General features: G+C 62.9%; 97 protein-coding genes and 1 tRNA gene (2 of these 98 cut by a window edge). 48 read left to right on the forward strand and 50 right to left on the reverse strand.

What is annotated here, in order from left to right:
* From pyrH to rpsB, 3 genes are all read right to left on the reverse strand, one after another.
* Positions 1–371: the 5' portion of a UMP kinase gene (gene pyrH, locus MKD49_RS09235; protein ID WP_006462540.1), read on the reverse strand. 346 nt of this gene lie to the left of the window's left edge; the window shows 371 of its 717 coding nt (coding positions 1–371); it begins with the start codon at positions 369–371; the stop codon falls past the left edge of the window.
* 316 nt (positions 372–687) lie between these two features.
* On the reverse strand, positions 688–1,575 hold the full coding sequence (gene tsf / locus MKD49_RS09240) for a translation elongation factor Ts (protein WP_034332958.1): 888 nt from the start codon (positions 1,573–1,575) through the stop codon (positions 688–690).
* Between the two features lie 136 nt (positions 1,576–1,711).
* Complete coding sequence (rpsB, locus tag MKD49_RS09245) at positions 1,712–2,452, reverse strand: 30S ribosomal protein S2 (RefSeq protein WP_039788284.1); 741 nt, start codon at positions 2,450–2,452, stop codon at positions 1,712–1,714.
* Between the two features lie 341 nt (positions 2,453–2,793).
* Here rpsB and map point away from each other — a divergent pair, with 341 nt between their 5' ends.
* The 3 genes from map to MKD49_RS09260 all read left to right on the forward strand — a co-directional run bounded on the left by map (position 2,794) and on the right by MKD49_RS09260 (position 7,173).
* On the forward strand, positions 2,794–3,618 hold the full coding sequence (map, locus tag MKD49_RS09250; protein WP_121039982.1) for a type I methionyl aminopeptidase: 825 nt from the start codon (positions 2,794–2,796) through the stop codon (positions 3,616–3,618).
* Positions 3,619–3,763: 145 nt separating this feature from the next.
* Positions 3,764–6,316, forward strand: coding sequence for a [protein-PII] uridylyltransferase (locus tag MKD49_RS09255; protein ID WP_121039979.1), 2,553 nt, complete (start codon positions 3,764–3,766; stop codon positions 6,314–6,316).
* 110 nt (positions 6,317–6,426) lie between these two features.
* Entirely contained in the window at positions 6,427–7,173 is a 747-nt protein-coding gene (locus MKD49_RS09260; RefSeq protein ID WP_034332946.1) for a pseudouridine synthase, read from the forward strand.
* A gap of 74 nt (positions 7,174–7,247) precedes the next feature.
* On the opposite strand, the gene MKD49_RS09265 is transcribed toward MKD49_RS09260, so the two are convergent.
* The gene (locus MKD49_RS09265; RefSeq protein ID WP_121039976.1) at positions 7,248–7,733 is read right to left on the reverse strand and encodes a DUF1854 domain-containing protein; all 486 of its coding nucleotides are present in this window, start codon (positions 7,731–7,733) and stop codon (positions 7,248–7,250) included.
* Between the two features lie 3 nt (positions 7,734–7,736).
* Positions 7,737–10,013 carry an ABC transporter ATP-binding protein gene (locus MKD49_RS09270; protein ID WP_121039973.1) on the reverse strand — a complete coding sequence of 759 codons (2,277 nt, stop codon included), beginning with the start codon at positions 10,011–10,013 and terminating at the stop codon, positions 7,737–7,739.
* A gap of 645 nt (positions 10,014–10,658) precedes the next feature.
* On the opposite strand from MKD49_RS09270, the gene cphA (MKD49_RS09275) reads away from it, so the two are divergent.
* Together cphA (MKD49_RS09275) and cphA (MKD49_RS09280) are read left to right on the forward strand one after the other, a co-directional pair.
* On the forward strand, positions 10,659–12,857 hold the full coding sequence (gene cphA, locus MKD49_RS09275; protein ID WP_134135295.1) for a cyanophycin synthetase: 2,199 nt from the start codon (positions 10,659–10,661) through the stop codon (positions 12,855–12,857).
* Positions 12,858–12,919: 62 nt separating this feature from the next.
* Positions 12,920–15,493: a cyanophycin synthetase gene (cphA, locus tag MKD49_RS09280; protein WP_252696144.1), complete on the forward strand. Its 2,574-nt coding sequence runs from the start codon at positions 12,920–12,922 to the stop codon at positions 15,491–15,493.
* Between the two features lie 80 nt (positions 15,494–15,573).
* Here cphA (MKD49_RS09280) and def read toward each other — a convergent pair whose 3' ends face one another.
* From def to MKD49_RS09310, 6 genes are all read right to left on the reverse strand, one after another.
* Entirely contained in the window at positions 15,574–16,110 is a 537-nt protein-coding gene (gene def, locus MKD49_RS09285; RefSeq protein WP_121039964.1) for a peptide deformylase, read from the reverse strand.
* A gap of 93 nt (positions 16,111–16,203) precedes the next feature.
* Positions 16,204–17,094, reverse strand: coding sequence for a UTP--glucose-1-phosphate uridylyltransferase GalU (gene galU, locus MKD49_RS09290; RefSeq protein ID WP_252696145.1), 891 nt, complete (start codon positions 17,092–17,094; stop codon positions 16,204–16,206).
* 126 nt (positions 17,095–17,220) lie between these two features.
* Positions 17,221–19,293, reverse strand: coding sequence for an NAD-dependent DNA ligase LigA (gene ligA / locus MKD49_RS09295; protein WP_252696146.1), 2,073 nt, complete (start codon positions 19,291–19,293; stop codon positions 17,221–17,223).
* A 24-nt stretch (positions 19,294–19,317) separates the two neighbouring features.
* Complete coding sequence (locus tag MKD49_RS09300) at positions 19,318–20,655, reverse strand: cell division protein ZipA C-terminal FtsZ-binding domain-containing protein (protein WP_209580566.1); 1,338 nt, start codon at positions 20,653–20,655, stop codon at positions 19,318–19,320.
* 400 nt (positions 20,656–21,055) lie between these two features.
* Positions 21,056–24,586, reverse strand: coding sequence for a chromosome segregation protein SMC (gene smc, locus MKD49_RS09305; RefSeq protein ID WP_252696147.1), 3,531 nt, complete (start codon positions 24,584–24,586; stop codon positions 21,056–21,058).
* 208 nt (positions 24,587–24,794) lie between these two features.
* A complete protein-coding gene (locus tag MKD49_RS09310) occupies positions 24,795–26,567 on the reverse strand; it encodes a methyl-accepting chemotaxis protein (RefSeq protein ID WP_252696148.1) in 1,773 nt (590 codons plus the stop codon).
* Between the two features lie 356 nt (positions 26,568–26,923).
* On the opposite strand from MKD49_RS09310, the gene dapC reads away from it, so the two are divergent.
* The 8 genes from dapC (at position 26,924) to MKD49_RS09350 (ending at position 35,283) form a co-directional block, all read left to right on the forward strand.
* Positions 26,924–28,135, forward strand: coding sequence for a succinyldiaminopimelate transaminase (gene dapC / locus MKD49_RS09315; protein ID WP_252696149.1), 1,212 nt, complete (start codon positions 26,924–26,926; stop codon positions 28,133–28,135).
* 65 nt (positions 28,136–28,200) lie between these two features.
* Positions 28,201–29,034, forward strand: coding sequence for a 2,3,4,5-tetrahydropyridine-2,6-dicarboxylate N-succinyltransferase (dapD, locus tag MKD49_RS09320; protein ID WP_252696150.1), 834 nt, complete (start codon positions 28,201–28,203; stop codon positions 29,032–29,034).
* A gap of 118 nt (positions 29,035–29,152) precedes the next feature.
* Positions 29,153–29,512 carry an ArsC family reductase gene (locus MKD49_RS09325; RefSeq protein WP_252696151.1) on the forward strand — a complete coding sequence of 120 codons (360 nt, stop codon included), beginning with the start codon at positions 29,153–29,155 and terminating at the stop codon, positions 29,510–29,512.
* A gap of 2 nt (positions 29,513–29,514) precedes the next feature.
* Entirely contained in the window at positions 29,515–30,642 is a 1,128-nt protein-coding gene (gene dapE / locus MKD49_RS09330; RefSeq protein WP_134135289.1) for a succinyl-diaminopimelate desuccinylase, read from the forward strand.
* 23 nt (positions 30,643–30,665) lie between these two features.
* Positions 30,666–31,556, forward strand: a complete 891-nt coding sequence (prmB, locus tag MKD49_RS09335; protein ID WP_134135288.1) for a 50S ribosomal protein L3 N(5)-glutamine methyltransferase — start codon at positions 30,666–30,668, stop codon at positions 31,554–31,556.
* A gap of 51 nt (positions 31,557–31,607) precedes the next feature.
* Positions 31,608–33,590 carry an ATP-binding cassette domain-containing protein gene (locus tag MKD49_RS09340; protein ID WP_252696152.1) on the forward strand — a complete coding sequence of 661 codons (1,983 nt, stop codon included), beginning with the start codon at positions 31,608–31,610 and terminating at the stop codon, positions 33,588–33,590.
* 134 nt (positions 33,591–33,724) lie between these two features.
* Positions 33,725–34,528 carry a cystine ABC transporter substrate-binding protein gene (locus tag MKD49_RS09345; RefSeq protein WP_034338781.1) on the forward strand — a complete coding sequence of 268 codons (804 nt, stop codon included), beginning with the start codon at positions 33,725–33,727 and terminating at the stop codon, positions 34,526–34,528.
* Positions 34,529–34,623: 95 nt separating this feature from the next.
* Entirely contained in the window at positions 34,624–35,283 is a 660-nt protein-coding gene (locus MKD49_RS09350) for an amino acid ABC transporter permease (protein WP_199900340.1), read from the forward strand.
* A gap of 98 nt (positions 35,284–35,381) precedes the next feature.
* Here the strand turns inward: MKD49_RS09350 and MKD49_RS09355 are convergent, their stop codons facing one another.
* Positions 35,382–35,663 (reverse strand): hypothetical protein, encoded by a 282-nt coding sequence (locus MKD49_RS09355; protein ID WP_039788314.1) that lies wholly within the window; start codon positions 35,661–35,663, stop codon positions 35,382–35,384.
* 189 nt (positions 35,664–35,852) lie between these two features.
* Between MKD49_RS09355 and ompR the strand changes: the two genes are divergently transcribed.
* From ompR to MKD49_RS09370, 3 genes are read left to right on the forward strand one after another with little or no spacing between them, the layout of a single operon-like run.
* Complete coding sequence (ompR, locus tag MKD49_RS09360; protein WP_039788315.1) at positions 35,853–36,611, forward strand: two-component system response regulator OmpR; 759 nt, start codon at positions 35,853–35,855, stop codon at positions 36,609–36,611.
* 37 nt (positions 36,612–36,648) lie between these two features.
* Entirely contained in the window at positions 36,649–38,010 is a 1,362-nt protein-coding gene (locus MKD49_RS09365) for a sensor histidine kinase (protein ID WP_204725417.1), read from the forward strand.
* On the forward strand, positions 38,003–38,572 hold the full coding sequence (locus MKD49_RS09370) for a flagellar protein FlhE (RefSeq protein ID WP_252696153.1): 570 nt from the start codon (positions 38,003–38,005) through the stop codon (positions 38,570–38,572). Before MKD49_RS09365 ends, MKD49_RS09370 begins: the two co-directional genes overlap by 8 nt.
* 14 nt (positions 38,573–38,586) lie before the next feature.
* Here the strand turns inward: MKD49_RS09370 and radA are convergent, their stop codons facing one another.
* Together radA and alr are read right to left on the reverse strand one after the other, a co-directional pair.
* Positions 38,587–39,972, reverse strand: coding sequence for a DNA repair protein RadA (gene radA, locus MKD49_RS09375; RefSeq protein ID WP_034329257.1), 1,386 nt, complete (start codon positions 39,970–39,972; stop codon positions 38,587–38,589).
* 83 nt (positions 39,973–40,055) lie between these two features.
* Positions 40,056–41,135, reverse strand: coding sequence for an alanine racemase (gene alr, locus MKD49_RS09380; protein ID WP_252696154.1), 1,080 nt, complete (start codon positions 41,133–41,135; stop codon positions 40,056–40,058).
* A gap of 268 nt (positions 41,136–41,403) precedes the next feature.
* Between alr and lplT the strand changes: the two genes are divergently transcribed.
* Entirely contained in the window at positions 41,404–42,675 is a 1,272-nt protein-coding gene (gene lplT / locus MKD49_RS09385) for a lysophospholipid transporter LplT (protein ID WP_121039922.1), read from the forward strand.
* A 33-nt stretch (positions 42,676–42,708) separates the two neighbouring features.
* On the opposite strand, the gene MKD49_RS09390 is transcribed toward lplT, so the two are convergent.
* The 4 genes from MKD49_RS09390 to tsaB are packed head-to-tail and all read right to left on the reverse strand — an operon-like array spanning position 42,709 to position 45,965.
* Positions 42,709–43,719, reverse strand: coding sequence for a DUF1853 family protein (locus MKD49_RS09390; protein WP_252696155.1), 1,011 nt, complete (start codon positions 43,717–43,719; stop codon positions 42,709–42,711).
* Between the two features lie 13 nt (positions 43,720–43,732).
* A complete protein-coding gene (locus MKD49_RS09395; RefSeq protein WP_252696156.1) occupies positions 43,733–44,755 on the reverse strand; it encodes a uracil-DNA glycosylase family protein in 1,023 nt (340 codons plus the stop codon).
* A complete protein-coding gene (gene rimI, locus MKD49_RS09400) occupies positions 44,752–45,249 on the reverse strand; it encodes a ribosomal protein S18-alanine N-acetyltransferase (protein ID WP_252696157.1) in 498 nt (165 codons plus the stop codon). The genes MKD49_RS09395 and rimI overlap by 4 nt, the downstream gene beginning before the upstream one ends.
* The gene (gene tsaB / locus MKD49_RS09405) at positions 45,246–45,965 is read right to left on the reverse strand and encodes a tRNA (adenosine(37)-N6)-threonylcarbamoyltransferase complex dimerization subunit type 1 TsaB (RefSeq protein ID WP_121039913.1); all 720 of its coding nucleotides are present in this window, start codon (positions 45,963–45,965) and stop codon (positions 45,246–45,248) included. Before tsaB ends, rimI begins: the two co-directional genes overlap by 4 nt.
* Positions 45,966–46,076: 111 nt before the next feature.
* Here tsaB and MKD49_RS09410 point away from each other — a divergent pair, with 111 nt between their 5' ends.
* Positions 46,077–46,505: a thioredoxin family protein gene (locus MKD49_RS09410; protein WP_034329278.1), complete on the forward strand. Its 429-nt coding sequence runs from the start codon at positions 46,077–46,079 to the stop codon at positions 46,503–46,505.
* A gap of 37 nt (positions 46,506–46,542) precedes the next feature.
* Here MKD49_RS09410 and MKD49_RS09415 read toward each other — a convergent pair whose 3' ends face one another.
* Positions 46,543–47,454: a LysR family transcriptional regulator gene (locus MKD49_RS09415; protein WP_039788330.1), complete on the reverse strand. Its 912-nt coding sequence runs from the start codon at positions 47,452–47,454 to the stop codon at positions 46,543–46,545.
* 249 nt (positions 47,455–47,703) lie between these two features.
* Between MKD49_RS09415 and MKD49_RS09420 the strand changes: the two genes are divergently transcribed.
* The 3 genes from MKD49_RS09420 to MKD49_RS09430 all read left to right on the forward strand — a co-directional run bounded on the left by MKD49_RS09420 (position 47,704) and on the right by MKD49_RS09430 (position 50,001).
* Positions 47,704–47,982, forward strand: coding sequence for a DUF4148 domain-containing protein (locus MKD49_RS09420; RefSeq protein ID WP_034329281.1), 279 nt, complete (start codon positions 47,704–47,706; stop codon positions 47,980–47,982).
* A gap of 528 nt (positions 47,983–48,510) precedes the next feature.
* Positions 48,511–49,764, forward strand: coding sequence for an aspartate kinase (locus MKD49_RS09425; RefSeq protein WP_006462578.1), 1,254 nt, complete (start codon positions 48,511–48,513; stop codon positions 49,762–49,764).
* Between the two features lie 143 nt (positions 49,765–49,907).
* Positions 49,908–50,001, forward strand: a tRNA-Ser gene (locus MKD49_RS09430).
* Positions 50,002–50,265: 264 nt separating this feature from the next.
* On the opposite strand, the gene sodC is transcribed toward MKD49_RS09430, so the two are convergent.
* The 6 genes from sodC to rph form a co-directional block, all read right to left on the reverse strand.
* Positions 50,266–50,802 carry a superoxide dismutase family protein gene (gene sodC, locus MKD49_RS09435; protein ID WP_034335522.1) on the reverse strand — a complete coding sequence of 179 codons (537 nt, stop codon included), beginning with the start codon at positions 50,800–50,802 and terminating at the stop codon, positions 50,266–50,268.
* Positions 50,803–51,061: 259 nt separating this feature from the next.
* Positions 51,062–53,134 carry a bifunctional diguanylate cyclase/phosphodiesterase gene (locus MKD49_RS09440; protein WP_121039907.1) on the reverse strand — a complete coding sequence of 691 codons (2,073 nt, stop codon included), beginning with the start codon at positions 53,132–53,134 and terminating at the stop codon, positions 51,062–51,064.
* Between the two features lie 5 nt (positions 53,135–53,139).
* Complete coding sequence (locus MKD49_RS09445; RefSeq protein WP_252696158.1) at positions 53,140–54,339, reverse strand: EAL and HDOD domain-containing protein; 1,200 nt, start codon at positions 54,337–54,339, stop codon at positions 53,140–53,142.
* 141 nt (positions 54,340–54,480) lie between these two features.
* Entirely contained in the window at positions 54,481–55,725 is a 1,245-nt protein-coding gene (gene hemW / locus MKD49_RS09450) for a radical SAM family heme chaperone HemW (RefSeq protein WP_252696159.1), read from the reverse strand.
* Entirely contained in the window at positions 55,722–56,312 is a 591-nt protein-coding gene (rdgB, locus tag MKD49_RS09455; protein WP_252696160.1) for an RdgB/HAM1 family non-canonical purine NTP pyrophosphatase, read from the reverse strand. Before rdgB ends, hemW begins: the two co-directional genes overlap by 4 nt.
* Positions 56,313–56,465: 153 nt before the next feature.
* Positions 56,466–57,194 carry a ribonuclease PH gene (rph, locus tag MKD49_RS09460; RefSeq protein WP_204725408.1) on the reverse strand — a complete coding sequence of 243 codons (729 nt, stop codon included), beginning with the start codon at positions 57,192–57,194 and terminating at the stop codon, positions 56,466–56,468.
* A 315-nt stretch (positions 57,195–57,509) separates the two neighbouring features.
* On the opposite strand from rph, the gene MKD49_RS09465 reads away from it, so the two are divergent.
* The 5 genes from MKD49_RS09465 (at position 57,510) to MKD49_RS09485 (ending at position 63,134) form a co-directional block, all read left to right on the forward strand.
* Positions 57,510–58,424: a YicC/YloC family endoribonuclease gene (locus MKD49_RS09465; protein ID WP_121039897.1), complete on the forward strand. Its 915-nt coding sequence runs from the start codon at positions 57,510–57,512 to the stop codon at positions 58,422–58,424.
* Between the two features lie 67 nt (positions 58,425–58,491).
* The gene (gene gmk, locus MKD49_RS09470; protein WP_039788345.1) at positions 58,492–59,130 is read left to right on the forward strand and encodes a guanylate kinase; all 639 of its coding nucleotides are present in this window, start codon (positions 58,492–58,494) and stop codon (positions 59,128–59,130) included.
* Between the two features lie 75 nt (positions 59,131–59,205).
* Positions 59,206–59,409 carry a DNA-directed RNA polymerase subunit omega gene (gene rpoZ / locus MKD49_RS09475; protein ID WP_008328299.1) on the forward strand — a complete coding sequence of 68 codons (204 nt, stop codon included), beginning with the start codon at positions 59,206–59,208 and terminating at the stop codon, positions 59,407–59,409.
* A 35-nt stretch (positions 59,410–59,444) separates the two neighbouring features.
* Positions 59,445–61,706, forward strand: coding sequence for a bifunctional (p)ppGpp synthetase/guanosine-3',5'-bis(diphosphate) 3'-pyrophosphohydrolase (locus MKD49_RS09480; RefSeq protein WP_121039895.1), 2,262 nt, complete (start codon positions 59,445–59,447; stop codon positions 61,704–61,706).
* Between the two features lie 201 nt (positions 61,707–61,907).
* Positions 61,908–63,134, forward strand: coding sequence for a DUF2252 family protein (locus MKD49_RS09485; RefSeq protein WP_034334856.1), 1,227 nt, complete (start codon positions 61,908–61,910; stop codon positions 63,132–63,134).
* Between the two features lie 7 nt (positions 63,135–63,141).
* Here the strand turns inward: MKD49_RS09485 and MKD49_RS09490 are convergent, their stop codons facing one another.
* Positions 63,142–64,110: a LysR family transcriptional regulator gene (locus MKD49_RS09490; protein WP_121039889.1), complete on the reverse strand. Its 969-nt coding sequence runs from the start codon at positions 64,108–64,110 to the stop codon at positions 63,142–63,144.
* Between the two features lie 143 nt (positions 64,111–64,253).
* On the opposite strand from MKD49_RS09490, the gene MKD49_RS09495 reads away from it, so the two are divergent.
* Entirely contained in the window at positions 64,254–64,862 is a 609-nt protein-coding gene (locus tag MKD49_RS09495; protein ID WP_121039886.1) for an FMN-dependent NADH-azoreductase, read from the forward strand.
* A 72-nt stretch (positions 64,863–64,934) separates the two neighbouring features.
* On the opposite strand, the gene MKD49_RS09500 is transcribed toward MKD49_RS09495, so the two are convergent.
* Together MKD49_RS09500 and greB are read right to left on the reverse strand one after the other, a co-directional pair.
* A complete protein-coding gene (locus tag MKD49_RS09500) occupies positions 64,935–66,275 on the reverse strand; it encodes a DUF3422 family protein (protein WP_252696161.1) in 1,341 nt (446 codons plus the stop codon).
* A gap of 121 nt (positions 66,276–66,396) precedes the next feature.
* The gene (gene greB / locus MKD49_RS09505) at positions 66,397–66,954 is read right to left on the reverse strand and encodes a transcription elongation factor GreB (protein WP_134222241.1); all 558 of its coding nucleotides are present in this window, start codon (positions 66,952–66,954) and stop codon (positions 66,397–66,399) included.
* Between the two features lie 192 nt (positions 66,955–67,146).
* Here greB and MKD49_RS09510 point away from each other — a divergent pair, with 192 nt between their 5' ends.
* Together MKD49_RS09510 and MKD49_RS09515 are read left to right on the forward strand one after the other, a co-directional pair.
* Positions 67,147–68,034 carry a methylglyoxal synthase gene (locus tag MKD49_RS09510; protein WP_252696373.1) on the forward strand — a complete coding sequence of 296 codons (888 nt, stop codon included), beginning with the start codon at positions 67,147–67,149 and terminating at the stop codon, positions 68,032–68,034.
* A gap of 7 nt (positions 68,035–68,041) precedes the next feature.
* On the forward strand, positions 68,042–68,656 hold the full coding sequence (locus tag MKD49_RS09515) for a hypothetical protein (protein WP_121039874.1): 615 nt from the start codon (positions 68,042–68,044) through the stop codon (positions 68,654–68,656).
* Between the two features lie 89 nt (positions 68,657–68,745).
* On the opposite strand, the gene MKD49_RS09520 is transcribed toward MKD49_RS09515, so the two are convergent.
* From MKD49_RS09520 to MKD49_RS09535, 4 genes are all read right to left on the reverse strand, one after another.
* On the reverse strand, positions 68,746–70,104 hold the full coding sequence (locus tag MKD49_RS09520) for an EAL and HDOD domain-containing protein (RefSeq protein WP_134222239.1): 1,359 nt from the start codon (positions 70,102–70,104) through the stop codon (positions 68,746–68,748).
* Between the two features lie 150 nt (positions 70,105–70,254).
* A complete protein-coding gene (locus tag MKD49_RS09525; RefSeq protein ID WP_121039868.1) occupies positions 70,255–71,142 on the reverse strand; it encodes a 23S rRNA (adenine(2030)-N(6))-methyltransferase RlmJ in 888 nt (295 codons plus the stop codon).
* Positions 71,143–71,341: 199 nt separating this feature from the next.
* Positions 71,342–73,078, reverse strand: coding sequence for a ClcB-like voltage-gated chloride channel protein (locus MKD49_RS09530; protein ID WP_209580617.1), 1,737 nt, complete (start codon positions 73,076–73,078; stop codon positions 71,342–71,344).
* Positions 73,071–73,448: a winged helix-turn-helix domain-containing protein gene (locus MKD49_RS09535; protein WP_134135268.1), complete on the reverse strand. Its 378-nt coding sequence runs from the start codon at positions 73,446–73,448 to the stop codon at positions 73,071–73,073. The genes MKD49_RS09530 and MKD49_RS09535 overlap by 8 nt, the downstream gene beginning before the upstream one ends.
* A gap of 147 nt (positions 73,449–73,595) precedes the next feature.
* Here MKD49_RS09535 and modA point away from each other — a divergent pair, with 147 nt between their 5' ends.
* Genes modA through MKD49_RS09550 form a run of 3 tightly spaced genes read left to right on the forward strand, consistent with a single transcriptional unit; the run spans position 73,596 to position 75,777 of the window.
* Positions 73,596–74,366, forward strand: a complete 771-nt coding sequence (gene modA, locus MKD49_RS09540; RefSeq protein WP_252696162.1) for a molybdate ABC transporter substrate-binding protein — start codon at positions 73,596–73,598, stop codon at positions 74,364–74,366.
* Positions 74,367–74,387: 21 nt separating this feature from the next.
* Positions 74,388–75,062 (forward strand): molybdate ABC transporter permease subunit, encoded by a 675-nt coding sequence (gene modB / locus MKD49_RS09545; RefSeq protein ID WP_252696163.1) that lies wholly within the window; start codon positions 74,388–74,390, stop codon positions 75,060–75,062.
* Between the two features lie 46 nt (positions 75,063–75,108).
* The gene (locus MKD49_RS09550) at positions 75,109–75,777 is read left to right on the forward strand and encodes an ATP-binding cassette domain-containing protein (protein ID WP_209569088.1); all 669 of its coding nucleotides are present in this window, start codon (positions 75,109–75,111) and stop codon (positions 75,775–75,777) included.
* 153 nt (positions 75,778–75,930) lie between these two features.
* Here MKD49_RS09550 and aceA read toward each other — a convergent pair whose 3' ends face one another.
* Complete coding sequence (gene aceA, locus MKD49_RS09555) at positions 75,931–77,235, reverse strand: isocitrate lyase (RefSeq protein ID WP_034333643.1); 1,305 nt, start codon at positions 77,233–77,235, stop codon at positions 75,931–75,933.
* A 493-nt stretch (positions 77,236–77,728) separates the two neighbouring features.
* On the opposite strand from aceA, the gene MKD49_RS09560 reads away from it, so the two are divergent.
* Positions 77,729–79,960 carry an FUSC family membrane protein gene (locus tag MKD49_RS09560; protein ID WP_134135261.1) on the forward strand — a complete coding sequence of 744 codons (2,232 nt, stop codon included), beginning with the start codon at positions 77,729–77,731 and terminating at the stop codon, positions 79,958–79,960.
* Between the two features lie 76 nt (positions 79,961–80,036).
* Here MKD49_RS09560 and rraA read toward each other — a convergent pair whose 3' ends face one another.
* The 5 genes from rraA to MKD49_RS09585 all read right to left on the reverse strand — a co-directional run bounded on the left by rraA (position 80,037) and on the right by MKD49_RS09585 (position 86,876).
* The gene (rraA, locus tag MKD49_RS09565; protein ID WP_121039851.1) at positions 80,037–80,537 is read right to left on the reverse strand and encodes a ribonuclease E activity regulator RraA; all 501 of its coding nucleotides are present in this window, start codon (positions 80,535–80,537) and stop codon (positions 80,037–80,039) included.
* 49 nt (positions 80,538–80,586) lie between these two features.
* Entirely contained in the window at positions 80,587–82,335 is a 1,749-nt protein-coding gene (locus MKD49_RS09570) for a diguanylate cyclase (RefSeq protein ID WP_204725400.1), read from the reverse strand.
* A 473-nt stretch (positions 82,336–82,808) separates the two neighbouring features.
* Entirely contained in the window at positions 82,809–85,397 is a 2,589-nt protein-coding gene (clpB, locus tag MKD49_RS09575; RefSeq protein ID WP_121039845.1) for an ATP-dependent chaperone ClpB, read from the reverse strand.
* A 105-nt stretch (positions 85,398–85,502) separates the two neighbouring features.
* Positions 85,503–85,877 carry a fluoride efflux transporter CrcB gene (gene crcB / locus MKD49_RS09580; RefSeq protein WP_039788378.1) on the reverse strand — a complete coding sequence of 125 codons (375 nt, stop codon included), beginning with the start codon at positions 85,875–85,877 and terminating at the stop codon, positions 85,503–85,505.
* Positions 85,878–85,895: 18 nt separating this feature from the next.
* On the reverse strand, positions 85,896–86,876 hold the full coding sequence (locus tag MKD49_RS09585; RefSeq protein WP_252696164.1) for a LysR family transcriptional regulator: 981 nt from the start codon (positions 86,874–86,876) through the stop codon (positions 85,896–85,898).
* 210 nt (positions 86,877–87,086) lie between these two features.
* Here MKD49_RS09585 and MKD49_RS09590 point away from each other — a divergent pair, with 210 nt between their 5' ends.
* The 4 genes from MKD49_RS09590 to MKD49_RS09605 all read left to right on the forward strand — a co-directional run bounded on the left by MKD49_RS09590 (position 87,087) and on the right by MKD49_RS09605 (position 91,983).
* Complete coding sequence (locus MKD49_RS09590) at positions 87,087–88,550, forward strand: efflux transporter outer membrane subunit (RefSeq protein WP_252696165.1); 1,464 nt, start codon at positions 87,087–87,089, stop codon at positions 88,548–88,550.
* Positions 88,547–90,751: an FUSC family protein gene (locus tag MKD49_RS09595; protein ID WP_252696166.1), complete on the forward strand. Its 2,205-nt coding sequence runs from the start codon at positions 88,547–88,549 to the stop codon at positions 90,749–90,751. Before MKD49_RS09590 ends, MKD49_RS09595 begins: the two co-directional genes overlap by 4 nt.
* Complete coding sequence (locus MKD49_RS09600) at positions 90,741–90,941, forward strand: DUF1656 domain-containing protein (RefSeq protein ID WP_088753796.1); 201 nt, start codon at positions 90,741–90,743, stop codon at positions 90,939–90,941. The genes MKD49_RS09595 and MKD49_RS09600 overlap by 11 nt, the downstream gene beginning before the upstream one ends.
* Positions 90,942–91,008: 67 nt before the next feature.
* Complete coding sequence (locus MKD49_RS09605) at positions 91,009–91,983, forward strand: HlyD family secretion protein (protein ID WP_121039833.1); 975 nt, start codon at positions 91,009–91,011, stop codon at positions 91,981–91,983.
* Positions 91,984–92,036: 53 nt separating this feature from the next.
* Here the strand turns inward: MKD49_RS09605 and MKD49_RS09610 are convergent, their stop codons facing one another.
* The 10 genes from MKD49_RS09610 to thrC form a co-directional block, all read right to left on the reverse strand.
* Positions 92,037–92,324: a helix-turn-helix transcriptional regulator gene (locus tag MKD49_RS09610; RefSeq protein ID WP_008328257.1), complete on the reverse strand. Its 288-nt coding sequence runs from the start codon at positions 92,322–92,324 to the stop codon at positions 92,037–92,039.
* Positions 92,325–93,614 (reverse strand): type II toxin-antitoxin system HipA family toxin, encoded by a 1,290-nt coding sequence (locus tag MKD49_RS09615; protein WP_252696167.1) that lies wholly within the window; start codon positions 93,612–93,614, stop codon positions 92,325–92,327.
* 75 nt (positions 93,615–93,689) lie between these two features.
* The gene (locus tag MKD49_RS09620; protein ID WP_252696168.1) at positions 93,690–95,036 is read right to left on the reverse strand and encodes an Nramp family divalent metal transporter; all 1,347 of its coding nucleotides are present in this window, start codon (positions 95,034–95,036) and stop codon (positions 93,690–93,692) included.
* 64 nt (positions 95,037–95,100) lie between these two features.
* Positions 95,101–95,553 (reverse strand): molybdopterin synthase catalytic subunit MoaE, encoded by a 453-nt coding sequence (gene moaE / locus MKD49_RS09625; RefSeq protein WP_121039821.1) that lies wholly within the window; start codon positions 95,551–95,553, stop codon positions 95,101–95,103.
* Positions 95,554–95,620: 67 nt separating this feature from the next.
* The gene (locus MKD49_RS09630; protein ID WP_039788393.1) at positions 95,621–96,991 is read right to left on the reverse strand and encodes a gluconate:H+ symporter; all 1,371 of its coding nucleotides are present in this window, start codon (positions 96,989–96,991) and stop codon (positions 95,621–95,623) included.
* Between the two features lie 130 nt (positions 96,992–97,121).
* The gene (locus tag MKD49_RS09635; protein WP_252696169.1) at positions 97,122–97,775 is read right to left on the reverse strand and encodes a methyltransferase domain-containing protein; all 654 of its coding nucleotides are present in this window, start codon (positions 97,773–97,775) and stop codon (positions 97,122–97,124) included.
* A 1-nt stretch (position 97,776) separates the two neighbouring features.
* Positions 97,777–98,034, reverse strand: a complete 258-nt coding sequence (gene moaD, locus MKD49_RS09640) for a molybdopterin converting factor subunit 1 (RefSeq protein WP_121039815.1) — start codon at positions 98,032–98,034, stop codon at positions 97,777–97,779.
* A gap of 28 nt (positions 98,035–98,062) precedes the next feature.
* On the reverse strand, positions 98,063–98,905 hold the full coding sequence (locus MKD49_RS09645; RefSeq protein ID WP_121039812.1) for a DUF817 domain-containing protein: 843 nt from the start codon (positions 98,903–98,905) through the stop codon (positions 98,063–98,065).
* A 16-nt stretch (positions 98,906–98,921) separates the two neighbouring features.
* Complete coding sequence (gene glp / locus MKD49_RS09650) at positions 98,922–100,211, reverse strand: gephyrin-like molybdotransferase Glp (RefSeq protein ID WP_252696170.1); 1,290 nt, start codon at positions 100,209–100,211, stop codon at positions 98,922–98,924.
* A gap of 164 nt (positions 100,212–100,375) precedes the next feature.
* Positions 100,376–101,836, reverse strand: coding sequence for a threonine synthase (gene thrC, locus MKD49_RS09655; protein ID WP_252696171.1), 1,461 nt, complete (start codon positions 101,834–101,836; stop codon positions 100,376–100,378).
* Between the two features lie 332 nt (positions 101,837–102,168).
* Here thrC and MKD49_RS09660 point away from each other — a divergent pair, with 332 nt between their 5' ends.
* Positions 102,169–102,606: a surface-adhesin E family protein gene (locus tag MKD49_RS09660; protein ID WP_034340981.1), complete on the forward strand. Its 438-nt coding sequence runs from the start codon at positions 102,169–102,171 to the stop codon at positions 102,604–102,606.
* Positions 102,607–102,705: 99 nt separating this feature from the next.
* Here MKD49_RS09660 and MKD49_RS09665 read toward each other — a convergent pair whose 3' ends face one another.
* Both MKD49_RS09665 and MKD49_RS09670 read right to left on the reverse strand, forming a co-directional pair.
* On the reverse strand, positions 102,706–104,016 hold the full coding sequence (locus MKD49_RS09665; protein ID WP_034340975.1) for a homoserine dehydrogenase: 1,311 nt from the start codon (positions 104,014–104,016) through the stop codon (positions 102,706–102,708).
* Between the two features lie 72 nt (positions 104,017–104,088).
* On the reverse strand, positions 104,089–105,318 hold the full coding sequence (locus MKD49_RS09670; RefSeq protein WP_088753784.1) for a pyridoxal phosphate-dependent aminotransferase: 1,230 nt from the start codon (positions 105,316–105,318) through the stop codon (positions 104,089–104,091).
* A 390-nt stretch (positions 105,319–105,708) separates the two neighbouring features.
* On the opposite strand from MKD49_RS09670, the gene MKD49_RS09675 reads away from it, so the two are divergent.
* The 10 genes from MKD49_RS09675 to MKD49_RS09720 all read left to right on the forward strand — a co-directional run.
* The gene (locus tag MKD49_RS09675) at positions 105,709–106,089 is read left to right on the forward strand and encodes an Mth938-like domain-containing protein (RefSeq protein ID WP_039788406.1); all 381 of its coding nucleotides are present in this window, start codon (positions 105,709–105,711) and stop codon (positions 106,087–106,089) included.
* A gap of 56 nt (positions 106,090–106,145) precedes the next feature.
* A complete protein-coding gene (locus MKD49_RS09680) occupies positions 106,146–107,873 on the forward strand; it encodes a glycosyltransferase family 39 protein (protein ID WP_209580662.1) in 1,728 nt (575 codons plus the stop codon).
* Positions 107,870–108,241, forward strand: a complete 372-nt coding sequence (locus MKD49_RS09685; RefSeq protein WP_121039800.1) for an EamA family transporter — start codon at positions 107,870–107,872, stop codon at positions 108,239–108,241. The genes MKD49_RS09680 and MKD49_RS09685 overlap by 4 nt, the downstream gene beginning before the upstream one ends.
* Positions 108,242–108,339: 98 nt before the next feature.
* Positions 108,340–109,461: a DegT/DnrJ/EryC1/StrS aminotransferase family protein gene (locus tag MKD49_RS09690; RefSeq protein ID WP_134135257.1), complete on the forward strand. Its 1,122-nt coding sequence runs from the start codon at positions 108,340–108,342 to the stop codon at positions 109,459–109,461.
* A 219-nt stretch (positions 109,462–109,680) separates the two neighbouring features.
* Complete coding sequence (locus tag MKD49_RS09695) at positions 109,681–110,637, forward strand: glycosyltransferase (RefSeq protein WP_034330258.1); 957 nt, start codon at positions 109,681–109,683, stop codon at positions 110,635–110,637.
* A complete protein-coding gene (locus tag MKD49_RS09700; protein WP_252696172.1) occupies positions 110,634–111,551 on the forward strand; it encodes a formyltransferase in 918 nt (305 codons plus the stop codon). Before MKD49_RS09695 ends, MKD49_RS09700 begins: the two co-directional genes overlap by 4 nt.
* Before the next feature lie 29 nt (positions 111,552–111,580).
* Positions 111,581–112,636, forward strand: a complete 1,056-nt coding sequence (locus MKD49_RS09705; RefSeq protein ID WP_252696173.1) for a bifunctional UDP-4-keto-pentose/UDP-xylose synthase — start codon at positions 111,581–111,583, stop codon at positions 112,634–112,636.
* A 271-nt stretch (positions 112,637–112,907) separates the two neighbouring features.
* The gene (locus MKD49_RS09710) at positions 112,908–113,849 is read left to right on the forward strand and encodes a xylanase (RefSeq protein ID WP_252696174.1); all 942 of its coding nucleotides are present in this window, start codon (positions 112,908–112,910) and stop codon (positions 113,847–113,849) included.
* Between the two features lie 92 nt (positions 113,850–113,941).
* Positions 113,942–114,418: a peroxiredoxin gene (locus MKD49_RS09715; RefSeq protein ID WP_084320196.1), complete on the forward strand. Its 477-nt coding sequence runs from the start codon at positions 113,942–113,944 to the stop codon at positions 114,416–114,418.
* A gap of 461 nt (positions 114,419–114,879) precedes the next feature.
* On the forward strand, positions 114,880–115,343 hold the 5' portion of the coding sequence (locus MKD49_RS09720) for a PhoH family protein (RefSeq protein ID WP_199725020.1). It continues 1,240 nt past the right edge of the window; the window shows 464 of its 1,704 coding nt (coding positions 1–464); it begins with the start codon at positions 114,880–114,882; its stop codon lies off the right edge, out of view.

Genomic DNA, 115,343 nt, shown 5'->3' on the forward strand with positions numbered 1-115,343 from the left:
TCCAGGTATTGCAGCGCCTTGGGGCGCACATAGGGCTCGACCACCTGCTCGATGCCGATGGCCGACATCACGCGGGCCGTCAGGCCGGCCTGGCGCATGGCATCAGCCAGGGCCAGCGAGTTCATGACGGTGGCCAGCATGCCCATGTAATCGGCGGTTGCACGATCCATGCCCTGGGCGCCCGGCGCGACGCCGCGGAAGATGTTGCCGCCACCGATCACGATGGCCAGTTCCACGCCCAGTTTGCTGATTTCTGCTACATCCGCGACCATGCGTTCGATGGTCGCGCGATTGATACCGTAGGCGTCGTCGCCCATCAGTGCTTCGCCGGAGAGTTTGAGGAGTACGCGCTTGTAGGCTGGTGTTGTCATTGCAGGGCTCCGTGTTCTGTCCGAGGTTGAATTACGTATTGACGCGCCGGCACTCGCTGTCACCCGACGAAATGGCGCTTTTTCGTCATCAGGGGCAGGTCCGAACGCATGAGGGGATGTACTGCTGCGCCCTATTCTGTCTTGCCGTGTGCTGCCAGGATTGCTTTAGCTACCCATATTGCCGTTGCCAGGCGGCCTGCCCTGCGCGTCATCATTCATCCGACGGACGACCCTGACTGTAGACGCGGGCGACTCCGAAAGTTCCCGGAATCCGGCTTAAAAAAACGGGCCTCTCGGCCCGTTTTTCCTGCGACGCTTACTGAGCTTGTTTCGCTGCAGCCACTTGCGCTGCCACTTCGGCAGCGAAGTCGTCTTGCTTCTTCTCGATGCCTTCGCCGACCACGTACATGGCGAACGACTTGACGGTGGTATTGGCCGCCTTGAGCATCTGTTCGACGCTTTGCTTGTCGTTCTTCACGAAAGCCTGGTTGAACAGCGACACTTCCTTCAGGTACTTCTGCACCGAACCGTCCACCATCTTGGCGACGATGTCAGCCGGCTTGCCGGATTCGGCAGCCTTCAGGGCGGCGACCGAGCGTTCCTTCTCGATCAGGTCGGCCGGCACTTGCTCGGCCGACAGGGCGACCGGCTTCATGGCAGCGATGTGCATGGCCACGTCCTTGCCGACTTGCTCTTCAGCGCCGTCGAACTCGACGATCACGCCGATGCGGGTGCCGTGCAGGTAGGCAGCCAGCTTGCCGGTGGTTTCGAAGCGCTGGAAGCGACGGAACGACATGTTCTCGCCGATGCGGCCGATCAGTTCGGTGCGCAGTTCTTCCAGGGTCTTGCCGTCGGCCAGCTTGCAGGCGCCCAGGGCAGCCACGTCAGCCGGATTCTGTTCGACCACCAGCTTGGCAGCAGCTTCGACCAGACCGATGAACTCGTCGTTCTTGGTCACGAAGTCGGTTTCACAGTTCACTTCGACCAGCGCGCCGACGTTGCCAGCGATGTAGGCCGAGATCACGCCTTCTGCGGTGATGCGGGAAGAGGCCTTGGAAGCCTTGCTGCCCAGCTTGACGCGCAGAATCTCTTCGGCCTTGGCCATGTCGCCATCGGCTTCGGTCAGCGCCTTCTTGCATTCCATCATCGGCGCGTCGGTCTTCGCACGCAGATCGCCCACCATTGCTGCGGTAATTGCCGCCATACTTTTCTCCTGACTTGGAGGCATCCCGCGCTTGCGGTATGCCTGAAACTCGAAAATTGAATCAAAAAAAAGGGGCCACTGCGTCACTACCCGCTGTCACCCCTTTTTGGACTACCGTACTACCGGAAGAGCAGAATCAAGCCTGCTCGACCTCGACGAATTCATCGCCCTTGACTGCTTCGACGACGTCGTTGACGGCGTTGGCGCGGCCTTCCAGCACGGCGTCAGCCATACCGCGAGCGTACAGAGCGATCGCCTTGGCGGAGTCGTCGTTACCCGGGATCACGTAGGTGACGCCTTCGGGCGAGTGGTTGGTATCGACCACGCCGATGACCGGAATGCCCAGCTTGGCGGCTTCGGTGATGGCGCCCTTGTGGTAGCCGACGTCGATGACGAAGATGGCGTCAGGAATGCCGCCCATGTCCTTGATGCCGCCGATGGCCTTTTGCAGCTTTTCCTGTTCACGGGTGAACAGCAGGGCTTCCTTCTTCGACAGCTTCTCGACCGAACCGTCTTCGATGGCAGCTTCCATGTCCTTCAGGCGCTTGATCGAGGTCTTGATGGTCTTGAAGTTGGTCAGCATGCCGCCCAGCCAGCGCTGGTCAACGTAGGGCACGCCAGCGCGTTGCGCTTCAGCGGACAGGATGTCGCGGGCTTGACGCTTGGTACCAACGAACAGGATGGTGCCACGGTTGGCCGACAGCTGGCGCACGTACTTGACGGCTTCCTGGTACATGCCCAGGGTCTTTTCCAGGTTGACGATGTGAATCTTGTTGCGATGACCGAAAATGAAGGGGGCCATCTTGGGGTTCCAGAAGCGGGTTTGGTGACCGAAGTGGACACCGGCTTCCAGCATTTCGCGCATGGTAACGGACATGAATTTCTCCAGGGTTAGGTCTGGAATCCGCTCGGTCATCCGGCTCATGCAGCCGGACACCCTTTTAGCGAACGGATTCGCGTTTCAAAAGATAATTTACGACACTTATTGCCAAACAGACATGAAGAATCATTCCGCACACCGCATTCGACAACTGACCTGTGGTTTTCAGATCAGCCCGGCATTCTACTCGACCCATCACTTTTGTTCAAGTAGCACATGAAGATAAGGAACGCAGCCAAACGCCGTCCCCGGCTTGTCGGCCGGAGCCGGCAAAACAGAAAGCACCCCCGTCGTCTATAATCCCGTCTTGACGATTTTCTAGCGAATTGCGATTCATCATGGGCAACATCACCATCAAGACCGCCGAAGACATCGAAGGCATGCGCGTGGCCGGCCGCCTGGCCGCCGAGGTGCTGGACTACATCACCCCCTTCGTGAAGCCGGGCGTGACCACCGGCGAGATCGACCGCCTCTGCCACGAGTACATGACCAACGTGCAAGGCAGCATCCCGGCCCCGCTGAACTACTGCCCGCCAGGCTACACGCCCTACCCCAAGGCCATCTGCACCTCCCTGAATGACGTGATCTGCCACGGCATCCCCGGCGACAAGGTGATGAAGAACGGCGACGTGCTCAACATCGACGTCACCATCATCAAGAATGGCTACCACGGCGACACCAGCCGCATGTTCTTCCTGGGCGAGCCGTCCATCCTGGCACGCCGCCTGACCGAGATCACCTATGAATGCATGTGGCTGGGCATCTCCAAGATCAAGCCGGGCGCACATTTGGGCGACATCGGCCACGTCATCCAGCAGCACGCCGAAAAGGCCGGCTACAGCGTGGTGCGCGAGTTCTGCGGCCACGGCATCGGCAAGGTCTTCCATGAAGAACCGCAAGTCCTGCACTACGGCCGCCCCGGTACGCTGGAGAAGCTGGAAGCCGGCATGATCTTCACCGTGGAACCGATGATCAACGCCGGCCGCCGCGAGATCCGCGAAATGGGCGACGGCTGGACCATCAAGACCAAGGACCGCAGCCTGTCAGCCCAATGGGAACACACCGTGCTGGTCACCGAGACCGGCTTCGAAGTGCTGACGGTGTCGCCCGGCATGCCGGCACCGCCGGCCTTCATCCAGAACCAGGTCGCCACCCCGGCGTGACCCTGGCGGCCGGAACCATGTGCCCCTCCACCCTGCACACAGTTTCCGGCACGAAACCTGCTTCGAGCGCAAAGCCGCATGGGGATGCGGCTTTGTTCATATAGGCGCCGCCCCGCCGCCCTGCTTGCCTTAATTGCCGACCACGATGCCCACACTCGCCATCACGCTCAAGAAACAGCTCAAGGCCGCGCGCCAGCAAGCCATCGAGGTGTTCCAGTCCAACCACAAGACCGAGCAGTTGCTGGCCCAGTTGCGCCGCAACGTGGACGAAGCCCTCACCACTGCCTGGGAAGAACTGGGCATGTCCGGCAATGCCGCCCTGGTGGCCGTGGGCGGCTATGGCCGGGGCGAGCTGTTCCCGCATTCGGATGTGGATGTGCTGATCCTGCTGGACCAGGCCCCGGATGCCGCCAAGAAGGAAAAGCTGGAATCCCTGGTGCAGCTGTTCTGGGACATCGGCCTGGAAATCGGCCACAGCATCCGCACCATCGACGAATGCCTGGATGAATCGGCCGCCGACATCACGGTGCAGACCAGCCTCCTGGAAGCACGCCTGGTGACCGGCAACCGCGCCCTCTTCAAGAAATTGCAGGAGCGCTACCATGCGGCGCTGGAGCCGCTGGCCTTCTTCCAGGCCAAGACCCTGGAAATGCGCCAGCGCCACATCAAATATGAAGATACGCCCTACAGCCTCGAACCCAACTGCAAGGAAAGCCCCGGCGGCCTGCGCGACCTGCAGGTGATCCTGTGGGTGGCCAAGGCGGCGGGCCTGGGCAACTCCTGGGGCGAGCTGGCCGAACACGGCATGCTGACCTCCACCGAGGCGCGCCAGCTGCGCCAGAAGGAACGCGCCTTCAAGGACATTCGCATCCGCCTGCACATCCTGACCGACCGCCGCGAAGACCGGCTGGTCTTCGACATCCAGACCCAGCTCGCCGAGACCTTCGGCTTCAAGACCACCGATACCCGCCGCGCCAGCGAATACCTGATGCAGCGCTATTACTGGGCAGCCAAGGCGGTCACGCAGCTCAACACCATCCTGCTGCAGAACATCGAAGCCCATCTGTTCCCGCAGCAGGCGGTTCCGCGCCCGCTCAACGAGCGCTTCAACGAGGTCAACGGCTTCGTCGACATCGCCCATGACAGGGTCTTCGAAGAGACGCCTTCGGCCATGCTGGAAGTCTTCCTGGTGCTTTCCGAGCATCCGGAACTGAAGGACATGTCGGCGCGCACCCTGCGTGCGCTATGGCATGCGCGCTTCAAGATCGACAATGCCTTCCGCGCCAATCCGGAAAATCACCGTCTGTTCATGCAGATCATCCAGAGCAAGCGCGGTATCACCCACGCCCTGCGCGGGATGAACAGCACCAGCGTGCTGGGACGCTACCTGCCGAACTTCCGCCAGATCGTCGGCCAGATGCAGCATGACCTGTTCCATGTCTACACGGTGGACCAGCACATCCTGATGGTGGTGCGCAACGTGCGCCGCTTCACGATGAGCGAACATGCGCATGAATATCCCTTCTGCAGCCAGCTCATGGCCAACTTCGGCCAGCCCTGGGTGCTGTACATCGCGGCGCTGTTCCACGACATCGCCAAGGGCCGGGGCGGCGACCACTCCAAGCTGGGCATGGACGATGCGCGCGCCTTCTGCGAGCAGCACGGCATCTCGCCGGACAATACCGAGCTGATCGTGTTCCTGGTGGAGCAGCATCTGGCCATGTCGCACGTGGCCCAGAAGCAGGACATGTCGGACCCCGACGTCATCACCGCCTTCGCCCAGCTGGTCAAGGACGAGCGGCACCTGACCGCGCTCTACCTGCTGACGGTGGCCGACATCCGCGGCACCAGCCCCAAGGTCTGGAACGCCTGGAAGGGCAAGCTGCTGGAAGACCTGTACCGCATGACCCTGCGCGTGCTGGGCGGCGAAGCGCCCTCGGCCGACCGCGAACTGAAGAATACCCAGCAGGAAGCCATCAAGACCCTGCGCCTGTACGGCCTGCCGGCCGACGCCCACGAAGCGCTGTGGAAGCAGCTGGACGTGGCCTACTTCCTGCGCCACGACGCCTCCGACATCGCCTGGCAGACGCGCTGCTTCTACGACAAGGTCGATACCGGCGTACCGCTGGTGCGCTGCCGCCTGGCGCCCATTGGCGAAGGCGTTCAGGTGGCGGTCTACACGCCCGACCGCCCTGACCTGTTTGCGCGCATCTGCAGCTATTTCGACGAAAAAAGCTTCAGCATCTTCGACGCCAAGATCCACACGACCCGCAACGATTACGCGCTGGACGCCTTCCTGATCAATGCCCCGGTGTTCGCCAAGAACTACCGCGACATCATCAACCTGATCGAACACGAACTGGGCGCCCTGCTGCAGTCCGACGCCCCGCTGCCGGCTCCTTCCAAGGCTCGCCTGTCGCGCCTGTCGCGGACCTTCCCGGTCAATCCGTCGGTGGATTTGCGCCCGGATGAGCGCGGCCAGTACTACCTGCTGTCGGTCTCGGCCAATGACCGCGCCGGGCTGCTGTATTCGATTTCCAACGTGCTGGCCAAGTACCGCATCAACCTGCATACCGCCAAGGTCATGACCCTGGGCGAGCGCGTGGAAGACGTCTTCCTGATCGACGGCCCCGGCCTGTCCCAGCCGCGCAACCAGATCATGCTGGAAACCGAACTGCTGCAGACCCTGCGCATCTGACCCGCATCACCCTGTCCGCGCTGCCGCCCCAGTCTGGCGCGGCAGCGCGGCTGGCCGTACAATCTCACCCTCGCCGCTGGCCGGCCTCCGTTTTTCGCAAGGCAATCCCCATGACTGAACCTGTACGACTTTCCAAACGCATGTCCGAACTCGGCCTGTGCTCGCGCCGCGAAGCCGACGAATGGATAGAAAAAGGCTGGGTGCGCGTGGATGGCCAGGTGGTGTCGGTGCTGGGCAGCAAGGTGCTGCCGCACCAGAAGGTTACCGTGGAACGCCAGGCCAGCGCCGAGCAGGCCCAGCGCGTGACCATCCTGATCAACAAGCCCATGGGCTACGTCAGCGGCCAGGCTGAGGATGGCTACAAGCCGGCCATGGTGCTGGTCAATGAACAATCGCGCTGGGCTGAAGACCAGACCGAGATGCGCTTCCACCCGCGCCAGCTGAAGAGCCTGGTGCCGGCCGGACGGCTGGACATCGATTCGGTGGGCCTGCTGGTGCTGACCCAGGATGGCCGCATCGCCAAGCAGTTGATCGGCGAGGATTCGGCGGTCGACAAGGAATACCTGGTGCGCGTGCAATACACCCGTCCCGGCAAGCTGCCCGAATCCGATCTCAAGCGCCTGAACCACGGCCTCATCATGGATGGCAAGCCGCTGCGCCCGGCCAAGGTGGTCTGGCAGAACGAGGATCAGCTGCGCTTCACCCTGCGCGAAGGCAAGAAGCGCCAGATTCGCCGGATGTGCGACATGGTCGGCCTGAAGGTGATCGGCTTGAAGCGCGTGCGTATCGGCGGCGTCAAGCTGGGCGAACTGCCGACCGGCCAGTGGCGCTACCTGCGGCCGGATGAGAAGTTCTGAGCCTCAGCCCGCTCCATACAAGAACGGCCCTGATTCATCATCAGGGCCGTTCTTTTTTGCAGCACTGAAACGGATCAGAGGAAACGATCCAGGATCTTGCGGCTGTGCTTGTCCAGTGCTTTCTGGTCGCGGATCAGGAACTGGATGCCGTGGCTATCGGCGATCAGCAGCGCCGGCGCGGCCAGGCGGCGGATGTCTTCCTCGCCCTTGAGCGTGAAGGTGGTGGTACCGCGCGTGGTCTGCACGGTCCAGTCGCTGGGCGTGGCGAAGGTCGACACGCTGACGATACGCTGGATCTCCGGCATGAACTCGCGGCTGGCCAGCTCTTCCTCAATCAGGCGGCGCGTGGGCGCATCCACTTCCTCCAGGGTATCAATCCAGGCCAGCTCGTGGCCGTCGCTGCTGACCAGAGACAGGCCGCGATCGGGCGATGTGACCGGAAATGCACGTACCGGAATCACGTGCTCGTGCAGGCCGCCCTGGGCGTCGGTCAACACCAGACGTCCGAAAGCATTGCGTTCCAGGGTGAAGCTTTGGGCAGAATTGTTGGTGGTGCTCATGGCTTATTCGCCCTTCTCTTCTTCGCTCACCGAGACCTCGGCATCGCCCTCAGGATTGCGCGCCTGGGCCTGGTAGAGCTTGTAGTAATGCCCTTCCCGGGCCATCAGTTCTTCGTGGTTGCCGACTTCGACCACCTGGCCGCGATCCAGTACCACCAGGCGATCAGCCTTGCGCAGAGTCGACAGGCGGTGCGCGATGGCAATCGTGGTACGTCCCTGGACCAGGTTGTCCAGCGCCTTCTGGATTTCCTTTTCGGTGGTGGTATCGACCGAGGAAGTCGCCTCGTCCAGGATCAGGATGCGCGGATCGATCAGCAGCGCGCGCGCAATCGAGATGCGCTGGCGCTCACCGCCCGACAAGGCCTGACCGCGCTCACCGACCAGCGAGTCATACCCCTGCGGCAGGCGCAGGATGAACTCATGCGCATGGGCCGCACGGGCCGCCGCGATGATTTCCTCGCGGGTGGCTTCGGGCTTGCCGTAGGCGATGTTCTCGGCAATGGTGCCGAAGAACAGGAAGGGCTCCTGCAGCACCAGGCCGATGTTGCGGCGGTATTCGGAAATGGGCAGCGAACGGATGTCCACGCCATCGATGCGGATCGCCCCTTCGGAGACATCGTAGAAGCGGCAGATCAGGTTGACCATGGTGGACTTGCCCGAACCGCTGTGGCCGACCAGGCCGATCATCTCGCCCGGCGCAATGGACAGGCTCATGTTGCGGATCACCGCGCGGTTGCCGTAGCGGAAGCCGATGTTGCGCACTTCGATGGCGCCCTTGACGTTTTCCAGGTGCACCGGGTTGGCCGGTTCCGGCACGCTGGAAACGTGGTCCAGAATGTCGAAGATGCGCTTGGCCCCGGCGGCGGCCTTTTGGGTCACCGAGACGATGCGGCTCATCGAATCCAGACGGGTATAGAAGCGGCTGATGTAGGCCAGGAAGGCAGTCAGCACACCAACCGTGATCTGGTTGCTGGAGACCTGCCAGATCCCGAACACCCACACCACCAGCAAGCCCACTTCGGTCAGGAAGGTAACCGTCGGCGTGAACAGCGACCAGATCTTGTTGACCCGGTCATTGACCATCAGGTTGTGGCGGTTGGCTTCGCGGAAACGCGCCACTTCGCGCTTTTCCTGCGCAAAAGCCTTCACCACGCGGATGCCGGGGATGGTATCGGCCAGCACATTGGTCACTTCCGACCAGATGCGGTCGATCTTCTCGAAACCGTGGCGCAGGCGATCGCGCACCACGTGAATCATCCAGGCGATGAACGGCAGCGGCAACAAGGTCACCAGCGCCAGCCACGGATTGATCGAAATGAGGATGGCCGCCGTCATGATGATCATCAGCACGTCGATGGCGAAATCCAGCAGGTGCAGCGACAGGAACACGCAGATGCGGTCGGTTTCCGAGCCGATGCGCGCCATCAGGTCGCCGGTGCGCTTGCCGCCGAAATACTCCTGCGACAGCCGCAGCAGGTGCGCATAGGTGGTCGTGCGCAGGTCTGCGCCGATGCGCTCGGACACCAGCGCCAGGATGTAGGTGCGCGCCCAGCCCAGTCCCCAGGCCAGCACCGCCGCGCCCAGCAGGCCCGACAGGTAAAGCGTGGCCAGGTGGGTGTCGATGGGGGTGCCGTTCTGGAACGGGATCAGCACGTTGTCCATCAGCGGCATGGTCATGTAGGGCGGCACCAGCGTGGCGGCGGTGGAGGCCAGCGTCAGCAGGAAGCCCAGCAGCAGCGAGCCCTTGTAGGGCTTGGCAAAGCGCGACAGGCGGAACAGCGCCCAGGTGGACGGCGGCGCTTCCTTGGTTTCCGGGCAGATGGCACAGGTTTCCTGTCCTTCCGGCAGCACGGCCTTGCAGGTCGGGCAGACGTCGCCCTCCTCTTCGGCCTGCACGCCCGAGGCCAGCAGGTCGCGCTGCTGCTCGAACAGCTTGATCAGGCGCAGCGCCTGCGGATTCTGCGCCAGGGTGTAGCGCCAGGCGGCCAGCCGGCTGGCAGCGTCGCACAGCTCCAGGGTACCCACACCGGCGTGGTCGACATGCTTGAGTTGCAGGTCGGGGCGATAGGCCCACTCCTGCCATTGCTGGCGGTCCGGGGCCAGCGCCAGCAGGCGGCGGTCGGTGGCCAGCACCAGCGAAGCGTTGAATTGCAGCTGGGCGTCCAGGTCCAGTTCCAGCCAGGCCAGCACGGATTCACCCTGGACCAGGCGGGCAGCGGTTTCCGTTTGCCAGCGCTCGGGCAGGCTGGCGGTCGCGGAAGGTATTGAGTCAGTAGTCATGTAACGGCAGCGTTGAGGCCCGAAGTGAGCAGTTTGGCTATTGTTTTAGGAGGTGCAGGTCTCGCCGGACCTGTTGTCTTGATGCCTGCAAGGATGTGCCAGCGGGCAGCGCGCGATTATAGCGCAGCGTCCCCTGCTGCAAATCCACGAACTGCGCCGCCTCGTGGGTATCGATCGGGCAGCGGCCCTCCGATAACGCAAGAGCGCCGCAAACGGTGTACCGGCAATTTCACTTCCTGCTACGCGGGGGTGATCTTTCCCGCATGATGCGAACGGCTGATCTGCCCAAAGCTTCAGGTCACGACGGCGTACGCGTTTTTTCAGGCCGCATTGCCACGGCAACGGGACAGTCTGCGACAATATCGTTCATATCCACCCCCAGCCTGCCCGCATGATTCTCGCATTTCGCCTGCACCGCCCGGCCTGCCTTCTCACCTGCGGAGCCAGTTCTTGATTGCCGCAAGGCAACTCCATTTCATTCAGTTATTCCAGTTGGCAAATGCAGTAAACCAAAACTCGCCCTGCGCGTTAGTGAACCATGCGTTATTCTGACAGAGCGCTGACCGGCGTGCGCAGGGCGGCACGTGCGATGCAGCCAGCATCGGCATCCTGGCTTGGGCAATTACAGCGGACTATCCACCACACATGAAAAACATCGAATTCCTCCGTTTTCTGAATCTCAAGGGTCCCAACATCTGGACCTACCGCTCCGCCCTCGAAGTGTGGATCGATATCGGCGAACTGGAAGATTTTCCCTCCAATACCATTCCCGGCTTCGTCGACCGCCTCACCACCTGGTTGCCCACCCTGATCGAACACCGCTGCAGCTACGAAGAGCGCGGCGGCTTCGTGCGCCGCCTGCACGAAGGCACCTGGCCCGGCCACATCCTGGAACACGTGACCCTGGAACTGCAGAACCTGGCCGGCCTGCCTGGCGGCTTCGGCAAGGCGCGAGAGACCAACGTGCGCGGCGTCTACAAGGTCGTGGTGCGTGCCCGCCATGAAACGGTCACCCGCGCAGCGCTCTTTGCCGCCCGCGACCTGGTGATGGCCGCCATCGAAGACCGTCCGTACGACCTCGACGGCACCCTGCGCAAGCTGCGCCGCATGGTCGACCGCCTGTGCTTGGGCCCCAGCACCGCCTGCATCGTGGACGCCGCCGACGAGCGCCGCATCCCGACCATCCGCCTGTCCGAAGGCAACCTGGTGCAACTGGGTCACGGCTGCAAGTCGCGCCGCATCTGGACCGCCGAATCCGACCAGACCGGCGCGATTGCCGAAGGCATCTCGCGTGACAAGGATCTCACCAAGTCGCTGCTGGAAACCTGTGGCGTGCCGGTGCCCGAAGGCCGTCTGGTGGACAGCCCCGCAGACGCCTGGGATGCCGCCCAGGACATCGGCCTGCCGGTGGTGGTCAAGCCCTGCGATGCCAACCACGGCCGAGGCGTATTCATCGACCTGAACACCCAAGAAGAAATCGAAACCGCTTACAAGGTCGCGCTGGAAGAAGGCAGCGGCGTGCTGGTCGAACGTTTCGTGCCGGGCCTGGAACACCGCCTCCTGATCGTCGGCGGCAAGCTGGCCGCTGCCGCCCGTGGTGAACCGATCTTCATCGTCGGCGATGGCAAGTCCACCGTGCAGGACCTGCTGGACGAACTCAATCGCGACCCGCGCCGCGGCCTGCTGGAAGAACACCTGCTGGACCCGGTGCTGCTGGACCGCGAACCGGCCGCCGTGCTGGAACTGCAGCGCCAGAACCTGACCACCGAATCGGTCCCCGCCGCCGGCCGCCGCATCCTGCTGCTGCGCAATGGCAATGTCTCTTCCGACATCACCGACCTGGTCCACCCCAGCGTGGCAGCTGCCGCTTCCCTGGCCGCGCGCATCGTCGGCCTGGACATCGCCGGTGTCGACATCGTCGCCGAAGACATCTCGCGCCCGCTGCAGGACCAGGGCGGCGCCATCGTCGAGGTCAATGCCGGCCCCGGCCTGCTGATGCACCTGAAGCCCTCGGACGGCAAACCGCGTCCGGTCGGCGAAGCCATCGTCGACAACCTGTTCGGCCCGGAAGAAAACGGCCGCATTCCCGTCGTCGGCGTCACCGGCACCCATGGCAAGACCACCATTTCGCGCCTGATCGCCCGCATCGTGCACCTCTCGGGCAAGCACGTGGGCCTGGCCTGCGGTGAAGGCCTGTACTTCGGCGAACGCCAGATCGAGCGCGGCAACCGCGCCACCTGGGATGCCGCCCATCGCGTCCTGCTCAACCGCGCCGTGGAAGCTGCCGTGTTCGAGAACGGCAGCGCTGCCATCCTCGCCGAAGGCCTGGCCTATGACCGCTGCCTGGTCGGCGTGGTGGCCAACATTGATCCCACCGACAGCCTGCCCGAGTTCTACATCGAGAACGCCGAGCAGATCGCCACCAAGGTCAAGCGCACCCAGGTCGACCTGGTGCTGCCGGAAGGGGCTGCCGTGCTCAATGCCGACGACCCGCTGGTGGCCGACATGGCCCAGCTGTGCGATGGCGAAGTCATCTTCTTCAGCACCGACCCGGCTTCCGAACTGCTGGCCAGCCACCTGAAGGAAGGCGGCCGCGCCGTGTTCCTGCGCGATGGCGACCTGATCCAGGCCGAAGGCGAGCGCCAGTGCAAGGTCAGCTCGGTCGATGCCATCCCCCTGACAGAAAACGGCGCGGTAGCCTACCAGGTCGAGAACGTGCTGGCCGCCGTCGGTGCCGCCTGGGCCCTGGGCATCGGCCCGGAGGTGATCCGTGCCGGCATTGAGCTGTTCGGCACCGAGCGCGCCGAAGAGCAAGGCCTGAAGTTCAAGAGCCAGGCCGCCTGAATCGGCGCTCTGCTGCAAGACTGACTGAATCAAGATCAAGAGACATCTAGGAAAACGAGTCCATGGACGTATCCCGCATTCGCGCCCTGCGCGGCCCCAATCTCTGGAGCAGACACACTGCCATCGAGGCCATCGTTTCCTGCCCGGAAAACGAGCGCGTCATCGATGACATGCCCGGCTTCGAACTGCGCCTGCGCGCCCGCTTCCCGCAGATCGGCTTCCTCGAACCCGATGGCGGCAAGCAGGTCGTCTCCATGGCGCACGCCCTGGCCGCTGCTGCCCTGGCGCTGCAAAACCAGGCCGGCTGCCCGGTGACCTTCACCCGCACGGTCTCCACCGTCGAGACCGGCATCTACCAGGTGGTGGTGGAATACAGCGAAGAAGAAGTCGGCCGCCTGGCCTTCGACCTCGCGCTGGAACTGGTGCGCGCCGCCCAGGCCGACACCCCCTTCGACCTCACCGCTGCGCTGGCCCGCATCCGCGAACTGGATGAAGATGTGCGCCTGGGCCCCTCGACCGGCTCCATCGTCAACGCCGCCATCAAGCGCGGCATCCCGTATCGCCGCCTGACCCAGGGCAGCATGGTGCAGTTCGGCTGGGGCAGCCGCCAGAAGCGCATCCAGGCCGCCGAGACCAGCAATACCAGCGCCATCGCCGAATCGATTGCGCAAGACAAGGACCTGACCAAGATGCTGCTGCACGCCGCTGGCGTGCCGGTCCCCAACGGCCGCGTGGTCGAGACCGTGGAAGATGCCCTCAAGGCCGCCGAGGAAATCGGTTCGGCGGTGGTCATCAAACCGCTGGACGGCAACCAAGGCAAGGGCGTGGCCGTCAACATCAGCACCCCCGAACAGATCACCCGCGCCTTCAACAACGCCGCACTGATCAGCGATGAAGTCATCGTCGAGCGCTACCTGCCCGGCCACGACTTCCGCCTGCTGGTCATCGGCAAGACCCTGGTGGCGGCGGCCCGCCGCGATCCGCCGCAAGTCATCGGCGACGGCGTGCACACCATCCGCCAGCTGATCGACCAGGTCAACGCCGACCCGCTGCGCGGCGATGGCCACGCCACGTCGCTGACCAAGATCCGCCTGGACGACATCGCCCTGTCGGTGCTGTCCGGCCAAAACCTGGACCCGGAAGCCATCCCCGCCCAGGGCGTGCGCGTGGTCCTGCGCAACAACGCCAACCTCTCCACCGGCGGCACCGCCACCGATGTCACCGACGACGTGCATCCGGATGTGGCCGCACGCGCCATCGCCGCTGCGCAAATGGTCGGGCTCGACATCTGCGGCGTGGACGTGGTCTGCAATTCGGTGCACATGTCGCTGGAAGAACAAGGCGGCGGCATCGTCGAAGTCAACGCCGCACCCGGCCTGCGCATGCACCTCTCGCCGTCCTACGGCAAGGCGCGCGATGTCGGCGAAGCCATCATCTCGACCATGTACGACGATGGCGACGATGGGCGCATCCCGGTGGTGGCCGTGGCCGGCACCAACGGCAAGACCACTACCGTGCGCCTGATCACGCACCTGCTGGCCAAGACCGGCCTGCGCGTGGGCATGACCAATACCGATGGCGTCTACATCGATGGCCAGCGCACCGATACCGGCGACTGCAGCGGCCCGCGCAGCGCCCGCAATGTGCTGTTCCACCCCGATGTCGATGCTGCCGTGCTGGAAACCGCCCGTGGCGGCGTGCTGCGCGAAGGCCTGGGCTTTGACCGCTGCGCCGTGGCCGTGGTCACCAACATCGGCATGGGCGACCACCTGGGCCTGTCCTACATCAGCACCGTGGAAGACCTGGCCGTGGTCAAGCGCGTCATCGTCGAGAACGTGGCGCCGACCGGCACTGCCGTGTTGAATGCGGCGGACCCGATGGTGTCCAAGATGGCCGCCTCCTGCCCCGGCTCGGTGACCTTCTTCGCGCTGGACCCGACCCACCCCATCATGGCCACCCACCGCGCGCAGGGCCACCGCATCGTCTATCAAGACGGCGACGCCATCGTGGCCGCGCAAGGGACGTTTGAAAAACGCCTGAAGCTGTCCGGCATTCCGCTCACCCGCGGCGGTGCCATCGGCTTCCAGGTCGAGAACGTGATGGCTTCCGTGGGTGCCGCCTGGGCGCTGAACCTCGACTGGGAACAGATCACCGGCGCCCTGGCCAGCTTCATCAGCGACAGCGGTACCGCACCGGGACGCTTCAACCTGTTCGACTACAAGGGTGCCACTCTGATCGCCGACTACGGCCACAATCCGGATGCCATCCAGGCCCTCATCAAGGCCGTCGACAGCCTGCCTGCCAAGCGCCGCTCGGTGGTCATCAGCGGTGCCGGTGACCGCCGCGACGTCGACATCACCCGCCAGACCGAACTGCTGGGCGATGCCTTCGATGAAGTGGTGCTGTACCAGGATCAGTGCCAGCGCGGCCGTGAAGACGGCGAAGTGATTGCGCTGCTGCGCCAGGGCCTCGAAGGGGCCAAGCGTACCAAGGATGTGAAGGAAATCAACGGCGAATTCGTCGCCATCGATACTGCCCTCGCTACCCTGCAGCCCGGCGACCTGTGCCTGATCCTGATCGACCAGGTGGAAGAGGCGCTGGCGCACATCGACCAGCGCGTGAAGGAAAGCGCCTGATTCCCCGAACGCGGTTACATCGCTCCTGAAACGAACATCCCGGCCTGGTGCCGGGATGTTTTTTTTTGCAGCGTTCTTGTTCAGTCGTCCTGATTGGGATCCAGATCCGGGAACAGCACTTCCGTGAAACCGAACTGGCGGAAGTCGCGGATGCGCATCGGATACAGGATGCCCTGCAGGTGATCGCACTCATGCTGCACCACGCGGGCATGGAAGCCGTCGACGGTGCGGTCAATCTCGTTGCCATGCAAGTCCAGGCCCTGATAGCGCAAACGGCTCCAGCGGGGCACCACGCCGCGCATGCCGGGCACCGACAGGCAGCCTTCCCAGCCCTCTTCTTCCTCATCCGACAAGGGCGTCAGCACCGGATTGATGAGCACGGTCTCGGGCACCGCCGGTGCCTCCGGATAGCGCTGGTTGTGGCCGAAGCCGAAGATCACCAGCTGCAGGTCGACCCCGATCTGGGGCGCGGCCAGCCCGGCACCGTTGACGGCACGCATGGTCTCGAACATGTCGTCCACCAGTTGCGCCAGTTCAGGCGTACCGAATTGCGTGACCGGCTGCGCCTGGCGCAGCAGGCGCGGGTCGCCCATTTTGAGGATCTCGCGTATTGCCATTGAAGCTCTCCATGAAAGACGCCCGGCAGGAACCGGGCGTCATTGTGCAAGCAGTGCGCCGCGCCAGAGGCTGGCGCAGGACCGCAGCTGCGATCAGCGTGCCTTGCTGGCCGCTTCCTGCAGGTATTCCGAGAAGGCCGGACCGGTTTCCGGGTGCTTCAGGCCCATGGCCACCATGGCCTTGAGGTAACCCAGCTTGGAACCGCAATCATAACGCTGGCCCTGGTAACGGTAAGCCAGCACGGATTCGGCCTGCATCAGCTTGGCGATGCCGTCGGTGAGCTGGATCTCGCCACCAGCACCGCGCGGGATGTTTTCCAGGTAGTGGAAGATGCGGCTGTTCAACACATAGCGGCCCACCACGGCCAGCGTGGACGGGGCTTCTTCCGGGGCCGGCTTTTCGACGATGGCGTTGATGCGCTCCAGGTCCGGCTGGTAAGGGGTGGCGCTGACGATGCCGTATTGGCGGGTATCGTTCTTGGGCACTTCCTGGACGGCCAGCATGCTCATGCCTTCACGTGCATAGATGTCGGTCATCTGTGCCAGCACCGGCTTGACGCCCTCATCGGTGTCCATGAAGTCATCGGCCAGCAGGATGGCGAAGGGTTCTTCACCCACCACCGGACGCGCGCACAGCACGGCGTGGCCCAGGCCCAGCGGCTCGGACTGACGGATGAAGATGCAGTTGACGTTCTTGGGCACCACGTTCTGCACGATCTCCAGCAGCTTCTTCTTGCCGGCGGCTTCCAGTTCGGATTCCAGCTCGTAGGCCTTGTCGAAGTGGTCCTCGATAGCGCGCTTGTTGCGGCCGGTGATGAACACCATTTCCGTGATGCCGGCGGCGACCGCCTCTTCCACGGCATAGTGAATCAGCGGTTTGTCGACGATGGGCAGCATTTCCTTGGGCTGGGCCTTGGTGGCGGGCAGGAAGCGGCTACCGAGACCGGCGACAGGAAAAACGGCTTTCTTGATCTTCTTGATCATCATGACTCCGAGGTAAGAATGGGTCTTGCTATGTTGTTATGGCGTTATGCGGTGAATCCTGCACCGCAGTCCCGGGAACGGGACTGCTTACGGGCGGCATTCTATATGAATAAAAAGACAAGGTGATTACGTTTCTGACGCATCCTGACCGGCGCAAAGCGCCTTCAGAGCGTCCTCATCGAGGATGGCGATGCCCAGTTCCTCGGCCTTGGCCAGCTTGCTGCCGGCTTCGGCCCCGGCAACCACGTAACTGGTTTTCTTCGACACGGAACCGGAAACCTTGCCGCCGGCCGCTTCGATCAGCTGCGAGGCCTCATCGCGCGACAGGTTGGGCAAGGTGCCGGTCAACACGAAGGTCTTGCCGGCCAGATGCTTGGCACCGGCATCGACGCCCTCGCTCTCGGGCCAGTGCACGCCGACCGCACGCAACTGCTCGACCAGCTCGACATTGATCGGATCATTGAAGAAGGCACGGATCGAGGCGGCGACCACCGGACCGATATCGGCCACTTCCAGCAGTTGTTCTTCACTGGCGGCGAGCAGCTTGTCGATCCCGCCGAAATGGCGCGCCAATTCCTTGGCCGTGGCCTCGCCCACGTGGCGGATGCCCAGCGCATAGATGAAACGTGCCAGCGTGGTGGTCTTGGATTTCTGCAGGGCGTCCAGTACGTTCTGCGCCGATTTCTCGGCCATGCGGTCCAGTTCGGCCAGCGCCGACAAGCCGAGGCGATACAGATCCGCCGGCGTGTTGACCACCTGGCGATCCACCAGTTGTTCCACCAGCTGTTCGCCCAGGCCTTCGATGTCCATGGCGCGGCGTGAAGCAAAATGCTGCAGTCCGCCCTTGCGCTGCGCTGAACATTTCAGCCAGCCGCCCGAGCAGCGTGCCACTGCTTCATCTTCCGCCCGCACGATGGGCGAGCCGCACACCGGGCAGTTGGCCGGCATGACGAAGGGGCGCGCATCGGCCGGACGCTTCTCGGGCACGAAGGCCACCACTTCCGGAATCACGTCACCGGCGCGGCGCACGATGACGGTGTCGCCGATCTGGATGTCCTTGCGGCGGACTTCATCTTCGTTGTGCAGGGTGGCGTTGGTCACCGTGACTCCGCCGACGAAAACGGGATTCAAACGCGCCACCGGAGTGATGGCACCGGTGCGGCCGACTTGCACTTCGATATCCTGCACCACGGTCAGCGCTTCCTGCGCCGGGAATTTGTGGGCCAGCGCAAAGCGCGGAGCGCGCGAGACGAAGCCCAGATGCTTCTGCTGGTCCAGCCGATCCACCTTGTAGACCACGCCATCGATTTCGTAAGGCAGGCTCTCGCGCTTGGCACCGATGCTGCGGAAAAAGTCCAGCAGACCGGCCGCCCCCGTCACCACGGCGCGCTCCTTGCACACCGGCAGGCCGAGTTGCTGATACCAGTCCAGCAGGGCCGAGTGCGAAGCCGGCATCTCGGCCCCTTCCAGCACCCCAATGCCATAGGCGAAGAAGCGCAGCGTGCGTTGCGCGGTGATGCGCGAATCCAGCTGGCGCAGGCTGCCGGCGGCGGCATTGCGGGGGTTGGCGAATTCCTTCTGCCCGGCATCGCGCTGGCGCTGGTTCAGGCGCGCGAAGTCATCTTTGTACATCAGCACTTCGCCGCGCACGTCGATCACCTGCGGCAGGTTTTCCCCGTGCAGACGCAGGGGAATGGCGCGCACGGTGCGGATGTTGGCGGTCACGTTCTCGCCCGTGGTGCCATCGCCGCGCGTGGCGGCCTGCACCAGAACGCCGTTTTCGTAGCGCAGGCTGATTGCCAGGCCGTCGAACTTCAGTTCGGTGGCGTAACGCACTTCCTGCAGCGTTTCCAGGCCATCACGCACGCGCTTGTCGAAGGCTTCGATGTCTTCGTCGGCGAAACCGTTGCCCAGCGAGAGCATGGGGATGTCATGGCGCACCGGCTCGAACTGCGGCAGCGGCCCGGCACCCACGCGTTGCGTCGGCGAATCGGGCGTCAACAGTTCGGGATGGGCGGTTTCCAGTGCCTGCAGTTCCTGGAACAGGCGATCGTATTCGGCGTCCGGAATGCTGGGCTGGTCGAGTACGTAATAACTGTGGTTGTGGCGATTCAGTTCGTCGCGCAGCACGCGCGCGCGCGACAGCCAGTCCGGCTCCCCTTGCGGGGGCCGTCCGGCGGAAAACAAGTCGTCTTGCATCGTAGGGGGAGTAAAAACGCGGCCTTAGCTGAACAGGCGCAAGGCACGGGTGGAACCGGCAGGGATCTCGGCCGATTCCATGGCGCTGTAGAACGCGGCCACCTGTTCGGCGATATCGGAGAGAGCTTCATCGGTCAGGGGCTGGTCGCTGTCATCCACGATGACGCCACCCAGGCGGGCCGACAGCGACTTGGCACAGGCCACCAAAGCACCGTAGCCATCGCGCGACGGCGCCACACGGGGCACGTCCAGCAACAGGGTCAGGCGATCGGTGGTTTCATCGGTCGGCGTGGCATTGGTGGAGAGGGCGAAGAGCACTTCACCTTCGCCATCCTGCATCACCAGATAGCCTTCTGTACGGCGATCAAAGCCCTGGCGGGTCAGTGCGGCCAGCAAAGTCGCCAGGCTCCAGGGCGCGCCTTGCGAGCGCACGTTCACCGACAGCTGCGCATCATGGTCAATGATGAACTGGTGGAGCGCCTGGGCGGTGCGGATGACGTCGGGCATGTCCGGCAGTTCCGGTTCGCCCGAGAGCGAATCGGTCAGGTCGCGCAGGCGCATGACCAGTTCCGAATACTCGATCTCGTTGATGGCATTGCTGCGATTGGCCAGCTGCGCACCGGCCAGCAAGGCGTTGTAGATGCTGCCGTGGGCGATGGCTTCCCAGTCGCCGTCGGTGGTGCGGCCGATGAAATGCACCGGCTTGTTGCCGACATGGCGCAGGCCTTGCAGCATCGGCAGCAGCTTTTCGCCGCGCAGCGGGTTGTCCAGGGCGATGGGGATGTTGCAGTCGATCAGTTCGTCCACCGGCAGTTCGCGCTTGGGCGCCAGGCGGGCCTGCATCTCGGGCGGCGGCGTGAAGGCGGGGACGGTATCGCCCTGCTCTTCCGCACCGGCGATGACCTGGGCCACCGTCGATTGCGGCGCCTGCGCCACCGCCTCGCCCAGTACGGCCTCCTCGGCTGCCGCAGTGGCAGAGGCTGCGGGCACCGGCGGCTCACCCAGGAAGGGTTCACGCGGCTCGAACTCGGCCTGCTCCTGGTAAGCCTTCACCGGGGCCGGGACCGGCTTGCGTTCGGGCAGATCGTAGAAGGAAGGCTCGGCGCGTCCGGCATCAGGTTCGAGCGTCGGCTCGGCCATGCGCGGCGCAGGCGCGGTGCGGTCTGCCACAGGCGGGGCGAAGACCGGCTCGGCCGTGGCCGCCGGCTCGTCCGGCGACATCAGGACATCATCATGGGACGAAGAAAAGGCGCGCTCCACGGTCTTGCGCGCCTTGTGCTCCTGCCACTTGTTGTAGGTGATGACCCCGGCGACGAAGACGCCGCCCAGGATGATCAGGCTGGTCTGGAGATCCATCATCATGCTGCACGACCTTTCAGGCTGGCGGGCTGGAGGGCGCCATCATGGGCGCCGCGTGGCATGGTCGGCTGGGAAAAGCTGCTCATCGAAGAAATCCGAATCCTATCAATCCAAGAAAGCCTGGACCGCGCGGGCCGCTCACACGGCGCTCCGTCGATGCTGCCGCAGCGCTGGCAGCCACCTGCACCGGCTCAGCGGAGCCATGCAGGGGAATCGGACGGATCGGGTACGGCAAGTGCGCGGTCAAGATATTGTTATTTTTCCATGGCCCGTGGGGGCCGAATCAGAACGGTTCCAGCTGGGGCTTGCGCCCGCTGCGGGCTGGCCGGCAAGGTTTTCAGGGTACGGTCACACCCCCTGCTTGTCAAGCCGACAAAGCCGCAGGCCATTGCCGCACAAATCATCAGGCGGCCTGCTCGGCGCTGGAGAAGTTGGCGGCCGACTCCATGTCCACCGCCACGATGCGCGACACGCCCTGCTCCTGCATGGTCACCCCGATCAACTGCTGCGCCATTTCCATGGCGATCTTGTTGTGGGAAATGAAGAGGAACTGCGTGTACTCCGACATGCGCTTGACCATGTTGGCGAAGCGTTCGGTGTTGGCATCGTCCAGCGGCGCGTCCACTTCGTCGAGCAAGCAGAACGGCGCCGGGTTCAACTGGAACATGGAGAAGACCAGGGCCGTGGCGGTCAGGGCCTTCTCGCCACCGGAGAGCAGGTGAATCGTGGCGTTCTTCTTGCCCGGCGGCTGCGCCATGACCTGCACGCCGGAATCGAGGATTTCGTCGCCGGTCATGATGAGTTTGGCCTGGCCGCCGCCGAAGAGCACCGGGAACAGTTCCGAGAAGTGGTGGTTGACCTTGTCGAAGGTGTCCTGCAGCAAATCCCGGGTTTCCATGTCGATCTTGTGGATCGCATCCTGCAGCGTGGTGATGGCTTCGTTCAGGTCGGCGTGCTGGGCATCAAGGAAGTGCTTGCGCTCGGAGGCGGTCGCCAGTTCATCCAGTGCGGCCAGGTTGACCGCCCCCAGCGCGGCGATGGCATTGGTGAGGCGCGTCACTTCGCCTTGCAGGTAGGACGGACGCATGTCGCTGGTCAGTTTTTCCGACAGCGCGGCCTCGTCGGCCTGGGTCTGTGCCAGCGCTTCGGAGAATTGCTCCTGGTTCAGGCGCGCGGCCTGTTCCTTCAGTTGCAGCTCGGTGATGCGGTCACGCTGGGGCTGCAGGCTGCGTTCAGCTTGCATGCGCGATTCTTCATGTGAACGAAGTTGCTGCGACAGCTGATCCAGCTCGTGGCGGGCATCGGCCAGCGCACGCTCCTGTTCGCTGCGGCGGTCCAGCAATTCCTGCAGGCCGGCCTGGGCGGCCTGGTCGTCCAGGCTTTCCAGTTCCAGCGAGCCTTGCTGCATGCTGGCAAACAGTTGCGCCACCTGTTCCAAGGCGGTGGCAATGCCGCGCTTGAGTTCCTCGATCTTGTTGCGATGCGACTTCTCGGCGAACTCGGTTTCCTGGGCGGCGCGCTCCAGCTCGCGCAGGCGGGTGCGAGCGTCGTTGAGCTGCTGTTCCTTGTTCAGGTAATCGGTCTGGCCGTTCTCGTGCTGTTCCTGCAGTTCGGCCAGTTCGATGTCCAGCTCTTCGAAGCGGGCCTCGGATTCGGCCTGCACCTGCTGCTGCTCGGCTTCCTGCATCCCGATTTCTTCCAGATCAGTGGCGATCTGGGTGCTGCGCTGGTTGAAGCGCTCTTGCACTTCGGCCAGCTTCATCACCTCGATCTGCAGGCTGTGGGCCGATTGCGTGAGCGAATTGACGCGCTGGCGCAGTTCCTGCAGACGCTGCGATGCGCCCGACAGGGCTGCCTCGGCGCGCACGGCACGGCCCTTGGCCTCCTCAGCCAGCATAGCCTGGGCACGTTGCTGCTTGGTGATGTTCTCGATTTCCTGCTGGCGCGCCAGCATGCCGTCCTGCTCCGAATCGGAGGCATAGAAACGCACGCTGGCATTGCTCACCACATGGCCCTGACGGGTCACGAACAAGCCGCCCAGCGGCAGCTTGGCGCGCTCGGCAAAGGCGGTGGCCGTATCGTCGGCGATGTAGATGTGATTGAGCCAGTCGTTCATCAGGGCGCGCAGGCCCGGATCGTTCAACTGCAGCAGGGTCACGAAGGGCTTCAGGCCCGCCACCGGCTGGGCTTCGGGCTGGGCCAGGCCGGCATTGGGGGCGTACAGCGCCAGCTTGGCCGGCGGGGCGTCGCTGAAGAAGGCCTTGGCCCAGTCCAGGTTGGACATTTCCAGGGCCGACATGCGCTCGCGCAGCACCGCTTCCAGCGCGGTTTCCCAGCCGGATTCGATGTGCAGCTTCTGCCACAGGCGCGGTAGCTCGGCCAGGCCGTGCTTTTCCAGCCAGGGCTGGACCTTGCCCTGGGCCTGCACGCTTTCCTGCAATTGCTTCAGGGCGGTGAGGCGAGCTTCCAGCTGGGCGTTGGCCGAGGTTTCCTTGCTGACCAGTTCCTGGGCGGTGCGGCGCTCTTCTTCCAGGCGCGGCAGTTGCTCCTGCGCCTCTTCCAGATACATGCTCGCCTCTTCCAGCGAGGCCTGCTTTTCTTCCAGCTGCATGCGCAGGTTGGACAGGTGGGTCTCGTCAGGCAGGGCCATGCCGCTCTTTTCCTGCAGCAGGCGTTCGCGGCGCACGGCCAGGCCCGAGAGGATGTTGGAGGCATTGCGCTGGTGCGTGGACTGCAGTTCGATCTGCTGCTGCACCTGCATGATCTTGCCGCGCGACTCGGTGGTCTTGACCTGCGACTCGCGCCAGGCCGATTCCAGCGAAGGCAGGCGGTCGCTGGTGTCCTGCACGGCGTGCTGGGCTTGCTCCACGCGCATGCCGAATTCTTCCAGCTGGATTTCGGCTTCGGCCAGTTCTTCCTGCTGCTGCGTGCCCTGGCGCTGCCACTGGTCGCGCTGCGCGCCCAGCGAGTTCAGTTGCGCCTGCAGACGATTGCGCGATTCGATGACGAACTTGATCTGCGCTTCCAGGCTGCCGATCTCGGAATTGGTCTGGTACAGATGGCCCTGCGCCTGGTGCAGGCGGTCGCCGGCGGCGTAGTGCGCCTGGCGCATGTGCTCCAGTTCAGTTTCGACGTGGCGCAGCTTGGCGGTCTGCTCTTCCAGGTCGATCTGGGCGCGTTCGATTTCCTTGAAGAAGCGCTCCTGCTCGGCCTTGGCTTCGTTCTTGCGCAGCAGCCAGAGCAGCTTCTGCTTTTCTTCCTGGTCGTTCTGCAGCTCGTGGAATTTCTTGGCCACGGCGGCTTGCGCTTCCAGCTTTTCCAGGTTGGCGTTCAGTTCGCGCAGGATGTCTTCCAGGCGCGTGAGGTTTTCGGTGGTGTCGTGCAGGCGGTTCTCGGTCTCGCGGCGGCGTTCCTTGTACTTCGACACGCCCGCGGCTTCTTCCAGGAAGATGCGCAGCTCTTCAGGACGCGCCTCAATGATGCGCGAGATCATGCCCTGGCCGATGATGGCGTAAGCGCGCGGGCCCAGGCCGGTACCGAGGAAGATGTCCTGGATGTCGCGGCGGCGCACGGACTGGTTGTTGATGTAGTACGAGGACGTACCGTCGCGCGTGAGCGTGCGCTTGACGGCGATTTCGGCGTACTGGCCCCACTGGCCGGCCGCCTTGCCGGCGGAGTTGTCGAACACCAGCTCGACCGAGGCACGCCCGGCCGGCTTGCGGTGGGTGGAGCCGTTGAAGATGACGTCCTGCATCGACTCGCCGCGCAGCTCGGAGGCCTTGGATTCGCCCAGGACCCAGCGCACGGCGTCGATGATGTTGGATTTGCCGCAGCCATTGGGCCCGACCACACCCACCAGCTGCCCCGGAACCTGGAAGTGCGTAGGCTCGACGAAGGACTTGAATCCAGATAATTTGATGGAAGTTAGACGCACGTTATCGACAAATTGAATCAGTTAAGAGGAAGCGGGATTTTTGCTTCCGGAACGGCCGGTATCATAACATCGCACGGGCCCGGCCAGACCAAAAACCGCGCCAGGATGCCTGCTTCCGCCCTTCTGTCCCATGCGCCGGCCGCCATGAAAAACGCCGCACCGAGCGCACCCGGTACGGCGTCCATTTCTTCATTTCAATCCGAGAAAATCAGAAAGTCTCCCAATCCCCATCATCGTTTGCGGGCGATGACCTGCCCGCAGAGGCCGGTTTGGCGGGGGCTGCAGGCTTGCCTGGTGGCGCCAGCGTCGCGGCTGCCTTGACCAGGGGCTTGGCCGCAGGCTTGGGCAGTGGTTTGACCGGGATCGCTGCCTTGGCCGCAACAGGCGCAACCTTGGGGGCAGCCATCGGCGCGGGCGCTGCGCTGCCCTCCTCTCCTTCGACGCGGAAGGTCGCCACCGCGGCCTTCAGGCGTCGCGCCTGCTCTTCCAGTGAACCGGCTGCGGCAGCAGCCTCTTCGACCAGGGCCGCGTTCTGCTGGGTCACCTGATCCATCTCGCCGATGGCCAGGTTGACCTGCTCGATGCCCCGGCGCTGCTCTTCGGACGCCGCCGAAATCTCGCTGACGATGTCGGTCAGGCGATGCACCGCCGACACCACCTCGCCCATGGTCTCCCCGGCGCGGGCCACCTGGTCCGAGCCATCGCCCACGCGCTGCACCGAATCCTCGATCAGGGCCTTGATCTCCTTGGCCGCCTGGGCACTGCGCTGGGCCAGCGAACGCACTTCCGAGGCCACCACCGCAAAGCCGCGCCCCTGCTCGCCGGCGCGGGCGGCTTCCACCGCCGCATTCAGGGCCAGGATATTGGTCTGGAACGCAATGCCATCGATCACGCCGATGATGTCGGAAATCTTGCGCGAGCTTTCCGTGATGCCCTCCATGGTCTGCACCACCTGCCCCACCACCTCGCCGCCGCGCCTGGCGATTTCCGAGGCGTTGTTGGCCAGCTGGCCGGCCTGGCGGGCGTTGTCGGCGTTCTGCTTGACGGTGGCGGTCAGGGTATCCATGTTGGAGGCTGTGGTCGCCAGCGAACCGGCCTGCTCTTCAGTGCGCGAAGACAGGTCCAGGTTGCCCGCTGCAATCTCGCGCGCGCCGATATCGATGGCATCGGTGCCCTGGCGGATGCCCTTGATGACGCCGCCCAGCCGCTCTCGCATGGTGGCCATCTCGAAGAGCAGACTGCGGTTGTCACCGGCACGGGTGTCGACCCGTACCGTCAGGTCGCCGTTGGCAATGCGCGTGGCGATGGCCACCGCATAGGCCGGCTCGCCACCGAGGCTACCGGTAATGCGGCGGATGATGGCCAGCATCATCAGCGAGACCAGTCCACCGACCACCACCAGGATACCGAGCAATTTGAACAGGTCGGAGCGGAACTGGGCCTGCACATCGGAGAGGAACACGCCCGTGACGATGAACCAGTCCCAGGTCTTGTTGTGCACCACATAGCTCATTTTTGGGGTGCGGTTACTGTCGTCTGTACCAGGCAGGCGGCCCATGTATTGCACGAAGCCGTGCTGTTTTTCCTGGCCGACCTTCATCATCTCGACGTAATAGGCCTTGCCTTCGGAATCCTTGCGGTCGGCCACGTTCTTGCCGATCATCGCCTTGTTGGAGGGCAGCATCAGCACCACCGGGCGGGAGTCGAAGATGAAGAGATAGTTGTCGCCGTCGTAGCGCATGGCGGCGATGCGTTCCAGCGCGTTCTTCTGGGCTTCCTCTTTGGAAATCTTGCCGGCCGCGACATCGGCCACATAGCTGTTGACCACCCCGTTGGCGGCTTCCACCACGCGGCGCAGGCCATCCTTGCGTTCTTCGATCATGGTTTCACGGGCGCTGAAGGCGGACCAGGCGGCCAGCGCCAGCAAACCGATCCACATCACGACCAGCGCAGACAGTAGCTGCGCCTTGAGGCTTTTCATTCTTGTTCTCCGGGAATGGGTGGGCCGCTCTGTGAACGGTCCCGTTTTGGCGAGCGACCACAATACTCTCTGACTCTCCCTGACAATCCCCTGAATACACCGCGTAACTGTCCCTGATTTTCCGGATTGCACCTTTTCTTTGCCCGCGTGCAGGAAGGTAAACACGCGCCCGATCAGGATAACCACAGCCGTTTTCTTGTGCGCCAGACATGCCAAGGACTTAACACCGGGCCGACCGGGAGCGCGGCAATGCCCTCAAATGACGGTATAATCGCCAACTTTCCCAGCCCTTTGCCGTGGCCGGCCGAGCTCCTCGCGAGACGCTGGCCCGGAAAGCTTTACTCCAGTCCAGCGACGTGAATCCCCTACTCGACAAACTGCAGCCCTATCCCTTCGAAAAGCTCAAGAAGCTCTTCGCCGGCATCACGCCCGACCCGGCTTATCGTCCGATCAGCCTGGGCATCGGCGAGCCCAAGCACCCTACCCCTGCCTTCATCCAGCAGGCGCTGACGGACAACCTGTCCGGCCTGGCCTCGTATCCGGCCACCCTGGGCAGCGACGCCCTGCGCGGTGCGATCGCTGACTGGCTGCAGAAGCGTTACGACATCCCGCGTCCCGATCCGGCCACCGAGATCCTGCCGGTGATCGGTTCGCGCGAGGCCCTGTTCTCGCTGACCCAGACCGTGGTCGATCCGACCAGGCCCGGCGCGCTGGTGATGTGCCCCAACCCGTTCTACCAGATCTATGAAGGTTCGGCCTACCTGGCCGGCGCCGAGCCCTACTTCGTCAATTCGGACCCGGCGCGCAACTTTGCGCCCGATTTCAGCCAGGTACCGCAAGAAGTATGGGAACGCGTGCAACTGCTGTTCGTCTGCTCGCCGGGCAACCCGACCGGCGCCGTGCTGACGCTGGAAGACTGGAAGGAACTGTTCGCCCTGTCGGATCGCTATGGTTTCGTGATCGCCTCCGACGAGTGCTATTCCGAGATCTACTTCAAGCAGGATCCGCCGCTGGGCGGCATGCAGGCCGCACGTCTGCTGGGCCGTGACTATCGCAACCTGGTCTCCTTCTCCAGCCTGTCCAAGCGCTCCAACGTGCCGGGCATGCGCTCGGGCTTCGTGGCCGGCGATGCAGCCATCCTCAAGAAATTCCTGCTCTACCGCACCTACCACGGCGCGGCCATGAGCCCGGTGATCCAGGCCGCCTCCGTGCTGGCCTGGCAGGAAGAAACCCACGTGCAGGACAACATCGCCAAGTACGTCACCAAGTTCTCCCAGGTGACCCCGCTGCTGCAGGAAGTGATGGACGTCGCCCTGCCCGATGCCGCCTTCTACCTGTGGGCCAAGGTCGACAAGCTGGTCGACATCAGCGACACCGAATTCGCCCGCCGTCTTTACGCCGAATATAATGTCACGGTCTTGCCGGGCAGCTACCTGGCACGCGAAGCGCATGGCGTCAATCCGGGCGCGGGCCGCATCCGCATGGCGCTGGTGGCCGAAGTCGACGAATGCCTGGAAGCTGCGCAACGCATCGTCGCCTTCACGAAGAAACTGGCCGGCCAGGCTTGAGCTTGTCCGCACCGGCCCCGGTGCCAGTTTCTCTCCCGTTCACACTAGAGTTCATCGATATCAACATGACACAGTCCATTCAGCACATCATCGATCAGGCGTGGGAAGATCGCGCCAGCCTGTCTCCCAAGAGCGCCCCGGCCGACATCCGCAATGCGGTGGCCGAAGTGATCGCAGGCCTGAATGATGGCACCCTGCGCGTGGCAAACCGTCAGGGCGTCGGCCAGTGGGAAGTCAACCAATGGGTGAAAAAGGCCATCCTGCTGTCCTTCCGCCTGGAAGACAACGTGCCGATGTCGGCCGGACCTGGCTATCCGCAGTTCTACGACAAGGTGCCGACCAAGTTCGCCAATTACGCCGCTGAAGATTTCGCCAAGGGCGGCTTCCGCGTGGTGCCTCCGGCGGTGGCGCGTCATGGCTCCTTCATCGGCCGCAACGTGGTGCTGATGCCCTCCTACGTCAACATTGGCGCTTACGTCGACGAAGGCACGATGGTCGACACCTGGGCCACCGTCGGTTCGGCGGCCCAGATCGGCAAGAACGTTCACCTTTCCGGTGGCGTCGGCATCGGCGGCGTGCTGGAGCCCGTGCAGGCGGGTCCGGTCATCATTGAAGACAATTGCTTCATCGGTGCCCGTTCGGAAGTGGTCGAAGGCGTCATCATCGAAGAGAACTCGGTGCTCTCCATGGGCGTGTACATCGGCCAGTCGACCAAGATCTACGACCGCGAAACCGGCGAAGTCCACTACGGCCGCGTGCCGGCGGGCTCGGTGGTGGTGCCGGGCAACCTGCCGTCCAAGGATGGCAAGTACAGCCTGTACGCCGCGATCATCGTGAAGAAGGTCGATGCCCAGACCCGCTCCAAGACCTCCATCAACGAACTGCTGCGCGGCGAGTAATTCCGCGCTGCGGCTTTGCTGAAGGCCTGAAGCACCCACGCGCCGCGCCGGTCGTCTCGCACACCGGCGCGGCGTCGTGTTCTGGCCACCGATAGCCAGCCCCATTGAGAAAGCGAACATGAGCGACAAGATCACCCTTTTTGGCATTCCCAACTGCGACACCGTCAAGAAAGCCCGCGTGTGGCTGGACGAGCAAGGCATCGTCTTTCACTTCCACGATTTCAAAAAGGCCGGCCTCACTGCCGAACAGGCCCAGGCCTGGCTGAAGGACGTGGAGCGCGACGTGCTGGTCAACCGCAAGGGGACCACGTGGCGCGCCCTGCCGGATGAGCGCAAGGCCGCCATCACCGATGACGCCGCTGCGGTGGCCCTGATGGTGGAAAACCCGTCGGTGGTGAAGCGCCCGGTGCTGTTCGATGGCAAGCAGTATCACGTCGGTTTCAAGGCCGATCAGTATCAACACATTTTCGAGAAATGATCATGAGCAAGACGCTGGCCCTGACCCAGGAATTGATGTCCCTTTCTTCCGTCACCCCCGAAGACAAAGGCTGCCAGGCGCGGCTGGCGGAATTGCTCGCGCCGCTGGGCTTCGTCTGCGAGACCATCCAGTCCGGCGACGTCACCAATCTGTGGGCGCGCAAGGGAACGGCGCAGCCGCTGGTGGTCTTTGCCGGCCACACCGACGTGGTGCCCACCGGCCCGCTGGAGAAGTGGCAGTCGCATCCCTTCCAGCCGACCCTGCGCGATGGCCGCCTGTACGGTCGCGGCGCGTCCGACATGAAGACGTCGATCGCCGCGATGGTGGTGGCTTGCGAAGAGTTCACGGCGGCCCATCCCGATCACAAGGGTTCGATCGGCTTCCTCATCACCAGCGATGAAGAAGGCCCGGCCATCGATGGCACGGTCGTCGTCTGCAATGCCCTCAAGGCGCGCGGCGAACAGCTGGATTACTGCATCGTCGGCGAACCGACCTCGGCCAAGACCCTGGGCGACATGATCAAGAACGGCCGCCGCGGCACCATGTCGGGCAAGCTGACCGTCAAGGGCATCCAGGGCCATATCGCCTATCCGCAACTGGCGCGCAATCCCATCCACCAGGCTGCGCCGGCACTGGCCGAACTGGTGGCCGAGCAGTGGGATGCGGGCAATGAATACTACCTGCCGACTTCCTGGCAGATTTCCAATATCCATGGTGGCACCGGTGCCTCCAACGTGATTCCCGGCGAAGTGGTGATCGACTTCAACTTCCGCTTCTCCACCGCCAGCACCGTGGAAGGTTTGCAGCAGCGCGTGCATGCCATCCTCGACAAGCATGGCCTGGAATACGACCTGAAGTGGACCGTTGGCGGCCTGCCCTTCCTGACCCCGCGCGGCGACCTGTCGGATGCGCTGTCCAAGGCGATCAAGGACGAGACCGGACTGGACACTGAACTGTCGACCACCGGTGGCACCTCAGACGGCCGCTTCATCGCCCAGATCTGCCCGCAGGTGATCGAGTTCGGCCCGCCCAATGACAGCATCCACAAGATCGATGAGCACATCGAAGTGCGCTACATCGATCCCCTGAAAAACATCTACCGCAAGACGCTGGAAAACCTGCTGGCGTAAGCCCAAGCATTGACGAGAACATCATGACCCCCAACAATTTCTCCACCGTGCGCGACCTGCTGCGCTACGCCGTGACCCGCTTCAACACCGAGCAACTGTTCTTCGGCCACGGCAGCAGCAATGCGCTCGACGAGGCAGCCTACCTGATCCTGCATACGCTCAAATTGCCGCTGGATCAGCTCGATCCCTTCCTGGATGCGCGTCTGCTCCCCGAGGAAATCGCTTCCGTCATGCGCGTGATCGAACGCCGCAGCAAGGACCGCGTCCCGGCGGCCTACATCACCAATGAAGCCTGGCTGGGCGCATATCGCTTCTACGTGGATGAACGCGTGATCGTGCCGCGTTCCTTCATCGCCGAACTGATTCCGCAGCATTTCTCGCCCTGGATCCAGGATCCGGAAGCCATCGTCAACGCGCTGGACCTGTGTACCGGCTCCGGTTGCCTGCCGATCCTGCTGGCTGATGCCTTCCCGAACGCGCAGATCGATGCGGTCGACATCTCTGCCGACGCGCTGGCCGTGGCGCGCAAGAATGTGGACGAATACCAGTTGCAGGAGCGCATCAACCTGGTCGAGTCCGACCTGTACACGCAACTGCCGCTGCGCAAGTATGACTTGATCATCAGCAATCCGCCCTATGTGAATTCCGGTTCCATGAGCAAGCTGCCCCAGGAATACCTGCGCGAACCGCAACTGGCCCTGGCCGGTGGCGAGGATGGCATGGACCTGGTACGCAAGATCGTCGCCGGCGCCGCCGAGCGCCTCACGCCCGAAGGCGTGCTGGTGGTCGAGATCGGCAATGAGCGCGCCTTCGCCGAAGCGGCCTTCCCGGAACTGGAACTGACCTGGCTGACCACCAGTGCCGGTGACGACATGGTGTTCCTGGTCACGGCCGAACAACTGCAACTGGCCTGACCCTGAGCGTCAGCATCCGCGTTAGCGCGCTCCAACGATTGTGAATCACCGATGATCCGTTTCCAGCAAGTTTCCCTCCAGCGCGGCGTCAAGCCGCTCCTGGACAATGTCGACCTGACGCTCAATCCGGGCGACAAGATCGGCCTGATCGGTGCCAATGGCACCGGCAAGTCCAGCCTGTTCGCCATGCTGCGCGGCGAGCTGCATGCCGACCAGGGCAATGTCGATTTCCCGGCGCGCTGGCGCATGGCCTACGTCGCGCAGGAAACGCCGGCGCTGGATCGTCCCGCCATCGAGTACGCCATCGATGGCGACGCTCACCTGCGTCAGCTGGAAGCCGATCTGGCCCGCGCCGAAGCGCAGCCGGACGACAAACACGACGGCAACCATATCGCCGAGCTGCATACCGCGTTGGCCGATGCCGATGCCTACACCGTGCGCTCGCGCGCCGAGCAATTGCTGCTGGGTCTGGGCTTTTCGCTGGAGCAGATGGCGCGGCCCGTGGCCAGCTTCTCCGGCGGCTGGCGCATGCGCCTGAACCTGGCGCAGGCACTGATGTGCCCGTCCGACCTGCTGCTGCTGGACGAACCGACCAACCACCTGGACCTGGATGCCATCATCTGGCTGGAAGACTGGTTGAAGCGCTACGCGGGCACCCTGCTCATCATTTCCCACGACCGCGATTTCCTGGATGGCGTGGTGAACGTGATCGTTCATATCGATGATCGAAAACTGAAGCGCTATTCCGGCAACTACAGCAGCTTCGAGCGCCAGCGCTCGGCCCAGCTGGAACTGATGGCGGGCATGATCGAGAAGCAGCAGCGCCAGCGTGCGCACCTGCAATCCTTCATCGACCGCTTCAAGGCCAAGGCGACCAAGGCACGCCAGGCGCAGAGCCGCATGAAAGCCCTGTCGAAGATGGAAGAGCTGGCACCGCTGCGGGCGGCCGCCGAATTCTCCTTCGAATTCCGTGAGCCCCTGTCGGCACCTAATCCGCTGCTGGTGATGGAAAAGGTCAACGCGGGTTATCACATCGAGGGCAAGAATGGCGCGCCCGATGAAGACAAGATCATCGTGCATGGCATCGATTTCTCGCTGCAGAGTGGGCAGCGCATTGGTCTGCTGGGCGTCAACGGCGCGGGCAAGTCCACGCTCATCAAGACCGTGGCCGGCGAGATCGATCCGCTGTCCGGTACGGCCCGCCTGGGCAAGGGACTGGTGATCGGCTACTTCGCCCAGCATCAGGTGGAAATGCTGCGCCATGACGAATCGCCGCTATGGCACCTGACCCGTCTGGCACCGGATGTGCGCGAGCAGGAACTGCGCAACTTCCTGGGCAGCTTCAATTTCAACGGCACCATGGCGACCTCCTCAATCGCCCCCTTCTCGGGCGGCGAAAAGGCGCGCCTGGCGCTGGCTCTGATTGTCTGGCAGCGCCCCAACCTGCTGCTGCTGGATGAACCGACCAACCACCTGGATCTGGAAACCCGCGAAGCGCTCACCATGGCGCTGGCACAGTTCGAAGGCACGCTGGTGCTGGTCTCCCACGATCGCCACCTGCTGCGCGCCACGACCGACCAGTTCCTGATCGTGGCCGAAGGCAAGCTGCAACCCTTCGATGGCGACCTCGACGACTACAAGGACTGGCTCTTCAAGACCAAGCTGGCCGCCCGCAACGATGCGGCGGCTGCCGCACCGCTGCCCACGGCCAGCCAGCCGATGGTCGAGGCCCCGGCCTCGCTGGTGGACCGCAAGGAACAGAAGCGTCTGGAGGCCGAGCAGCGCCAGAAGATGTCGGCCCTCAAAAAACCGATTGAGGCCCGCATCAAGCGCCTCGACGAACAGATCGCCAAGCTCAATGCGCGCAAGGGAGAGATCGATGCGCGCCTGGCCAGCCCGGATATCTACGACGCCGCCAACAAGGAAGAACTCAAGACGCTCATCACCGACCAGGCCTATTGCAGCAAGGAGCTGGACCAGCTTGAAAATGAATGGCTGGAACAGCAGGAGGCGCTGGAGCAATTGCAGGCCTGAGCTGCGGAACCGCGTCGGGCATAAGCTTTCTACATCAAAGTATTAAGCCAGCCCTTGCAGTTCGGCAAAACGAGGGCATCATTGCGCCCTGGCCGCAGTTTTTGTGGCGAAAGTTTTTATAAGGACATGAACATATGAAGAAGAATATCAAGCAATGGCTGCTGGCCGGTGTCGGTGCCACCCTGCTGGCGTCCAGCCTGAGCGTGTCGGCGGCCGACCTGCTGGAATCCGTCAAGAGCAGCGGCACCCTGAAGGTGGCGCTGGAAGGCAACTACCCCCCGTTCAACTTCAAGGATGCCAAGACCGGCGAACTGACCGGTTTTGAAGTCGACGTGGCCAAACTGCTGGCGGCCAAGCTCGGCGTCAAGCCGGTCTTCACCACCACCGAATGGAGCGGCATCCTGGCCGGTCTGGGCGCAGGCAAGTACGACGTCATCATCAACCAGGTCGGCATCACCGACGAACGCCAGAAGGCTTTCGATTTCTCCGAGCCGTACACCCTCTCCAGCGCCCAACTGATCGTGCGCAAGGATGAAAAGCGCGAATTCAAGAGCCTGGACGACCTGAAGGGCAAGAAGCTGGGCCTGGGTCAAGGCACCAACTTTGAACAGAAGGCCAAGGCCGTGGCCGGCATCGACGTGCGCACCTATCCGGGTTCGCCCGAGTACCTCGCTGACCTGGCCGCCGGTCGCATCGATGCTGCCCTGAACGACAGCCTGCTGGTCGGCTACATCCTGAAGTCGACCAACCTGCCGCTGAAGGCTGGCAGCCCGATCGGCACCGTCGACAAGATCGGCATTCCCTTCCGCAAGGGCAATCCGGAGTTCAAGGCTGCACTGAACAAGGCCCTGGCCGACATCAAGGCGGACGGCAGCTTCAAGGCCGCTTCCGAGAAGTGGTTCGGCATTGACGTGAGCCAGCCGCCGAAAGCACAATAAGGCGCGCCTGAACTGGTGCTCCCTGCCGCCCGGCACGTTCCGGGCGGACCGACTTATCCCCGCATCGCGGGGATAATTTTTTTATTCGAATGCTTATGGAAATCCTCGAACTGCTGCAGCAAGCCGCCCCGACCCTGGCCAAGGGCGTGGGCTACACCCTGCTCTTCGCGCTGGCCTCGATGGTCGGCGGCCTGGTGCTGGGCTTCGTGCTGGCGGTGGCACGCATCGTTCCCTGGCGGCCCATCCACTGGCCGGCTGCCGTGTACGTCAGCATGATGCGTGGCACGCCGCTGCTGGTGCAGATCTTCGTGGTCTATTACGGCTTGCCTGGGATCGGGATCGAATTCTCGCCGCTGACAGCGGGTGTACTGACCCTGAGCCTCAATGCCGGCGCTTACCTCTCGGAAAGCTTGCGCGGCGCCATCCTGGGCGTGACGCATGGGCAGTGGAATGCATCTTACAGCGTGGGACTGACGTATTTCCAGACGCTGCGCTACATCATCGTGCCGCAGGCAGTGCGCATAGCAGTGCCCTCGATGAGCAATACCCTGATCAGCCTGATCAAGGATACCTCGCTGGTATCAGTCATCACGGTGACCGAATTGATGCTGGCGACCAAGGAAGTCATTGCGGTGACCTTCCGCCCGCTCCCGCTGTATCTGGCGGCGGCAGCCATTTACTGGATCCTGAGCCTGTGCTTCGAAGCCTTGCAGCACCGGCTGGAGAAGCGGCTGGGCAAGGCGCACCAGCACTGATCGCCCGCCCCAAGGAAAAAAGCCCGAATGCGATGCACTCGGGCTTTTTCGTCAGCTTTTTGTTGACCGGGGCGGGAATCTTTTCATCCGCGCGGAACTCAACGCTTGACGCGGTAGATATCCTGGCCGACTTCATTGATCTGGCGGCGCAGTTCGCGGCGTTCATCGGCACTGAGCTTGCCGTTGCGGCGCTGGTCCTGGTCGCTGGCGATCTGGTTGCGGTGATCTTGCGGGTTGAAGTCACCGGCATGCTGCCTGAAGTCGCCCGGCTGCCCCGGCATCGGCCGGCCGCCCTGCGGAGGGCCAGCCAGCGCGGCCGCTCCCACACCGAGCGCCAGCATCGCTGCCAGACATAGCTTGTTGACGACTGCAATCTTCATAATGCGATTTTTTCCGGAGACAGAGAATCAGGGAAGAGAAAGCGGTATCGACGTTGCTTTCCCGACGTGATTCCAGTTTAGGCCGCAGGCCGCGATGGTATAAGATGATTAAGGTAAGGTATGTAACAGTTTGTAATGGATCAACAGCCCCGACTTGCTCAAAATCGCCAAGACGCTACCATAGGCAACATGAATACGACCAACGGCAATACTAATACGACAACATCCGCCAATCAATTCAAAGTGTTGGTGGTGGATGACGACATCCGCTTGCGCGACCTGCTGCGCCGCTATCTGACCGAGCAGGGTTTCAACGTGGTCACGGCGGAAAACGCCCAGGCCATGAACAAGCTCTGGATCCGCGAACGCTACGACCTGCTGGTGCTGGACCTGATGCTGCCCGGCGAAGATGGCCTGGCCATCTGCCGCCGCCTGCGCGGTGCTGGCGACCAGACGCCCATCATCATGCTCACCGCCAAGGGCGAGGACGTGGACCGCATCATCGGTCTGGAAATGGGCGCGGACGACTACCTGCCCAAGCCCTTCAACCCGCGCGAACTGGTGGCGCGCATCAATGCGGTGCTGCGCCGCAAGGGCCCGGACGAACTGCCGGGTGCGCCTTCGGAAACCCCGGAAACCTTCGAATTCGGCGACTTCATCCTCGACCTGGGTACCCGTACCCTGAAGAAGAACGGCGAAACCATTTCCCTGACGACCGGCGAATTCTCGGTACTGAAGGTTTTTGCACGCAATGCCCGCCAACCGCTGTCGCGCGAAAAGCTGATGGAAATGGCGCGCGGCCGCGAATATGAAGTTTTTGACCGCAGCCTGGACGTGCAGATCTCGCGCCTGCGCAAGCTGATCGAACCCGATCCGGCCAATCCGCTGTACATCCAGACCGTGTGGGGCCTGGGCTATGTCTTCATCCCGGAAGGGAAACCGCGCTGATCTCCCGCTTCACCCCTGACCTGCAGGCCGTTTGCCGATGAAAACCCGCCCTCAATCCGGATGGTTCAGCAACGGCCTGTTCTGGCGCACCTTCTTCCTCCTGACCTTCCTGATCACCGCCAGCATGGTGGCCTGGGTGGCCAGCTTTCGCATGGTCGAACGCGGACCGCGTGCGGAACAGCTGGCCGCGCAGATCGTCTCGGTGGTCACCATCACCCGTGCGGCACTGACGCACTCGGCCCCCGAGATGCGCCGGGAACTGCTGTTCGACCTGGCCAGCAATGAAGGTATCCGCATCTATCCGCTGGAAAAGAGCGACCGCATCGTCCCGCCCGAGGACTCGCCCATCATCCCGGAACTGGAGTACTACGTGCGCCAGTCGCTGGATGAGAACACCATCTTCGCCTCCAGCGTGAATGAAGTGGAAGGCTTCTGGATCAGTTTCAATATCGACGATGACCAGTACTGGCTGATGCTCGACCGCGGAAGGCTGGACCGCACGTCCGGCCTGCAATGGCTGGGCTGGGGCTCGATCGCGCTGTTCCTGTCGCTGATCGGTGCGGTCTTCATCTCCACCCTCATCAACCAGCCGCTGGCGCGGCTGACGGCGGCCGCTCGCGCCATTGCCAAGGGCCGCCAGCCCGAGCCGCTGCCGGAATCCGGCCCGACCGAGATCGAGGAAGCCAACCGCAGCTTCAACCAGATGGTGGCCGACCTCAATCGCATCGAATCGGATCGCGCCCTCATCCTGGCCGGCATCTCGCACGACCTGCGCACGCCCCTGGCACGCATGCAACTGGAAGTGGAGATGGCCAACCTGTCCGATGAATCGCGCGACGGCATGCATTCGGACCTGGCACAGATGGACAGCATCATCGGCCAGTTCCTCGACTACGCGAAGCCATTCGATGCCAACAGCCTGGAAAGCATCGACCTGGCCGGCGTGCTGGAAGACGTGGCCGCCAAGTCTGCGCGCCTGTCGGACGTGAAGCTCACTACCGAGATCACGCCCGCCACCGAAGTCGCCGGCAATGGCACCGAGCTGGCGCGTGTCTTCAGCAACCTGATCGAAAATGCGCGCCGCTACGGCAAGACGCCCGGCACCGACTGCGCAGAAATTCATCTGCGCAGCCGCATCGAAGGACATCAGGTGGTGGTGGAAGTGTTCGACCATGGCTCGGGCGTGCCCGAGAGCGAGTGCGAACGCCTGCTGCGCCCCTTCACCCGTCTCGACACCGCACGCGGCCAGGCCAACGGCTCCGGCCTGGGCCTGGCCATCGTCAACCGCATCGTGCTCAAGCACAATGGCAAGCTGCTGTTGAAGGGACATGAAGACACCCACGGCGGCCTGCTGATCCAGATTTCCCTGCCCTTGAAGGGCCATCGCCGCCATGCCTGAGCGGTCCCTCCACTGGCGGCACCTGCCCTGCCTGCTGGCAGCCGCCCTGCCCGTCCTGGCCATGGCCCAGACCTATGCGGATCGCAACCTGAGCATGCCCGCTGCCGGCAGTGAGGGCAGCAAGCGTCCCATCGTGATCATTTCGCCGGTCATTCCAAACGGTCCCTCACCGCTCAGCATTGCCCCGCCACAGCGCGGTCCGGCAGGGGCTTATGCTTCCGACGAGCCAGGCCCGGACATCCGCGCCCGCAACGCCGACTACATCACGCAATTCAAGGTGGTGGGACAGATACCGGCCGGCGCAATCATCCGCAAGGTCAGCTGGCGCTATACGCTGGCCAGCAAGCCGCCCGGTTTCGAGGCCAAACTGTGCTGGAAGGATGCCGGGGTATGCTGGGACGTAAGCCAGGCCAATGCCGGCAGTACCGAATTCTTCAATGGCCGCGACGCCGGCCAGCCTTTCCAGCTGCACTACAGCGTGCGCGGAACGGCCCGCACAGGTGAACCGCCCATCAAGGGCGAAATGAACCAGGTCATCGTCACTTTCGACGCGCCAGGCTGATTCAGTGATCCGGTTCAGGCAGCGTAATCGTCGATCTCGCGCGCCTTCTGCAGAGCATCGTCGATGCGCTCCACCGGAATCACCTTCAATCCCTCAATAGCCTGCTTGGGTGCATTGGCCTTGGGGATGACCGCAATCGAGAAGCCCAGCTTGGCGGCCTCGCGCAGCCGCTCCTGGCCGCGTGGCGCTGGGCGGATCTCCCCAGCCAGGCCCACTTCACCGAACACCACCAATCCGCGCGGCAAGGGCTTGTTGCGCATGGAGGAATTGATCGCCAGCAGCACCGCCAAGTCGGCCGCCGGTTCGGTAATCTTCACCCCGCCGACCGCATTGATGAAGACATCCTGATCAAAGGCCGCCACGCCCGCATGCCGGTGCAGCACCGCCAGCAGCATGGCCAGGCGGTTCTGCTCCAGGCCGACCGACAGGCGGCGCGCGTTGGGAACGTGCGAGCTGTCCACCAGGGCCTGGATTTCCACCAGCAGCGGACGCGTGCCTTCCTGGGTCACCATGACGCAGGAGCCGGGGACCTGGTTTTCGTGCTGCGAAAGGAACAGCGCAGAAGGATTGGAGACGCCCTTCAAGCCCTTCTCGGTCATGGCAAACACGCCAAGTTCGTTCACTGCGCCGAAGCGGTTCTTGAAGGCGCGCACCAGGCGGAAGCTGGAATGCGTATCGCCTTCGAAGTACAGCACCGTATCGACGATGTGCTCCAGCACGCGCGGACCGGCCAGCGCGCCTTCCTTGGTGACATGGCCGACCATGATGATGGTGATGCCGGAAGTCTTGGCCACCCGCGTCAGTTGCGCCGCGCATTCGCGCACCTGCGCCACCGAGCCGGGAGCCGAGGTCAGTGCATCGGAATAAATGGTCTGGATGGAGTCGATCACGGCCACTTCGGGCTTGTGCTCGGCCAGCGTGGCGAGGATCTTTTCCAGCTGGATCTCGGCCTGCAATTGCAGTTCACGGGCATCCACCGCCAGGCGCTTGGCGCGCAAGGCGATCTGCGAACCGGACTCTTCGCCGCTCACATAGAGTACCTTCTTGAGCCGGGAGATATTGGCCAGCGCCTGCAGCAGCAAGGTCGACTTGCCGATGCCGGGATCGCCGCCGATCAGCGCCACTCCGCCCGGCACCAGACCACCGCCCAGCACGCGGTCGAATTCCTCGATCCCAGTGCCAAAGCGCGGCACGTCGATCGCTTCGATATCGGCCAGGCTCAGTACCGGTGCGGTCTGCGCCAGGCTTTGCGGCGTCGACGAATAGCGATTCCCGCCTCCGCTCTCCACCAGCGTCTCAACCAGGGTATTCCACTGGCCGCAGGCCGGACACTGGCCGGCCCATTTGTTGCTGACCCCGCCGCATTCGGTGCAGGTGTAATTGGTCTTGACCTTCGCCATCGTCGCCTTGCTGCTTTCTGCTCTACCTGGGTAGGCCTGCTGAGCCTTCCCGGAAATCTGCCAGGAGGTTCATCTTTTTTCGTTCAGTCCACTTCGCGTACCGCCACCCGTGGGGCCAGTGCGCACATCAGTTCATATCCGATCGTACCCGCCGCAAAGGCGACCTCATCGATGGGCAATTGCTGGCCCCACAGCTCGACGCGACTGCCCACGCCGGCGCCGGGAAGTTCGGTCAGGTCCACGCACAGCATGTCCATCGAGACCCGCCCGACGGTGCCGGTCTTGATACCGTCGACCAGCACGGGCGTGCCGGTCGGTGCATGGCGCGGATAGCCGTCGGCATAGCCGCAGGCGACCACGCCGATACGCATCGGCCTGTCCGCCACGAAGCGGCTGCCGTAGCCGATGGCTTCACCCGGGGGGATGTCCTGCACGCCGATGATCTGGCTTTCCAGCGTCATCGCCGCGCGCAGGCCGAAATCGGCGGCACTGCCACCGCCCGGGGTACCGCCGTACAGCATGATGCCGGGGCGGACCCAGTCATGGGCCAGCTCGCCATGCATCAGGTCGGCAGCAGAATTGCAAAGACTGCGCGCACCAGGCAGCCCTTCGGTGCCGGCCTGGAAGCGGCGTACCTGCTCGCTCAGCGGCAAGGACGGGTTGAGCGCATCGTCGGCATTGGCGAAGTGGGTCATCATGGTGATGCTGCGCACGCTGGCGATCTTGCTCACGCGCGCATGGGCGGCTTGAAAGGCCTCGGGCTTGAAACCCAGGCGGTTCATGCCGCTGTTCATCTTCAGGTGCACATGAAAGGCGGCGTCGGTGACGAATTGTTCCAAAAGCGCGATCTGCTCATCGCAATGCACGGCGAACTGGATGTCGTGGCGGGCCAGCACCGGCAGGTCCTCGGCATCGAAGAACCCTTCCAGCAACAGGATGGGCTTGGTCCAGCCCAGCTCGCGCAGGCGAACGGCATAATCCGGTTCGACCAGCGCCAGGCCGTCGGCATCGGCGAAACCGCGCATGGCGCGTTCCAGCCCGTGACCGTAGCCATTGGCCTTGAGCACGCCCCAGACGCGGGCGTTGGGCGCATGGGCGCGGGCGACGGCAAGATTGTGTTGAAGTGCGGAAATGCTGATGGAAGCGACGATCGGTCTTGGCATGATATCCAGTGGCAGTAACGAGGGCAGATGGCTCACAGAGGGCGTTCGCGGGTAGGCGAACGGCCGATCTCGGCTGGCAATGCGCACGGCGAGCGGCAAGGCCGCCATGGGCCTGCCTGTCGCGGTTCGCCCGGAAGTTTTTGTCCAGCGGGGAACAAGCGGGCATTTTACCGGACGAACATCTTTATGGTTTGACTTATGACGGAGCGTGCATGGTTTCATGGTATAAAGCTACCCGGACATCATTTGTTATACATCTTGGACAGGGATGAATCGCGGTTTCTATACCATCATGGCGGCGCAGTTCTTTTCGTCGCTCGCCGATAACGCGCTGCTGATCGCCGCCATCGCCCTACTTGCCGAAATGCATTCGCCAGCGTGGATGACCCCGCTGCTGAAGCTGTTTTTCGTGCTTTCCTATGTGCTGCTGGCGGCGTTCGTGGGCGCCTTCGCCGACGCCTTCCCCAAGGGCAAGGTCATGTTGATCACCAACATGATCAAGATCGTCGGTTGTTCCCTCATGTTCTTTACCGTGCATCCGCTGCTGGCGTATGCCGTGGTCGGATTCGGCGCGGCGGCCTATTCACCGGCCAAGTACGGGATCCTCACCGAACTGCTGCCGCCGGAAAAACTGGTCGCGGCCAACGGCTGGATCGAGGGGCTGACGGTGGGCTCCATCATCATGGGCACGGTCCTCGGCGGGGCGCTGGTCAATCCCAAGATTTCAGCGGTGATCCTCAGCTTCGACTTCCCGATGGTCGACCTGCCCATTGACACCCCCACCGAAGCGGCCCTGTGCATCATCTCCTGCATCTACATCGTCGCCGCCCTCTTCAACTTCTACATTCCTGATACCGGTGCCCGCTACGAGCACCAGGAACGCAATCCCATCCGTCTCATCGTCGATTTCGCCGGCTGCTTCACCACCCTGTGGAAGGACAAGCTCGGCCAGATTTCGCTGGCCGTGACCACGCTCTTCTGGGGCGCGGGGGCGACATTGCAGTTCATCGTCCTGAAATGGGCGGAAAAGTCGCTGCACATGCCGCTGGACAAGGCCGCCATCCTGCAGGGTATCGTCGCCGTGGGTGTTGCCCTGGGTGCAGTGGCCGCCGCCCGCTTCGTGCCGCTGAAAAAATCGCTGACCGTCATGCCGCTGGGCATCATCATGGGCATCGTGGTGATGCTGATGACCACCACCACCTCGGTGTGGGTGGCCTACCCGCTTCTGGTGATCGTGGGCGCGCTGTCGGGCTACTTCGTGGTGCCGATGAACGCCCTGCTGCAGCACCGTGGCCACGTGCTCATGAGCGCAGGCCATTCGATTGCCGTCCAGAACTTCAACGAGAACCTCTCGGTGCTGACCATGCTGGTGCTGTATGCCTTCATGGTGCGCATGAACCTGGATGTGAATACCGTCATCATCATCTTCGGCTCCTTCGTGGCCGGCATCATGTATCTCATCATGCGCCGCCATGCCGCCAACCAGCGCGAGCATGACTCGCTGGCGCTGATCGGCGAGGACAAGCATCCCCACCACTGATTTCACGATGGATTGAAGGTCTGGACCGGCGGTTCAGACCGGCACGATGGCGTGCTGCACCGTTGCGGCGGCACGCGCTTCCCACTGCGGCGGCACAACGAAGCCGCGCATCACTTCCAGCCATTCCGGTTCGGTCCCCTCCTGCAGGCGGCATTGCGCCACCATGACCGGACTGTCGTCGGCACTGAACATGTCTTCCAAGGTGCTCCGCAGCTGTGCCAGGGTCATGCCCTGCCCGGCTGGAAGGCGCGCCGGTGCCAGCCAGGACAGGCGCGGCAGGATGGCATAGCGCATCGTCTCTTCTTCAATACGCGGCAGCGAGGCGGCATCACACCAGAATCCTCGGCAATGATCGGCAGCAATGCCCATGGTGGGCGGCAAACTCAGCGCCGCATCCAGCGGGTAGAACAGCCATCCCTTGACGAGGGCGCGCGCCGCTACGACAGGAGCCGGCAGTACCGCCTGGGCCGCCGGATGTTCGGAAAGCTTCAGTTGCTGCTGCATGATCTTGCGCATCTTGCGGCCCAGAGAATCGGCCAGGTTGGGACCGACGAAGGTATCCGCCTGCGCCGTGGCGGCCAGCTCCCGCGCCTGCAAGAGATAGAACTTGGTGGCGAACTCCCAATGCACGACGCCGGCATCGCTTTCCGCCTCAGGGGAACGGATCAGGAAATCGAATTCGCCCAATGTTTCTCGCGTCGGACCCTGATTGCGGACCTGCAAATTGGCGGCGACCAGGCAGTCCTGCTGGCGCAGATAGAAACCGAGCAGCTTTTCGGCGTACCGGCCCAGGCGCCCTGATGGCTGTTGCGCCAGGTGGGCGTGCAAGGCGGCATTCATGGCCGGATCATATTGCAGGTCGTGCAGCCAGCCGGCCACCTCGGGTGACAGCTGGCCCAGCGTGGCGACCCGGCCCTCCCAGCAGACGGCCTCCGGTGCCAGCAGATCGGGCGCATACAACAGCCAGGCCAGTGCGCGCACGTGCGGATCCCGCAGATCGGGCCAGCGCTGGTGGAAACGCGCCTGATGCGAGCTCAGGTCCATGCCGGCCATCGCTTCAGCGGGCTTGCGCAGCGTAAGTGCTCATGGCCAGGCACAGGTCGGCCCAGGCCTTGCTCTTGTCGGTGAGCGTGCGCAGCAGATAGGCCGGGTGGTAGGTCACCACCAGCGGCAGGTCCTGATAGCGATGCACCGTGCCGCGCAGACGCGAAACCGGCGTGGCCGGATCCATGCCCAGCAGCGAAATGGCCGCCGTCTTGCCCAGCGCTACCAGCACGGTAGGCTGGATCAGTTCGATCTGGCGCTGGAGGTAAGGCAGGCAGGAGGCCACTTCCTGCGGCGAGGGCGGACGGTCGCGGCCGTTGTCATCCGTGGGACGGCATTTGACGATGTTGGCGATGTAGGCATTCTCACCGCGCTTGACGCCCATGGAGAGCAGCATGTTGTCCAGCAGCTTGCCGGCAGGTCCGACGAAGGGTTCGCCCTGCTGATCCTCGCTGCGGCCCGGGCCTTCGCCGATGAAGAGCCACTTGGCCTTTTCATCGCCTACGCCGAAGACGGTATTCTTGCGGCCTTCGCACAGTCCGCAGCGGCGGCACTCAGCAACCTGCTGCTTGAGCTGCGGCCAGTCCATGGCCTTGATGCGGGCAATCATGGGGTCGACGGCAGGGACGTCTTCCTCGTCGTCGCCCTCAGGGATCAGCATGGGTTCCAGCGCAGTACCGAAGTCCATCTCGTCCAGCCAGGAAGGCGGGCCGCCCTCTTCCTCGAGCGGCGCACGCGGACGGGCGGGGGCGGCGGGAGCCGGACGAGCAGCAGGAGCAGCAGGCGTGGACGCTTGCACCACAGGAGCAGCGACGGGCGGCTTGGATTGAGCCACGACGGGTTCAGGCGCGATGACCTTGGGCGCGTCGACAGGGGCAGCGGGCGCGGCCGTTTCCTGAGCAGGTACTTCCGCCTGCGCGGCCTGCACCTCTTCCACCGCCAGCTCTCGCCGCACCCAGACCGGGCCAATGCCCAGCGCATCCAGCAGGGCCAGGGAGGAGCCGAAGCCCGGATCTTGTTTCAACTCTTCATTCATAAGGGCAGACTCATGACGATAGCCCCTTCTCGGGTCTGGTTGGCGGCGGGATAGTAATTCTTGCGCCGCCCGATTTCAGTAAAGCCGTACTGGCGATAGACCGTGGCGGCATGCACGTTGGACTCACGTACTTCCAGCAACATGGTCCGCATGTGGTGCTGGCGTGCCAGCCAGGTCGCCTGGTCCAGCAGCATGCGGCCCAGGCCCTGATGCTGATGCAAGGCGGCCACGCTGATATTGAGCAGATGGGCTTCATCCACGGCCAGCATCACCAGGAAGTAGCCCAGCAATTCGCCGTGGGCATCCCGCAGGGTCTGCGCCTGGTAGCCGCTGTAGAGCGAATCCTGAAAATTGCCGCGCGTCCAAGGATGGGAGTAGACGGCCTCTTCGATCCTGACCACCGCATCCAGATCGCTCGCACCCATGGCCGCAAATTGCAGCCGCCCGTAACGCGGATGCGAGACAGGCAGCGACACGGCCAGTTGCTCGCTCATGCCACACCCTTGGCCGCATCGCGCACTTCGCGCTCGGCCGTGGTCAGGGCCACCTTGTTGCGCAGATAGAGCGGCTGCGCCTGCTGCGCCGGCAAGGCCAGGCCGGCGCTGAAATGCACCTGGCCCAGCGTCGCCACCTGGCGCGCATGGGGCATCGCCTGCGGCTGCACACTGGCGAAGGCGGCCGTGCAGAAGTTGGCGCTGAAATGCTCGGCATACACCGACAAACCATTGCCGCAGGCATGCGGGCGACCTTCGACCGGTACCTGAGCGGCAGACGACAGGGCCGGTTCAGCAAGCGTCTCCCAGCCGCCATCGGCACGAGCACAGTAGCGCGCCCAATAGACTTCACCCATGCGGGCATCGAGGACGGCCAGCACATCGCTGGCCTGCGGATTTTCATCACGGCAGGCTTGGGCCGCCGCTTCCAGAGTCACCACGGGGACCACCGGACGGTCACAGCCAAAGGCCAGCCCCTGCACCACGCCGCACGCCGTGCGCACGCCGGTGAAGGAGCCGGGGCCCACGCCAAAGGCCAGCGCATCGCATTGCGACAGCGCCAGGCCGGCATCGGCCAGCAATTGCTGGATCATGGGGAGGATGGCGTCCGAGTGCGTCTGGGTACCAGCGGACTGGCGCGCAATCAGTTCGCCCTGGTAGAGCAAGGCCGCCGAGGCCAGCTCGGTGGAGGTTTCAATGGCAAGAATCGTGGACATCTCGCTATTTTACCGTGCGGCGCGCAATTGTTCGGAGCGTTCGCATCTAACGTGAGCCTTTGTGCGGCAGCGCAAAACCCTTCGCGCCGAAGGGGGTAAAATAAGCGTGCCATGTCCTACCAGAAATTAGACCAAACCAACCGCCGCCCGCTCGCCGAGGCGCTTCGCAACGACACCTGGGTCGTGGCCTGCCTGTGCGCGAACTGGTGCGGCAGCTGCCGTGAATATGAAGCCGCCTTCCAGGCCTGGGCGGCCCGCTATCCGCAGCATCACTTCGTGTGGATCGATATCGAGGACCAGGCCGACCTGGTCGGCGATCTCGACATCGACAACTTCCCTACCCTCCTGATCGAGCGCGGTGCCACGGTCGCCTTCTTCGGCCCCATGGAACCGGACACCCGCCTGGCCGAGCGCATCCTGCTGGCCCAGGTCGACAAGAGCGACGCCGACCTGCAACGTGAAGCCGCCAGTTCCGCCGAACGCCGCACCTGGCAGGAAGATTGCAGCCTGCTGGACAAGCTGGCTGATGTGATCGGCTGAAGTTTCCCTCAACGCGCGTCGCTTCAGGTTGCGTACTTCAGGTCAGCCAGGGATCGGTTTCCGGGTGCGGGAAACGCGCACTGATGAAATCGGCAAAGCTGCGCACCTTGGCCGACAGCAGCCGGCGGCTCGGATACACCATCGAAATCACCACCTGCCCCATGTCAAAGCCGGGCAGCACCTGTACCAGCTTGCCGCAACGCAGGTCATCGCCCAGCGAGTAGGAGGGCCGCAACACGATACCCATGCCGGCCAGCGCCAGGTCACGCAAAAGCACGCCGCTGTTGGAGACCACCTTGCTGACGATGGGAACATCCATCACGCCGGCCTCAGTATTGACATGCCAGTGATGGCGCAAATATTCATGCGAGAAGTTCAGGCAGCTGTGGCGCGACAGGTCTTCGGGCTGTGCGGGCGCTCCGGCGCGCTCCAGGTAGGCAGGTGAAGCACAAAGGATCACCTTGGCTACACCCAGCTGTCGCACGATCATGCTGGCATCAAACTTTTGCATGCTGCTGAAGAATCCGATATCGATGCCTTCCTCCACCAGGTCGATGGAGCGGTCGGAAAGATAGACGTCCAGCCCCACGTCAGGATAGATCCCGGCATAGGCAGCCAGCATCTCGCCCAGTTGCGACTGGCCGAAACCGGCATTGGAATAAATCGCCAGCGTCCCGGCCGGACGTTTGGTTTCCATGGATACCAGCGCTTCGGCATCATCGACCTCGGCGAGGATCATGTGAACCCGCTCCAGATAGGCCTGCCCGGCCTCCGTAAGCGAGAGGCGGCGGGTCGAGCGATTGAGCAGGCGGGTCCCCAGGTGTGCCTCCAGATCGGCGATGAAACGGGTTGCCACCGCATTGGAAATGTCCAGCAACTCGGCGGCACGCACGAAACTGCCCTGCTCCACCACCTTTGCAAACACCCGCATTGATTGCAGACGATCCATTTTTCAAGTCCCTGATTGTTCCACAAAGAGAAATAGTCAATTCCGATTAAACCTATTTTTCTTTGTCTTCGCAATATTTACACTTCGGTCATCGGTTAGCGCAACGCAACAAAGCAACAAGATCGCGCCGACCGGCTTCACCAGGTCGCCCACGAGTGGGCTTTCCCACAAGGAGAGCATGGATCACTCCCGCGACTCGCCGGCCCTGGAGAAGAGCAACCCCCACTTACCCAAACAGAGGACATTATCATGAACATCAAGAACATCATCGTTGCCGCCTCCCTGCTCGCCGCTGCTGGTGCCGCCATGGCTGAAGCTCCGTATCCGCCGGAAACCCCGTTCCACTCGACCCAGACCCGTGCTGACGTCAAGGCCGAACTGCAACGCGCTCAAGCCAATCACGAGATCGCCACGCGCAATGAATATCCCATCATCCGCCAAGCCCCCTCGCAACTGAGCCGCCAGGATGTCGCCAACCAGGTGCAACAAGCCAACAGCGCAGCACAAAGCCTGTATAGCGGCGCTTGATCGGAACCGATCCACATCCGATGTCCGGATGGACCGATTCCGCCACGGCAGTGTTCCGCACCGGCGCATGCCCCGCGTTGAACGTGAATGAACGCGAACGAATGCCGACCGCCTGCGTCCGAACCACCGTGCCAGGATGAAGCTATACCGCAGCAACGCACTACCCGCAGTACCGCAGTCCCCGTACCGCAGCACCACCTGCCATGCCGCCACGTCTTGCCGGGCGCATGACAGCTGGTGCACCAGCCTCCCTCCTCCCCTCGTTTGGCTCCCCTTCTTTTTTCACTGATCGCGCCATGGTCGCAAGTGACGTGCATTCTCACCGCATGAGCCGGCCAGATCGTGCATGACTGATGCATTCAATGCGCTTTTTTGCTGCGATGCGACATGCAAAAATCCCCGGAAAACCTTGTCAAACCGAGCTTTTCCTTGAGATTTTGGCGCACCGCATGTAAAGTCAAGGGTTTGTTCCTTCCCGCCTGGCTCAGGGTTTTCTTGTCAAAGTCGGGCCACCTTTTTTTATCCCCTATGGCTTTATACGTTCACAAATACGGCGGCACCTCGATGGGCTCAATCGAGCGCATCCAGAATGTCGCAAAGCGCGTTGCCAAATGGCACGACGCCGGCCATCAGATCGTTGTCGTGCCTTCGGCGATGTCTGGTGAAACCAACCGCCTGCTGGGCATGGCCAAGGAAATCATGGCCCAGCCCGACGGCCGCGAACTGGACATGCTGGCCTCGACCGGCGAACAGGTCTCGGTGGCGCTGCTGGCCATCGCCCTGCAGGCGCTGGGCAAGCAAGCCGTCTCCTACGCCGGCTGGCAAGTCCCCATCAAGACCGACTCGGCCTTCACCAAGGCGCGCATCCGCTCCATCGATGACGCCAAGGTCCGCAAGGATCTGAACGCTGGCAAGATCGTCATGATCACCGGGTTCCAGGGCGTGGACGCCGACGGCAACATCACCACCCTGGGCCGTGGCGGCTCGGACACCTCGGCCGTGGCCGTGGCCGCTGCCATCAAGGCGGCGGAATGCCTGATCTACACCGACGTGGATGGTGTATACACGACCGACCCGCGCGTGGTGAGCGATGCCCGGCGCCTGAAGACCGTGACCTTCGAGGAGATGCTGGAAATGGCGTCCCTGGGTTCCAAGGTCCTGCAGATCCGCTCCGTGGAATTCGCCGGCAACTACAAGATGCCGACCCGCGTGCTGTCGTCGCTGACCGACCCGCTCACGCCGCTGGCCGAAGAAGCCGCCTCCGGCACCCTGATTTCGTTTGAGGAAGACAAGAACATGGAACAAGCAACCATCACCGGCATCGCCTTCAGCCGCGACGAAGCCAAGATTACCGTGCTGGGCGTACCCGACCGTCCGGGCATCGCCTACCAGATCCTGGGCCCGGTGGCCGACGCCAACATCGAAGTGGACATGATCATCCAGAACCAGTCGGTGGAAGGCAAGACCGACTTCACCTTCACCGTGCCGCGCGCCGAATACGCCAAGGCGGTGGAAGTGCTCAACAGCAGCGTCAAGGCACACATCGGCGCAGCCGCCATCAATGGCGACACCAAGGTCTCCAAGGTCTCGGTGGTCGGCGTGGGCATGCGCAGCCACGTCGGCATCGCTTCGCAGATGTTCCGCACGCTGTCGGAAGAAGGCGTGAACATCCAGATGATCTCCACCTCGGAAATCAAGATCTCGGTGCTGATCGACGAGAAGTACATGGAACTGGCCGTGCGCGCCCTGCACAAGGCCTTTGACCTGGACAGCGCCAAGTAAATCACGCACCGCGCAAAGCGAAGACCGCACCGCTGAAAAAACAGTGATTTTTTGCAAGACCACTGTTGACCGGATGCAAATGAGAAGATATTATCTCGGTCTTCGCTGAGGCAACGCAGCAATGCGATAACAGCCTTCAGTGTGGAGACGTGGCCGAGTGGTCGAAGGCACTTCCCTGCTAAGGAAGCATACGGGCTTAAACCTGTATCGAGGGTTCGAATCCCTCCGTCTCCGCCAAAGCTTCAAATGAAAAACGGGTCCTGATGGACCCGTTTTTCATTTTCCCTTCCGGCTTTATCTCTTACTCGAAAAATCCCCGCTTTCTCCGACTCGTTCAGGGCAACTTTAATTCTCGCTGCTGATTGGGTCCTGACTGAACCAGCAAATACCCCTCCATCTGAAGGTCAAGCAGCGTGACCACGGCGCGCGGATCGAACAGGAAGTGCGCCCGCTGGAACGCACTTCCTGATCCACATCCTGATGGAATGTCAGGACGAACGCTTACTGAATCACCCCGCACGCCAGTCGCACACCCCCGCCACCCAGCGGAGCCGGATGATCCGAGTGATTATCCCCGCCCACATGCACCATCAGCGCATGTCCGCGCACTTCGGCCAGCGTCTTCAGGCGCGGGGCCAGGACCGGATTCTCGGCCTTGCCATCGGCCGTCACATACAAGGCCGGCAAGTCACCCAGATGGCCTTCGCCATAGGGACCTTCATGCTTGCCGGTCTTTTGCGGATCCCAATGCCCACCGGCGGCGAGCGCCGGCTCCATCTTTCCATCCTTCTCCAGCGGCGCGCAGGAGGCATTCTGGTGCACATGGAAGCCATGCACACCCGCCGGCAAGCCCGACAAGGCCGGCTGGAACAGCAGCCCATAAGGCGTCTCGCTGATGGTCACCTCGCCCGCCGGGGACGCCACCCCTTGCGCGTTGACCAGGTTCAGCGCCACCTTGAGCGGCGCTTCGGCAGCCATGGCAGCCGAAGCCGCTGATGCGCAGGCCAGCAAGGCCAGCTGTGCAATACGTCGTTTCATGATCGTTCTCCTTCGTTGGTTGAAAGGTGAAGAATAGGCACTGACACGGCAGCAGGCCGAAAACCAGAAAAATCGCTGATGATATCTGGACAATATTCTCCCATCAGACCGAAAAACTTCGAGAGAATGCCCGAAGGGATTAAATCTCTCGCAACACGGCCTTCAGCATAGGACCGCATGCGGCGCAGGACAACAGGGAAATCTGGAAGAGAAGCAGCCAGTTGGCGGGCAGCGCAACACCACGCACCGGCGGCCAGCCTTATTGGTCGGGAAGGTCTTCAGCGGAAGCCGACGTTTCCGGCACAAAGTTGAGCTTCCGCCCCTCCAGCAGCATGGCGTGGAAATCCACCGCCGGAATCGGGCGCGAGAAGATATAGCCCTGCAATTCATTGCAACCGGCTTCGCGCAGGAAGTTCAATTGTTTCTGCGTCTCCACCCCTTCGGCGATGACCTTGTGGCGCAATTGCTTGGCGATGCCGATGATGGCGCTGGCGATGGCGCAATCATTGGTATCGTCCGGAATGCCCATGGTAAAGGACCGGTCGATCTTGAGCGTATTGATGGGGAAGCGCTTCAGGTACGAGAGGCTGGAATAGCCAGTCCCGAAGTCATCCAGCGAAATCGTGATGCCCAGGCTGCAGATCTTTTCCATGATGGAAATGACGCGATCAGTGCTGTGCATCAGCATGCTTTCGGTGATCTCCAGCTCCAGCCAGTCGCCACTGAGTGAATGCCGATTCAGCGCCGCACGCACGCGGTCCGGCAGGGACCGGGTGAATTCGCGCGCCGTCACGTTCAGGGCGATGCGGATCGGAGCCAGGCCGGCATCCCTCCACGAGCGTGCCTGGCGGCACACGGCATCCAGTACCCAATCGCTCAACTGCACGATCAAGCCTGTTTCTTCAGCAATCGGGATGAACTCACCCGGCAAAAGCAATCCGCGCTCCGGATGCTGCCAGCGCACCAGGGCCTCGCCACCGGTGATCGCCAAGGTGTTCATATCCACCTTGGGCTGGTAGTACAGCAGCAATTCGTTGTATTCGAAGGCGTGCAGCAAACCGGTTTCGATGCGCAACAGATCCAGCGTGTTGCGATTCATCTCTTCGCTGTAATAGACGTAGCCGTTTTCGTTGTTGTCGCCACCCTGCTTGGCCCGGTACATGGCGATGTCAGCCAGGCGCAGCAGGGTTTCGGTATCGGTCGCGTCTTCCGGATACATGCTCACGCCAATGCTGGCCCCCACGCGCAGCTCATGGCCGTCGATGAAGAACGGATCATCAAACACGGCCAGCAATTTCTGGGCGACGAAGCCGGGATGGTAATCCTTGTCGATGTCGAACAGCGCCACCGCGAATTCATCCGCCCCCAGGCGTGCCACCACATCCTGCTCGCGCAAGGCGCGGCGCAGGCGGATCGCCACTTCCACCAGCAGCATGTCGCCGGCCACGTGGCCCAGCGTGTCGTTGATGGGCTTGAAGCGATTCAGGTCGATGAACATCACGCAGCCGTGCATGTTCTCATGCCGTGCTTCGGTCAGCGCCTGATCCACGGTGCGGGTGAGCAAGGTGCGGTTGGGCAGTCCGGTCAGGGCATCGTAGTAGGCCAGATGATGGATCAGCTTTTCGGCGTTCTTGCGTTCGGTGATGTCGTTGAGATAGCCGATCAGGCCAATCGGATGGCCGTGCTGGTCACGCATCACGGACAGCGACAGACTGGCCCAGAACACCTCGCCGGACTTCTTGCGGCGACGCACCTCCATCTCGCGGCCACCCTGCTCCAGGAACAAGTCGTGCAGCGAATCCTCTTCCTCTTCGTTCTCGTAGAGGAACAGCACGTTGCGGCCGATGGCTTCCAGCGCGCTGTAGCCGAACAGTTGCTCGGCCCCACGGTTCCAGCTGGTGATGAAACCGGCCGGGTCCATGGTGATGACCGACTCGTGCATCTGATTGAGGATCTGCGCCTGCTGCTCCAGCTTGGCTTCGATCTGGTCCAGCGAACGGGCGCGCTTGTCGGTCTCGGCGCGGCGCTGCATCAGGCGGCCGAGGAAAGCCGCCAGCATCGCCAGACGCGTGCGTTCCAGTTCGGTATAGGGGCGGGTCAGCGCCGGAAAGACGAAGTGGCCGAAGCGCGCGCCCTCATGCTCCACCACCTGGCACAGCCCGCTGGCCGACTCCGGCGGCGGGCTGACCACATAGCGGCCACCGGGACGCTTGAGGAAACCGGATGCAATCCCTCCGAGTGCCGCATGCAAGGCCATGCCCTGCAGGTTCTGCATGGCGTCCAGCAGTGCCGAACAGCATGCCAGATCGTCAGTGCCCACGGAGGAAATCATTGTCATCACGCCTCAGTGCTGACGCGCGTGGCCCAATTGAAGGCCTGGATCAGACAACGGCAACACACCTCGGCATCGAGACCGGCTGCATCAAGGTCGACATGACGCAGCGGAATGCGGCCATCTTCGGAGCGCTCGACCACGTTCAGCAGTTTGCCCAGCCGGCCGGTACGGTACACCAGCGCATTGACGATATCCACCGGCAGCTTGAGCGGCTCGATGATGTCGTTGAGCGGCATGCCCAGCAAAATATCCAGCAGCGAGAACATGCCGGTGATGAAGGCGCGGTCCAGTTCTTCCTGGGTGCAGTCCACCTTCTGCGCCATCGATTCCATCATCGCCGCGCGCGCCGCGGCACGCGGCAGCAGCGGATTGGCAGACTCGTCGCCGGGGAAGCGTGCATACAGCAGCAACTGCAGCCAGCGCTGCAGCTGGCGGCGGCCCAGCAGGTTGATGGCCTGGGTGAAATTGGTGATATGGGCCGAGAAACCGAAGGCGGCCGAGCTGACCAGCTTGAAGAGCTGATAGGACAAGGCCGGGTCCTGCTTCAGCAGGGATTCCAGTTCATTGGCATCGGCGTCGCGTGCCACCAGCTCCAGCAATTTCAGCAGGCGCGCACGGGAAATGGAATTCTTTTGCGACAGGCGGCTGTCGGGATGCAAGGCATAGTCGCCAGAGAACCAGCGGAAACCTTCCACCCGGCAGGCATCAAACTGAACGGCATCGCCCACGTTCTCGGCCAGGTGCGGGCCACGCAGGCGGTGCAGCCATTGCCCGGTTTCAGGCAGGTGCCCCACCCCGGCGTCCAGCGCCATCGATTCAACGAAGGGGAAAACGCTCGCGCCCTGCGCCGGCAAGCCATCGGCGATGATGGCGAAGCCGCGGCTGTAGAGCCAGTCCAGCGCATCGATCTTGCCCGGGTCCACGCAATGCTCTACCGGCACGCGCAATGCGAGCTGCCCTTGCGGGATTTCTTGCCGGAATTCCGGCGCGAAGACCGCAGGATCACGCACCGGGATGATGCAGCTCAGTCCGCCCAGTGCGTCATGCAGATCAAATTCATTGAACAAGCGAGACAGCAAGGCATTGTCGTCTTCGACCGCAGGTGAAATATGCAAGGACAGCGCGGTCCAGACGTGGTGGACGTCCGCAACGGGCTGCAAAAACACGAGTGGGAATGGAACGCTTTTATCCTGAACAGCCATATTTTTATCGTGGCGCGCCGCATTATTTGCTGAGACGCTCTGCAATGTTAAAAAAATATTAACAAGTTTCCCAGCAGAATACTTAATTAAAATTAAATTTTTTCTAAATATACCCGATAAAAGCCACCTTGCAACATGGGTTTATTCTGACAAGAAAATTTCCTGCAAATCATTGAGAAAACGACGCCCAAGATCGGTCGGCCGGATCAAAGCGTGATCGCGATACAACATGCCTTTTTGCTCGGCCAGATTCAGTGATTTTTCGATCTGGTTCAGGCTCATGCCGGTCCGCTCGGCGAAGAGATTCGGTGAGAATCCTTCCGTCAGGCGCAAGGCGTTGAGCATGAATTCGAAGCCCAGGGCATCGCGGCCGATTTCCGCTTCTTCCTGGACAGGCGTGCCGGCTTTGGCATGCTCCAGATAGGACTGGGGATGCTTGTAACGCATCTGGCGCACGATGCGGTGCGGGAACGAGAGCTTGGAATGCGCCCCCGCGCCGATGCCCAGGTAGTCGCCGAATTGCCAGTAATTGAGGTTGTGGCGGGCGCGCCGCTTGGGCTGGGCATAGGCCGAGACCTCATAGTTGACGTAACCGGCAGCCGTGGTCAGCTCGGCAATCATGTCCTGCATGTCGGCGCTGGCATCGTCATCCGGCACCGGCGGCGGATACTTGGCGAAGAGCGTGTTGGGCTCCAGCGTCAGGTGATACAGCGACAGGTGCGGCGGCGCGAAGGCGATGGCCGTTTCGATGTCGGACTTGGCCTCTGCCAGCGTCTGCTGCGGCAGCGCGTACATCAGGTCGAGGTTGAAATTGTCGAAGTTGGCCTGCGCGATCTCCACCGCCTTGCGCGCCTGGTCGCCATCATGGATGCGGCCCAGGGCATGCAGGTGCTGGCCGTTGAAGCTCTGGATACCGATCGACAGGCGGCTGATGCCGCTATCCCGGTAGGAGCGGAACTTGTCGGCTTCAAACGTTCCCGGATTGGCTTCCATGGTGATCTCGATGTCGCCATCGAAGGGCAGCAAGGTGCGCAGGTCCGACAGCAAGCGATCCAGACCGGCGGCCGAGAGCAGGCTGGGCGTGCCGCCACCGATGAAGATCGTATGGATCTTGCGGCCCCAGATCAGCGGCAGCGACTGCTCCAGGTCGCTGCGCAGGGCATCCAGATAAGCTTCTTCAGGGAAACTGCCCTTGACCTCATGGGAATTGAAGTCGCAATACGGGCACTTGCGCACGCACCACGGGAAATGCACGTACAGCGACAGCGGCGGCAAAGCCGTCAGCTGCAGGCTGCCGGGCTTCAGGAAGGCCAGCGCGGCCTGGGCCGGGCCGCTGGCCGCCTGGCCGGACGGGATGTAGGCCGGGATCGGCTTGATGGGGATCATGCCAGCTTCTCGACCAAGGCATGCAAGGCCTGGCCACGGTGCGAGATGGCATTCTTTTCGGCGGCCGTCAGTTCAGCGGCCGTCTTGCCCAGGGAGGGCAGCAGGAAATACGGGTCATAGCCGAAGCCGCCCTGCCCGCGCGGTTGGTCGATGATCTCGCCCTTCCAGACGCCATCGGCGATGACCGGTTGCGGATCATCGGCATGGCGCACGTAGACCAGCACGCAGTAATAGTAAGCGGACTTGTCGGCATGGGCCGCCAGATCGGCGATGAGCTTGGCGTTGTTGTTGGCGTCCGACTTGGGTTCGCCGGCGTAGCGGGCGGAATATACGCCGGGCGCACCGCCCAGGGCATTCACGCACACGCCCGAATCATCGGCCAGCGCCGGCAGCCCGGTCAGGCGGGCAGCATGGCGGGCCTTGGCCAGGGCGTTCTCGACGAAAGTGCCGAAGGGTTCTTCCGCTTCGGGCACGTCGAATTCGCCTTGCGGGCGCACGTCCAATCCGATGTCGCCCAGGAGACTGGCGAATTCCTTCAGTTTGCCGGCGTTGTTGGACGCCATCACGATCTTTTGCTTGGGTTGCATGTCTGGTCCTGATCTTGACGAGGCGCGCGGGATGGGCATGACAGCCGCTGCGCCCCAATGAAAAACGCCATGTCGGTGCGGCACATGGCGTTTTTGTTCATATCGCTTCTAGGCGGCATTGTACGGCGATTTGCGCCGCGGCGTGGCCGGGGATTACAGGCCCAGGGCCTGCTTCTGCAAGCCGTTGAGCGTGGCGATGCCCTGCTGGGCCAGGTCCAGCAGGTTGTTGAGGGTGGCGCGGTCGAAGGCGGCGCCTTCGGCGGTGCCCTGCACTTCGACGAAATGGCCGCCGTCGGTCATGACCACATTCATGTCGGTATCGCAATCCGAGTCTTCCAGATAATCCAGATCGAGCACCGGGACGCCCTGGTAGACGCCGACCGAAATCGCGGCCACGAACTGCTTGACCGGAATGGTTTCGATCAGGCCGCGCGACTTCAGCACGTTGAAGGCGTCATAGGCGGCCACCATGGCCCCGGTGATGGCGGCGGTGCGGGTGCCGCCATCGGCTTGCAGCACGTCGCAGTCCAGTTGCAGGGTGCGTTCGCCAAAGGCTTCCAGGTCGAAGGCGGCACGCAGGGCGCGGCCGATCAGGCGCTGGATCTCCTGGGTACGGCCGGATTGCTTGCCCTTGGCGGCTTCGCGGTCCATGCGGGTATGCGTGGAGCGCGGCAGCATGCCGTATTCGGCGGTCAGCCAGCCCTGGCCCTTGCCCTTCAGGAAGCCGGGAACCTTTTCCTCGATGGAGGCGGTGCAGAGCACGCGGGTGTCACCGAACTCGATCAGCACCGAGCCTTCGGCGTGCTTGGTGTACTGGCGGGTCAGGCGCACGTCGCGCAATTGCGAAACGCTGCGGCCGCTGGGGCGATGGGAAGCTGTCATGGTGATCCTTGTCTTGGTCTGGGCGAGGCTGGGCGGATGGCGGGCGGCCAATTGGCCCCCAAAACCGCCGGTTTGATGTTTTTGATAGCGCGGCGCCGCGAAACTTCATTAAAATGCGGGCTCCGACCGGGTGGCACCCGGGCAGGCCGCACAGGCGGTGCCGGAACGTTCAAGTCCGGCATTGTAAAGGAACACGATGTCCGCCGTCGCGGCATCCTCCATTTACCTCCCTGGCCACCCTGCCCGCCCCGCCCGCAACCCTTATTCGCCGGCGCGCCCTGCTGCGCCGCCCGCCCGCTTTATGGAGTCCCGACCTTGACCATCTACAGCATGACCGGCTATGCCGTCACCACCCGTGAAACCACTGCCGGCACGGTCACCCTGGAAATGAAGAGCGTCAATTCGCGCTTCCTCGACCTGCAGTTCCGCATCAACGATGACCTGCGTGCGGTCGAACCGATGCTGCGCGAAGCCATCATGGGCCGCCTGGTACGCGGCAAAGTGGAATGCCGCCTGTCCTTCGGCCGCAAGGTCGCCAGTGGCAACAGCCAGGCCCTGAACCACACCCTGGTAGGCCAGCTGGCCAGCCTGCAAGACCAATTGCGCGCCCAGTTCCCCGACGCCGCCCCGCTGTCGATCAACGAACTGCTGCGCTGGCCGGGCGTGATGGAAGAAGCCGAGATCAGCCAGGACACCCTGCAAGCCGACATCCTGGCCACGATGCAGCAGACCCTGGACGCCTTCGTCGAATCCCGCGCCCGTGAAGGTGCGGCCCTGCAGGCCGTGATCCTGGCCCGGGTGGATGCGATGGAAGCCATCGTGGCCCGCATCACCCCGCTGGTGCCGCAACTGGTCGAACAATTCCAGCAGAAGGCCACCGAACGCATGACCGAAGCTCTGGGCCTGGCCCTGCAGACGCAGAATGGCGCAACGCCGGTGGCCACCCGTGAGGAATCGCTGGAACGCATCCGCCAGGAAGTGACCCTCTACGGCATCCGCATCGACATCGCCGAGGAACTGGCACGCCTGTCGGCCCACCTGGGCGAAACCCGCCACATCCTCAAAAAGGGCGGCCAGGTCGGCAAGCGCCTCGATTTCATGATGCAGGAACTGAACCGCGAGGCCAACACGGTCGGCTCCAAGGCCGCCGTCAAGGAACTGGCCGATGCCTCCATGGAACTGAAGCTGCTCATCGACCAGATGCGCGAGCAGGTGCAGAATCTGGAATGACCCCGGGCGCACAGCCCCATTCCGACCGATATTGATTAGTTAAAAGACATTTTTCAGCGAGGACCCCATGCCCGTCCAAAAACCCACATCCGGTAGCCTTTTCATGGTGGTTGCCCCGTCCGGCGCCGGCAAATCGACCCTGGTCAACGCCCTGCTCAAGCAGGAACCGGCCATCAAGCTGTCCATCTCCTACACCACCCGCGCACCGCGTCCGGGCGAAGAACATGGCCGTGAATATTATTTCACTGACGTGGAAGATTTCCTGAAGCGCCAAGCCGAGGGCGAATTCCTTGAGTGGGCCGAAGTGCATGGCAACTATTACGGCACCTCGCGCCTGATGATTGCCGACCAGATCGCCAACGGTACCGACGTCCTGCTGGAGATCGACTGGCAAGGCGCCCAGCAGGTGAAGAAACAATTTACCAATGCGATCGGCATCTTCATCCTGCCGCCTTCGATTGCCGCGCTGGAAGAGCGCCTGAAGAAGCGCGGACAGGACGAACCACACGTCATCACGCGCCGCATCCTGGCCGCCGGCGGCGAAATCGCTCACTCGCCGGAGTTCGAATATGTTATTATTAATCAAGAGTTTGCCGTCGCTTTGTCCGAACTGACGGCAATCGTCCAGGCCGCCCGCTGCCGCTTCCCGCAGCAAGCCGCCCGCAATGCCTACCTCTTCACCCAGCTGGGCATCCACGCGAGCTAAGCCGCACAAGCCAGACCAGCAACCCGGCGCCGGACCCATCAATCCACAAGCAAGACCGTCATTCAGGAGTATCACATGGCCCGCATTACCATCGAAGATTGCCTCAAGCAGATCCCCAACCGCTTCCAGTTGACCCTGTCGGCCACCTACCGTGCCCGCCAGCTGCTGCAAGGCCACACCCCGAAGGTGGAAGCCAAGGACAAGCCGACCGTGACCGCCCTGCGCGAAATCGCCGCTGGCAAAGTCGGTATCGAGATGCTCAAGAAGGTTCCGGCCTGATCCTGGTCCGTCCATGAAGCTGATAACGGACAAGTATGAGCCTCACCACTACCGACTCCACCTTATCAGCCGCTGCTAGCTCCAAACGTGCCGCCGGTTCCGGCCGCACCGCAACTCCCCTCGAAGTCGCCCCTGCCGCCCATAGCGGCGTGGCGACTTTCGCGCATCTGATCCCCAAGCTCGAAGAGTACCTGACCCCTTCCGAACTGAAGAAGGTCAAGGAAGCCTATCGCTTCGCCGACGAGATGCACCTGGGCCAGATGCGCAAGTCCGGCGAGCCCTACATCTCGCATCCGCTGGCAGTGGCCGAGATCTGCGCCGAATGGAAGCTCGACGCCCAGGCCATGATGGCGGCCTTCCTGCACGATGTGATGGAAGACCAGGGCGTCAAGAAGGAAGAGCTGATCGAGCGCTTCGGCGCCTCCGTGGCCTCACTGGTGGATGGCCTCTCCAAGCTGGACAAGATCGAATTCCAGAGCCAGGTCGAGGCGCAGGCGGAAAACTTCCGCAAGATGCTGCTGGCCATGGCGCGCGACGTGCGGGTGATCCTGGTCAAGCTGGCCGACCGCCTGCACAACATGCGCACGCTGGGCTCCATGCCGCCCGAGAAGAAGCGCCGCATCTCGCGCGAGACCATGGAAGTCTACGTGCCCATCGCGCACCGCCTGGGCCTCAACAACATCTACCGCGAGCTGCAGGAGCTGTCCTTCGCGCACCTGCATCCGCTGCGCCATCGCACCCTGCTCAAGGCCGTCAAGGCCGCGCGCGGCAACCGCCGCGAAGTGGTGACCAAGATCATGGAATCGGTCACCAGCACCCTGATCGCCGCCGGCATCCCGGCCCAGGTCGATGGCCGCGAAAAGACCCTCTACGGCATCTATCGCAAGATGCGCAACAAGCACCTGAGCTTCTCGCAGGTACTGGACGTGTACGGCTTCCGCGTGGTGGTGGACAGCTTCGCCAACTGCTACGTGGCGCTGGGCACCCTGCACTCCCTGTTCAAGCCCATGCCGGGCAAGTTCAAGGATTACATTGCCATTCCCAAGTTGAATGGCTACCAGTCGCTGCACACGACCCTGATCGGCCCCTACGGCACCCCGGTGGAGTTCCAGATCCGCACCACCGACATGCACCGCGTGGCCGAATCCGGCGTGGCCGCCCACTGGCTCTACAAGGACGACGAAGGCAGCCTCACCGACCTGCAGCAGCGCACCCACGCCTGGCTGCAGTCGCTGCTGGACATCCAGAAGCAGACTGGCGATTCAGCCGAGTTCCTGGAGCACGTCAAGGTCGACCTGTTCCCGGATTCGGTCTACGTCTTCACGCCCAAATCGAAGATCATCGCCCTGCCCCGTGGTGCCACGGCGCTCGATTTCGCCTACAGCATCCACACCGACATCGGCGACCAGACCACGTCGGCCATCATCAACCACGAACCGGCCGCGCTGCGCTCAGAGCTGCACAACGGCGACATCGTCGAGATCATCACCTCGCCGACCTCGCGCCCCAGCCCCAACTGGCTGGGCTACGTGCGCACCGGCAAGGCCCGTTCGGCCATCCGCCACCGCCTGCGCACGGCCAACAAGGTCGAGTCGCAAGCCGTCGGACGCCGCTTGTTGGGCAACGCTCTTCATACGCTGGGCATCGAACCCGAACTTCCTTCCCATATCGTCGAACGCCTGCTCAACGAATCCAGCGCCAAGACCATGGATGACCTGTATGCCGAGATCGGCATCGGCACCCGCATGGCCCCGCTGGTGGCACGACACATCATGACCATGATGGATACCGGCGTGAGCGTGCCGCAGCTCGATCCGGAAGGCCACATGCTGCCCAACAAGCCGGACCCGGTGGTCATCACCGGCAGCGAAGGGGCCTCGGCGCAACTGTCGTCCTGCTGTATGCCGATCCCGGGCGATCGCCTGACCGGCTATTTGAAGCCGGACCAGACTCTGATCGTGCATACCCAGGAGTGCGAGACCGCCAAGCGGCTGCACGAGAAGGAACCGGACCGCTGGATCGACCTGGTCTGGGGCCACGATCTCAATCGCCGCTTCGATTGCCGCATCACCATCCTGATCCACAACGAGCGCGGCACGCTGGCGCGCATCGCTGCCGAGATCGGCGAGTCCGATGCCAACATCGTCTCGGTGGCCATGGATGACGAAGGCGGCAATGCTTCGATGAAGTATCTGCGCTTCACCATCCAGGTCGAAGATCGCGTGCACCTGGCGCGCCTGATGCGCGGCATCCGCAAGATCGACAGCGTCGCACGTATCCTGCGCGAACGCGGCTGATCCTGCTCGGCCCCCCTCCCCAAACGCCCGCTGATGCGGGCGTTTGTCTTTTCCGGCATTCGTTTTGCAGGCAGCGCATGGCCGGGAGTCTGACAAGGCAAGTCTCGCTTCTCTGATAGGCAAGCGGCGAAGAGGCGAGGAAACTGAACATCGGGCTTCATCCGCCCAAAAGAAAAATGAATATAAATAATATAAATCGCCATGCCAAAAAAACTGATCACGAGGACGCCTCGTCCCTCTGCACGCCAGGACATCCTGAAGACCGCCCAAAACCTCAAAATGGCCCGCTCCGCCCACGCTTACGTGCGCGGCAGCACCCTGCGCTTCTACAACTGGCTCAACGAGACCCAGGCCAGCAGCCTGCCCGAAGGTCCGGCCATCTGGATCTGCGGCGACTGCCACATCGGCAACCTGGGACCGGTGGCCAATGCCGAGGGCAAGATCGACATCCAGATCCGTGACTTCGACCAGACCGTCATCGGCAATCCCTCGCACGACCTGATCCGCCTTGCACTGTCGCTGGCCATGGCCGCGCGCAGCTCGGACCTGCCGGGCGTGATTACGGCCAAGATGATGGAGGTGCTGGTGGAGGGATATGAATCTGCCTTCCGCCCCGGTGACGACCTGCGCTTGGGCAAAAAGCCCAAGTCCGTGCGCGTGGCCCTGAAGACTGCACATCGCCGCACCTGGAAGGAACTGGCGCATGAGCGCATGCAAGGCAAGACCGTGCATATCCCGTTGGGCAAACGCTTCTGGTCGGCCTCGCGACAGGAAAGAAAAGAGATCACCGCGCTGGTGGAGTCAGCACCGGCGCGCGCCTTGCTGACGTCCTTGCGGCATCGCGAGGACGACGCCGCCATCAGGATGCTCGATACCGCCTACTGGATGAAGGGATGCAGCTCGCTGGGCCTGCTGCGCTTTGCCGTGCTGCTGGATGTGAACGAACAGGCCAGCGAACGCAGCGACCTGTGCCTCTTCGATATCAAGGAAGCGGTCACCGCCGCCGCGCCGCGTTACCGGGATGCCGGCATGCCGCGCGACAACGCCGAACGCGTCGTCACCGGCGCACGCCATCTTGCGCCACACCTGGGTTCACGGATGCTGGCCACGCGCCTGCTGGAGCGCCCGGTGTTCGTGCGCGAACTGCTGCCGCAGGACCTGAAGCTGGAAATCGATCACGTCAGCCAGGAAGAGGCCCTGCGTGCGGCGCGCTACCTGGCCCGCGTCGTTGGCCAGGCGCATGCGCGCCAGATGGATGAAGCGACCTGCCGCGCGTGGTACACCGAACTGGCGCGGCAACGATCGAAGACGCTGGAAGTGCCATCCTGGCTGTGGCGCAGCGTGGTCGACCTGGTGGCCAACCATGAGCGCGCCTATCTGGAACATTGCCGCCGCTATGCCCTGGGCGAACAGGCCGTGGAGTTTTAAGGCGGACTCAGGCCGCTTTCTGCGGCAGCGAGAGTGCAGCGGCCTCACGCTCCAGACGCGCCTGGCAAGCCTGCGCGCCCTTGTCGGCAATGCCGCGCTCCAGCTTGTCGGCGAAGAATTCGATGAGCGCACTGACCGCACTGGGCAATTGCCGCCGGTGCACGTACACGGCATAGAAGCCCATGGTGTCGCGCTGGTAATCCGGAAGGATGTTGATCAGGCTGCCATTGCGCAGATCTTCGGAGGCCAGCATGGTCGGCAGCAGCGCAATGCCCAATCCGGCCCGCGCCGCACGCAACTGCCCTTGTGCGGTGTTGATGCACAGGCGCGGTACCACCCGCACGTTTTCCGGACCGTGCGGCCCTTCCAGTTTCCACACCGTATGCTGGGGTGCCTGCGACGTCGCCAGGCAGGCATGGCCCACCAGGTCGGCCAGGGCCTGCGGCGTGCCTGCGCGCTCCAGGTAGCGTGGACTGGCGATGAGAGCCATATGGCTCTGCACCAGCTTCCTGGCCACCAGGCTGGAGTCGGGGAGCACGCCGCCACGGAAGGCCAGGTCGATACCCTCGGCGATCAGGTCGGCGCGCCCGTCATTGAGCACGAACTCCAACTGCACCTTGGGATAGAGATGCATGAACTCATGCATCCACTCGATGGAGAAATTGTCGAAGAAGTCCACCGGTGCAGCCACGCGCAGGCTGCCGGACGGTTCGCCCTGGCTTTGGGTGAGACTGGCGCTGGCGTGCTCGATGTCTTCCAGGCCCGGCGCGCAGCGCTCGAAGAATTCCCGCCCCGCCGCCGTCATGTTGAGCTGGCGCGTGGAGCGCTGCAGCAGCCGCACCCCCATGGCCGCTTCCAGCGCCTGCAAACGGCGGCTGATGGTATTGGGCGGCATGGACAGCTTGCGCCCGGCGGCGGCGAAGCTGCCGGCACGCACTACATGGACGAAAAGCCAGATGTCGTTGAGGTCTAGCATGGCGATATTCGATTCCCACCAAAAATGGATCAGTGAAATGCGATTCTCGCATCTATTGGAAGAAATGAAAACTGGGTATCGTTGACCCCAATGCAAAGGCGTTCACCGAAGGCCTTGCCCACCGAACAACGAAAGGACACACCATGAGCACTCTTCTGCACATCGACTCCAGCGCCCGCAGCGGCGGTTCCATCTCCCGTCAGCTGACCGCTTCCTTCGCCCAGCAATGGCAAGCCAAGAACCCTGGCGGCAAGGTGGTGCACCGTGACCTGGCGGCCAATGCCCTGCCTCACCTGAGCGAATCGCTCCTGGGTGCCTACTTTACCCCGGCTGATGCCCGTAGCGCCGAGCAGGCTGAAGTGATCAAGCAATCCGACGCCCTGGTGGACGAACTGCTGGCCGCCGACACCATCGTCATCGGCGTGCCGATGTACAACTTCGCCCCGCCGTCGACCCTGAAGGCCTGGATCGACCACGTCTTCCGCGCCGGCCGCACCTTCAGCTACACCGAGACCGGCCCGGTCGGCCTGGTCAAGGGCAAGAAGGCCGTCATCATCCTCTCGCGCGGCGGCAAGTATTCCGAAGGCCCGATGGAAGCACTGGACTTCCAGGGCAAGTACCTCAAGGGCGCGCTGGGCTTCATCGGCATCACCGATGTGGAACTGGTGGTCGCCGAGGGTGTGTCGATGGGCGAAGAAGCTGCCAAGGCCGCCGTGGCCGGTGCAGAAGCCAAGATCAACGCCACTGTCTGATCCTCGCCAGAGCAATTCCCAGCAACGGGGTGCGCCGCCAACGTGGTGCGCCCCGTTTGCTTTGGCGCGCCGTCAATGGTTGCCCAGGTCCTTGTGCATGCGGCGCAAGCCCAGCCAGACGCAGGCCGCTACCACCGGCACCACCAGGCCGGTGGCCAGGTCGGGATTGATGGGCAGGCCCGCCGCCTTGGCCGCCTTGCCGGCATAGCCCAGCAAACCGATCACGTAATACGAGATCGCCGCCACCGACAAGCCCTCCACGGCCTGCTGCAGCTTCAGTTGCTGGGCGGCGCGGGCATTCATGGATTCCAGGATCTGGCGGTTCTGGCGCTCCTGCACGATGCCGATACGCGTACGCAACAGGTCGTTGGTATGGGCGATGCGCTCGGCCAGCGCTTCCTGACGGCGGGCGATGGCCTGGCAGGTATTCATGGCGGGGGCCAGGCGGCGCTCCATGAATTCGCCGATGGTCGGTACACCCTCGATGCGCTGCTCGCGCAATTCTTCGATACGCGCCTGCACCAGGCGGAAATAGGCTTGCGAGGCCGAGAAGCGATAGCTGTTCTCCAGCGACAGCTTTTCGATGCGCGCTGCCAGTCCGGTGATCTTGCGCAGGATGCGCTCATCCTCGGCCATCTCTTCCGGCGTGCCGCTGGTGGATTGTTCGGACTGCACCATGGCTGCCGTCAGCGCGGCCAGGTCGCCTTCGATTTCATTGAGCAAAGGGCCGGACTGCTGCGCATGCGGCAAGCCCAGCAGCGCCATCATGCGATAGGTCTCGATTTCAAGAATCCGCTGCGCCAGGCGTCCGCCCTGCAATTCGCGCAGGCCGATATCGCGTACCACGAAGCGCGAAAAACCATCCGACTGGATCTGGAAATCGGTCCAGATCTCGCCCCCTTGCAAGACCTTGCTGGAACTCATCAGCTTGCCTTCGAAGATGCGCTGCATCTGGCGTGCAGTGGCGGCCGTATCGTCAGCGCCCGGCTCGACCACCACGTGCGCGGCCACCATCAGCTTGCCCTTCAAGCCCAGCAGCCACTGCTGCGGAATATGCGCCAGCGGCGCGCGGGCAAAGGCCTGGTCGGTGCCCAGTTCCTCATCGTGCGCCTGGGCGAAGGTGTAAGTGGCGAACTCGGTATGGCACTCCCACTTCAGGCGGAAGCGGCCGAAGTCATGGTAGAAGTGCTTGGCCTCGCCGCCCGGGGCGACCACGCCGAAGTGCGCGCACAGCTCGTCCAGCAGCACATGCTGGGCGCTGGCATGACGGCCGCCGTTGCCGTCTTCGCGTACGTAGACGGCCAGGTGCGTCAGGGTTTCCGAGCGCGTGAGCTGCAGGAAGGGGCGCGAATGCACCTCGGCGGCCAGGACGACGCGCTGCGGGTGATTCAGGCTGGCAAAAACGATGGACATGAACGTTCTCGTGGAGGATTGAAATTCGGTTTGCCGGGCGCGGCGAGCGGCGCACGCGGCGACAGCCTGCCCGCATGCAATTTGCACGCCGGGCCGCCGTCACAAGGGATAAGGAGGAGCGCTACTGCGGTGCCGGATAAGTCACATCGAGGATGGTCAGCTGCTCTACCCCCGACGGTGTCTGCAGCACCACTTCATCGCCCTCGCGGGCCTTGGTCAGCGCCCGCGCCACCGGCGAGATCCAGCTGATCAGTCCCTTGAGGGGATCGAGTTCATCGATGCCCACGATGGTGACGGTGTGCTCTTCGCCGCGCTGGTTTTCGTAGGTCACGGTCGCGCCGAAGAAGATCTGGTCACTGCCGTGGTGCACGGAAGGATCGACCACCTCGGCATTGTCCAGCCGCTTGGTCAGAAAGCGGATGCGGCGGTCGATCTCACGCAGGCGCTTCTTGCCGTAGAGGTAGTCGCCGTTTTCGGAACGGTCGCCGTTGGAGGCGGCCCAGGACACCACGCGCACCACTTCCGGACGCTCTTCATCGATCAGGTGCAGCAGTTCATCCTTGATGCGCTGATGCCCCTGCGGGGTCATGTAGTTCTTGCTGCCGGCGGGGATGGCCGGCAAGGCGATTTCATCATCGTCGTCGGCACCGTCGGATTCTTTAACAAAAGCCTTGTTCATGCTGGAGTGGGGTTGGTATGCAGGTTGACGCTTATTGTAGCCGCATGCGAGCGCCTGCAACGGTACAGTTGCGGCGATTAATGCGCGGGGCACCGTGCCGGGCTCGCCCTTTGGGGCGCACTCGGCGATAATCTGCACTCGCGCCTGCGCATGCCGTCCATGCCAGGTTCTCCAACTCGCCTGCTCGCGCCCATGTCTTCCATCGCTCCCCGCTATCGCATCGGTCTCATTGCCAACCGCGCCCATCAGGACGCTTCGGATTCCGCCCTGGTCCAGCTGCTGACCGGTTCGCGCCATCGCATCGAAAGCCTGCAACCCGAACTGATCGTGGTCGGCCGCACGCTCGATGCCATCGGACAAATGAATCTTCTGCCTGGCTACGAGCATCTGGTGCGTTTTCCCTATGGTCGCCACGGCGGCCTGATGAAGCTGGTGTCGCGTACCGTGGACCCCGATCCCGCCCGCACCCTCGATGCGGTGATCTACCTGATCGATCCGGTCGACCCCTCGTCCACCTTCCCGGAAGCGGTGGCCCTGAAGCGCCAGTGCGTGATCCACGGCAAGCCCTTCCTCTCGACCCTGGCCGGTGCCCAGGAGTGGTTCGAGCTGGAAGCCCTGGCCAACGGAGCCGCGCTCGACAGTTTCCTGGACGACCGTTTCCATCTGAAGGACGAAGGCATCGCCCTGATCGCCCACGACGCCATGAAAACGCGCATGCTGGAGCTGGCCGAAAAGCATTTCGAGGTACTCGACCAATTTGCCTTCCGCTGTGCCACCGGCACCACCGGCGGCCTGCTCAACCAGCTGGCGGTGAAGATGAAAGGCGAAGCTGGCCGCAACTGGGTCAAGCCCTTCCTCTCAGGCCCCTTGGGCGGGGACGCCCAGATCGCCGAACTGATCCTGGAACGCCAGTGCCGCCGCGTGCTGTTCCTGGAAGATCCGCACGTGGCACGCCAGCACGAAGCCGACATCCAGTTGCTGGAGCGCGCCGCCCGCACCGTCACCGGCTATGCCTCCTGCATGAGCGACGTGAAATGGGGCGATCGCTGGCTCTCCCTCATCAAGGCGCGCGCCGTCTGATTGCTGGATGACTGATCCGACCTTGCCGCCGCGCCGGCCGCCCCGCTGGCGGCGACGGCTGCTGGCACCGCTGCTCTACACGGCAGCCCTGCTGCTGATGCTGGAAGAATGGCTGTGGGACGCCACCCAGGCGGTGCTGGCACGCATCCCCGAATGGCCCTGGCTGGTGCAATTGCAGCGCTGGGTGGAACGGCTCTCGCCCTACGCCGCCCTGCTGATCTTCCTGGCACCGACCCTGCTGCTCTTGCCGGTGAAGATTCTGGCGCTGATGTCCATCGCGCATGGCCACCCTACCCTGGGCGTGATCATCGTGCTCACGGCCAAGGTGCTGGGCACGGCGCTGGTAGCGCGCATCTATGCGCTCACGCGGCGTAGCCTGCTGTCGCTGGAGTGGTTCCAGCGCTATCACACCCGGCTGCTGGACATCAAAGCCCGGCTCACCGCGCAACTGCAGGCCACGGCAGGCTGGCAGCAGGTGCAGCGTCTGCTCAAGGCGGTCAAGTCGGCCATTGGCGAGTTCAAGCGCAAGCTGGCCGCCCGCATCGTCACACGCCCCGGTGCGCCGTCCTCTCGCCTGTTGCGGCTGCTGCGCCGGCTGGTGGCCCGCATGCGGAGCAAATAGATTCATCTTGCTGACTTCAAAAATGAAAAGGGCTGCTAAAGCAGCCCTTGCTTCATGAAGACACGTCCGCTCATGCGGCAGCGGCGCAATCAGTCATCGTCATCGTCGTCATCGATGTAGCCCTCCGGCGGCGGCGACATCTGCATCGTGGCCTGTTGGCCGATGTTGTTGTTGGCGATGCTGTTGCCCCATTCGAAGGCCTGCTTTTCGGCGGCAAAGAAATCGTCTGCCGACAGTTGCAGCTCTTCCAGCAGGCGCTGCATCTCCTCCTGGTCGGGCGCGCGCAGTTCGGTACACTCCACCAGGCGCAGCACGGTGCCGTAGAAACCGGTACGGCGCAGCAGCGCTTCGCGGATCTCGGTACTGACGGTGATCTGGCGCAGCACGGTTTCCATGCTCATACCGAAGAGTGCATCCACCAGCGACATGATGCCGACCGTGAAGGCCATCTCCGACATCTTGCGACGGCCGGGGCGAATCTTGGCCGTGATCAGTTCCAGCATCTTGCCGCGTGTGGCCGCCAGAATCATCAGCGGCGACATGGAATGGGCGCGATCCTTGTCGGTATTGGCAAACAGGAGGATCTGCAGCCAGCGCTTGAGCTGGCGGCGGCCCAGCACGATCAGTGCCTGGCCCAGCGAATCGATGAACTTCTGGAAACCGTAGACGGGCGTGTTGACCAGCCGCAGCAACGTGAGCGACAGGGCCACGTCGCGCTTGATGTAACGCACGATCTCGGCGTTGTCGACATTGCGCACCAGGAGCGTGAGCAGATGCATGATGATCATCTTCGAGGCTTCCAGCTTCTTGCCCTGGAGGATCATCGGCTTGGCGAAGTAATAGCCCTGGAAATAATCGAAGCCAAACGTCATGCAGTCATTGAACACCTGCAGGCTCTCGACTTTCTCGGCGAGCAGTTCCTTTTGGGCCCGCTTGAAATGCACCGACAGCTTGAGCAGCTTGCTGGGATCGACCTCCATCACGTCGATCTTGATGATCTTCACCAGCGGCAGCAGCTCTTCGATCTCCTGCGACTCAGCCACTACATCGTCCAGCGCGAATACGTAACCGGCAGCCACCAGTTCACGCACTCGCGTCACCAGTTCGGGCGTGACGCGCACGGTTTCCAGGATTTCCAGCACCACCTTGTCGGCCGGCAGGAAATAGATGAAGTCGCTCATCAGCACGGCGGCATCGACATTGATGAAGCCGTGCAGATTGCCGATCACGTTGGACAGCCCCAGCTCAGAAGCATGGGCAATCACGGCCGCCGTGGCCGTGACGTCATCCTTCACATTGGCCGGACCGAATGCGGCGCTGCGAAACAGCAGTTCATAGCCGATCAGATCCTGCTCGCGGCTCAGGATGGGCTGGCGCGCCAGGAAGAAATCCAGGGCCTGGTGCGCAGGAAGGGGCGAAGCGGTTGGGTCGGCGGACTGGTCTGACATGGTTGTTTTTCTACGGGCCCCTGGCGTTGCGATCAATCTTGACGTATAGCAATCCGCTTATTGTATGCCGATTTGGCATTGTTTCAGCGACATCATGACTATTCCAAACGAAAAAACTCACGAATATTCACAAACCCGCATTCACGCGATTCAGTTTTCGCCGGATTCGAGCACGTACTCCGCGGTGTCATCCACACCCAGCACCTCGATCAGGTAGGGCATGACTTCCTTCAACTGGGCTTCCAGCGTCCAGGGCGGATTGAGGATGAACATGCCGCTGTTGTGCAGACCAAAACCATCGGGCGCCGGGCCATGGATGGCCAGCGTGACGTTGAGCCAGCTCTTGGCGCCCAGGCGCTTGAGTCGTTCAGGCAGCTGGCGCGATTCGTTGCGCTGCAGGACCGGATACCACACCGCATACGTGCCGGTCGGGAAACGCGTGAGCGCATCGGCCAGCACCTGGGCCACGTGGGTGTAATCGCGCTTGTCTTCATAGGGCGGATCGATCAGCACCAGGCCGCGGCGCGACGGCGGCGGCAGCAAGGCCTTCAGGCCCTGGAAACCATCGCCCCGGTACACCATCACCCGCTTGCCGCGTGCAGCCGGGCGCTGGCCTTGGGCGGCGGCGTGGGCCTCGAGCTTGCGGAAATTGTCTTCCAGCACCTTCACCTCGCTGGGGTGCATTTCGAACAGGCGCAGGCGGTCCTGCTCGCGCATGGTCTTTTCGGCGCAGTAGGGAGAGCCGGGGTAGTAACGCATCTTGCCGCTGGGATTGAGCGACCTGACCAGATCGACATATTCCTTCACCATCGCCGGCAGGTCCTTGCGGTCCCACAGCTTGGCGATGCCGGTTTCATATTCAGCGTTCTTGCTGGCGTAATCTCCATCCAGCGCATAGACGCCTGCGCCGGCATGGGTGTCGATGACCATGTAGGCAGGGTCTTTCTGCCCGAGATAGCGCATCAACTGGATGATCACCATGTGCTTCAGGACATCGGCGTGGTTGCCGGCGTGGAAAGCGTGGCGATAACTCAGCATGGAAAATTCACTTCTAGGATGGGGGTTGAAATCGGGTGACGCATCGGCTCGAACGAGTTCCGCGCCACGGCCACCGTTGAGGTGGAACGTTTCGCATTTTATCAAGGATAAGTGAGCAGTTGTCGGACAGCCCCGCCATTGTTACAAACAACGGCGGCGCCAGCGGCGGCGACAAGCGAGTCTCCCGCCTTCCCTGCCCTCAGTTTCCGGCGCGATCCAGGCGGAAATAGGCATCCAGCAGCGAGGTCTTGAAGACCACCCCCAACAGGCGCGGGTCTTCCGCGCTGGCGATGACGGGCAGGCGCTCCCCCTGGTGATCGAGGAACAGCTGCAGCGCCTCGCCCAGGGACATGTCGGGCGTGACTTCATGCAGGAAGTGCGGCCGCAGGAAGTCCCGGGCGACCCGGCCTGCAGGTTCCTTCTTGTCCAGCAGCCAGGAGGTGATGTCCTGCAAGGCCACCACGCCCAGGTAGCGCTCATGGGCATCGACGATGTAGACGTACTTGACCGGGTATCTGAGGAACAGCGCGCTGACCTCTTCCAGGCTGGCTGTCTCGCTGAGCACCGTATCGGCCGGGCGGATCAGGTCACTCATGTGGGTGCCGCGCAGGCGCAGCCGCTCTTCGTTGTCGCGATGGCGTTTGAGGGTGATCTCGTACATCGAGCGCCCGTCCGTGCTGCGCGCCACCACATAGGCCACCACGCAGGACAGCATCAGCGGCAGCACCACCTGATAGCTCAAGGTCATCTCGAAAATCATCAGGATCGCCATCAGCGGCGCATAGGACGCAGCCGCCAGGAAGGCCCCCATGCCCACCATGGCGTAGGCGAAGGGCTGCGACATGTGGAACGGCAGCAAGGCCTGCGCGGTATCCCCGAACAGGTAACCCACCGCCGCGCCGACGAACAGCGTTGGCGTGAAGATACCGCCCACCGCCCCTGACCCGACGGTAATGGCGGTGGCCAGCACCTTGATGACCAGCACCATCAGCACCGCCTGCCACAGCCAGGTGGTATGCAGCAGCGAATTGACCAGGCTGTAGCCATTGCCCCAGACCTCGGGCACTTCGATGGAGATCAGCCCGACCAGCAGCCCGCCCACGCCCAGGCGCACCGGCAGCGGCAACTTGAGCTTGCCGAAACCCTGCTTGCCCAGTTCCAGCACTCGCAGGAACTGCGGTGCCAGGATCCCGGCCAGCACCCCAAGCACCAGAAACAGCAGCACTTCCCAGCCGCCGATCTCGGGGAAATACGGCATCTCGTAGGCCGCGCGATAACCCGGCAGCTCGCGCATGGTGATGTTGGCCACCACCGAGGCCACCACCACCGGACCAAAGCTCTCCATCACCAGCGAACCGAGGACAATCTCGGTAATGAAGAAAGCGCCCGCAATCGGCGCGTTATAGGCCGAGGTAATGCCGGCTGCGGCCCCGCAGGCCACCAGCAGCCGCAGGCGAGATGAAGGAAAATGCGAAAACTTGCCCACCAGCGAGGCGCACAGTGCCGACAGCTGCACCATCGGCCCTTCTCGTCCGATGGAGCCACCCGAGGCAATCGAGGCCAGCGAAGAGATGCTGCGCAACAGCGTATTGCGCACCGGAATGGCCCCATCGCCGATGGCCACCGCTTCCATGTAGTCGCCGCCATTGCCGGCGGGGGTGCGCTTGGCCCATACCAGGAACAGGCCGGCAATCACGCCGCCGCAGGTCGGCAGCAGTACCCGCACCGGCCAGGACAGCCCCTTGGCGATATCGACGAAGCTGCCATCATGCCCGGTCAGCCAGATCTGCAGCAGCGCGATGCATTCACGGAAAGCGATCGTGGCCAGCGCCCCGACGAAGCCGGCCAGCGCGCCCCACAGCAGCATCGAATGATTTTCGGAAACGCGGCAGGCATTGAGGACGCGCAACCGGTACTTGATCCACAGCTCATGCATGGTCGTCTTCGCCCTCCGGCTGGACGGCGCTCATCAAGCCCTGCAGATGCCTGAGATCGGCGGCGATACTGGCCGCCGCCTTTTTCTGCATGCGTCGATAGCGCGCCAGCACTTCCTGCCCCAGCTCAGTGACGGCCGCCCCGCCCCCGCGTGCGCCGCCCGTGGCGGTCGCCACCAGCGGGCTGGCGAAGCAGCGGTTCATCTCCTCCACCAGCAGCCAGGCGCGGCGATAGGACATCTCCATCTCGCGCGCCGCACCGGAAATCGATCCGGTCCGTGCAATCGCCTGCAGCAGGTCGGCCTTCCCCGGGCCGAAGGCGATGGTCTCGCCTTGCATCACGCGCACTCGTAGGGTCTTGGAATCAGTCATGCGCGTGATTGTACTAGCGGGCAGTCCGCTGCGGCCAGACGGCTGCACGCAATTGACGTTCGTTATATCCTTGCGTATATTTCGTCGACCTGCTGCGCTTGCGCTTTTTTGCCTTTTTCTTCATTTGTCTCGACCAAGGACTGCACGATGCTAAATATCGCCCGCCTGAAAGCCGCTCTGGGTGCGGCTTGTGCCGCTACGCTGCTCTTGGCCACGACCAGCGCGCAGGCCACCGACCTGGTGGTGTCGGCCGCAGCCAGCCTCACCAATGCCTTCAAGGAACTGGCCCAAAGCTTCGAACAGCAGCATCCGGGTGTGAAGGTCATTACCAACTTCGGCGCCTCTGACATCCTCATGCAACAGATCGTGCGCGGTGCCCCCGCCGATGTCTTCGCCTCAGCTGACCAGACCGCCATGGATAAAGCCGCCGCCGAAAAAGCCGTCGATTCCTCTACCCGCAAGAATTTTGCCGCCAACCAGATCGTGGTGATCGTGCCGCATGACGCCAGAGTGCAACCGGCGACGCTGGCGGACCTCACCGGCGCAGCCTACCAGCGCATCGCCCTGGGCAATCCTGCCTCAGTCCCCTTCGGCCGCTACACCAAGGCCGCACTTGAGCAGGCCGGACTGTGGACGCAAGTGCAGGCCAAGGGCGTGATGGCCGAGAACGTGCGCACCAGCCTGGATTACGTGGCACGCGGCGAAGTCGATGCCGGCTTCGTCTTTGCCACCGATGCGGCGGTCATGCCGGGGAAGGTCAAGGTTGCCCTGCGCATCCCCTCCACCACCCCGGCCACCTATCCCATCGCGGTGACTGCCGGTACCCGGCAGCCGGCACTGGCCGCGCAGTTCGTGGCGCACGTACTGTCGGCCAGCGGGCAGGCGGTGCTGGCGCGCTATGGCTTCCAGAAGCCCTGATCGCTGCACGCGGCGCCCCTGATGCATCCGGTCTGGACTCCCCTGCTGCTCTCGCTCAAGGTCGCGGGACTGGCGACCTTGCTCAACCTGGTGCTGGGCGTGGCCGCCGCCTGGGGACTCTCGCGCTGGCGCTCGCCGCTGCGCGATTTCATCGATTCGATCCTGACCCTGCCACTGGTACTGCCGCCGACCGTGCTGGGCTATTACCTGCTGGTGCTGTTCGGCCGGCGCGGCACCTTCGGGGCCTGGCTGGAGAGCCTGGGCATCCAGTTGGTCTTCACCTGGCAGGGGGCAGTGCTGGCGTCCACCGTGGTGGCCTTTCCGCTGGTGCTCAAGGCGGCGCGGGCGGCCTTCGAGAGCGTGGATCATCAACTGGAAGATGCCGCCCGCGTGTTGGGCGTCTCTGAAACCGGGGTATTCTTCCGGGTCAGCCTGCCCCTGGCCACGCGCGGGATCACGGCCGGGGTGCTGCTGGCCTTTGCACGCGCCCTGGGCGAATTCGGTGCCACCCTGATGGTGGCCGGCAACCTGCCGGGACGCACGCAGACCCTGTCGGTGGCCATCTACGAAGCCGTGCAGGCGGGGGACGACGGCGCGGCCACCGTCTTGGTCGTGGTGACCTCGATCACCTGCATCGTGCTGCTGATGGTGGCCGGGCGCCTGATGCCGGACCGCGTGCAGCTGCCGCTCCGGTAAGATTGCTTCACTTTCCCCTCCTGCCCTCTGACCCCTGAACGATCACGTGAGCGTCGACCTTCACCTTCAGAAAGAGCTGCGCGCTGCCGATCGCGTCTTTTCGCTCGACATCACCCTGGCCTCCGACAGCCAGCGCATCGTGCTCTACGGCCCTTCGGGTTCGGGCAAGAGCCTCACCCTCAAGGCCATCGCCGGTTTGATGCGCCCTGACAGCGGCCACATCCGCATCCAGGGCCGCACGCTCTTCGACAGTGCGCAAGGCATTGATGTGCGGGTGCAGGAGCGCAACGTCGCCTACCTGTTCCAGGATTACGCCCTCTTCCCGCATCTGACGGTGGCGCAGAACATCGCCTTCGGTCTGGCACGCGGCAGCATCAACCTGCGCCGCCCCGCCGAGCATCCGGCCGTGCGCCAGTGGTTGCAGGCCTTTGAACTGGACGCCATCGCCCACAGCCGCCCGGCGCAGATTTCCGGCGGCCAGCGGCAGCGGGTGGCGCTGGCGCGCGCGCTGGTGGCCGAACCCGACATGCTCTTGCTGGATGAACCCTTCTCCGCACTGGACCTGTCGCTGCGCCAGCGCATGCGCAGCGAGCTGGCCGAGTTGCAAAGCCGTCTGCAGGTGCCGATGCTGCTCATCACCCATGACCCGGCCGATGTGGAAGCGCTGGGGCAGACCGTGTTCGAACTGCGCGACGGCCGCCTGCATCATCCCTGATCCTGGCCGCCTGATTTCCGGGAGACGGTCGAAAAAAAACCGCACTCTTGTGGAGTGCGGCATCAAGTTCGGGGATCTCCCCGCCGGCCCGCGCAAGGATGCGGGCCGGCGTTACATCACACACATTCACTCAAACTTCGGCATCGTCTTGGCTCAGGCGGCCTTCTTGGCCTTGTCGTCGAAGAATTGTTCATCTTCGGTCGAACCGTGCAGGGCCGTGGTCGACGACTGGCCTTGCTGGATAGCCTGGGTCACGGCGTCGAAGTAGCCGGTGCCGACTTCGCGCTGGTGCTTGACCGCCGTGAAGCCCTTGGAGGCGGCGGCGAATTCGGCTTCCTGCAGTTCCACGAAGGCCGACATCTGGTTGCGGGCATAGCCGTGCGCCAGGTTGAACATCGAGTAGTTCAGCGCATGGAAACCGGCCAGCGTGATGAACTGGAACTTGTAGCCCATGGCACCCAGTTCACGCTGGAACTTGGCGATGGTGGCGTCGTCCAGGTTCTTCTTCCAGTTGAAGGACGGCGAGCAGTTGTAGGCCAGCAGCTTGCCCGGGAACTTGGCGTGAATGGCTTCGGCGAAGGTCTTGGCAAAGGCCAGGTCGGGCTTGCCGGTTTCGCACCAGACCATGTCCGCATACTCGGCATAGGCCAGGCCACGCGAGATCGCCTGGTCGATGCCCGGATGGGTCTTGAAGAAGCCTTCCACGGTGCGCTCACCCGACAGGAAGGGCTTGTCGTTGGCATCCACGTCGGAAGTCAGCAGGTCGGCGGCTTCGGCATCGGTACGGGCGATCACCAGGGTCTTGGTGCCCATGACGTCGGCAGCCAAGCGAGCGGCGTTGAGCTTTTCACAGGCTTCGCGGGTCGGCACCAGCACCTTGCCACCCATGTGGCCGCACTTCTTGACCGAGGCCAGCTGGTCTTCGAAGTGAACGCCGGCCGCACCGGCTTCGATCATCGACTTCATCAGTTCGAAGGCATTCAGGACGCCACCGAAACCGGCTTCGGCATCGGCCACGATGGGCGCGAAGAAGTCGATGTCGTCACGGCCTTCGGACCACTGGATCTGGTCGGCACGGGCGAAGGTGTTGTTGATGCGCTTGACCACCATCGGCACCGAGTTGGCCGGGTACAGCGACTGGTCGGGATACATTTCACCGGCCAGGTTGGCGTCGCCGGCAACTTGCCAGCCGGACAGGTAGATCGCCTTCAGGCCGGCCTTCACCTGCTGCATGGCCTGGTTGCCGGTCAGCGCGCCCAGGGCATTGACGAAGGGTTCGTTGTGGACCAGGTTCCAGAGCTTGTCTGCACCACGCTTGGCCAGGGTGTGCTCGATTTGCAGCGAGCCGCGCAGGCGGACCACGTCGGCGGCGCTGTAGTTGCGCTTGATGCCCTTCCAGCGGGGGTTCTCTGCCCAGTCGCGTTCCAGGGCCTGGATTTGCTGTTCACGTGTGCTCATGTGGATCTCCTTGTTGGTCAATATGAAGTGGCTTGAAACCGGATGAAATCGTTGATTCCATGACTTCATAGTAGGCCTGGCGGAGCGGAGCAACAATGTCTTATATAAGATATCTGTAAAATTTTTATACCAATATAATCATGCACTTACGCGATCTATTTTGCGATACGAAACGAAAATCCGGAGAATGAAAAGGAATTTTGATGCAGCGCACTCGTACTTTTCACCATACGAAATGACGATTTCGTATCGTAAAAAAGCACGGAAATGAAACCTCTTGCACGCTCATCGTTCATATCACCGCGATCGTTGATGACGTTTTTGACCGATCCAGGCCGCACTGGCGTCCGAAGATCCGTTTTTTCCTTCATCTATCGACTCGTCAAACTGTCTTCCACGACCCAAGGCGCTCGGGTTGTCTAATTGCAAAAGAAGGCAGAGAATAAGCGCCTAACTCATTCCAAAGCGGTGATGCAACGCCGCCCCTGTCTACATGCATTACGCCCTGGACATTCGCACCTTCCTCTTCAGTCATTATTTCTATACAGGTGTGCGGATCGCGATCGGGGTAGTCGGCCTGACCCTGCTCGTGTTCAACGTCGCCGACATGCCGACCACGATGACGGTCTTCCTGGGGGCCCTCTGTACCAGCCTGATGGACCTGCCCAGCCCGCTGCGCCACAAGTTCAACGAGATGCTGGCCGGGGTGCTGCTCTGTACGGTGGTGATGCTGGTCATCAGCCTCTGTGCGCCGGTGCCGTGGCTGGTCAGCGCGATGATGGTAGTGGTGAGCTTCTTCGCCAGCATGATGGTGGTCTACGGCAAGAAGACCATGCCGCTGCAGTTCGCTGCGCTCATGGTGATGACGCTGTCGATGGAGAACCAGGTCCCCATTGCCGACGCCTTCCTGCATGCAGGCCTGTTCCTGGGCGGCGGGCTGGGCTATCTGGCTTATTCGATGACGGTATCGTGGTTCCTGCGCCGCCGCATCAAGCAGCAGGTGCTGGCCGAGGCGCTGTTCGAGCTGGCACGCTACCTGCGCATCAAGGCCGACTTCTATGACGTCAGGCATGACCTGGCCAGCCAGTTCAACCAGCTGGTGCGCCAGCAGATCGTGGTGGCCGACAAGCAGCAGGCCTCGCGCGACCTGATCCTGCGCGACCTGCATACCAAGCAGGATGGCCTGCTGGTGCAGGTGCACCTGTCGATGCTGGAACTGTATGAACAGGTGCTCTCCACCCACGCCGACTATGCCCTCCTGCGCCAGCACTTCGGCGAGTCCGACGTGATGATCTTCCTGCGCGACCTGGCCACCAAGGCGGCCCAGGACATCGAATCGATCGCCTATGCGATTACCCGCAAGAAGGCCTCCGAACCCAGCGTGAACTACAAGGCCGAGCTGCGCGCGGTGCAGTTCGAGATGCAGGAACTGGCACAGCCCGGTCCGCGCCAGGCCTCGCAGGAAGCGCTCACGCTGCTGCGCGTGACCTACAACAAGATCCGCGACATCATCGAATTCATCGGCCAGGTCCACCAGGCCACGCAGAACCCGGTCGATCCGCTGCCCATCTTGCCGGGTTCGGATATGACGCCCTTCCTGACCCAGCAGAAATTCAAGTTCAACATGCTGCTGGTGAACCTGCGCTGGCAGTCGCCGATCTTCCGCTTCGCCATCCGGGTGGCGCTGGCCGTGACCACCGGCCTGTGGATTGCCGGGCTGCTGCCCTACATGGCGCATGGCTACTGGATCGTGCTGACCATCGTCATCATCCTCAAGCCCAATTTCAGCGCCACCAAGCAGCGCATGGCGGACCGCCTGATCGGCACCGTGATCGGCTGCCTGATCACCATGCTGATCCTGCGCTTCGTACACAATCCGCTGGGCCAGTTGGCGGTGCTGTTCGCCGCCAGCGTGGCGGCCCCCGCCTTCACCTACATCAAGTACCGCTACACGGCCATTGCGGCCTCGGTGCAGATCCTGATGCTGCTCAACCTGCTGGTACCGGCCGGTCACCAGGGCGTGATCGGCGAGCGGCTCATCGATACCCTCATCGGCGTGGTCATCGCCACCGTCTTCAGCTACGTGCTGCCAGCCTGGGAGTACCGCGACCTGCCCAAACTGCTGCGCAACGTGCTCAAGTCCAGCCAGCGCTATCTGACGGCCAGCCGCGACCTGCTGGAGGGCAAGGTCAAGGATGATTTCTTCTACCGGGTTTGCCGCAAGGGCTTCATGGACAGCCTGGCCGCGCTCATCTCGGCGCTGGTACGGATGATGGATGAACCGGCTACCAAGCAGCGCGCGGTGCGCGAGCTGAACCGCTTCATCGTGCAGAACTATCTGGTGGCGGCCCACATTGCTGCCCTGCGCCTGATGCTGCGGCGGCATCAGGAAAACATGCCCCAAAGCGCAGTGGCCAGGCTGATCGAGGAGACCTATCTGGAAGCCAGCCAGCACCTGGCCGAAGCCCAGCGCCTGCTGGCCCCCAAGCCAAGAAAGCGTGGCGGTGCCGTGGTGGTGTCACCCGACGCAGCCGAGGACAAGGCCCTGTCCGGCAAGATCGAACTGATCGGCCCGGTCACGCCGGAGCCGGTACCGGCCGAGGCCAGCGCCTGGTCCGGCTGGGACAACCTGCGCCGCCGGACCAGCCTGCTGAATCAGGATTTGAAGGAAATTGTCAGCCAGACCGAGGCCATCGACCGGGTACTGCGCAAAACCCCGGACTGAGCGGCTTTGCGGGCTCAAACAAAAGCCCGCACGCGGCGGGGCTTGAGAGCTTGCAACAGAAGGTGAAGGAAAACGCTCAAAGCCGGGTACGCGACACCAGCACCCCATCCACATCGGCATAGATCCAGTCGCCCGGGTGCACCGCCACGCCGGCAATGCCGACCTTGATGTCGGCATCCCCTGCCCCCTTGCGGAAGCTGCGCTGCGGATGGGTAGCAAGCGCCCGGATGCCGACCTCGCAGGCATTGAGTTCAGCCGCATCGCGCACGCAGCCATTGACCAGGATGCCGGCCCAGCCATTGTCCTGCGCCAGCTGTGCCAGATTGCCGCCGACCAGGGCGCAACGCAGGCTGCCGCCGCCGTCGACTACCAGTACGTCGCCATTGCCCGGGGTTTCCAGGGCCTTGCGCACCAGCACGTTGTCCTCGAAGACCTTGAGCGTACGCGCCGGACCGGCGAAGACCTGCTTGCGGCCGAAGGAGGCAAAGATGGGCGGCAGCACGTGCAGCGTGCCGGCGGTCAGCTTGTCTTCGTTGGCGTCGCACAGGTCACAGGTGGCAAAGCTGGCAAGGGTCATGGGATTCTCCGGGCGTTCGATGGTGGGTCTGGGGACACCTGAACGCAAATCACACTGACAAGATGCGATGCAGGCGCTTCTGGTCGAACATACGTGAATCGGCGACCCGCAGCAAGGTTTCGACATCCAGCCCGTCGTCCGGATAGAGCGACACGCCGACCGACGCATCGACCGTATAGTCCTGGCCATCCCGCCCTGCGATGGGCTTGTTGACGGCGTGCCGGATCTTGTCGGCGATGCTGCGGGCCACGTCCATCTCGGTCACGCCATGCAGGTAGACCACGAACTCGTCGCCGCCGAAGCGTGCCACCGAATCATCATGGCGCAGGCTGTGCTGCAAGCGCTCGGCGATGGCAATGAGGACCTTGTCGCCCTCGTCATGCCCGTATTCATCATTGACTGCCTTGAACCGGTCGAGATCGATGAAGAGCAAGGCAAAGTGCAGCGGCACGGCCTGCGAACTGTTGCGGCGGCGGAAATCGATCTGCGCGATCAGCGAATCGCGATTGAGGACATTGGTGAGCCGGTCGGTGCGCAGGTTGCGCTCCATCTCCACGAAGCTTTGCGCGAGCTGGCCGATTTCGTCATTGCGGTCGATGTTGAGGGCCGGGAACGGGCTGCCGTTGCCGATACTCTTGGCGGCCAGGGTCAGCTTGCGGATATCGCGCAGCACCCAGCGCAGCAGCAGGAAACCGATCACGAAGGTCAGGCAGACCGCCATCAGGCCCAGCGTCAGCGTCTGGTAGACGCCGCTGGTGACCGATCCCAGGAAGTCCGAGCGCGGTGCAGCGCTGATGGACAGCCAGGCCAGTCCGGCGGGATCACGGTAGAGGCGAAAGGCCACCTCGATCTTGCTGCCTTCGCTGCGCGATCCCAGCAGGATCAGCTTGTCCGGCTCGGGCGGGTGCGTGCCCAGATAGCGCTGCACTTCTTCGAAAGCCTGCCGCACCAGCGGCGACTTGCTCTGTCCGGCATTGAGCCGCAGCGGTTCGCCACCGTTCTCGCCGGCCTGGTAGATGGGTTCATCGAGGGAGGTGGCGACCATGTCCCCCTTCATCTCCGTGACGAAGGCCACGCCCTGGGCGCTCAGAGGCACCTGGCGCAGCAGATCGGTCAGCTGCTGCAATCCGATGCTGCTGTTGGCCACACCGAGCAGGCTGCCATCCTCGGCGAAGATCGGCTTGGACAGGTTGATGCCGACGATGGCCTTGTTGCGGTAGTCGACATAGACCGGTGACCAGGTCTCCCGGCCCTGCTGCACGGCCTGCAGGTACCAGGGCCGCTTGCGCGGTTCGTAGTCCTGTACGGCGGTCAGTTTCATCTCGGTCCCGGGACCGCGCAGGTAGTAGACGAAATTCTTCTGTCCCGGCTCGCGCACGCTGTACATGAAGACCTGCGGCTGCTCCTGCTTGATTCCCAGGAAACTGCCATCGGCACCGCCGAAATAGACGTAGCTGGGCTCATCGAAGAGCGAATTGGCCAGCCACAGCCGGTCTTCCAGCTCCTTGCGGCTTTTGGGGAAAGGCAGCGCAGCGGGTGCTTGCCCGGCCTCGGCCGGCGGCACCGGCGGCGGCGCAATGACGTTGAGGGTTTCGCGGGCCCCCATGGTCTGGCGCGTGATGGCCTGGCTGACGCGGCCCATCACTTCGGTCAGGGCATTGCGCGCCAGTACCTCGGTGGCATCGTCGCCCGCCCGGTACAGGAACCAGCCGATGGTCAGCATCAGGCAGACCATCAAGAAGATGAACGGCAAGATGAACAGCCGCTGCAAGGACGATCGCTTCAGAATCGCCCCCATACGCCCCTGCTGCTGACGTGACCCCAAATGACGGATATGACCATGAATTCCTTGCTGCCAGCATCGCAAACCGGCCCGGCCATTGCCACGCTGGCTTGCTCCTTTTATCGATGGCGCACCGGTCTTGTCTGTTCAGGCGCGTCCCCCTTGTAGTGAAGTAAATATCACATTCCCCCTCGCTTGGGGAGGGTTTTTTTGCGATGCGGCGTAATAAAGCACGCCCGTCAACCTCGCCAAGAGCCGCACTGGGCGCGGAGAAGTGCCATTTCGCCAATTATTGTAGATGTATTACAACTTTTACGGACACCTGTGCAAGTCAGACCGGCCTGCTTGCGCTTTTGCTGACGCAAATTCATGAAAAAACGGCGGGACATGAACACATGTCCCGCCGCTTGTCAGCCCTGAATACCAGGACCTTCACTTTCATGAGGGAGCTGGTCTGCCCGGCCGCAAGACCGGGCAGACCAGGGGCCTCAGCCCTTGCTGAAAGCCAGTTGGCCGTTCTGCACCTCTACGTGGACCACGTCCTTGGGACCGAACTTGCCCGCCAGGATCTGCTTGGACAGCGGGTTTTCGATCTCCTGCTGGATGGCACGCTTGAGCGGACGCGCCCCGTAGACCGGATCGAAGCCGGCCTCGGCGATCTTCTGCAAACCAGCCTCGCTGATCTGCAAGCCGATCTCCAGCTTGGCCAGGCGCTGTTCCAGGATGCGCAGCTGGATCTTGGCGATGGCACCGATGTTCTTGGCGTCCAGCGCGTGGAAGACCACGATCTCGTCCACCCGGTTGATGAATTCCGGGCGGAAGTGCGTGCGCACCTCAGCCATCACCGCCAGCTTCACCAAGGCCGGATCGCTGTCTTCCATGCTCTGGATCTTGTGTGAACCCAGGTTGGAAGTCATCACGATCACGGTGTTCTTGAAGTCAACGGTACGGCCCTGGCCATCGGTCATGCGGCCATCGTCGAGTACCTGCAGCAGGACGTTGAAGACATCCGGATGCGCCTTCTCGATTTCATCCAGCAGGATCACGCTGTAGGGCTTGCGGCGCACGGCTTCGGTCAGATAGCCACCCTCTTCATAGCCGACATAGCCCGGCGGCGCGCCGATCAGGCGGGCCACGGAGTGCTTCTCCATGAATTCACTCATGTCGATGCGGATCATGGCTTCTTCGGTATCGAAGAGATACGAGGCCAGCGCCTTGCACAGCTCGGTCTTGCCCACCCCGGTCGGGCCCAGGAACATGAACGAACCATACGGCTTGCTGGGGTCGCCCAAACCGGCACGCGAACGGCGGATGGCGTCGGACACGGCCACGATGGCTTCGTCCTGGCCGACCACACGTTCATGCAGCACGTCTTCCATGTGCAGCAATTTCTCACGCTCGCCTTGCATCATGCGCGAGACCGGGATGCCGGTGGCGCGCGCCACGATCTCGGCGATTTCCTCGGCACCGACCTGGGTGCGGACCAGCTTGGGCTTCTCGGCCTTGACGCCCGCTGCATCCTTCTTGTTCTGCACTTCCAGCGCGGCCTCCAGCTCGGCCAGCTTGCCGTACTTGAGCTCGGAGACCTTCTGCCAGTCGCTCTTGCGGGTGGCCTCTTCCATCTGCAGGCGCACCTTCTCGATTTCTTCCTTCAACTGCTGGCCGCCCTGCGCAGTCGACTTCTCGGCCTTCCAGATTTCTTCCAGATCGGCGTATTCGCGCTCCAGCTTCTCGATTTCTTCCTCGATCAGCTGCAGGCGCTTCTGCGAGGCTTCATCCTTCTCGCGCTTGACGGCTTCGCGTTCGATCTTCAGCTGGATCAGACGACGGTCGAGCTTGTCCATGACTTCCGGCTTGGAGTCGATCTCGATCTTGATCTTGGAAGCGGCTTCGTCGATCAGGTCGATGGCCTTGTCCGGCAGGAAGCGATCGGTGATGTAGCGATGCGACAGCTCGGCAGCCGCCACGATGGCCGGGTCGGTGATGTCCACGCCGTGGTGCACTTCATACTTTTCCTGCAGGCCGCGCAGGATGGCGATGGTGGCTTCCACGCTGGGCTCATCCACCAGAATCTTCTGGAAACGGCGCTCCAGAGCGGCATCCTTCTCGATGTACTGGCGATATTCGTCCAAGGTGGTGGCGCCCACACAGTGCAGCTCGCCGCGGGCCAGAGCCGGCTTGAGCATGTTGCCGGCATCCATGGCCCCTTCGGCCTTGCCGGCACCGACCATGGTGTGCAGCTCATCGATGAAGACGATGGTCTGGCCTTCGTCCTGAGCGATTTCCTTCAGGACGGCCTTCAGGCGTTCCTCGAATTCGCCGCGGTACTTGGCACCGGCCAGCAATGCGGCCATATCCAGTGACAGGACGCGCTTGGACTTGAGGCTGTCCGGCACTTCACCATTGACGATGCGCTGGGCCAGGCCCTCAACAATGGCGGTCTTGCCCACGCCGGGTTCGCCGATGAGCACCGGATTGTTCTTGCTGCGCCGTTGCAGCACCTGGATGGCGCGGCGGATTTCATCATCGCGGCCGATGACCGGATCGAGCTTGCCGGCGCGGGCACGCTCGGTCAGGTCCAGGGTGTATTTTTTGAGGGCTTCACGCTGGCCTTCGTCCTGCTGCGAAGACACGGAAGCGCCGCCGCGCACCGCCTTGATGGCCGCTTCCAGCGACTTGCGGGTGAGGCCGTTTTCACGGGCGGCACGGCCGGCGTCGGACTTGTCGTCCGCCAGGCCCAGCAGCACCATTTCGCTGGCGACGAACTGGTCGCCGTGCTTTTGCGCTTCCTTGTCGGCCAGGTTCAGCAGGGCCACCAGCTCGCGGCCGACCTGCACCTCGCCGCCGTTGCCGGAGACCTGCGGCAGGCGCTTGACGGCGGCCTGCAAAGCGGTGGAAAGACCGTTCACATTCACGCCGGCGCGCTGCAGCAGCGAGCGCGCGCCGCCGTCATCCTGGTTCAGCAGTGCCAGGATGAGGTGAACGGGTTCGATATATTGATTGTCGTGGCCGACTGCCTGGGATTGCGCGTCGGCCAGCGCTTCCTGCAATTTGGTGGTGAGTTTGTCGAGACGCATGGTTCGCTCCAATTTTTCAATGAGATGAAAGTTGGGCCAGCGCCTGCGATTTTCAAGCAATGATCGTGCCGTCTGTTTTGATCTGCATCATGTCGCTCAAAGTAGTCATCCAGCCAAAGCGCGATAGCTTGCAAACCCGGCAACGCAAAGCACGACAGAGCCAAGCAGATGCAGGCCCGAGTGCCCGATGGCCCACAGGTAATCGCCCCGCTGCAGCAGGATCATGGACTCGGCCGAGAAGGTCGAAAACGTGGTCAACCCGCCCAGCACGCCGGTCACGGCGAACAGCCGCCATTCCGGTGCCAATGCCGGATGCTGCTCGAAATAGGCGACCAGAAAGCCGATCACGCCGGCCCCGATCCAGTTGGCCGCCAGCGTACCCAGCGGCACGAAGTGCCCGTCCACGTTCCATACAACGGAGATGCGCCAGCGCAACCAGGCGCCCAGCGCTGCTCCCATCCCGACCGCCAGCCATGCCATCGCATTCCCCTCGATTGATCAGGCCAGCGTAGCACCGCGTGCGGCCAGGCCCTGCATTTCCTCGCGCAGACTACCCAGGCGCTCCAGCGCCTGATGATCTTCCTGCAAGGTCTTGTCTACCGTTTCGTGCATCCAGTCGACCCAGGTGCTGATCTTGGCATCCAGGTACTGACGTGAAGGATACAGCGCATACACCCCCATGTTCTGCAGCCGGTGCTGCGGCAGCACCCGCACGATGGTGCCAGCGCGCAACGCGTCCACCGCCGAATAAATGGGCAGCACGCCGATGCCCATCCCTTCTCGCACGGCGGTCAGCATGGCTTCGGCCACGTTGACCTGGAAATTGCTCCTGACCGGGATCACGGTCTGGCCTTCCGGCCCTTCCAGCGCCCATTCGATCAGCGGAGAAATGGGGCTCACCAGTTGCAGACAGGCGTGGTTCAGGAGATCGCCCGGATGCTGTGGCAGTCCGTATTTGTCGAGATAGGCGGGCGAGGCGCACAGGATGCTGAAGGTACTGCCCAGCTGCCGGTAGATCAGGCCGGAATCGGGCAGCTCGCGCGCCACCACCAGGGAGACGTCGTAACCCTCTTCCAGCATGTCGGGGATGCGCTGCGCCAGCGTCAGCTCCACCGCCACCTCCGGATAGCGCTTGTGATAGCCCGAGATCGACGGGATCACGTAGCGCTGGCCCAGGCTGGTCATGGCGTGAATGCGCAGCCGGCCGGAGGGTTTCACGTAGGCCGCGCTGGCCTCGGCCTCGGCTTCGTCCACATAGGCCATGATCTGCTGGCAACGCAGCAAATATCGCTCTCCCGCTTCGGTCAGGGCAATGCGGCGCGTGGTACGGTTCAACAGGCGGGTGCGCAGATGCCGCTCCAGATCGGCCACGGCGCGCGAAACATGGGCAGTGGTCAGGCTCATCTGCTGGGCCGCCTGAGTAAAGCTGCCAGCCTCGACCACGCGCGCGAAGACGCGCATGTTTTGCAGGGTATCCATCGTTTTCCTATCACTGTACTGAGCGCAGGCGTCCGTCTGGCCGAACTTGCCGCTGCGGACACACTGCGCCATGACAGCATTGTTACCCAGAATTGAGCAATCATTGTTGCTGTAACTGATATAAACAATTGCGAAATAGCGGATTTTTTCGAGAATAATTACAAAATAGAATACACAACTTCTGATATTTGCATTTTTTTGGGTAATTCCATGACACGTATCGCCTTCTCCAAGCTGCCCGCGCTGACCGTCATTGCGCTTTCGCTGACAATCGCCGGTTGTGCCGACCAGGGCGGCATCCAGCCGCAGGCCCAGCTGCGCGACGTCGCCGCGCTGGACGCCGGCCAAGCCATCCGCCAGGCCGCCAGCGAAGCGGGCTGGCCGCAGCGTGCCTGGTGGCAAGCCTATGGCGATGCGCAACTGAACCAGCTGGTGACCCGCGCCGTCGCCGGCAACCCCAGCATGGCCGTGGCAGCCGCTCGCGTGCGCCAGGCGCAGTCGATGGCCGTCGTCGCCCATGCCGGTGAATTGCCCAGTGCCCAGCTGGACGTGTCGGTCGGCCGCAAGGATTGGTCCGACAACGTCTATTACGGCGCGGCCTTCCGCGACAAGCTGACCTGGAACAACACCGCGACCCTGGGTCTGTCCTACAACGTCGACCTGTGGGACCGCAACAAGAACACCACCCTGCGTGCCCAGGATGAAATGCACGCCGTGGCCGCCGACGCCCGTGCCGCCCAGCTCGAGCTGGAAGGCAATGTGGTGCGCACCTACGTGCAACTGGCGCTGCAGTACGGCCTGCTGGACAACACCGAGGCCATGCTCAAGGAAGAACAGAAGATCCTCGACCTGGCCCAGCGCCGTTTCAAGGGCGGCCTCGGGACCCAGCTGGAAATCACCCAGGCCGAATCCCCCCTGCCGGAAACCCGCCGCCAGATGGAAGCCCTGCAGGAAAACATTGCCCTGATCCGCAATCAGCTGGCCGCGCTGCTCGGTGCCGGCCCCGGTGCTGCCGACGGCATCACGCGGCCGACCATGCAACTGCAGACCGCGCTCGGCCTGCCTAGTGCGCTGCCGGCCAACCTGGTCGGCCGCCGCCCTGACATCAGCGCCGCCCGCTGGCGTGTGGAAGCGGCCGCCAAGGGCATTTCGGTGGCCAAGGCAGCCTTCTATCCCAACATCAACCTGCTGGCCGGCATCGGCCCCGCCGCCGCCGGTGGCGGGCTGTTCTCGTTCCTCTCGGCCCCCAATCTGCAAACCACCTACGGTCCGGCGATCTCGCTGCCCATTTTCGAAGGCGGACGCCTGCGCGGCCAGCTGGGGGCGGCCAGTGCCGGCTATGACATCGAGGTGGAACACTACAACGCCCTGCTCTCGCAAGCCCTGAAAGGCATCTCCGACCAGGTCGTGACCCTGCAGTCGGTGGCGCGCCAGCAGAAGCAGGCGCAGGAATCGGTGCAGGCGGCGCAGAAGAACGTCGACATCGCCACCCGCGCCTATCAGCGTGGCCTGACCGACTATCTCAACATCCTGCATGCGCAGACCCAATGGCTGCGCCAGCAACAGATCGTGCAGCAATTGCAGGCACAGCGCCTGGCGGCCTTTGCGGCCCTGCAGACCGCACTGGGCGGCGGCATCGAGGATGAAGCACCGGCCAAGGTGGCGGCACAATGAACACCCCTGCCCTTTCCATCAAAGCCCAGTTGCGCGAAGCTGCCACCGATTGGTGGCGCAGCGATGCGCCGACCTGGGTCTATGTCTTCAAGATGGTCTTCGCCGGCTTGCTGGCGCTGGGCATCGGTTACGGCCTGGATCTGGAATCACCGCGCTCGGCCCTCATTACCGTGTTCATCGTCATGCAGCCGCAAAGCGGCATGATCCTGGCCAAGAGCTTCTATCGCGTCATCGGTACGCTGGTCGGTTCAGCCGCCGTGGTGGTCTTCGTCGGCTTGTTTGCCCAGACCCCGGAACTGTTCCTGCTGGCCTCGGCACTGTGGATCGGGCTCTGTACCGTGGGCTCGGCCCATAACCGCAATTTTCGTTCCTATGGCTTCGTGCTCTCCGGCTATACGGTGGCGCTGATCGGCTTGCCCTCGGCCCTGCACCCGGCCGTCACTTTCGATTCGGTGATGACGCGGGTCAGCGAGATCATGGTCGGCATCGTCTGCGTCGGCCTGGTCAGCGCATTGGTATTCCCGCAGGCCAGCGCCCCCGGACTGGTGCGCATCATCCGCGGCCGCTTCACCGCCTTCGTCGACATGGTCAGTGCCACCTTGGGCGGCACCGCCGACCGCAAGCAGCTCGAAGCCACCAATGCCCGCTTCGTGGGCGACATCATCGGCCTGGAAGCCATGCGCAGCTCGGCCATCTTCGAGGACCCCGAAGTGCGCCTGCGCAGTGGCCGCCTCTCCCGCATGAACAGCGAGTTCATGGCCTTGTCGACCCGCGTGCATGCGCTGCACCAGCTGATGAACCGGCTGCATGCCAACCCGGCGCCGAGTGCCCGGGTGGTGATCGAGGCCATTTCCCCCTACTACCGCGAAGTGCAGCCCCTGCTCACCCGCGCCAGCGGCGAGCCGGTCATGAGCGCACTGGATGCCGCCGATGCGGCCCTGAAGCTGGATGCCTACAAGCGGGAACTGCCGCGCCGCGTGCGGGCCACGCGCCATACGCTGTCCGAGCAGTGCCAGAGCGACAGCGCCATGCTGGACTTCGATACGGCGTCCGAACTGCTTTATCGCGTCATCGAGGAACTGCACGCCTACACGCTGACCTATGCCTCGTTGACCCAGCGCCACCACGAGCGCGAGCAATGGGAGCATTCCTATGCCCCCAAGACCAGCATGACTACTGCCTTGATTGCCGGTGCCCGCGCCGCCATCGTGATGCTGGCCCTGGCCGCGTTCTGGATCGTCAGCGGCTGGCCCAGCGGCGATGTGGCCGTGCTCAATGCCGCTGCCTTCTGTGCCATCACCTCGGCCGCGCCCGATCCGGCCAAGGCGACCCGCACGGTGGCCATTGGCGTGCTGTTTGCTGCGGTAGCCGGCTACTTCTACACCTTCCATATCCTGCCGCGCCTGGATGGCTACTGGATGCTGGCCAGCGCGCTGATGCCGGTGCTGATGCTGGCCGTCTACCTGACCACCCGACCCGCTTATGCAGGTTATGGCCTGGGGATCTGCATTTTCTTCCCCTTCCTGGCGGTGCCGGACAATTTTGCGCACTTCAATGCGGCCGGTTATCTGAACGAATCCGTGGCGCTGGTGGTATCGCTGATCGTCACAGCCGTGGCCTTCATGCTGCTCTTGCCGCCGACCACCGACTGGACCGTGCGCGTGCTGGAAAAGCAGTTGCGCAAGCAGGTGGTCGATGCCTGTTTCGGCAAGCTGGCGCATCTGGCCTTGAAGTTCGAGAGCGGTACCCGCGACCTGATGCACCAGATCACCATGTTCACCAGCAGCCGTCCCCTGCTACGTCAGAAGGCGCTGGGCTGGATGTTTGCCACGCTGGAAGTGGGCCACGCCATCATCGAATTGCGCAACGAGCTGCAGGGCATCCGCTCGGAGGCCCCGGACCTGCTGCCAGCCTCTGCCCATGCGGCCCTGAACCGTCTGCGTGAAGCCATTCCGGCGCTGTTTGCACAGCCCTCGGCGGCCACACTGTCGGCGGCGCTGGCAGCCAACGATGCCACCATCGCCGAAGTCCAGGCCGCCATCGGTCCGCATTACCGCGAACGCAGCGAACGCCATCGCCTGCAGCGCACCTTGAGTTACCTGCATTTCATCCGTACCGCCCTGCTGGACGAGCAATCACCGCTGCACACCATGCGCGCCGGGGGCCAGAACAACACAACGGGAGCCCGCCATGCCACGTGAGATTTCCTTCTTCGACGCCTATATTCCGACCGTCCTGCTTCTGGCGGTGGTAGCCGCCGTGCTGGCCATGCTGGCCGACCGCGTGCTGGTGCGCTTCGGCTTCTACGAGCTGACCTGGCACCCCGCCTTGTTCCGGGTCAGCCTGTTCGTCTGCCTGGCGGCCTTGCTGGGGCTGGCGGTGTATCGCTAGCGCACCGGACTTCCTTGCGTACTCATCCCTTACGAAAAGATAAAGAAACAATCAGGAGTAGTTCATCATGCCGGTCAAATCGATCTTCCGCGTTCTCATCACCACGGCCATCTTCCTGCTGGCCATCCTGCTGGCCTGGAGCCTGTGGCAGCACTACATGCATTCCCCCTGGACCCGTGACGGCCGCGTGCGCGCCGACGTGGTCAATATCGCCCCCGATGTCTCGGGGCAGGTAGTGGCCTTGCCGGTGCGCGACAACCAGCTGGTCAAGAAAGGCGACCTGCTGATGGAAATCGACCCGGCCCGCTACACGCTGGCTCTGCAGCAGGCGGAGGCTGCCGTCACGGCGCGCAAGGCCGATCTGGACGTACGCAAGGCGGAAGTGGAAGCGCGCCGCGCCGACCTGAACATGCGCCGTGCGCAAGCCCGCCGCCGTGCCGACGTGGATGCGCTGGTGGTCTCGCGCGAAGCCCGTGAAGATGCCGGCAGCCAGGTCACCGCCTCGCAAGCCCAGCTGGAAGCTGCCCAGGCCCAATTCCAGGGAGCGCAGGCGCAATACCAGGCCGCGTTGTCGCAGCGGGATACGGCCAAGCTGAACCTGGAACGTACCAAGGTCTTCTCGCCCGTGGATGGCTACATCACCAACCTGAGCGTGCGCCGGGGCGACTATGCGGCCGCCGGTGCAGCCAAGATCGCGGTGATCGACAGTCACTCCTTCTGGGTCTATGCCTATTTCGAAGAAACCAAGCTGCCACTCCTGTCCATCGGCGACCGCGCCAAGATCCAGCTGATCAACGGCGCATCCATGGAAGGCCACGTGGACAGCATCGCCCGCGGCATCTATGACCGCGACAACCCGCAGAGCCGCGAACTGACGGCCGACGTCAACCCGACCTTCAACTGGGTACGCCTGGCCCAGCGCATCCCGGTGCGCATCCACCTGGACAAGGTGCCGGAAAACGTCTTGCTGGCCTCGGGGCTGACCTGCACGGTGGTGCTGGAGCCGGGCAGCGGCAAGCAGCAGGCGATGGCAAAGAATTGATGACGTTGCAGTGAGATGAAACGATGACGCGACCTGGCGACAGGTCGCTTTTTTTATGGACGCTTGCGCATGACGGCACCGACGCACATGCCTACCGGCTTGAGCAGCTTGTCCGCCGTGGCCAGGGTGGGACTGGACTCACCCCGTTCGATGTCCTGCAGGGTGCGGGCCGATACGCCGCACACCTTGGCATATTCGGCGATGGTCAGACGCAAGGTGGTGCGGATCTTGCGGACCACGGCCGGCACCGGCAACGTGGGATCGGCAGCCAGTTCATCGAAGAGTGCGCGGCGCTCTTCCATCTGCTCGATGGCGCTAAGGGGCTTGAAGCGTTTGTCCATTCAGAGCGCCTCCAGCTGTGCCCGTACCTGGTCCACGGTGGCGGCCAGCGGGTCGAGGAAGGTGCTTTCGATACCCAGGCTGCTGCCATATGGCAGCAGGTCCGCCAGCGGCGACGCCATCTCGCGCAAGGCCGATCTGACCGGTTCCTGTTCGATCTGCGCGGCTTCGCAGGCCTGCGTAATGACGCTGGCCCACTGCGGTGAGCCACCATCGTCGCGTTCCCAGCGCATGCGCCGTGCAATACCATCCGGATGCAGCCACATCGGGGCGAAGTCGAACAGCGGCGTCAGGCTGATCCGCCCTTGTGCATCGCGCCGGATGGCGGTATTGCGGGCGTGATTGTCCTTGTTGCGCAGGACGATGTTGGCGATATCGCGCTTCAGATATTCGATGATCTCGGGCAGCGGATCGGTAGCGACTTCACCCAGCCTGGCGCAGACAACATTGTGTGACGGGATGGCCGCAAAGCCCGTCACGCCGCACAGGGAAGCAATGCTTTCCTGTGCGTGGCGTACGACTTCGGTCCCGCGCACTTCGCGGTCAAAACGGGGGATGAACAAGGCCTTGCCTTGCAGTTGCAGCGCGCCGTGGACCTTCAGGCCCAAGTGCATTGCCAGCTGCATGTAGGGGGCCTCCAGACGCAGGATGTCGGCCAGATCCGGGTCGGGCCCGCGTCCGAACTTGACGATGTAATGGCGCTCGGCCTGCTCATCGGGCAAGGCGTGGTCGAGGTAGAACAGGCCATCGCGGGCACGGGTGAGCAGGATCTTGGGCCACTCGCCCTGTACCCCCGACGAGCCCGCCAGGAACAGGCCATGCTGGGCGAGGTATTCATTGAAGTCTTCGGAGCGTGCAGCGATGTCGTCCATCGCAAAGCCGCGCAGTTGCGGTCCGCTGCGCGCCTGCGCCCACTCCCAGGCTTCCTGCACGCGCAGGTTGCCGATGGGGTTGCCCGCGCCCGCACACAGCAGCGGCCAGTCGGCGCTGGCTTCGGCGCGTTCATCCAGCCCCAGCTGGCGCAACAGCTCGCCACGGCCATAACCTTGCGGCAGCAGATCGATCAGGCAAGCTGGCCAGCGCGCTTCGCTCAGGCTCTCCAACCCCACCGGCACGTTCACCGACAAGGCCGCAGCATCGCGCCTGCCCATGTAATCGATGGCGTGCACGGCGTCATAGCTGAAGTAAGTCGAGGCCGCCATGCCCAGCTCGACCGGCGCAGTCAACGACAACGCACCGGCCTGCCGCCAGGCCCCGTCGATATGAACTTGAAGTGTGCAGGAAGTCTTCATATACACACCATACTATCATCATTAACCTGAAAATCCAGCTCAATCATGATATTTTGATGTGCAAATGAGCTTGTACTACTCGGCAAACACCTGCCACACCAGCCACACATTGGCCGCCGAAATGGTCACGAAGAGCAGCCAGGCCAATGCGCTCACCCACCAGCGGTTGACCAGGTCGCCCATCAGATCGCGGCGGCTGGTGAGGCGGATCAGCGGATACATGGCGAAGGGCAGCTGCAGCGACAGCACCACCTGGCTGGCGACCAGCAGCTTGCCTACCGAATGTGGCCCCAGCGTGAGCACGCCGATCAGCGCCGGTACCAGGGCCAGCGCGCGGGTGATGACGCGGCGCTGCCAGCAGGGAATCTTCAGTTTGAGGAAGCCTTCCATGATGACCTGTCCGGCGATGGTGCCGGTGAAGGTCGAACTCTGTCCGGAGGCGAACAAGCCTACCCCAAACAGAATGGCCGCCATGGCCGAGCCGGTAATCGGGTCCAGCAGGTGGTAGGCCTGATCGAGCTCGGCAACCTGCGTATTGCCGCTCTTGTGGAAGGCCGAAGCCGCGAGGATCAGGATGGTGGCGTTGATGACCATGGCGATCAGGAGCGACACCGTGGTATCGACCCGCGTATAGCGCACCGCCTCCAGCAGCGATGCCGGATCGCGCTGCACGCTGCGGGTCTGGACGATGGAGGAATGCAGGTAGAGATTGTGCGGCATCACCGTGGCCCCGATGATGCCGATGGCCAGGTACAGGGGCTCGCGGCTGGAAATGACCTGCAGCGAGGGGACGAAGCCCTGCATTACCTCGTGCCAGTCCGCCTTGACGAAGGCCAGTTGCGCCAGCAGGCAGGCGGCGATGGTGATGACCAGGCCCAGGATGATGGCTTCGACCTGGCGGAATCCCCTGCCCTTCAAGCCCAGCACGATCAGCGTATCCAGCGCGGTCAGCAGCACGCCCACCGGCAACGACACCCCCAGCAGCAGGTTGAAGGCCAGCGCGCAGCCCAGCACCTCGGCTAGGTCGCAGGCGATGATGGAGAGTTCGGCCAGCACCCACATGCCCTTGCCCACGGCGGGCGGATAGTGCTCGCGCGAATGCACCGCCAGATCCTTGCCGGTAGCGATGCCCAGCCGCGCGCACAGGCATTGCAGCACGATGGCAGCCAGGCTGGAGAGCATTACAACGAACAGCAGCTGATAACCGAACTGTGAACCCGCCTGGATGGACGTGGCCCAGTTGCCCGGATCCATATAGCCGATCGACACTAGCAGCCCGGGGCCGACGTAGATGCGCAGCTTCTGCCAAACAGAAGCACCACGCGGCACGTTGACGGTACCGGCCACTTCGGAAGGACAGAACGGTGCCGTGGCCGTCGTGGGCAAACCCGGGATGCGGGGAAAGCGGAAAGTGAATGGCAAGACGAAAATCCCCCTGTGTGCCGTTGATGGCGTCGCCGGGATCAGTGTCCCGGGCGATGCTGACTTATTGCGCCCACTTGGCCAGCGCCGTGTCGTCGCTTTCGCGGGCATCGACCCAGCGGGCACCGTCGGGTGTTTGCTCTTTCTTCCAGAACGGGGCCTGGGTCTTGAGGTAATCCATGATGAATTCGCAGGCGGCAAAGGCTTCGCCCCGATGCGGTGAAGTCACCGCCACCAGCACGATCTGCTCGCGCGGCTGCATCGGGCCGACGCGATGGATCACCAGCGCATCGAAGATGGGCCAGCGTGCCTTGGCTTGTTCCACGATCTGCTCCAGGGCCCGCTCGGTCATGGCCGGATAATGTTCCAGCTCCATCTCCGAGACAGCTGCGCCATCGTTGAGATCGCGCACGGTGCCCACGAAACTGACCACCGCGCCCACGCGCGGATTGGCCAGGCGCAACTGCGCCACTTCAGTGGAGAGATCGAAATCGGCAGTCTGGACGCGGACGGGCATGGTTCAACAGGAAATGAATGCAGGCTGCGATTTTACCAGCGCCAGCCCGCCCGCGAGTGCAGCGGTATTACACCAGGAGTCCCCACAGCAGCAGCGTCATGCCCAGCCCGATCACCGAGACCAGGGTCTGGATCACCGACCAGGTGGCCAGGGTCTGCTTCAGGTTCAGGCCGAAGTATTCCTTGACCATCCAGAAGCCGGCGTCATTGACGTGACAGAAGAACACCGAGCCGGCACCGATGGCCAGTGCCATGAGCGAGTTGTGGGTGGCAGAGAGGCCCGCCACCAGCGGCGCCACGATACCGGCCGTAGCAGTCGTTGCGACAGTGGCCGAACCGGTGGCCTGGCGCAGCGCCACGGCAATGATCCAGGCCAGCAAGATCAACGGCATGTGGGTGCCATCGGCGATCTTGGTGATGGTGTCGCTGATACCGGCCGACAGCAGGGTCTGCTTCAGTCCGCCACCCGCACCGATGGTCAGCAACAGACCGGCGATGGGCGGCAAGGCGCGGCGCAGCGTGGCACCAACTTCAAAGCGGCTGCTGCCCTGCCCCCAGCCCAGTACCACCACCGCAAACAGCACCGTCACGGTCAGCGCGATGATGGGTTCGCCGAAGAAATTGAGCATTTCAAACAGCTCGGTCTTGGGCGTGACCCAGATGCGCGCCACGGTGCGGCCCAGCATCAGCACCACCGGCAGCAGGATGGTCACCAGCGCCACCAGGAAGCTGGGCTGCGACTGGCCTTCACGGGCGCTGAACAGTTTGCCGATCTGGTCCGGTTCAGCCAGGTTCAGGCGCGGCGCGATGAAGTTGCCGTACAGGGGACCGGCGATGATCACCGCAGGGATGGCCACGATGAAGCCCAGCAGCATGGTCGTGCCCAGGTCGGCGTGCAGCGCGGACACGGCGATCAGCGGGCCCGGATGCGGCGGCAGCAGCGCGTGCAATGTAGTCATGCCGGCCAGTGCGGGAATGGCCACGCGCATGATGGGCAGTTCGGAACGGCGTGCCATCACGAAGATGATCGGTGCCATCATCACCAGCCCCACTTCGAAGAACAGCGGGAGGCCAACCACCAGCGCCACCAGCGCCATCATCCAGGGAATGATGCTGCCGCGCGCATAGCGCAGCAGGGTATTGACGATGCGGTCAGCTGCGCCCGATTCGGCCATGAGCGCGCCCAGCATGGCCCCCAGGGCGATGATGATGCCGGCTTCGCCGAGCAGGCTGCCGGCCCCTTTGCTGAAGGCTTTGGCAATGTCTTCCAGCGGCAGGCCGGCACCGATGCCGGCCACGAAGGTACCGATGAGGATGGACAGGAAAGGTGCGATGGACAGGAAACTGATCAGCACCACGATGGTGACCAGTGCCGCCAGCGTCACCAGCAGCAACTGCGTGTCCTGGGCCGCCCAGGCGGCCAGATGGGTCGAAATCAAGATAGATCCTTCTACAGGTGTGGATGAATGCGCATCGCTTCATTGAACGATGTCTTTTGCACCCCTCCGCAGACCTGTTTGGCGCAGGCCTGGTCTCCTCCCAAAGAATCGGGATTCCGAATGTTCGATCTCAGCCCGCTGGATGCGGGTCTTGCGTCTTTTGCCAGACGCTGGCCAGCCACGGTTGCTGCTCTCGTGGCAAACCGTCAGGGCGGTAATAATGCCGCAATTCAATGAAACCTGCTGGCTGCAAGTAGCGACGCCAGCCTTCCAGGCTATGCCAGACGCCATAACGCGGACCGCTCCAGCCTTCCAGATCATTGCCGCGAGGATTGGAACTGAAGAGGATGCCGCCCGGCTTCAGGCTGGCATGCAACTGCCCCAGCACGCGCGGCAAATGCACTGCCGGCACATGGAACAGCGAGGCATTGGCAAAGATGCCGTCGAAGCGCGCCACCGGCAGATCCAGTTGCAGGAAGTCCTGGTGCAGGACTTCACAGCCGCTGGCCGCACGTGCCATCGCGACGAATTCGGCGGTGCCGTCCAAACCCACCGCCACATGGCCGCGCCGGGTGAATTCGATCAGGTCGCGCCCCGGACCACAGCCGACATCCAGGATCGTGAACGGTCCCTGCCCGGCGGCTCCCGCCCTGGCGTGCAGTGCGTCCAGCAGGGCTGCCATGTTCTGGCTGACGTCATGATCCCAGGTCCCTTCGCGGAAGCTCTCGGCGTGGCTGCTATAGTGCGCAATGGTGCCGGCTACGGGATCGCGGCGGGTGCTCACCTCAGCCTCCGGTGACGGGCGGGAAGAAGGCCACTTCGCCGCCGTCGACGACCTCGGTATCGGCCTCCGTCATTTCATGGTCGTAGGCCATGCGCAAATTCTTTTCGGGGCCGAGCACTTCGGCCCAGATGCCGCCACGGCCCATCAGGAAGGCACGCACGTCGCCGACGGTCTTGACGCTGTCCGGCAGCTCGATGATTTCCTGCGAGGTCTGCAGGGCTTCGCGCACGCTGGCGAAGAAACGAAGTTCGATTTTCATGGATTTCCTTGAGGGTGACAGCAGGCCCTTAGTGGGCGATATGAATCTTGCTGCGGATATGCTTGAGATGCACCACGATGGTAAAGGTCATCATGACCAACAGCGACCAGGCGCTCCACTTGCCCAGGTGCACGGTGGACCAGGCCCCCATCTGGTTGGGGTAGCGCCAGATGCCGAAGAAGGTGCTGATGTTCTCGGCCAGCCAGATGAAGAACCCGATCAGCAGGAACGCCAGCAGCAGCGGCATCTTGCGATCACGGTCCAGCGGACGGAACAGCACCGTGGAACGTGCATACAGGCCCAGCGCGCAGGCTGCCAAGTACCAGCGGTAGTCACCGATGTAGTGATGGGTGAAGAAGTTGACGTAAATCAGCAAGGCGATCAGGGTCGCCATCCAGTAAGGCGGATGATGCTGGATGCGCAGGTCGAACAGCCGCCAGGCCTGGATGATGTAGCTGCCCACGGCGGCATACATGAAGCCGGAGAACAGCGGCACCCCGAACAGCTTGGTATAGGCAAAGTCAGGATAGCTCCACGACTGGATCGCCCCTGAGGTCTTGAATACCTCCAGTGCAAAACCGACGACGTGGAAGACGCTGATGGCCTTGAGTTCGGCGATGGTCTCGATGCGGGTCGACACCATCCAGACCTGTACCAGCAAGGCGAAGAGCAGCAAGGCGTCATAGCGCGGAATGCCGAACAGACCGGCGCGCGGCATCAGGAACACGGCCGCAAAGAACAGCCCCGCAAAGAGGCAGCAACGCGCCTCCTTGAGGCCGAACATGAGGAACTCCAGCACGAAGCGCCGCCAGCCGGTGGCTTCGCTGGGAATGCTGCTGCTCAGGTACTGATCGATCTCCGCCAGTCTCATCGCTGTTGCGCCGCGTTCAGTTCAGCAGATGATCGAAGGCCAGGAACTGCACCGTGTCGCCGGCGGCGATGATCTGCCCCGGCGGATTGTCGATCAGGCCATCGGCCCAGGCAGTCGAGGTCAGCACTGCCGACCCTTGGCTGGGGAACAGATCCAGTCCGCCCTGCGCATTGCGGCGCACGCGCAGGAATTCCTGGCGGCGGTCGGCACGTGGCCAGTCGAAGTCGGCGCGCATGGCCACCGGTTGCGGCAACACGGCCTCGCGCGGCAGCCCTTGCAGGCGCAGGATGAAGGGCCTCACGAAGAGCAGGAAGGTGACGAAGGACGACACCGGATTGCCCGGCAACCCCAGGAAGAAAGCTTCACTTCCCTGTTCTTCCGCCCCTGGCCCGCGGCGCACCTGGCCGAAGGCCAGCGGCTTGCCAGGCTTCATGGCGATCTGCCACATGTTGATGCGGCCCTCGGCTTCGACAGCAGGCTTCACATGGTCCTCTTCCCCCACCGAGACGCCGCCGCTGGTGATGATGAGATCGTGCTCGCGCGCGGCCTCGCGCAGGGTCTGGCGGGTCGCCTCCAGACTGTCGGGCACGATACCGAAGTCACTGACCTGGCAGCCCAGTTTCTGCAACAGGCCGCGCAGCAGAAAGCGATTGGAGTTGTAGATGCCGCCCGGTTTCAGCGGCTGGCCGGGCATGGTCAGTTCATCGCCCGTGAAGAACACCGCCACGCGTATCGGCCGCAGCACCTGCAGCTGCGCCTGTCCGATGGAAGCCGCCAGCCCCAGTTCCTGCGGGCGCAGCCGGGTACCGGCGGCGAGGATAGTGCTGCTCTGGCGGATGTCTTCACCGATCAGGCGCACCCATTCACCGCTCTTGGGGACATGGCGGATCACCACGTGCTCACCCTCGGTCTCGCAGGCTTCCTGCATGACGACGGCGTCGGCCCCTTGCGGCATCATCGCACCGGTAAAGATGCGCGCCGCCGTCCCCGGTTCCAGCGGCTGGCCCACGTGGCCCGCCGGAATGCGCTGCGATACGCGCAGGCGCGCTTGGCCCGATGCGCAATCCGCCGCCCGCACGGCGTAGCCATCCATCTGCGAATTGTCCATGCCGGGCACGTCGATGGAAGCCGTCACCGGCGCTGCCAGCACGCGTCCGCACGCCTCCAGCGTATCGACGGTCTCGCTCTCCACCACCGGCACGGCGGCCGACAACAAGGTATCGAGCGCCTGGCTGACGCTTTGCATGGGCGGGCGGGCCGGCTTGTCGGATGAGGGGGCTGCGGAAGGAACGGGCGTGGAGGACATGGCAGGCCTGACGGAGAAGATCGAAGTTCGGGACAAGGGTGAAGCGTTGTTTTCTGGTCGATACAGCGACCCGACATTCTAATGCAATCGCCGCCCGTACGCGCTCCATGAAAAACGCCGTCCGGGCCAATGGCGCGGACGGCGTAGAGATGGTAAGGCGCGGCTTACAGACCGGTGTGCTCGGCCACGTAAGCCTTCACCCGGGCGGCATCGGCCGGCATCACCTCGAAGCGCTGCGGCAGCGCCTCGATGTTCTCGAAGCCCGCCGGACGGTCGGCGTCGCGGCCCAGGGCTTCGCGGATGGTTTCATTGAACTTGGCCGGCAAGGCCGTCTCCAGCACGATCATGGTCACGCCCGGCGTCAGATGTTCGCGCGCTACCTTGATGCCATCGGCGGTGTGGGTGTCGACCGTGATGCCATAGGCCTTTTCAGCGAACCGGATGGTCTCCAGGCGGTCGGCGTGGGTCGACTTGCCGGAGGCAAAGCCATACTGCAGCACGCTGGCAAATTCATTGCCGTCGCTGCCGGCCTGGCCGCTCAGGTCGAAGCCACCTGCGGTCTCGACCTTGTGGAACAGCGCCTTGACCCGTGCGCTGTCGCGGCCCAGCAGGTCGTAGACGAAGCGCTCGAAGTTGGAGGCCTTGCTGATGTCCATGCTGGGGCTGCTGGTGTGATAGGTCTCGGCCGACTTGCGGACACGGTAGTGGCCGGTGCGGAAGAATTCATCCAGCACGTCGTTCTCATTGGTGGCCACCACCAGCTTGTCGATGGGCAGGCCCATCATGCGGGCGATGTGGCCGGCGCAGATGTTGCCGAAGTTGCCCGAGGGGACGGTGAAGGAGACCTTCTGCTCGTTGCTGGTCGTGGCTGCCAGGTAGCCGCGGAAGTAATACACCACCTGCGCCACCACGCGCGCCCAGTTGATCGAGTTGACGGTGCCGATCTTCTTGGCGGCCTTGTATTCGAGGTCGTTGGAGATGGCCTTGACGATGTCCTGGCAATCATCGAAGACGCCTTCCACGGCCAGGTTGAAGATGTTCGGGTCCTGCAGGCTGAACATCTGCGCGGTCTGGAAGGCGCTCATCTTCTTGTGCGGCGACAGCATGAAGACACGGATGCCCTTCTTGCCGCGCATGGCGTATTCGGCGGCGCTGCCGGTGTCACCGGAGGTGGCGCCGACGATGTTCAATTCCGCGCCCTTCTTGGCCAGCGCATATTCGAACAGGTTGCCCAGCAATTGCATCGCCATGTCCTTGAAGGCCAGCGTGGGACCATTGGACAGGCTCTGCAGCACCAGCTTCTTGCCGCCTTCTTCCTGCAGGGTGCGCAGCGGGGTGATCTGGCTGGCATCTTCGCCGGCGCGGGTGTTGCGGTAGACGTCGGCGGCATAGGTCTTGTGGGCCAGCGCCTTCAGGTCGGCTTCGGGAATGTCGGTGGCAAATTTCTTGAGCACTTCGAAAGCCAGGTCGGCATACGACAACGTACGCCACTGGTCCAGCTCGGCACCGCTGACCTGCGGATACGTGGCCGGCAGGTACAGGCCGCCGTCAGGGGCCAGGCCGCCCAGCAAGATGTCGGAAAAGGAAGGAGTTGCAGCGTGACCGCGGGTGGAAACGTATTGCATGTCGATTAGGATGCGCCGGCAGGCGGCGGGAGCGTGGAATGGGAGGAAAGTCCACGATTATACGGCCAGCGGGCGCTGCACAAAAGCGCGGCATGGAAGAAAGCTGCACCTGCAGACAGGGCGGTGGCGCAGGGTCTCGGGCTGACGGGCCATTTGTTGCACTGAATCATCATGGCACCGGCGCAAGCTGAAATAAAACGTTACCACCCTTGAAAGCCGCGCATGCCCGGGCTATGCTGCGCCACTTCGTGCAGCGCCGCCGGGATGGCGGGAATGTTTGCACGCTGGCCACATCAAAGATGCACTTCAAACTCAAAAGGATGGAAAACGGCATGAACCACAAGATCAAGACCCTGCTGGCCGCGGCCGGCCTGTTCGGCACCCTGCTGGCGAGCCTGCCGGCGCACGCCGAGAACTGGCAATCGCTGGGTGGCTCGGATACGTCCGAACTGCTGGTCGATACCGACTCCATCGTCGAATCGGGCGGCATCCGCGAAGCCTGGTCGATGTGGAACTTCAAGGAAGCGCGTCCCAACAATGGCGACAAGAGCTTCCCCGCGCTGAAATCCTACAAGGACCTGCACCAGTACAACTGCAAGGCCGGCAGCATGAAGCTGGTGCGCGAAATCATCTTCGCCGAGAACGATGGCAAGGGCGACAAGCGTGACCACAGCGATGCCCTGAAGGGACAAGAGTTCATCAAGCCCAAGCCGATGTCGGTCGGCGACGCCATGCTGCAGGCAGTCTGCAATTTCGAACTGAAGAAATGATCATAGGGGGCGTTTACCACCCCCCCCCTTCTTCCCGACCCAAAGAAAAACGGAGCCCGCGGGCTCCGTTTTTCTTTGATGCAATGACAGCAGATCGAATCAGCTCAGCTCTTCCAGGCGGATCTTGGTGACCTGGCCGACCACTGTAGCCAGGGCTTCGATCTTGGCAATGGCAGCCTCGATGTTCTTTTCCTGGGTCTGGTGGGTCAGCATGATGATGTCGGTCTGCTGCTCGCCTTCAGCCGGCTCCTTCTGCAGCATGGCGTCGATGGAGATGGTCGAATCCGCCAGGATGCGGGTCACGTCGGCCAGCACGCCAGCCTGGTCGGCCACGCGGATGCGCAGGTAGTAGCTGGTCACGACTTCGCTCATCGGCAGCACCGGGGTATCGGCCATGGCGTTGAGCTGGAAGGCCAGCGAAGGCACGTGGTGTTCCGGGTCGGCCGTCGCCAGGCGGGTGATGTCGACCAGGTCGGCGATCACGGCCGAGGCGGTCGGCTCGGAACCGGCACCCTTGCCGTAGTACAGCGCTTCACCCACGGCGTCGCCACGCACCACCACGGCATTCATCGCGCCTTCAACGTTGGCGATCAGGCGCGAGGCCGGAATCAGCGTCGGGTGCACGCGCAGTTCGATGCCCTTGGCAGTCTGGCGGGTGATGCCCAGCAGCTTGATGCGGTAGCCCAGTTTCTCGGCATAGGTGATGTCGCTGGCCTGCAGCTTGGTGATGCCTTCCACGTGGGCCTTGTCGAACTGCACCGGGATGCCGAAAGCGATCGAGGCCATGATGGTCAGCTTGTGGGCGGCATCCACGCCTTCGATGTCGAAAGTCGGATCGGCTTCGGCATAGCCCAGGCGCTGCGCTTCCTTCAATACCACGTCGAAGTCCAGACCCTTGTCGCGCATCTCGGAAAGGATGAAGTTGGTGGTGCCGTTGATGATGCCGGCCACCCACTGGATGCGGTTGGCGGTCAGGCCTTCGCGCAGGGCCTTGATGATGGGGATGCCACCGGCCACGGCCGCCTCGAAAGCCACCATGACGCCCTTTTCCTGCGCCGCCTTGAAAATTTCATTGCCATGCTTGGCGATCAGGGCCTTGTTGGCCGTGACCACGTGCTTGCCGTTGGCGATGGCCTTGAGCACCAGGTCGCGGGCGATGTCATCGCCGCCGATCAGCTCCACGACGATATCGATCTCGGGATCGTTCACCACCAGGTTGCCGTCATTGACGACCTTGACTTCTCCCTGGGTCAGTTCGGTCGCGCGGGCAGTATTGCGAGCGGCGACCATGGTAATTTCAATGCCCCGGCCTGCACGGCGCGCAATCTCCTGCTGGTTGCGCTTGAGAACATTGAAAGTACCGGAACCCACGGTGCCGATGCCGAGCAAACCTACTTTGATGGATTTCATATTGTCTTCGTGGTTGGTGAAAAATGACCGCCACGCCGCAGGCCGCGGCCGTGACGGGTACTGCAAATCGGATCAGGCCGTGCCGTGGCGGCGGCGATAGCCTTCCAGGAAGTGCGCGATGCGCCCCATGGATTCGGTCAGGTCGTCGGTGTTGGGCAGGAACACCACGCGGAAGTGGTCCGGCGTCGGGCAATTGAAGCCGGTGCCCTGCACGATCAATACCTTTTCCTCGGCCAGCAGTTCGTAGGCGAATTCCTGGTCGTCCTTGATCGGATAAACCTCCGGATCCAGGCGCGGGAACATGTAGAGCGCCGACTTGGGCTTGACGCAGGTCACGCCAGGAATGTCGGTCAGCAGTTTGTGCGCCAGGTCGCGCTGCTTGGTCAGGCGGCCATTGGGGGCGACCAGGTCATTGATGCTCTGGTAGCCGCCCAGCGCGGTCTGGATGGCGAACTGGCCGGGCGCATTGGCGCACAGGCGCATCGAGGCCAGCATGTTGAGGCCTTCGATGTAGTCGCGCGCATGCTTCTTCTCGCCCGAAACCACCATCCAGCCGGCGCGGTAGCCGCAGGAACGATAGTTCTTGGACAGGCCGTTGAAGGTGATGAACAGCACATCGTCGGCCAGCGAGGCCAGCGAGGTGTGGGTGTTGCCGTCGTAGAGCACCTTGTCGTAGATCTCGTCAGCCAGGATGATCAGTTGATGCTGGCGCGCCAGCTCAATGATCTCCTTCAGCACCTCCACCGAATACAGCGCGCCGGTCGGATTATTGGGATTGATGACGACGATGGCCTTGGTGTTGGGGGTGATCTTCTTCTTGATGTCGGCGATGTCGGGCTGCCAGCCTTGCTGCTCGTCGCAGACGTAATGCACCGGAGTACCGCCGGACAGGCTCACGGCGGCCGTCCACAGCGGATAGTCGGGCGACGGCACCAGCACTTCGTCGCCGGTGTTGAGCAGCGCATTGACGCTCATGACGATCAGTTCGGAGGCGCCATTGCCCAGGTAGATGTCATCGATGGTCACGCCTTCGATCTTCTTTTGCTGGGTGTAGTGCATGACCGACTTGCGGGGCGCGAACAGGCCCTTGGAATCGGTGTAGCCGGAGGCATTGCCCATGTTGCGGATCATGTCCTGCACGATCTCGTCGGGCGCATCGAAGCCGAAGGCGGCCAGGTTGCCGATGTTGAGCTTGATGATCTTGTGGCCTTCTTCCTCCATCTGGCGCGCCTTTTCCAGCACGGGACCCCGAATGTCGTAACACACATCTGCCAGCTTCTTGGATTTCTGAATCGGTCGCACAGCTCTTCCTCTAATCGTTTCGCGACAGGCGGCGTCGGCCCCTGCCCGTCCTGTCCTGCTTCATCGGCCGCGGGCACCGGACCGGAACCATTATCCTGCGGCTCCCCTCCATTACCACGCTTGCCATCATTTTCCTGCACGTTTTTGCCTGCTGCAGTGCAATGTAAAGCACCTGCAAAGCGGCCTGCGGCGCTGCCTCATGGGCTTGCCGGGAACCGGCCATTTTGCCCAAAGCTAAGCATTTTATCAATCAAATAGGCGTGCGCCGGGGTCGGAAACGGCTACAATGGCGCACTTTACGACCGCGTTGCTGCGATGCATGTCGACTTGACATCATGGCCCGGCCGTTCGCCCCGCGGGGCCGCCTGCAACCCATCCTGCCCATCTGCGATGAAGCTCCATTCGACCGAAACCAAGCAATACCAGACCGTCACCGCCTATGATGAGGACGGCGTCGAGCTCAATGCCATCCGTTTCACCAACAGCCTGCTGGTGCTGCCCGAGACCGAGCCGGTGCCCTGGCCGGCAGAGAGCTTCGAGGCGCTCACTCCCGAGCATTTCGCCCAGATCGATGCCACCGCACCGGACGTGGTCATCCTGGGCACCGGCGAGCGCCAGCGCTTCGTCCATCCCAAGCTGACCACGGTGCTGACTGCGCGCCGCATCGGCGTGGAGTGCATGGACAACCAGGCCGCCTGCCGGACCTACAACATTCTCATGGCCGAAGGGCGCAAGGTGGCGCTGGCGCTGATCATTGCGCCCCAGGCCTGACGCCGGCACCTGCCGCGACAAGAAACCCAAGAACACGCAACAAGGAACCGCTGTCAATGCGCGAACTGTATAAATCCAAGGCGTTCGTCTGGACGCTGCTCATTCTCTTCCTGCTGGTCTGGTTCTGGATGCTCGGAGCCCGTGTACTGGTGCCCACCGACGAAGGCCGCTATGCCGAGATGGCGCGCGAAATGGTGGCCACGCAGGACTGGATCACCACCCGCCTGAACGGCATCAAGTACTTCGAGAAGCCGCCCCTGCAAACCTGGATGAATGCCATCACCTTCGAGCTGTTCGGCCTCGGTGAATGGCAGGCGCGCCTGTGGACCGGCCTGTGCGGCCTGCTGGGCATCGGCCTGGCGGCTTACACCGGCACCCGCGTCTTCAGCGCCCGCGTCGGCTTCTATGCCGCCCTGGTGCTGGCCTCCAGCTTCTTCTGGGCGGGCATGGGCCACATCAATACGCTGGACATGGGCCTGTCGGGCATGATGACCATCGCCCTGTGCTCGCTGCTGATGGCGCAGCGCGACGGTGCCTCCCGTGAAGGCCAGCGCAACTGGATGCTCCTGTGCTGGGCCGGCATGGCATTGGCGGTGCTGTCCAAGGGTCTGATCGGTATCGTTCTGCCCGGTGCGGTGCTGGTGCTCTATACCCTGTTTGCGCGCGACTGGGCGATCTGGAAGCGACTGCATCTGGTCAAGGGCCTGATCCTGTTCTTTGCGATCTGCACCCCGTGGTTCGTCGCGGTGTCGCTGCGCAATCCGGAATTCCCGCAGTTCTTCTTCATCCACGAGCACTTCCAGCGCTTCACCACCAAGATCCATAGCCGCACCGGTCCGTGGTATTACTTCATTCCCATCCTGGTGCTGGGCATCATTCCCTGGCTGGGCGTGTTCTTCCAGAGCCTGTGGAAAGGCACCCGCGAGCAACGCGACACCGCCGGCTACAACAGCCTCAACGGCGGGCGTTTCCAGCCCAAGCGGATGCTGCTGGTGTGGGCGGTGTTCATCTTCGTGTTCTTCAGCATCTCGGACTCGAAGCTGCCCTCCTACATCCTGCCGATCTTCCCGGCGCTGGCGCTGCTGATCGCCTGCTACCTGGACGAAGCGGACTACAAGGCGCTGGCCTGGGCCGGTTCGCTGGTGGCCCTGCCCTCGGCGGTGGCGCTGGCCTTCATCCCGCGCGTGCCCTCGCTGGCCAAGGATGCCTACTCGCTGCCGCTGGTGGAGGCCCACGTGCCCTACCTGTACGCCGCCACCCTGATCTTCTTCGTCGGCGGCATCGCCGCCATCCGCCTGGCACGCCAGCACAAGGACTGGGCCGTGACCGCGCTGGCGGCGACCGCCTTCGTGGCCGGCCAGCTGCTGATGCTGGGCCATGATCCGCAGGGCCGCTACTCGGCGGGTGTGGACTACGTGCCGGCATTGCAGGCCGAATTGAAGCCGGAAACCCCGATCTACCTGGTCGGCCGCTATGAACAGGCCCTGCCCTTCTACCTGCGCCGCACCATGACCCTGGTGCAGCATGCCGACGAAATGGAGTTCGGTCTCAAGCAGGAACCGCAGCTGTGGCTGCCGACCATCGACGCCTTCGTGGCGCAATGGGTGGCCGACAACGCGGCTGGCAAGAAGGATATCGCCATCATCGATCCGACCATCTACAAGCAGCTGGTCGAACGCAAGCTGCCGATGCGCCTGATCGGCCAGGACCCGCGCCGCGTGATCGTGGCCAACGATCCGCCCCCCGCCGCAGCGGTCGCCGGCGAGAAGAAGGCGGCGAAATGAACCTGACTACCTTTGGCTTCATCTTCGTCGGCATCTGCCTGAACGCCGTTGCACAACTGCTGCTCAAGGCCGGCACCAATGCGGTCGGTGCGATCCACCTGACGGCGGACAACTGGTTCTCCACCGGCCTCAAGCTGGCTACCCAGCTACCCATCATCGGCGGCCTGTCCTGCTACGTGATCTCGGTGGGCGTGTGGATCATCGGCCTGTCGCGGGTGGACGTGACCATCGCCTACCCGCTGCTCTCGCTGGGCTACATCATCAACGCCATCGGTGCCTGGTACTTCCTGGGCGAGGCCATCTCCCTGCAGCGCCTGCTGGCCATCGGCGTGATCATCGTCGGCGTGGTCTTGCTGACCAGAAGCTGATTTACAATACCGGGTTGCCGCGCGCCCGGCGCGCCGGCCACTGCGCTGCCCGCTGCGGCAGCGCCCTCCCCTTGAACCTAGTCTGACCGGATTCCACCATGAGCCTGCCTTTCCTGCCGTTTTCCAAACCCACCATCGATGAAGCCACCATCGCCGCCGTCGGCGAAGTGCTGCGCTCGGGCTGGATCACCAGCGGCCCCAAGGTGCAGGCGTTCGAAAAGGCCTTGTCGGACTACCTGGGCGGACGCATCGTGCGTACCTTCAACTCCGGCACCTGCACCATGGAAATCGCGCTGCGCATCGCCGGCATCGGCGCGGGCGATGAAGTCATCACCACTCCCATCTCCTGGGTCGCCACCGCCAACGTGATCCTGGAAACCGGCGCCACCCCGGTGTTCGCCGACATCGATCCGGTCACCCGCAACATCGACCTGGACCGCCTCGAAGCCGCCATTACCCCGCGCACCAAGGCCATCATCCCGGTCTACCTGGCCGGCCTGCCGCTGGACATGGACCGCCTCTACGCGATTGCCGCCAAGCACAATCTGCGCGTGGTGGAAGATGCCGCCCAGGCGCTGGGTTCGACCTGGAAAGGCAAGCGCATCGGTGCCTTCGGCGATTTCGTCTCCTTCAGCCTGCAGGCCAACAAGAACATCACCAGTTCCGAAGGCGGTTTCCTGGTGCTCAACAATGCCGAGGAAGCCCGTCTGGCCGAGAAATACCGCCTGCAGGGCGTCACCCGCAGCGGCTTCGACGGCCTGGAAGTGGATGTTCTGGGCGGCAAGTTCAACATGACCGACGTGGCCGCCGCCATCGGCCTGGGCCAGTTCGCCCACATCGATGCCGTCACCGCCCATCGCAAGGAACTGGCGCGCCACTATTTCGCCTGCTTCGGCAGCGATTTCGAAGCCAGCTTCGGTGCCCAGCTGCCAGTAGCCGACTTCGAGAACTCCAACTGGCACATGTTCCAGCTGGTCCTGCCGGAGCGCATCACCCGCGCCGCCTTCATGGAAAAGATGATGGAAAAGCAGGTCGGCATCGGCTACCACTACCCGTCCATTCACTTGCTGAAGCTCTATCGTGAACGTGGCTTCAAGGAAGGCATGTTCCCGGTGGCCGAACGCGTCGGCCAGCGCATCGTGTCGCTGCCCATGTTCAATGCAATGAGTAAAGAGGACGTGGAACGCTCGGTGGAAACGGTAAAATCGGTGCTTGGTTGATTTTTGCGGATAATGCAAAGAATTCGACGAAAAAATTCGGCATAATTCGTTTTATTTGCATTTTCGCAAGCTGGTCTCCTGCATTTCCCCTGGCCTGAACGCCGCGATGACCCTGTTTCGTGGCGCATCGGGCCATTGATTTATTGCAGAACACGCTTTCAGTACCGCTGGATGCAGGCCGCAGGGCCAGGCATTCCAGCCTTATTTTTTTGATATTTGATGAAACCAGAACTGTCCGTCGTCATCCCGGTTTACAACGAGGAATCCGGGCTCTCCAAATTGTTCGAGCGCCTTTACCCGGCGCTGGACGCCCTGGGCTACAGCTATGAAGTCATCTTCGTCAACGATGGCAGCCGCGACCGCTCCGCCGGCATCCTGGCCGAGCAATACCGCCTGCGCCCGGACGTGACGCGGGTGGTGCTGTTCAATGGCAACTACGGCCAGCACATGGCGATCATGGCGGGCTTCGAGGCCACCCGTGGCGAAGTGGTAGTGACGCTGGATGCCGACCTGCAGAATCCGCCGGAAGAAATCGGCAACCTGGTGGCCAAGATGCGCGAAGGCTACGACTACGTCGGCTCGATTCGCCGCAAGCGCCAGGATTCGGCCTGGCGCACCTACGCCTCCAAGGCCATGAACCGCCTGCGCGAGAAGATCACCCGCATCAAGATGACCGACCAGGGCAACATGCTGCGCGCCTATGGCCGCAACGTCATTGACCTGGTCAACCAGTGCCGCGAGGTCAATACCTTCGTGCCGGCCCTGGCCTACACCTTCTCGCGCAATCCGACCGAGATCGTGGTGGAACATGAAGAGCGCTCGGCCGGCGAATCGAAGTATTCCTTCTACAGCCTGATCCGCCTGAACTTCGATCTGGTCACCGGCTTCTCGCTGGTGCCGCTGCAATTCTTTTCGCTGCTGGGTATCGGGCTGTCGTTCGCGTCGGCGGCGCTGTTCATCCTGATCGTGCTGCGCCGCATGCTGATCGGTGCGGAAGTCGGTGGCGTCTTCACGCTGTTCGCCATCACCTTCTTCCTGATGGGCGTGATCCTGTTCTCCATCGGCCTGCTGGGCGAATACATCGGCCGCATCTACATGCAGGTGCGCTCGCGCCCGCGCTACGTGGTGCAGGCCATCCTTGAGCAATCCTCTTCAGAAGACAAGCAAGCCCTATGAACGCCGTCGTCTTTGCCTACCATGATGTGGGCGTCCGCTGCCTGAAGGTCTTGCTCGCGCGTGGCGTGCAGGTGTCGCTGGTGGTGACCCACGAGGACAGCGCTACCGAGAATATCTGGTTCGGTTCCGTGGCCGGCCTGTGCCGCGAACATGGCATTGCCTGCATCACCCCCGCTGACCCGCGCTCGCCGCAGCTGCTGGCGCAGTTGCAAGCGCTGCAGCCGGACTTCCTCTTCAGTTTCTACTACCGTCATATGCTGCCGGTGGAAGTGCTGGCCTGCGCCAGGCGCGGTGCCTACAACATGCACGGCTCGCTGCTGCCCAAGTATCGTGGCCGCGTCCCCATCAACTGGGCGGTGCTGCATGGCGAGAGCGAAACCGGCGCCACCCTGCATGAGATGACGGTCAAGCCCGACGCCGGTGCCATCGTGGCGCAGACTGCCGTACCGATTCTGCCGGACGATACCGCGCATGAAGTCTTTGGCAAGGTGGTCGTGGCGGCAGAAATGACGCTCTGGAACGTATTGCCGGCCATGCTGGCGGGCAATACGCCCAACCTGCCCAATGACCTCTCGCAAGGCAGCTACTTCAGTGGCCGCAAGCCGGAAGATGGCCGTATCGACTGGCGGCGTACCGCCGGCGAGGTCCATAATCTGGTGCGCGCGGTGGCCCCGCCCTATCCGGGTGCCTTCGAGGAAATCGCGGGTGATAAAATTACGGTCACGAGAACCCGGCTGGTTCCGCCGGCGGCCCATCCTGCGCTGCAGCGGGCCCACGGTACGCAAGACAAGTTCTTCGAAGGCGGCAAGTTGTACGCACGTTGTGGCGATGGCAACTTCCTCCAGATCTTGGGCATCCTGATCAATGATCAGGATGCTTCACTCAACAATTACCTGAAATACATGGCCTCCTGAAGTCCGGCCATTCACTAGCTCTCTACATTATGAAAAAAGTCCTCATTCTCGGCGTCAACGGCTTCATCGGCCACCACCTGTCCAAGCGCATTCTGGAAACCACGGACTGGCACGTCTATGGCATGGACATGATGACCGACCGCATCACCGACATTCTGGAAAACGAGGCCTACAAGTCGCGCATGCACTTCTTCGAGGGCGACATCACGATCAACCAGGAATGGGTGGAATACCACGTCAAGAAGTGTGACGTGATCCTGCCGCTGGTGGCCATCGCGACCCCGTCGACCTACGTGAACGCCCCGCTGCGCGTGTTCGAGCTGGACTTCGAAGCCAACCTGCCGATCGTGCGTTCGGCCGCCAAGTACAAGAAGCACCTGGTCTTCCCCTCGACCTCGGAAGTCTATGGCATGTGCCATGACGAGGAATTCGATCCGGAAGAATCCGAACTGATCTGCGGCCCGATCAACAAGCCGCGCTGGATCTACTCCTGCGCCAAGCAGCTGATGGACCGCGTGATCTGGGGCTACGGCATGGAAGCCGGCCTGAACTTCACCCTGTTCCGTCCGTTCAACTGGATCGGTGCCGGCCTGGACTCGATCCACACCCCGAAGGAAGGTTCGTCGCGCGTGGTGACCCAGTTCTTCGGCCACATCGTCCGTGGCGAGAACATCTCCCTGGTCGACGGCGGCCAGCAGAAGCGCGCCTTCACCTACATCGATGACGGCATTGACGCTCTGATGAAGATCATCGCCAACGAAGGCGGCGTGGCCTCCGGCAAGATCTACAACATCGGCAATCCGGTGAACAATTATTCCATCAAGGACCTGGCCGACATGATGCTCAAGCTGGCCGCCGAGTACCCGGAATACGCCGAGACCGCCAAGCAGGTCAAGCTGATCGAGACCACCTCCGCCGCCTACTACGGCAAGGGTTATCAGGACGTGCAGAACCGCGTACCCAAGATCACCAACACCTGCGACGAGCTGAACTGGGCCCCCAAGACCACCATGGCCGACACCCTGCGCAACATCTTCGATGCCTACCGCAGCCAGGTGGCTCAGGCACGTGCGCTGATGGATTGATTGGCCGCTGACTGACGATCTCATGCAAACCGCGCTTCGGCGCGGTTTTGCTTTTTCCGGCCATTTCCGTCTGGCTTGCGCCGGAACAGATCGCCGTCGTGACACCGTATTGCCCCGCATGCTGCGCTGCTGCATATTGTTCTATCCGGCGCAGGATGCTAGTCTCGCAACTTGTCGTCAGCCGCCGCAGTCCAACGCCCGGCGCACTACCCCGACAGTCAGCAGCACCATGGCGGCCCACCGCCGATCACCCTCTTTCCGGTCCAGCGAATTGCCCAAACTCACTCTCAAGATCGACGCCGATACCTACCGCGGCACCCGCGTGGGCGTCCCCAACCTGATCAACCAGCTGCGCCGCCATCGTGCCGGTGCCACCTTTCTGTTCTCGCTCGGGCCCGACCACACCGGCTGGGCGCTGAAGCAAATCTTCCGTCCGGGCTTCTTCAGCAAGGTCTCGCGCACTTCGGTGGTGGAACACTATGGCATCAAAACGCTGATGTACGGCACCCTGCTGCCCGCTCCCGACATCGGCAAGACCTGTGCCGATTTCATGCGCTCAGCCAGGGACGCGGGTTTCGAATGCGGCATCCATACCTGGGACCACCGGGTCTGGCAGGACGACGTTCGCACTGCCGACGCTCAGTGGACCGTGGAGACCATGCACAAGTCGCATGCCCGCTATCGCGAGATCTTCGGTGAGGCACCCCGTACGCACGGCGCTGCAGGCTGGCAGATGAACGATCACGCCTTCGTCCAGCTGGACCAGTTCGGCATGGCCTACTCCTCGGACGGCCGCTCGCAGCTGCGGGAAAACGGCAGCCTGGCCGATGCCGATGCCGGCCCGCATCGCCTGTCGGCCTTCGGCAAGCCGCTCTCCTGCGTGCAACTGCCCACCACCCTGCCCACGCTGGATGAAATCCTGGGCCGGGAGATCGGCGGCAAGATGATCGACGCAAGCAATGCTGCTGAATTTTTGCTTCAGTTGACCAAGGAACCCCGTGACCATGTCTTCACTCTTCACGCGGAGCTTGAAGGACAGAAACTCGGCCCCATTTTCGAACAATTGCTCACCGGCTGGCGTGCCCAAGGCTACGAACTGGTCTCCATGGGCGACTACTACCAGAGCATCAAGCATGACGTCCTGCCCATCCTGCCGATCGCCTGGGGCGAACTGCCCGGCCGGTCGGGCGAGATGATCGTGCAGGCCATGTAAGGCTGCACAGGATTTGATCATGGCTTCATGAGGGCCGGGAACCCCGGCCCGCCAACCATCCACCAACAAGACTTCACCTACGGGGCGCCACTTTGACAGACCGACCATCCCTCCTGAACAAGACCGTGCCGGACTTCTCGGCCGCCATGACCAGTGGCAAGACCTTCAACCTGGCCGACTATCGCGGCAAGAACCTGGTTCTGTATTTTTACCCCAAGGACAACACCCCCGGCTGTACCACCGAGGGCATGCAGTTCCGTGACCTGCATCCGCAATTCCAGGCCGCCAACACCGACATCTTCGGCATCAGCCGCGACAGCCTGAAGTCCCACGAAAACTTCAAGGGCAAGCTGGGCATGCCCTTCGAGCTGATCTCCGACCCCGATGAAACCCTGTGCACCATGTTCGACGTCATGAAGATGAAAAACATGTATGGCAAGCAGGTACGTGGCGTGGAGCGCAGCACGTTTGTGATTGACGCCGCAGGCAAAGTGGTGAAAGAATGGCGTGGAGTGAAGGTTCCTGCACACGTGGATGAGGTGCTGGCCTTCATCAAAACCCTGGCCTGAATGAAGTTCGACTCCTGAAACAGGCGGTCCGGTTGCTGCAGCGCAATAGCCCACCCGGCTGCTGCGCGCAGGGTCTGGACGGCAACGATCGATTCAGGCCGCGGCGCGGAGACCTGGCAAGTAGCTGCGACGCGTTCCAACCATGCGGTCAAACGATACAAGCCATTGAATTCAAACAGAAAAACGTTTGCTGGAAGCCGTTTCAGGTTAAGGCCCGAGGCCTGCCGAAACGGCTTTTTTACTTTTTACTTTGCCACCCCCGCCGTCCAGGCCAATCAAGCCCTCGCCCAACCCCTGTCTGCCCTCCGTACGGCAACGGCCGCTACGTTGCAGCACAGGTGCAAGGATTTCATTGGCATGCCCGGCCTTGCAGCAAGATCCCTCTCTTTGCTGTCTGATGTATTGCTTCACCTGTTCGCTCTGACAAAGCGGTGTTTTCTTCATCCACTTCCGAGGTCCTGATGCCCCTGCCCAAAATGCCGAGCAAACCAGCTTCGATGCTGTCTCCCGAGGACTATCCCAAGGCCGATCGCAACAAGCCCGTCAAACCGAACATCACTCTCGTTGAAACCTCCGCTCCCGTAGTTGCACCCCAAGCAGTTGCAGTTGCCGTTGCCGACGTCTCCGATACCAAGGTCACCGCGCCCCGCGCGCGCATCACCGGCAAGACTGCCGCCGTGGCCGAGAAACCGAAAGCCGCTCCCAAGAGCGCAGAAGCCCGACCCAAGTCGCCCACCAGCCGCGTGGCCGACAAGCTGGGCAAGTCCAAGCTGTTCGTGCTGGATACCAACGTGCTGATGCACGATCCGACCTCGCTGTTCCGCTTCGAGGAGCATGACATCTACCTGCCCATGGTCACGCTCGAAGAGCTGGACAACCACAAGAAGGGCATGTCCGAGGTGGCCCGCAATGCGCGCCAGATCTC

Origin of the sequence: Herbaspirillum sp. WGmk3, assembly GCF_023952535.1 — a bacterium.
Lineage (GTDB): Bacteria > Pseudomonadota > Gammaproteobacteria > Burkholderiales > Burkholderiaceae_D > Herbaspirillum > Herbaspirillum huttiense.

What these genes read in the sequence shown, in the direction of transcription:
- MKD49_RS09425 (WP_006462578.1), top strand. Translation starts at nt 48,511, where the DNA reads ATGGCTTTATACGTTCACAAATACGGCGGCACCTCGATGGGCTCAATC.
- moaE (WP_121039821.1), bottom strand. Translation starts at nt 95,553, where the DNA reads ATGCCCGTCCGCGTCCAGACTGCCGATTTCGATCTCTCCACTGAAGTG.
- MKD49_RS09560 (WP_134135261.1), top strand. Translation starts at nt 77,729, where the DNA reads ATGCATTACGCCCTGGACATTCGCACCTTCCTCTTCAGTCATTATTTC.
- MKD49_RS09325 (WP_252696151.1), top strand. Translation starts at nt 29,153, where the DNA reads ATGAGCGACAAGATCACCCTTTTTGGCATTCCCAACTGCGACACCGTC.
- MKD49_RS09600 (WP_088753796.1), top strand. Translation starts at nt 90,741, where the DNA reads ATGCCACGTGAGATTTCCTTCTTCGACGCCTATATTCCGACCGTCCTG.
- tsaB (WP_121039913.1), bottom strand. Translation starts at nt 45,965, where the DNA reads ATGTCCACGATTCTTGCCATTGAAACCTCCACCGAGCTGGCCTCGGCG.
- def (WP_121039964.1), bottom strand. Translation starts at nt 16,110, where the DNA reads ATGGCAATACGCGAGATCCTCAAAATGGGCGACCCGCGCCTGCTGCGC.
- radA (WP_034329257.1), bottom strand. Translation starts at nt 39,972, where the DNA reads ATGGCGAAGGTCAAGACCAATTACACCTGCACCGAATGCGGCGGGGTC.
- MKD49_RS09570 (WP_204725400.1), bottom strand. Translation starts at nt 82,335, where the DNA reads ATGGGGGCGATTCTGAAGCGATCGTCCTTGCAGCGGCTGTTCATCTTG.
- MKD49_RS09610 (WP_008328257.1), bottom strand. Translation starts at nt 92,324, where the DNA reads ATGGACAAACGCTTCAAGCCCCTTAGCGCCATCGAGCAGATGGAAGAG.
- MKD49_RS09355 (WP_039788314.1), bottom strand. Translation starts at nt 35,663, where the DNA reads ATGAAGATTGCAGTCGTCAACAAGCTATGTCTGGCAGCGATGCTGGCG.
- rdgB (WP_252696160.1), bottom strand. Translation starts at nt 56,312, where the DNA reads ATGCAACCCAAGCAAAAGATCGTGATGGCGTCCAACAACGCCGGCAAA.
- rimI (WP_252696157.1), bottom strand. Translation starts at nt 45,249, where the DNA reads ATGAGCGAGCAACTGGCCGTGTCGCTGCCTGTCTCGCATCCGCGTTAC.
- MKD49_RS09345 (WP_034338781.1), top strand. Translation starts at nt 33,725, where the DNA reads ATGAAGAAGAATATCAAGCAATGGCTGCTGGCCGGTGTCGGTGCCACC.
- MKD49_RS09645 (WP_121039812.1), bottom strand. Translation starts at nt 98,905, where the DNA reads ATGAGACTGGCGGAGATCGATCAGTACCTGAGCAGCAGCATTCCCAGC.
- thrC (WP_252696171.1), bottom strand. Translation starts at nt 101,836, where the DNA reads ATGCAATACGTTTCCACCCGCGGTCACGCTGCAACTCCTTCCTTTTCC.
- MKD49_RS09265 (WP_121039976.1), bottom strand. Translation starts at nt 7,733, where the DNA reads ATGAGCACCACCAACAATTCTGCCCAAAGCTTCACCCTGGAACGCAAT.
- MKD49_RS09690 (WP_134135257.1), top strand. Translation starts at nt 108,340, where the DNA reads ATGAGCCTGCCTTTCCTGCCGTTTTCCAAACCCACCATCGATGAAGCC.
- MKD49_RS09700 (WP_252696172.1), top strand. Translation starts at nt 110,634, where the DNA reads ATGAACGCCGTCGTCTTTGCCTACCATGATGTGGGCGTCCGCTGCCTG.
- crcB (WP_039788378.1), bottom strand. Translation starts at nt 85,877, where the DNA reads ATGGCATGGCTGGCGGTCGGGATGGGAGCAGCGCTGGGCGCCTGGTTG.
- MKD49_RS09490 (WP_121039889.1), bottom strand. Translation starts at nt 64,110, where the DNA reads ATGCTAGACCTCAACGACATCTGGCTTTTCGTCCATGTAGTGCGTGCC.
- MKD49_RS09370 (WP_252696153.1), top strand. Translation starts at nt 38,003, where the DNA reads ATGCCTGAGCGGTCCCTCCACTGGCGGCACCTGCCCTGCCTGCTGGCA.
- cphA (WP_134135295.1), top strand. Translation starts at nt 10,659, where the DNA reads ATGAAAAACATCGAATTCCTCCGTTTTCTGAATCTCAAGGGTCCCAAC.
- MKD49_RS09445 (WP_252696158.1), bottom strand. Translation starts at nt 54,339, where the DNA reads ATGGCTGTTCAGGATAAAAGCGTTCCATTCCCACTCGTGTTTTTGCAG.
- MKD49_RS09590 (WP_252696165.1), top strand. Translation starts at nt 87,087, where the DNA reads ATGACACGTATCGCCTTCTCCAAGCTGCCCGCGCTGACCGTCATTGCG.
- MKD49_RS09420 (WP_034329281.1), top strand. Translation starts at nt 47,704, where the DNA reads ATGAACATCAAGAACATCATCGTTGCCGCCTCCCTGCTCGCCGCTGCT.
- MKD49_RS09615 (WP_252696167.1), bottom strand. Translation starts at nt 93,614, where the DNA reads ATGAAGACTTCCTGCACACTTCAAGTTCATATCGACGGGGCCTGGCGG.
- MKD49_RS09605 (WP_121039833.1), top strand. Translation starts at nt 91,009, where the DNA reads ATGCCGGTCAAATCGATCTTCCGCGTTCTCATCACCACGGCCATCTTC.
- aceA (WP_034333643.1), bottom strand. Translation starts at nt 77,235, where the DNA reads ATGAGCACACGTGAACAGCAAATCCAGGCCCTGGAACGCGACTGGGCA.
- MKD49_RS09340 (WP_252696152.1), top strand. Translation starts at nt 31,608, where the DNA reads ATGATCCGTTTCCAGCAAGTTTCCCTCCAGCGCGGCGTCAAGCCGCTC.
- dapE (WP_134135289.1), top strand. Translation starts at nt 29,515, where the DNA reads ATGAGCAAGACGCTGGCCCTGACCCAGGAATTGATGTCCCTTTCTTCC.
- MKD49_RS09365 (WP_204725417.1), top strand. Translation starts at nt 36,649, where the DNA reads ATGAAAACCCGCCCTCAATCCGGATGGTTCAGCAACGGCCTGTTCTGG.
- MKD49_RS09525 (WP_121039868.1), bottom strand. Translation starts at nt 71,142, where the DNA reads ATGCTGAGTTATCGCCACGCTTTCCACGCCGGCAACCACGCCGATGTC.
- sodC (WP_034335522.1), bottom strand. Translation starts at nt 50,802, where the DNA reads ATGAAACGACGTATTGCACAGCTGGCCTTGCTGGCCTGCGCATCAGCG.
- MKD49_RS09530 (WP_209580617.1), bottom strand. Translation starts at nt 73,078, where the DNA reads ATGCATGAGCTGTGGATCAAGTACCGGTTGCGCGTCCTCAATGCCTGC.
- MKD49_RS09480 (WP_121039895.1), top strand. Translation starts at nt 59,445, where the DNA reads ATGAGCCTCACCACTACCGACTCCACCTTATCAGCCGCTGCTAGCTCC.
- MKD49_RS09310 (WP_252696148.1), bottom strand. Translation starts at nt 26,567, where the DNA reads ATGAAAAGCCTCAAGGCGCAGCTACTGTCTGCGCTGGTCGTGATGTGG.
- MKD49_RS09535 (WP_134135268.1), bottom strand. Translation starts at nt 73,448, where the DNA reads ATGACTGATTCCAAGACCCTACGAGTGCGCGTGATGCAAGGCGAGACC.
- rraA (WP_121039851.1), bottom strand. Translation starts at nt 80,537, where the DNA reads ATGACCCTTGCCAGCTTTGCCACCTGTGACCTGTGCGACGCCAACGAA.
- alr (WP_252696154.1), bottom strand. Translation starts at nt 41,135, where the DNA reads ATGCCAAGACCGATCGTCGCTTCCATCAGCATTTCCGCACTTCAACAC.
- hemW (WP_252696159.1), bottom strand. Translation starts at nt 55,725, where the DNA reads ATGATCCCCATCAAGCCGATCCCGGCCTACATCCCGTCCGGCCAGGCG.
- MKD49_RS09410 (WP_034329278.1), top strand. Translation starts at nt 46,077, where the DNA reads ATGTCCTACCAGAAATTAGACCAAACCAACCGCCGCCCGCTCGCCGAG.
- dapD (WP_252696150.1), top strand. Translation starts at nt 28,201, where the DNA reads ATGACACAGTCCATTCAGCACATCATCGATCAGGCGTGGGAAGATCGC.
- MKD49_RS09510 (WP_252696373.1), top strand. Translation starts at nt 67,147, where the DNA reads ATGTCTTCCATCGCTCCCCGCTATCGCATCGGTCTCATTGCCAACCGC.
- cphA (WP_252696144.1), top strand. Translation starts at nt 12,920, where the DNA reads ATGGACGTATCCCGCATTCGCGCCCTGCGCGGCCCCAATCTCTGGAGC.
- MKD49_RS09680 (WP_209580662.1), top strand. Translation starts at nt 106,146, where the DNA reads ATGCGCGAACTGTATAAATCCAAGGCGTTCGTCTGGACGCTGCTCATT.
- ligA (WP_252696146.1), bottom strand. Translation starts at nt 19,293, where the DNA reads ATGCAAGACGACTTGTTTTCCGCCGGACGGCCCCCGCAAGGGGAGCCG.
- MKD49_RS09395 (WP_252696156.1), bottom strand. Translation starts at nt 44,755, where the DNA reads ATGAATGAAGAGTTGAAACAAGATCCGGGCTTCGGCTCCTCCCTGGCC.
- MKD49_RS09260 (WP_034332946.1), top strand. Translation starts at nt 6,427, where the DNA reads ATGACTGAACCTGTACGACTTTCCAAACGCATGTCCGAACTCGGCCTG.
- MKD49_RS09595 (WP_252696166.1), top strand. Translation starts at nt 88,547, where the DNA reads ATGAACACCCCTGCCCTTTCCATCAAAGCCCAGTTGCGCGAAGCTGCC.
- prmB (WP_134135288.1), top strand. Translation starts at nt 30,666, where the DNA reads ATGACCCCCAACAATTTCTCCACCGTGCGCGACCTGCTGCGCTACGCC.
- MKD49_RS09495 (WP_121039886.1), top strand. Translation starts at nt 64,254, where the DNA reads ATGAGCACTCTTCTGCACATCGACTCCAGCGCCCGCAGCGGCGGTTCC.
- MKD49_RS09270 (WP_121039973.1), bottom strand. Translation starts at nt 10,013, where the DNA reads ATGACTACTGACTCAATACCTTCCGCGACCGCCAGCCTGCCCGAGCGC.
- galU (WP_252696145.1), bottom strand. Translation starts at nt 17,094, where the DNA reads ATGATCAAGAAGATCAAGAAAGCCGTTTTTCCTGTCGCCGGTCTCGGT.
- MKD49_RS09585 (WP_252696164.1), bottom strand. Translation starts at nt 86,876, where the DNA reads ATGGATACCCTGCAAAACATGCGCGTCTTCGCGCGCGTGGTCGAGGCT.
- MKD49_RS09675 (WP_039788406.1), top strand. Translation starts at nt 105,709, where the DNA reads ATGAAGCTCCATTCGACCGAAACCAAGCAATACCAGACCGTCACCGCC.
- MKD49_RS09705 (WP_252696173.1), top strand. Translation starts at nt 111,581, where the DNA reads ATGAAAAAAGTCCTCATTCTCGGCGTCAACGGCTTCATCGGCCACCAC.
- modA (WP_252696162.1), top strand. Translation starts at nt 73,596, where the DNA reads ATGCTAAATATCGCCCGCCTGAAAGCCGCTCTGGGTGCGGCTTGTGCC.
- MKD49_RS09660 (WP_034340981.1), top strand. Translation starts at nt 102,169, where the DNA reads ATGAACCACAAGATCAAGACCCTGCTGGCCGCGGCCGGCCTGTTCGGC.
- modB (WP_252696163.1), top strand. Translation starts at nt 74,388, where the DNA reads ATGCATCCGGTCTGGACTCCCCTGCTGCTCTCGCTCAAGGTCGCGGGA.
- MKD49_RS09520 (WP_134222239.1), bottom strand. Translation starts at nt 70,104, where the DNA reads ATGTCAGACCAGTCCGCCGACCCAACCGCTTCGCCCCTTCCTGCGCAC.
- gmk (WP_039788345.1), top strand. Translation starts at nt 58,492, where the DNA reads ATGCCCGTCCAAAAACCCACATCCGGTAGCCTTTTCATGGTGGTTGCC.
- rpsB (WP_039788284.1), bottom strand. Translation starts at nt 2,452, where the DNA reads ATGTCCGTTACCATGCGCGAAATGCTGGAAGCCGGTGTCCACTTCGGT.
- MKD49_RS09685 (WP_121039800.1), top strand. Translation starts at nt 107,870, where the DNA reads ATGAACCTGACTACCTTTGGCTTCATCTTCGTCGGCATCTGCCTGAAC.
- MKD49_RS09515 (WP_121039874.1), top strand. Translation starts at nt 68,042, where the DNA reads ATGACTGATCCGACCTTGCCGCCGCGCCGGCCGCCCCGCTGGCGGCGA.
- MKD49_RS09500 (WP_252696161.1), bottom strand. Translation starts at nt 66,275, where the DNA reads ATGTCCATCGTTTTTGCCAGCCTGAATCACCCGCAGCGCGTCGTCCTG.
- rpoZ (WP_008328299.1), top strand. Translation starts at nt 59,206, where the DNA reads ATGGCCCGCATTACCATCGAAGATTGCCTCAAGCAGATCCCCAACCGC.
- lplT (WP_121039922.1), top strand. Translation starts at nt 41,404, where the DNA reads ATGAATCGCGGTTTCTATACCATCATGGCGGCGCAGTTCTTTTCGTCG.
- map (WP_121039982.1), top strand. Translation starts at nt 2,794, where the DNA reads ATGGGCAACATCACCATCAAGACCGCCGAAGACATCGAAGGCATGCGC.
- MKD49_RS09390 (WP_252696155.1), bottom strand. Translation starts at nt 43,719, where the DNA reads ATGGACCTGAGCTCGCATCAGGCGCGTTTCCACCAGCGCTGGCCCGAT.
- MKD49_RS09485 (WP_034334856.1), top strand. Translation starts at nt 61,908, where the DNA reads ATGCCAAAAAAACTGATCACGAGGACGCCTCGTCCCTCTGCACGCCAG.
- MKD49_RS09350 (WP_199900340.1), top strand. Translation starts at nt 34,624, where the DNA reads ATGGAAATCCTCGAACTGCTGCAGCAAGCCGCCCCGACCCTGGCCAAG.
- tsf (WP_034332958.1), bottom strand. Translation starts at nt 1,575, where the DNA reads ATGGCGGCAATTACCGCAGCAATGGTGGGCGATCTGCGTGCGAAGACC.
- clpB (WP_121039845.1), bottom strand. Translation starts at nt 85,397, where the DNA reads ATGCGTCTCGACAAACTCACCACCAAATTGCAGGAAGCGCTGGCCGAC.
- ompR (WP_039788315.1), top strand. Translation starts at nt 35,853, where the DNA reads ATGAATACGACCAACGGCAATACTAATACGACAACATCCGCCAATCAA.
- glp (WP_252696170.1), bottom strand. Translation starts at nt 100,211, where the DNA reads ATGTCCTCCACGCCCGTTCCTTCCGCAGCCCCCTCATCCGACAAGCCG.
- MKD49_RS09665 (WP_034340975.1), bottom strand. Translation starts at nt 104,016, where the DNA reads ATGAAATCCATCAAAGTAGGTTTGCTCGGCATCGGCACCGTGGGTTCC.
- MKD49_RS09415 (WP_039788330.1), bottom strand. Translation starts at nt 47,454, where the DNA reads ATGGATCGTCTGCAATCAATGCGGGTGTTTGCAAAGGTGGTGGAGCAG.
- rph (WP_204725408.1), bottom strand. Translation starts at nt 57,194, where the DNA reads ATGACAGCTTCCCATCGCCCCAGCGGCCGCAGCGTTTCGCAATTGCGC.
- MKD49_RS09300 (WP_209580566.1), bottom strand. Translation starts at nt 20,655, where the DNA reads ATGATGATGGATCTCCAGACCAGCCTGATCATCCTGGGCGGCGTCTTC.
- greB (WP_134222241.1), bottom strand. Translation starts at nt 66,954, where the DNA reads ATGAACAAGGCTTTTGTTAAAGAATCCGACGGTGCCGACGACGATGAT.
- MKD49_RS09255 (WP_121039979.1), top strand. Translation starts at nt 3,764, where the DNA reads ATGCCCACACTCGCCATCACGCTCAAGAAACAGCTCAAGGCCGCGCGC.
- MKD49_RS09440 (WP_121039907.1), bottom strand. Translation starts at nt 53,134, where the DNA reads ATGATTTCCTCCGTGGGCACTGACGATCTGGCATGCTGTTCGGCACTG.
- moaD (WP_121039815.1), bottom strand. Translation starts at nt 98,034, where the DNA reads ATGAAAATCGAACTTCGTTTCTTCGCCAGCGTGCGCGAAGCCCTGCAG.
- MKD49_RS09695 (WP_034330258.1), top strand. Translation starts at nt 109,681, where the DNA reads ATGAAACCAGAACTGTCCGTCGTCATCCCGGTTTACAACGAGGAATCC.